Origin of the sequence: Chryseobacterium sp. FH1, assembly GCF_000735135.1 — a bacterium.
Classification (GTDB): Bacteria; Bacteroidota; Bacteroidia; order Flavobacteriales; family Weeksellaceae; genus Epilithonimonas.
Window position 1 is genome coordinate 1 of the sequence record NZ_JPLZ01000008.1, and the last position, 99725, is coordinate 99725.

Annotated in this window: 79 protein-coding genes; 51 read left to right on the forward strand and 28 right to left on the reverse strand. The window is 37.1% G+C overall.

Annotation, left to right across the window (positions count from 1 at the left end; genetic code table 11):
* The first annotated feature begins 466 nt into the window (after nucleotides 1-466).
* The 3 genes from IO90_RS17295 to IO90_RS17305 all read left to right on the forward strand — a co-directional run bounded on the left by IO90_RS17295 (nucleotide 467) and on the right by IO90_RS17305 (nucleotide 6660).
* Complete coding sequence (locus IO90_RS17295; RefSeq protein WP_034970385.1) at nucleotides 467-2851, forward strand: TonB-dependent receptor plug domain-containing protein; 2385 nt, start codon at nucleotides 467-469, stop codon at nucleotides 2849-2851.
* Between the two features lie 54 nt (nucleotides 2852-2905).
* Nucleotides 2906-5029 carry a Tex family protein gene (locus IO90_RS17300; protein ID WP_034970390.1) on the forward strand — a complete coding sequence of 708 codons (2124 nt, stop codon included), beginning with the start codon at nucleotides 2906-2908 and terminating at the stop codon, nucleotides 5027-5029.
* 185 nt (nucleotides 5030-5214) lie between these two features.
* A complete protein-coding gene (locus tag IO90_RS17305; protein ID WP_034970587.1) occupies nucleotides 5215-6660 on the forward strand; it encodes an FAD-dependent oxidoreductase in 1446 nt (481 codons plus the stop codon).
* Nucleotides 6661-6720: 60 nt separating this feature from the next.
* Here IO90_RS17305 and IO90_RS17310 read toward each other — a convergent pair whose 3' ends face one another.
* From IO90_RS17310 to IO90_RS18735, 4 genes are all read right to left on the reverse strand, one after another.
* Nucleotides 6721-7434 (reverse strand): 3-ketoacyl-ACP reductase, encoded by a 714-nt coding sequence (locus IO90_RS17310; protein ID WP_034970394.1) that lies wholly within the window; start codon nucleotides 7432-7434, stop codon nucleotides 6721-6723.
* Nucleotides 7435-7660: 226 nt separating this feature from the next.
* On the reverse strand, nucleotides 7661-8401 hold the full coding sequence (locus IO90_RS17315; protein WP_034970397.1) for a glycerophosphodiester phosphodiesterase family protein: 741 nt from the start codon (nucleotides 8399-8401) through the stop codon (nucleotides 7661-7663).
* Nucleotides 8402-8525: 124 nt separating this feature from the next.
* Nucleotides 8526-10088 carry a M20/M25/M40 family metallo-hydrolase gene (locus tag IO90_RS17320; RefSeq protein ID WP_034970400.1) on the reverse strand — a complete coding sequence of 521 codons (1563 nt, stop codon included), beginning with the start codon at nucleotides 10086-10088 and terminating at the stop codon, nucleotides 8526-8528.
* A 391-nt stretch (nucleotides 10089-10479) separates the two neighbouring features.
* On the reverse strand, nucleotides 10480-11409 hold the full coding sequence (locus IO90_RS18735; RefSeq protein ID WP_076768798.1) for a CHAP domain-containing protein: 930 nt from the start codon (nucleotides 11407-11409) through the stop codon (nucleotides 10480-10482).
* A gap of 125 nt (nucleotides 11410-11534) precedes the next feature.
* On the opposite strand from IO90_RS18735, the gene ligA reads away from it, so the two are divergent.
* On the forward strand, nucleotides 11535-13535 hold the full coding sequence (gene ligA / locus IO90_RS17330) for an NAD-dependent DNA ligase LigA (protein ID WP_034970404.1): 2001 nt from the start codon (nucleotides 11535-11537) through the stop codon (nucleotides 13533-13535).
* A gap of 219 nt (nucleotides 13536-13754) precedes the next feature.
* On the opposite strand, the gene IO90_RS17335 is transcribed toward ligA, so the two are convergent.
* Entirely contained in the window at nucleotides 13755-16238 is a 2484-nt protein-coding gene (locus IO90_RS17335) for a hypothetical protein (RefSeq protein ID WP_034970407.1), read from the reverse strand.
* A 167-nt stretch (nucleotides 16239-16405) separates the two neighbouring features.
* Nucleotides 16406-16966 (reverse strand): sugar O-acetyltransferase, encoded by a 561-nt coding sequence (locus IO90_RS17340; protein ID WP_034970410.1) that lies wholly within the window; start codon nucleotides 16964-16966, stop codon nucleotides 16406-16408.
* Nucleotides 16967-17040: 74 nt separating this feature from the next.
* Between IO90_RS17340 and IO90_RS17345 the strand changes: the two genes are divergently transcribed.
* Nucleotides 17041-17769: a hypothetical protein gene (locus IO90_RS17345; RefSeq protein ID WP_131450912.1), complete on the forward strand. Its 729-nt coding sequence runs from the start codon at nucleotides 17041-17043 to the stop codon at nucleotides 17767-17769.
* A gap of 12 nt (nucleotides 17770-17781) precedes the next feature.
* Nucleotides 17782-18543, forward strand: a complete 762-nt coding sequence (locus tag IO90_RS17350) for a response regulator transcription factor (protein WP_034970416.1) — start codon at nucleotides 17782-17784, stop codon at nucleotides 18541-18543.
* Nucleotides 18544-18727: 184 nt separating this feature from the next.
* Here the strand turns inward: IO90_RS17350 and IO90_RS17355 are convergent, their stop codons facing one another.
* The 8 genes from IO90_RS17355 to IO90_RS17390 form a co-directional block, all read right to left on the reverse strand.
* Complete coding sequence (locus tag IO90_RS17355; protein WP_228374715.1) at nucleotides 18728-19132, reverse strand: hypothetical protein; 405 nt, start codon at nucleotides 19130-19132, stop codon at nucleotides 18728-18730.
* Between the two features lie 114 nt (nucleotides 19133-19246).
* Nucleotides 19247-20827, reverse strand: a complete 1581-nt coding sequence (locus tag IO90_RS17360; protein ID WP_034970420.1) for a DHA2 family efflux MFS transporter permease subunit — start codon at nucleotides 20825-20827, stop codon at nucleotides 19247-19249.
* A 79-nt stretch (nucleotides 20828-20906) separates the two neighbouring features.
* Entirely contained in the window at nucleotides 20907-22022 is a 1116-nt protein-coding gene (locus IO90_RS17365) for an HlyD family secretion protein (RefSeq protein ID WP_034970423.1), read from the reverse strand.
* A 71-nt stretch (nucleotides 22023-22093) separates the two neighbouring features.
* Complete coding sequence (locus IO90_RS17370; protein ID WP_034970427.1) at nucleotides 22094-23404, reverse strand: TolC family protein; 1311 nt, start codon at nucleotides 23402-23404, stop codon at nucleotides 22094-22096.
* 25 nt (nucleotides 23405-23429) lie between these two features.
* A complete protein-coding gene (locus IO90_RS17375) occupies nucleotides 23430-24062 on the reverse strand; it encodes a TetR/AcrR family transcriptional regulator (protein WP_034970430.1) in 633 nt (210 codons plus the stop codon).
* Nucleotides 24063-24212: 150 nt separating this feature from the next.
* Nucleotides 24213-24704: a DUF1772 domain-containing protein gene (locus tag IO90_RS17380; RefSeq protein ID WP_034970432.1), complete on the reverse strand. Its 492-nt coding sequence runs from the start codon at nucleotides 24702-24704 to the stop codon at nucleotides 24213-24215.
* Between the two features lie 87 nt (nucleotides 24705-24791).
* The gene (locus IO90_RS17385) at nucleotides 24792-25454 is read right to left on the reverse strand and encodes a hypothetical protein (protein WP_034970433.1); all 663 of its coding nucleotides are present in this window, start codon (nucleotides 25452-25454) and stop codon (nucleotides 24792-24794) included.
* 35 nt (nucleotides 25455-25489) lie between these two features.
* The gene (locus tag IO90_RS17390) at nucleotides 25490-26596 is read right to left on the reverse strand and encodes an ATP-binding protein (protein WP_034970435.1); all 1107 of its coding nucleotides are present in this window, start codon (nucleotides 26594-26596) and stop codon (nucleotides 25490-25492) included.
* A gap of 485 nt (nucleotides 26597-27081) precedes the next feature.
* On the opposite strand from IO90_RS17390, the gene IO90_RS17395 reads away from it, so the two are divergent.
* The 3 genes from IO90_RS17395 to IO90_RS17405 all read left to right on the forward strand — a co-directional run bounded on the left by IO90_RS17395 (nucleotide 27082) and on the right by IO90_RS17405 (nucleotide 30100).
* The gene (locus tag IO90_RS17395; RefSeq protein WP_034970438.1) at nucleotides 27082-28359 is read left to right on the forward strand and encodes a membrane protein; all 1278 of its coding nucleotides are present in this window, start codon (nucleotides 27082-27084) and stop codon (nucleotides 28357-28359) included.
* Between the two features lie 88 nt (nucleotides 28360-28447).
* Nucleotides 28448-28981 carry an LPS export ABC transporter periplasmic protein LptC gene (lptC, locus tag IO90_RS17400; protein ID WP_051878922.1) on the forward strand — a complete coding sequence of 178 codons (534 nt, stop codon included), beginning with the start codon at nucleotides 28448-28450 and terminating at the stop codon, nucleotides 28979-28981.
* Nucleotides 28982-29041: 60 nt separating this feature from the next.
* Complete coding sequence (locus tag IO90_RS17405; RefSeq protein ID WP_034970444.1) at nucleotides 29042-30100, forward strand: anhydro-N-acetylmuramic acid kinase; 1059 nt, start codon at nucleotides 29042-29044, stop codon at nucleotides 30098-30100.
* A gap of 113 nt (nucleotides 30101-30213) precedes the next feature.
* Here IO90_RS17405 and IO90_RS17410 read toward each other — a convergent pair whose 3' ends face one another.
* From IO90_RS17410 to IO90_RS17425, 4 genes are all read right to left on the reverse strand, one after another.
* Nucleotides 30214-30828: a hypothetical protein gene (locus tag IO90_RS17410; protein WP_131450913.1), complete on the reverse strand. Its 615-nt coding sequence runs from the start codon at nucleotides 30826-30828 to the stop codon at nucleotides 30214-30216.
* 170 nt (nucleotides 30829-30998) lie between these two features.
* Complete coding sequence (locus IO90_RS17415; protein WP_034970450.1) at nucleotides 30999-31454, reverse strand: hypothetical protein; 456 nt, start codon at nucleotides 31452-31454, stop codon at nucleotides 30999-31001.
* Entirely contained in the window at nucleotides 31447-31722 is a 276-nt protein-coding gene (locus IO90_RS17420) for a hypothetical protein (RefSeq protein ID WP_034970454.1), read from the reverse strand. The genes IO90_RS17415 and IO90_RS17420 overlap by 8 nt, the downstream gene beginning before the upstream one ends.
* 178 nt (nucleotides 31723-31900) lie before the next feature.
* Nucleotides 31901-32287 (reverse strand): SRPBCC domain-containing protein, encoded by a 387-nt coding sequence (locus IO90_RS17425; RefSeq protein ID WP_034970456.1) that lies wholly within the window; start codon nucleotides 32285-32287, stop codon nucleotides 31901-31903.
* Between the two features lie 37 nt (nucleotides 32288-32324).
* On the opposite strand from IO90_RS17425, the gene IO90_RS17430 reads away from it, so the two are divergent.
* Nucleotides 32325-32939 (forward strand): NUDIX hydrolase, encoded by a 615-nt coding sequence (locus IO90_RS17430; RefSeq protein WP_034970460.1) that lies wholly within the window; start codon nucleotides 32325-32327, stop codon nucleotides 32937-32939.
* Nucleotides 32940-32957: 18 nt separating this feature from the next.
* Here the strand turns inward: IO90_RS17430 and IO90_RS17435 are convergent, their stop codons facing one another.
* Nucleotides 32958-34229 carry a UDP-N-acetylmuramoyl-tripeptide--D-alanyl-D-alanine ligase gene (locus IO90_RS17435; RefSeq protein ID WP_034970462.1) on the reverse strand — a complete coding sequence of 424 codons (1272 nt, stop codon included), beginning with the start codon at nucleotides 34227-34229 and terminating at the stop codon, nucleotides 32958-32960.
* Nucleotides 34230-34318: 89 nt separating this feature from the next.
* Nucleotides 34319-35926, reverse strand: a complete 1608-nt coding sequence (gene gldJ / locus IO90_RS17440; RefSeq protein WP_034970466.1) for a gliding motility lipoprotein GldJ — start codon at nucleotides 35924-35926, stop codon at nucleotides 34319-34321.
* A 159-nt stretch (nucleotides 35927-36085) separates the two neighbouring features.
* Here gldJ and porU point away from each other — a divergent pair, with 159 nt between their 5' ends.
* The 3 genes from porU (at nucleotide 36086) to IO90_RS17455 (ending at nucleotide 43630) form a co-directional block, all read left to right on the forward strand.
* A complete protein-coding gene (gene porU, locus IO90_RS17445; protein ID WP_034970469.1) occupies nucleotides 36086-40057 on the forward strand; it encodes a type IX secretion system sortase PorU in 3972 nt (1323 codons plus the stop codon).
* Between the two features lie 45 nt (nucleotides 40058-40102).
* Nucleotides 40103-41236, forward strand: a complete 1134-nt coding sequence (porV, locus tag IO90_RS17450) for a type IX secretion system outer membrane channel protein PorV (protein ID WP_034970473.1) — start codon at nucleotides 40103-40105, stop codon at nucleotides 41234-41236.
* Between the two features lie 135 nt (nucleotides 41237-41371).
* The gene (locus tag IO90_RS17455; RefSeq protein WP_034970477.1) at nucleotides 41372-43630 is read left to right on the forward strand and encodes an FUSC family protein; all 2259 of its coding nucleotides are present in this window, start codon (nucleotides 41372-41374) and stop codon (nucleotides 43628-43630) included.
* Here IO90_RS17455 and IO90_RS17460 read toward each other — a convergent pair.
* Complete coding sequence (locus IO90_RS17460) at nucleotides 43606-44217, reverse strand: 4'-phosphopantetheinyl transferase family protein (RefSeq protein ID WP_034970594.1); 612 nt, start codon at nucleotides 44215-44217, stop codon at nucleotides 43606-43608. The genes IO90_RS17455 and IO90_RS17460 overlap by 25 nt on opposite strands.
* A 142-nt stretch (nucleotides 44218-44359) precedes the next feature.
* On the opposite strand from IO90_RS17460, the gene IO90_RS17465 reads away from it, so the two are divergent.
* From IO90_RS17465 to fabF, 14 genes are all read left to right on the forward strand, one after another.
* Nucleotides 44360-44737 carry a hypothetical protein gene (locus IO90_RS17465; RefSeq protein ID WP_131450914.1) on the forward strand — a complete coding sequence of 126 codons (378 nt, stop codon included), beginning with the start codon at nucleotides 44360-44362 and terminating at the stop codon, nucleotides 44735-44737.
* A gap of 149 nt (nucleotides 44738-44886) precedes the next feature.
* Nucleotides 44887-45972 carry an efflux RND transporter periplasmic adaptor subunit gene (locus tag IO90_RS17470; RefSeq protein ID WP_185094392.1) on the forward strand — a complete coding sequence of 362 codons (1086 nt, stop codon included), beginning with the start codon at nucleotides 44887-44889 and terminating at the stop codon, nucleotides 45970-45972.
* A gap of 97 nt (nucleotides 45973-46069) precedes the next feature.
* Complete coding sequence (locus IO90_RS17475; protein WP_034970484.1) at nucleotides 46070-49261, forward strand: efflux RND transporter permease subunit; 3192 nt, start codon at nucleotides 46070-46072, stop codon at nucleotides 49259-49261.
* Nucleotides 49242-50687 carry a TolC family protein gene (locus IO90_RS17480; RefSeq protein ID WP_034970486.1) on the forward strand — a complete coding sequence of 482 codons (1446 nt, stop codon included), beginning with the start codon at nucleotides 49242-49244 and terminating at the stop codon, nucleotides 50685-50687. Before IO90_RS17475 ends, IO90_RS17480 begins: the two co-directional genes overlap by 20 nt.
* 356 nt (nucleotides 50688-51043) lie before the next feature.
* Nucleotides 51044-52321, forward strand: coding sequence for a helix-turn-helix domain-containing protein (locus IO90_RS17485; protein ID WP_131450915.1), 1278 nt, complete (start codon nucleotides 51044-51046; stop codon nucleotides 52319-52321).
* A 97-nt stretch (nucleotides 52322-52418) separates the two neighbouring features.
* Nucleotides 52419-53417: a hypothetical protein gene (locus tag IO90_RS17490; protein ID WP_165570288.1), complete on the forward strand. Its 999-nt coding sequence runs from the start codon at nucleotides 52419-52421 to the stop codon at nucleotides 53415-53417.
* A 156-nt stretch (nucleotides 53418-53573) separates the two neighbouring features.
* Entirely contained in the window at nucleotides 53574-55235 is a 1662-nt protein-coding gene (locus tag IO90_RS17495; RefSeq protein WP_051878914.1) for an ELWxxDGT repeat protein, read from the forward strand.
* Between the two features lie 293 nt (nucleotides 55236-55528).
* The gene (locus IO90_RS17500) at nucleotides 55529-57013 is read left to right on the forward strand and encodes a helix-turn-helix domain-containing protein (RefSeq protein WP_034970495.1); all 1485 of its coding nucleotides are present in this window, start codon (nucleotides 55529-55531) and stop codon (nucleotides 57011-57013) included.
* Between the two features lie 11 nt (nucleotides 57014-57024).
* Complete coding sequence (locus tag IO90_RS17505) at nucleotides 57025-58164, forward strand: tetratricopeptide repeat protein (protein WP_034970498.1); 1140 nt, start codon at nucleotides 57025-57027, stop codon at nucleotides 58162-58164.
* A 152-nt stretch (nucleotides 58165-58316) separates the two neighbouring features.
* Complete coding sequence (locus tag IO90_RS17510) at nucleotides 58317-59180, forward strand: T9SS type A sorting domain-containing protein (protein ID WP_081871848.1); 864 nt, start codon at nucleotides 58317-58319, stop codon at nucleotides 59178-59180.
* A 7-nt stretch (nucleotides 59181-59187) separates the two neighbouring features.
* Entirely contained in the window at nucleotides 59188-62346 is a 3159-nt protein-coding gene (locus IO90_RS17515) for a GEVED domain-containing protein (RefSeq protein ID WP_081871849.1), read from the forward strand.
* Between the two features lie 202 nt (nucleotides 62347-62548).
* Nucleotides 62549-63142: a TetR/AcrR family transcriptional regulator gene (locus IO90_RS17520; protein WP_034970509.1), complete on the forward strand. Its 594-nt coding sequence runs from the start codon at nucleotides 62549-62551 to the stop codon at nucleotides 63140-63142.
* 22 nt (nucleotides 63143-63164) lie between these two features.
* A complete protein-coding gene (locus IO90_RS17525) occupies nucleotides 63165-63599 on the forward strand; it encodes a PaaI family thioesterase (protein ID WP_034970513.1) in 435 nt (144 codons plus the stop codon).
* Nucleotides 63600-63670: 71 nt separating this feature from the next.
* Nucleotides 63671-64906: a beta-ketoacyl-ACP synthase II gene (gene fabF / locus IO90_RS17530; protein WP_034970517.1), complete on the forward strand. Its 1236-nt coding sequence runs from the start codon at nucleotides 63671-63673 to the stop codon at nucleotides 64904-64906.
* Nucleotides 64907-65078: 172 nt separating this feature from the next.
* Here the strand turns inward: fabF and IO90_RS17535 are convergent, their stop codons facing one another.
* Nucleotides 65079-65609, reverse strand: coding sequence for a HugZ family protein (locus tag IO90_RS17535; protein ID WP_117596608.1), 531 nt, complete (start codon nucleotides 65607-65609; stop codon nucleotides 65079-65081).
* A 139-nt stretch (nucleotides 65610-65748) separates the two neighbouring features.
* Between IO90_RS17535 and IO90_RS17540 the strand changes: the two genes are divergently transcribed.
* The 12 genes from IO90_RS17540 to IO90_RS17595 all read left to right on the forward strand — a co-directional run bounded on the left by IO90_RS17540 (nucleotide 65749) and on the right by IO90_RS17595 (nucleotide 79787).
* Complete coding sequence (locus IO90_RS17540; RefSeq protein WP_034970524.1) at nucleotides 65749-66612, forward strand: AraC family transcriptional regulator; 864 nt, start codon at nucleotides 65749-65751, stop codon at nucleotides 66610-66612.
* Between the two features lie 87 nt (nucleotides 66613-66699).
* A complete protein-coding gene (locus IO90_RS17545) occupies nucleotides 66700-67419 on the forward strand; it encodes an FAD-binding oxidoreductase (protein ID WP_034970526.1) in 720 nt (239 codons plus the stop codon).
* Nucleotides 67420-67516: 97 nt separating this feature from the next.
* Nucleotides 67517-68830 carry an adenosylhomocysteinase gene (gene ahcY, locus IO90_RS17550; RefSeq protein ID WP_034970529.1) on the forward strand — a complete coding sequence of 438 codons (1314 nt, stop codon included), beginning with the start codon at nucleotides 67517-67519 and terminating at the stop codon, nucleotides 68828-68830.
* 87 nt (nucleotides 68831-68917) lie between these two features.
* Nucleotides 68918-70738, forward strand: a complete 1821-nt coding sequence (locus tag IO90_RS18535; protein ID WP_051878917.1) for a BspA family leucine-rich repeat surface protein — start codon at nucleotides 68918-68920, stop codon at nucleotides 70736-70738.
* 56 nt (nucleotides 70739-70794) lie between these two features.
* A complete protein-coding gene (yiaA, locus tag IO90_RS17560) occupies nucleotides 70795-71187 on the forward strand; it encodes an inner membrane protein YiaA (protein WP_034970531.1) in 393 nt (130 codons plus the stop codon).
* A gap of 80 nt (nucleotides 71188-71267) precedes the next feature.
* Nucleotides 71268-71849, forward strand: coding sequence for a hypothetical protein (locus IO90_RS17565; RefSeq protein ID WP_034970533.1), 582 nt, complete (start codon nucleotides 71268-71270; stop codon nucleotides 71847-71849).
* 56 nt (nucleotides 71850-71905) lie between these two features.
* Nucleotides 71906-73348 carry an aminoacyl-histidine dipeptidase gene (locus IO90_RS17570; protein ID WP_034970535.1) on the forward strand — a complete coding sequence of 481 codons (1443 nt, stop codon included), beginning with the start codon at nucleotides 71906-71908 and terminating at the stop codon, nucleotides 73346-73348.
* Between the two features lie 143 nt (nucleotides 73349-73491).
* A complete protein-coding gene (locus IO90_RS17575; RefSeq protein ID WP_034970538.1) occupies nucleotides 73492-76248 on the forward strand; it encodes a M4 family metallopeptidase in 2757 nt (918 codons plus the stop codon).
* 110 nt (nucleotides 76249-76358) lie between these two features.
* The gene (locus IO90_RS17580) at nucleotides 76359-77396 is read left to right on the forward strand and encodes a hypothetical protein (protein WP_034970540.1); all 1038 of its coding nucleotides are present in this window, start codon (nucleotides 76359-76361) and stop codon (nucleotides 77394-77396) included.
* Between the two features lie 19 nt (nucleotides 77397-77415).
* Nucleotides 77416-78150 (forward strand): hypothetical protein, encoded by a 735-nt coding sequence (locus IO90_RS17585; RefSeq protein ID WP_034970542.1) that lies wholly within the window; start codon nucleotides 77416-77418, stop codon nucleotides 78148-78150.
* A 5-nt stretch (nucleotides 78151-78155) separates the two neighbouring features.
* Complete coding sequence (locus IO90_RS18540; protein ID WP_051878918.1) at nucleotides 78156-78950, forward strand: hypothetical protein; 795 nt, start codon at nucleotides 78156-78158, stop codon at nucleotides 78948-78950.
* A gap of 63 nt (nucleotides 78951-79013) precedes the next feature.
* Nucleotides 79014-79787 (forward strand): hypothetical protein, encoded by a 774-nt coding sequence (locus IO90_RS17595; protein WP_034970545.1) that lies wholly within the window; start codon nucleotides 79014-79016, stop codon nucleotides 79785-79787.
* Nucleotides 79788-80019: 232 nt separating this feature from the next.
* Here IO90_RS17595 and IO90_RS17600 read toward each other — a convergent pair whose 3' ends face one another.
* Nucleotides 80020-80520 (reverse strand): peptidylprolyl isomerase, encoded by a 501-nt coding sequence (locus IO90_RS17600; RefSeq protein WP_034970548.1) that lies wholly within the window; start codon nucleotides 80518-80520, stop codon nucleotides 80020-80022.
* A gap of 289 nt (nucleotides 80521-80809) precedes the next feature.
* On the opposite strand from IO90_RS17600, the gene radA reads away from it, so the two are divergent.
* The 5 genes from radA (at nucleotide 80810) to IO90_RS17625 (ending at nucleotide 84910) form a co-directional block, all read left to right on the forward strand.
* Complete coding sequence (gene radA, locus IO90_RS17605) at nucleotides 80810-82153, forward strand: DNA repair protein RadA (RefSeq protein ID WP_034970550.1); 1344 nt, start codon at nucleotides 80810-80812, stop codon at nucleotides 82151-82153.
* Between the two features lie 68 nt (nucleotides 82154-82221).
* Nucleotides 82222-82452, forward strand: a complete 231-nt coding sequence (locus IO90_RS17610) for a hypothetical protein (RefSeq protein ID WP_034970553.1) — start codon at nucleotides 82222-82224, stop codon at nucleotides 82450-82452.
* Nucleotides 82442-82786, forward strand: a complete 345-nt coding sequence (locus IO90_RS17615; RefSeq protein WP_034970555.1) for a type II toxin-antitoxin system PemK/MazF family toxin — start codon at nucleotides 82442-82444, stop codon at nucleotides 82784-82786. Before IO90_RS17610 ends, IO90_RS17615 begins: the two co-directional genes overlap by 11 nt.
* Complete coding sequence (locus IO90_RS17620) at nucleotides 82787-83368, forward strand: ACP phosphodiesterase (RefSeq protein ID WP_051878919.1); 582 nt, start codon at nucleotides 82787-82789, stop codon at nucleotides 83366-83368. It begins immediately after the preceding gene.
* An 87-nt stretch (nucleotides 83369-83455) separates the two neighbouring features.
* A complete protein-coding gene (locus tag IO90_RS17625; RefSeq protein ID WP_034970558.1) occupies nucleotides 83456-84910 on the forward strand; it encodes a tetratricopeptide repeat protein in 1455 nt (484 codons plus the stop codon).
* A gap of 414 nt (nucleotides 84911-85324) precedes the next feature.
* On the opposite strand, the gene IO90_RS17630 is transcribed toward IO90_RS17625, so the two are convergent.
* Nucleotides 85325-85831, reverse strand: coding sequence for a DUF6702 family protein (locus IO90_RS17630; protein ID WP_316931195.1), 507 nt, complete (start codon nucleotides 85829-85831; stop codon nucleotides 85325-85327).
* A 63-nt stretch (nucleotides 85832-85894) separates the two neighbouring features.
* Between IO90_RS17630 and IO90_RS17635 the strand changes: the two genes are divergently transcribed.
* Nucleotides 85895-86461, forward strand: a complete 567-nt coding sequence (locus IO90_RS17635; protein ID WP_034970560.1) for a HupE/UreJ family protein — start codon at nucleotides 85895-85897, stop codon at nucleotides 86459-86461.
* A gap of 783 nt (nucleotides 86462-87244) precedes the next feature.
* Here IO90_RS17635 and IO90_RS17645 read toward each other — a convergent pair.
* The 3 genes from IO90_RS17645 to IO90_RS17655 all read right to left on the reverse strand — a co-directional run bounded on the left by IO90_RS17645 (nucleotide 87245) and on the right by IO90_RS17655 (nucleotide 92926).
* Nucleotides 87245-87613: a hypothetical protein gene (locus IO90_RS17645; protein ID WP_034970563.1), complete on the reverse strand. Its 369-nt coding sequence runs from the start codon at nucleotides 87611-87613 to the stop codon at nucleotides 87245-87247.
* Between the two features lie 65 nt (nucleotides 87614-87678).
* Nucleotides 87679-88149 carry an Lrp/AsnC family transcriptional regulator gene (locus tag IO90_RS17650; protein WP_034970566.1) on the reverse strand — a complete coding sequence of 157 codons (471 nt, stop codon included), beginning with the start codon at nucleotides 88147-88149 and terminating at the stop codon, nucleotides 87679-87681.
* A gap of 127 nt (nucleotides 88150-88276) precedes the next feature.
* Nucleotides 88277-92926 (reverse strand): translocation/assembly module TamB, encoded by a 4650-nt coding sequence (locus IO90_RS17655; protein WP_076768799.1) that lies wholly within the window; start codon nucleotides 92924-92926, stop codon nucleotides 88277-88279.
* 5 nt (nucleotides 92927-92931) lie between these two features.
* Between IO90_RS17655 and tsaD the strand changes: the two genes are divergently transcribed.
* The 6 genes from tsaD (at nucleotide 92932) to IO90_RS17685 (ending at nucleotide 98711) form a co-directional block, all read left to right on the forward strand.
* On the forward strand, nucleotides 92932-93948 hold the full coding sequence (tsaD, locus tag IO90_RS17660; RefSeq protein WP_034970569.1) for a tRNA (adenosine(37)-N6)-threonylcarbamoyltransferase complex transferase subunit TsaD: 1017 nt from the start codon (nucleotides 92932-92934) through the stop codon (nucleotides 93946-93948).
* A gap of 463 nt (nucleotides 93949-94411) precedes the next feature.
* Entirely contained in the window at nucleotides 94412-94828 is a 417-nt protein-coding gene (locus tag IO90_RS17665) for a hypothetical protein (protein WP_034970572.1), read from the forward strand.
* Between the two features lie 75 nt (nucleotides 94829-94903).
* Nucleotides 94904-95806, forward strand: coding sequence for a DUF808 domain-containing protein (locus IO90_RS17670; protein WP_034970575.1), 903 nt, complete (start codon nucleotides 94904-94906; stop codon nucleotides 95804-95806).
* A gap of 126 nt (nucleotides 95807-95932) precedes the next feature.
* Nucleotides 95933-96640 (forward strand): RsmE family RNA methyltransferase, encoded by a 708-nt coding sequence (locus tag IO90_RS17675; RefSeq protein WP_034970577.1) that lies wholly within the window; start codon nucleotides 95933-95935, stop codon nucleotides 96638-96640.
* A gap of 85 nt (nucleotides 96641-96725) precedes the next feature.
* Nucleotides 96726-97307, forward strand: a complete 582-nt coding sequence (locus IO90_RS17680; RefSeq protein ID WP_034970579.1) for a DUF1572 domain-containing protein — start codon at nucleotides 96726-96728, stop codon at nucleotides 97305-97307.
* A gap of 294 nt (nucleotides 97308-97601) precedes the next feature.
* Complete coding sequence (locus tag IO90_RS17685; RefSeq protein WP_034970581.1) at nucleotides 97602-98711, forward strand: NAD(P)/FAD-dependent oxidoreductase; 1110 nt, start codon at nucleotides 97602-97604, stop codon at nucleotides 98709-98711.
* On the opposite strand, the gene IO90_RS17690 is transcribed toward IO90_RS17685, so the two are convergent.
* Complete coding sequence (locus IO90_RS17690) at nucleotides 98708-99370, reverse strand: TrmH family RNA methyltransferase (RefSeq protein WP_034970583.1); 663 nt, start codon at nucleotides 99368-99370, stop codon at nucleotides 98708-98710. The genes IO90_RS17685 and IO90_RS17690 overlap by 4 nt on opposite strands.
* Nucleotides 99371-99725: the final 355 nt, after the last annotated feature.

Here is a 99725-nt window from a genome sequence, read left to right on the forward strand (position 1 = left end):
CGTCTCACCGGGCTTCTGCGCTGCTCTCTTAAAGCGGTTGCAAAAGTAGGAACTTTTTCCGAAACCGCAAATATATTCGCAAATTTTAAACGGACATTCAAGTATCGCGCTGGTTTTCAAAGACATTAATTTCAAAGGGAAAGTGGACACGGGACAGATGAGTGGTCTCGATATGCGATCCCGCGATAGGGATAGCAGTGGAAATCCTTTTTACAAAGGTCTTGCGAAGGGAAAGGAAAGGAGGGCTTTGTAAAAAGATTGCAGCGGATAGCCCGGTCCGGAAAATAGCGCCGGAATCAGAAAGGGAAATTTTCCGGAATTGCCCCAATACTATATCTTAGAATCTGTAGCCGAAAGAAATCCCGGACTTGACTATATATATAATAAGTGTAGCTCATTTTTCCGTAAACCAATGTGATCTTGTTTTTTTAAGTTTGAATCTATATTTTTGAAAAAAACTAAACCGATGAAAAAATTGACATTATTACTTTTGGTCTGCACAGCTTGTTTTATGAGAGCTCAAACAAAAGCAGAAGTTGCAATCCAGCAATATGAAGAAAAATTTCCACAGGAGAAGATTAGCATTATATTGGACAAGGATCGTTATATCTCTGGTGATCAGATTTGGTTCAAAGCTTTTGTGTTTGACGGCAACACCCGCTCAGAGATTTCGACATCGCTTTTTGTTGAGTTGTATGATGCTAATAAAAAATTAGTGACTAAAAAACTTCTTCCTTTATATAAAGGAGAAGGCAAGGGGAATCTAAAATTAGCGGAGGATCTAAAAGAAAATATATATTACTTGCGTGCATACACTAGTTGGATCTCTAATTTCAGTGAGGATTTTATTTATGTAAAACAAATTGCAGTTTACAATCCATCTTCGGAAGAGAAATTGGTGAAAAATCCCGTTTCTAATTGGTCTGCCACAGTACATCCGGAAAGTGGTTCTTTTATAGATGGTGTAGAAACAAAAATGGCGGTAAGATTACACACTAATGGTGGAAGCCCAAAATCATGGAAAGGAACTGTTGTAGATTCTGAAAAACCAGAGGTTGCCATTGCAAGCTTTCAAGGTTTGGATGAAAATGTAGGTTTTCTCTCTATGACGCCACAGAAAGGAAAAAAATATCAAGTAATTGTTCAGGATAATCTGGGGAAACAAAGTATGATAGATCTACCAGTGGTACAAGAAAAGGGAATTTATCTAAAAGTAATCAGTAATGACAGTGCTATAAAATATCAACTCATTGGAAGTTCGGGGAATATCGATCTGAAAAATTATAAAATCATTGGAACTATCAATAATAGATTGGTTTATAAAGCGGTTCACAAAAAAACCGGTCGGGATTCCTACTCTATTCCAACGCAACAGCTCATCAATGGTATTTTGCAACTCACAGTTTTTAATGAGAATGAGAAAGTCATTGCTAGCAGACTTTGCTTTGTAAAGCCGAATAATCTGGAGGTGCAAAAACCGAACTTACAATCTATCAAAAAGTCTAATCAACCAAGAAGTCTTAATCAATTCGAATTTGCACCACAGACCAATTATTCCAGTTACACCGTTTTGGTACAGGATATAGCTGATGAAAACATACAAGTGTCCCATAATCTTCTCAGTGATCTTTGGCTGACAAATGATTTGACCTCCGTCATCAAATCTCCTGCGCAATATTTTTCTAAAAATAGAAGTACAGAGGCACTGGATGCACTTTTGATATCGGAACGATGGAAAAGGTTTGATTGGAAAAATATCATTACCGGAAATTATCCCTTCATAAAACACAAGCCAGAACCTTACCTCTCATACACAGGAAGCCTTACCATCAATCAAAGTCCTGCACCAAACACAGAGTTCAACCTTGCTTATCGAAATGAAAATTCTGATTTGAAGATCATACCTGTGAAGACAGATAACTCGGGCAACTTTGCGATGCAGAATATGATCTTTGATGATACTTACAAATTCTACTATCAACTCAATGGCGCTAAAAACACTAACAATGTAAAAGTTTTTGCCAAATCAAATCTAAGCGCTATTCCTTATCTTAATACGCTTCCTACAAGTGAATATAGACTCGAACCAAGATCTAAAGATGAAGAGGCAGATCCTGAAATAGCACAATACGTTGTTGCGAAAAAAATCCAGAAGAATTTTGATCAAAAAATCAATGAGATTGAGGAGGTAAAACTGAAAGCCAAGAAAAAAGACAAAACAAAAGTACTAAACAAAGAGCTGAGCAGTTCTATGTTCCAGAGTGCAGACGAGATTGTTTTTGATTTTGTGAATGACAATATGAGTGCAATGGGCTCGCCAGATATTCTGCAATGGTTGAATGGCCGTGTTGCCGGTTTAGAGATACGCCGAGAAATGGGTCAATCTGTGGCTTACATCCGAGGAAGCAGAGCTACCATCTTTTTGGATGAGATGCGTGCAGAACCAAGTATGCTGAATGGCATCAGCGTGAATGATATTGCCATGATCAAAGTTTTCAAGGGGATTTCTGCCGTAAGATCTGGAAGTAGCGTTGCCATCTACACCAAAAGAGGTGGAAGCTCTAATGAAAAAGATGGTACCAAGTCTGGAATGAATGAGATTGTCCTCAATGGTTTTGATAAAGAACTTGCCTACAACAACATCGATTATAAAAACACAAATCCTAGCGATATTCCAACAGATTTGCGCAAATTACTATATTGGAATCCCAACGTTGCAACCAAAGACAAACAAGACGCCATCATCCAATTCTATAATAATGATTCGCCTAAAAAGCAAAAAGTGACCATTATTTCCTTGGATGACGACAGCGTCCACATACCACTCTACTACAGCGAAATACTTCCTTAGAAAAATCGGAATCAAAGAAAATAGTCAGTATTTTAGCCATCTCAAAAATGCCGAATGAATACGACCGAGTTTATACAGAATCAACTAAACCTACCAGCCAAAAGCATAGATAGCACACTTCAACTTTTATCAGAAGACTGCACCATCCCTTTCATCGCGCGTTACAGAAAAGACAGAACAGGAAATCTGGACGAGGTGGCGATCGAAGGTATTTTCAAATTGAATAAACAGTTTGATGAGATTACCAAACGGAAAGAAAGCATCCTGAAATCCATTGAAGAACAGAGTGCGCTGAATCCTGAACTCAAACAAAAAATAGAACAGAGTTTTGACCTTCAAGAATTAGAAGATTTTTATCTGCCTTATAAAAAACGAAAGAAAACCAAAGCGGATTCAGCCAGAGAAAAAGGTTTGGAGCCATTGGCCAAGATCATCATGAGCCAGCGTAATGACGATGTGGAATTTCTTGCCTCCAAATACCTCAACAAAGATGTGGCAAATGAAGCAGAAGCTTTGCAAGGCGCGAGAGACATCATGGCCGAATGGATCAATGAAAATCTGTACATCCGAAAAAATTTGCGAAGACTTTTTCAAAGAAAAGCAATTATTATTTCGAAAGTTGTAAAAGCTAAGAAAGAAGACGAATCGGCTCAGAAATTCTCCCAATATTTTGAATGGCAGGAAGCGCTGAACCGAATCCCAAGCCACAGATTGTTGGCTATGCTCCGCGCAGAAAATGAAGGTTTTGTGAAAGTTTCTGTCGATGTTGACAAAGAAGAAGCGCTAGAAATGATGGGAAATGCCGTCATCAAAAGCAACAATTCCACGACCAAACAAATAGAACTCGCCATTGCAGATTCCTACAAACGCCTCTTGGAACCTGCCATTTCCAATGAAGCCTTGCAGGAAGCCAAAGAAAAAGCAGACATCAAAGCGATTGAGGTTTTCTCTGAGAATCTTCAGCAATTATTGCTAGCGTCGCCATTGGGAGAAAAAAGGATTTTGGCAATCGACCCAGGATTCAGAACAGGTTGCAAAGTGGTTTGTCTGGATGAGAAAGGCGACCTGCTAAACAACGAAACCATCTATCCACACGCGCCACAGAACGAAACCGGAATGGCGATGAAGAAAATCCGCTCGATGGTGAATGCCTATAATATTCAAGCCATTTCCATCGGAAACGGAACGGCTGGACGAGAAACGGAATTTTTCATTAAGAAAATTGCCTTTGATAAACCGATTCAGGTTTTTGTCGTGTCAGAAGCTGGAGCCTCCATCTATTCAGCGAGCAAGATTGCCAGAGACGAGTTTCCAAATTATGACGTCACAGTTCGAGGCGCAGTTTCTATCGGACGAAGATTAGCCGACCCGTTGGCTGAACTCGTAAAAATCGATGCCAAATCCATTGGTGTTGGGCAATACCAGCACGATGTGGACCAGAACAAACTGAAGGAGGAATTGGACAATACGGTCATTAGCTCCGTGAACTCGGTTGGTGTAAATCTTAACACTGCGAGCAAATCGCTATTAAGTTATGTTTCAGGAATCGGAGAGAAAATGGCTGAGAACATCGTTAACTACCGAACAGAAAATGGTGCCTTCATGGAAAGAAAAGAACTTAAAAAAGTACCAAGGTTGGGCGAAAAAGCCTATCAGCAAGCTGCAGCTTTCGTCAGAATCAAAAACGCTAAAAATCCTTTGGATAATTCGGCGGTGCATCCAGAAGCTTATAAGACCATTGAGAAAATGGCGAAAGACCTAGGCCTTAAAACTGAAGATTTTATTTCGAATAAAGAAAAGATTGCACTCATCAATCCAGAAAAATATATTACTAATGAAATAGGAATTCTAGGAATTAAGGATATTCTTAAAGAATTAGAAAAGCCAGGATTGGACCCAAGAAAAGCAGCAAAAGTTTTCGAGTTTGACCCAAATGTAAAATCAATTAAAAATCTCAACCCAGGAATGATACTTCCAGGCATTGTGAACAACATTACGGCTTTCGGATGTTTCGTAGATTTGGGAATCAAAAAAAGTGGATTGGTTCATATTTCACAATTAAAAGACGGTTTTGTCTCGGATGTGAATGAAGTGGTGAAGCTACATCAGCACGTTCAGGTGAAAGTGGTTGAAGTAGATGAGGCGAGGAAAAGAATCCAGTTGACGATGATTTTGTAAGCGTTAACAACAAAAGTCACAAAAGAGAAATCTACATTCATCATTGCAGAAGACCAAAAAAGAAAACTATATAACTTTGACCTTTTTTTCACTTTTGAATAACTTACAAAGAATTACAACTTTTGTGACTTTTGTGGTTATAAAAATTGATAAAGTTCAAATCCTATCAGAACGACCATAATAAAATGCAAACCAAAACACCTTTTTTCAACATCTGCAAAGACTGCCTAGGCCTCGGAAAGAAAAAGCGGAGAATCAAGAAAAGTGCGCGCTTTCATTACCAAAAAGCCTTGTTGGAATTTGAGAAAGCAGGCCGTGATGGAATTGAACCCACTCCACCGGAAGCCCATTGGTATGTTTGCCTAACTTGCTCTGGCTCAGGATTGATTGCTTCGGATAGTTTTCCGATTCCAGATACAGAGAATCTTCCGCACATCGCCATCATTGGTGCTGGGATTGGTGGTGTTGCATTGGCCGTAGCTTGTTTGCACCGCGGGATTCCTTTTACGATTTATGAACGTGACAATAGTTTTAATGAACGGTCCCAAGGTTACGGGCTTACCTTGCAGCAAGCCAGCAAAGCTATTGAAGGTTTTGGGATTTCAAAACTGGAAAAAGGCGTGGTCTCAACAAGACATCTGGTTCACACGCCCGACGGAAAAGTTGTTGCCGAATGGGGAATGCGAAAGTGGCTTCAAAATTCCGAGAAACAATCCCCAAAAAAGACCAATATCCATATCGCTAGACAATCGCTCCGTTCTACATTCATCGAACAATTGGGCGGAAATGACAAGATAAAATGGGGACATCAACTCATTGATTTTAATGAAACTCAAGACGGTAAAATTGACCTCAACTTTCAAGTCAATGGCGAATCAACAATTGAAAAAGTAGATTTCATAGTCGGTGCAGACGGCATCCGAAGTGCGGTTCGTAATATTTTAATTGGTGAAGAAATTTCCCCTTTGCGCTATTTGGATTGCATCGTGATTTTAGGCATTTGTCCATTGAATGCATTAGAAAATCCAGACCATCATTTATTAGACTCAGCAACGGTTTTTCAGACAGCCAATGGGAATGAGAGGATTTATATGATGCCATTTGATGCCGATTCCATAATGTGGCAACTCAGTTTTCCGATGTCTGAGAACGAAGCAAAAAACCTCAGCAGTAAAGGTTCAGAAGCACTTAAAGAAGAAGCCATTAAAAGGACCAATTGGCATTCTCCTATTCCCGAAATCATTAGTTCCACATTGGCAAGTCAGATTTCCGGATATCCTGTTTATGACCGTGCATTGCTCACGTCAGAATTAATGAAAAACTTCGGAAAAGCCACGTTGATTGGCGATGCCGCACATCCGATGAGTCCTTTCAAAGGGCAAGGTGCCAATCAGGCTCTGTTGGATGCGCTGTCTTTAGCTCGTGAAATCTCAAAAAAATGCAGACCATTATCGCAATGGCGAACCGATGGAATCAGGAAAAGTGTCCTATCCGATTTCGAATCAGAAATGATACAGCGAAGTTCCATTAAAGTTGAAGATTCTGCGGCCGCCGCACAGTTCCTCCATTCCGAAATTGCGCTTTATGAAGGGAATGAGCCACGGGGGAAAGTTTTGAAAAGGAAAGATTAATCCAATAAAAAAGCGGTTCTACATTGTTGTAAAACCGCTTTTTGCTTTTTTATTCTAAGCTTAAGGATTTGTTGAGAAAATAGAACCGTTGGCAATCAATGCACGTCTGTTCATTTTCAGGATATCTCTCACCCATTCTGCAAAATCTTCTGGCTGAAGGACTTTGTCTGGATTGCCGTCCGTCAAACCGCCGTTGATGCTCATATCCGATGCGATGGTACTTGGCGTCAAAGTGATGACACGGATGTTTTCCTTTCTCCATTCCGCCATCATCGATTGTGATAATGAAACCACTGCGGCTTTCGAAGCGGCGTAGGCTGACATATTTGGTCCGCCTTTCAAACCAGCTGTGGAAGCTACATTTACGATATCGCCCTGACCTTTTTCTTTCAAGAAAGGATGAACGGCTTTCGCCACGTAATAAACACCGAAAAGATTGGTTCTAATCACTTGTTCCCAAGTCTCAGAAGGCATTTCCTCGATGCTTCCAAAGTCGCCTATTCCGGCATTGTTGACCAAAATATCCACACCGCCTAGTTGCTCCGCAAGCGACTCGATTCCGGCTTTCACTTCCAATTCATTGTCCACACTGAAAACCGCGTAAGCTACTTTGACGCCAGTTGCTTTCAGTTCGTTTGCTGTTATTTTGAGATAATTTTCGTTTCTTCCTGTGATGCCGACGTTCACGCCTTCATTGGCTAGGATTTGCGCAACCGCTTTCCCAAGGCCTCTTCCACCACCAGTTATGATGGCGTTTTTTCCTTTTAAATTCATTGTAATCATTTTGAAGGTGCAAATTTACCAAACGATTGTTTAGAAAAGAAACATTGCAATTAGATTTAATGAAATCTTATCATTTGGTAAGTCTATAAGGCGGAGGATTTTATCGCAAAGGCGCAAACTTGATTGAATTACAAATGTCAAAAAAAAGTCGCAAAAAAAACTTTGCGACTTATAATATCTCAATCACAAAAATTAATTGCGACTTTGCGATGAAAACCTATTTCAATTGGTCTGGAACATTCGTGGTGACGAATTTCAAGCCTTGTTCTTTGAGTTTTTTATAAACTTCAATGTCATTTACAGTCCAGGAATTGGTGATTAATCCTAATGCATTCGCTTCTGAAATCCAAGTCGGATTCTTTTCGAAAACGCTGTAATGATAATCGATGCCGTCCAATCCTTCTGCCTTTATCTGTTGAGGAGAAAGGTTGCCTTCCAAATATTGTACTTTGAATTTAGGTTCTACTTTTTTGATTTCTTTACAGACATTTAAACTAAAAGAGATGAATTCGCTCTGAGATCCCAACTTTAATTCCTTGATGGTTTGAATGGTTTTCTTAACAATCTCGTTCTCAAGTTCTGGCATTTTTGCAGGTTTGATTTCAACAATCAATTTGAGAGACGAATCTTTTTTGCCTTGTTTCAAATAATCTTTCAACGTGGGAAACTTCTCGCCATTGGAAAGTTTGAGTTTTTCCAATGTTTTGAAATCCGTTTCAGAGACTTCCATTTTCCCGTGGTGCTCATCGTGGTTGATGACGAGAACCCCATCTTTGGTCATTCTCACATCGAATTCTGCGCCGTAGATTTTCAGCTTTTGTGCATTCTCCAAAGCCTTCAATGAGTTTTCCGTTGTTGGCGGATTGGTTTGCCAATAGCCTCTGTGCGCGATGATTTGGGTTTGGGCATTCATTATTATTGAACTTAAAATCGTTAATCCTAGAATTAGTTTCTTCATTAAACTTTTTTTAAAACTCTCGCTGATTTGGCAAATCAATCAGATTATATTAAATGAAATCTGAGTAATCTGCATAATCTGCAAGAGAAAATATTTTTGAATTTGTTTCTTTAACCAAATAAAATTATTCGTCGTTGCTCGTTCTCTTCGGCTCACGTGCAACTGGCCATTTCATTGGTTCGCCTTTTTCGTCGTTTGGCATCACTCTTTTTTCACGGCTTGTGAATTCTGGGTCTTCGGAAGCCATATAAGCTAAAGTGGCTGTCAGAATCACATTGTTCTTCAACTCATCAAAGACAATTTTGTCATAAGTATCTTTGGTCGTGTGCCAAGTGTAACCGAAATAGCCCCAATTTAAAGAACTTAATGAAAATCCAGGAACACCAGCCGAAACAAAAGAAGCGTGGTCGGAACCGCCTCCACCAGGCATTCCCGGGAAGTTGGTCTTGATATTGTCCTTCACTTTTTTAGGAACCGCATCCAGCCATTTTCCGATGTACGCGTAAGAATCTTTGAAACCTTGTCCGCTGATGTCCACCACTCTACCCGTTCCGTTGTCTTGATTGAAAACTGCCTGTACGCCTTTGATGATTTCAGGATTGTCTACCACGAAACCACGTGAGCCGTTCAGTCCTTGTTCTTCGCTTCCCCAAAGTCCGACGATGATGGTCCGTTTGTTATTTGGATAATATTTTTTGAGTATTCGCATTGTTTCGAGCATCGTCAAAGTTCCCGTTCCGTTGTCCGTCGCACCTTGCGCGCCGTCCCAAGAATCGAGGTGAGCAGAAAGAATGATATATTCGTTGGGTTTCTCTTTTCCTTTGATGATTCCGATGGTGTTGAAAGATTTCGCTTCTGGAAGCACTTTGGATTGCGCATCGATTTTGATTCTCGGTTTCGCACCTTTTTCCGCCATTCTGTAAAGCATTCCGTAATCTTCCAAATCAATATCGAACATTGGAATCTTTTTGGTCTTGGCTCCGAAAATACGGTTGGTGCTCATAATTCCCGTCCAGTTGGAAATGGCGATGCCCGATGCACCTGCTTTTTCCAGAGCTTCTGGCAACGTGTTGTTGTCGTAGCCAATCGTTTTGATATAGTCTTGAAAATCTTTGGTAGCCTGCTGTTTTTCGGCTTTCAGTTTGTCGTACAATTCCGGTGTTGCAAATTCCTTGATTTGCTCATCGGAACGACCAATTTTCTGATATTGCGCCATCAAAATAATTTTTCCTTTCACTGATGGTAACCATTTGTCAAACTCGGCTTTGGAAGTTACTTTGGGAAGAATCACGACTTCTGCTTCAACTGCTTTTTTGGTTGATGGACTCCAGGCTAATTGCGTTGCCGACAAAGTTTTTGTTCTTGGAAAAACCATATCCACGTGTGTGGTTCCACGTTGCCAACCTTTCCACGTTCCAAATTGCTGAAGGTTTGCTTCGATGCCCCAAGATTTCAGTTTATCGGCGGTGTAATTATTGGCAGAAAGCATTTCGGGGGTTCCGACCAATCTTGGTCCGATGCCGTCCAAAAGTTCGTAGGCCATATCCTCGAGTTGGGAATTGTTGTTGGCCTCGTTGACAAAACTTTCGACAATCGGATTGAGTTTTTCTGTTGATTTGGTTTGAGCGTTAGAAAATTGGACTGCAAAGAAAACTGCAGACATCGTGAACAAAGTGTTTCGCTTCATATCTTTTTATTTGATTCCGATAAAGATAGTAAAATCGGGAGAAAACTGGTCTTGGCGCTGGCTCAAAAATAACAAAAAAAGTGTTAAACCATAAAAGTCACAAAAGAAAAATCAAAAATGCAAAGACTTTCAAAGTTTAAAAAAGATAATGATTTTCACCAATAAAGAACATTTAACACAAAAGCCACCACAAATTAAAATTCTGAAGTTTCCCGTCTTTAAAATAAAATAAAAACGCATCGTCCGAAAGATGATTGAGATAAATTCTAAATCGTACTTCATTATTACTCACCGGTTCAACATCAAGCTGTGGAAATAGTTTTTTGAAATCTTTCAGCGTGGTCCTTTTATCTAAAATAATATGGTGTGACGGAATGCTGAAGTTATGATTTTACGCTTCTGCCCTGTCAAAAAGAACGATGTGATTGTTGGTTGAATATTCGATTCCTTTTTTGTAAATCGTTGTGATTTCACCATTGAAGTTTGAGAAATTACCCGCTTTCTCATTGTATTTCCCATAGGTCTTCTCCATCCAAGGTCTGTCGAGCCATTCAAATGGGTTTCCGCATTCCCAAAGGTCTGTCTTTGTTGAATCTGTTTTCAATTTAGATAATTTTTCAAAATCAACTTTATTAAGAATCAAATTGTTAGAATCAACTAAGGCATCTTTTATCTCAAGATATTTTGATGAAAATATATTGGGTTCTGCTTTTTCGGTTGATCCAGTTTCAGTTGTATCTTTTCGAAGCCAGCCAAGAACGCGGTCGTTTTTGATTTCCCATTTTCCGTTTTTAACTTCGAGCGGAAAAGTTTCTCTCGGCAGACTAAATGGTCCCGGATTTTGCTGAATAATTTCTATTTCATTGTCCGAAACTTTGGAGATAATCGCAACGTGGCCATAACGGTTGAACAGGCTTCCACTGAAAATTATCAAATCATTAACCTTAGGTTTTAAACGGCTTGAGTTCTGAAATTGCAACAATCCCCGTTTCTCATTCATCTCGCCATCTTTTAGTTTTCCGTCAAAAAAATCTTTGGCGTTGCCATAATTGTCGGGCATTTTGTGATGTAAGTATTCGTAATAATATCTTTTCACAAATTCTACACATTGGTATTTGAGGCCAAGATTGTAGCCATGTTTTGTCGTATTTCTTTCCTCCACGTGATTCACGCCACCATTGTAGTAAACCACAACACCATTCAAACTGTCTAGTTTCTGACCAACCTCATACTTCTGACTAAGATTAAATTTTTTGACCGACCAGTTAACCGACAGTATAATTACTAGAAAAACTGCAACTGCAACTATTTTTTTCTTCATTTTAAATGATATGCTTTTGGTAAAATTAATGAAATATTCTTTGGTTCATTATCAAATATAAGTTTTGTCAAAATCCATTTTTGAACTTTTATTCTAATGCCTACATTTGTAAAAATTAATTCCCGATGTCCGAAAACATTCAGCAAAAGATAGAACAGCTCCGCAAAGAACTCAACCAGCATAATGAAAACTATTATCTGATGGATGAGCCCAGCATTTCTGACCTTGAATTTGATTTATTATTAAAAGAACTCCAGGATTTGGAGGCAGAATATCCCGAATTTCACGATGACAATTCTCCGACTGTCCGCGTTGGTGGCGGTGTGACAAAAATTTTCCCGACCATTCAGCATCAGTTTAGAATGTACTCTCTGGATAATTCTTACGATTTTGATGACTTGGCAGACTGGGAAAAACGCATCATTAAAACTATTGATGAGCCTGTAGAATTTGTAGCTGAATTAAAGTACGACGGTGCTTCGATTTCAATTCTGTATGAAAACGGAAAACTGGTACAGGCTGTTACGCGTGGCGACGGATTTCAGGGTGATGAAATCACTTCCAACGTGAAAACCATTTCAGATATTCCGGTAAAACTAGCTGGAGATTTTCCTGAACGTTTTTTTATGCGTGGTGAAATTTATCTGACGAGAAAAAACTTTGATAAAATCAATAAACAGCGTGAAGAAGAAGGTCTTGACCTTTTTATGAACCCAAGAAATACGGCAAGCGGAAGTCTGAAAATGCAAGATAGCGCTGAGGTGAGAAAACGCAGACTGTCTTCGGTTTTGTATCAGTTTGTTTCGCAGGAAGCTCCGGCGGAAAGTCATTGGGAGTTGCTTCACAATGCTCAGGATTGGGGCTTTACGATTTCAGCTCAGGCAAAACTCTGCAAAAATTTAGATGAAATAAAAGAGTTCATCAACTTCTGGGATACGGAAAGACATAATCTGCCTTTTGAAATCGATGGAATCGTTCTGAAAGTCAATTCTTTAAAACAGCAGAGACAGCTGGGTTACACAGCGAAATCTCCGCGATGGGCGATGGCTTATAAATTTAAAGCTGAAAAAGTAGAAACCGAGCTTGAAAAAGTGACTTATCAGGTCGGCAGAACGGGAGCGATTACGCCTGTGGCAAATCTGAAACCAGTTTTATTAGCAGGAACGACCGTAAAACGTGCTTCTCTTCACAATGAAGATATTATTAAAAAACTCGGTCTGCACGAACACGATTTTGTGTATGTGGAAAAAGGTGGTGAAATTATTCCTAAAATCGTCGGCGTCAACGAGGAAAAAAGAACATCAGAAAGCAAAGAAATTGAGTACATCAAAAACTGTCCGGAATGCGGAACTGAACTGATAAAACTGGAAGACCAGGCGATTCATTTTTGCCCGAATGATTTGCATTGTCCGCCTCAGGTGGTGGGAAGAATGATTCATTATGTTTCCCGAAAGGCTTTAAATATTGATAATTTGGGAAGTGAAACCATCGAACAGTTGTATAAAGAAAGATTGATTGAAAATCCTGCAGACTTTTATGCTTTAACGAAAGAACAGATTCTGCCTTTGGAAAGAATGGCTGAAAAATCGGCTCAGAATATTATTGACGGCATTGAAAAATCAAAGGAAATTCCGTTTGAAAAAGTTCTGTTCGGAATTGGCATCAAACACGTTGGTGAAACGGTTGCGAAGAAACTGGTGAAAAATTTCAACACCATTGAAGATTTGAAAAAAGCGACTGCAGAAGAACTATGTCAGGTAGAAGATATCGGGATGAAAATCGCGGTGAGCATCGTTGATTTTTTCAGTAATCCTGAAAATATTTTGATGCTGGAAAGATTAAAATCTTACGGCGTTCAGCTGGAAAAAGGAGAAAACACCAACGAAGTTCTATCGAATGCCTTGGAAGGAAAAACGTTTTTGTTCACCGGAAAATTATCGCTGTTTACCCGAGAATCTGCGGAAGAAATGGTTGAAAAACACGGCGGAAAGAATATTTCTGCGGTTTCTAAAAACCTCAATTATCTCGTTGTTGGTGAAAAGGCAGGAAGCAAATTGAAGAAAGCTCAGGATATTGGGACGATTACCATTCTTGATGAGCAGGAGTTTTTGGATTTGATTGGATAAAATAGATTCAATATACAAGATTTGAGAATCAAGATATTGGGATAGAAAAATTGATTTGACAAAAGTTGAAAATAAAGACAAAACCCCTAGCCCCGATGGGAACGGCATCCTTTTTTGGCATTGCGATGGAATCGTGAGTTCAAAATGCTTCACGTCGCTCGCAATGACAAAAAAGATATAGTGGACAGCGGGATTAAGCTCCTAAAATTGATTAAATTCTTAGTTCAAAAGTCCGAATTTCAGTTTGATTCCGAAGTTTTCTTTGAACACGGAAGTTTGATAATGCCCCAATCTGTAAGCGAAACCGACTCCGAAATTCCTGCCCAAAAATTGATTCCAAGTAACGCCAACTTCCTGATAATAGTGATCTAGCACTCGAAAACGGAACTGATGATCGGTTCTGTTTTTCAGATTTCCGATGGCAGATTGGTACTCCAACTCGATGGTGGAATATCTGAAACCCAAAGTCTTGAACCTCCAAGGCAAAAACTGCGACACTTGGAAAGCGACAAATCTATCGGCAAAAAAAGTTCCCGCAGGCATCGTGGTAAATGCCAAATTGTTGGGCGTGTTGATGTTTGAGTACCACTTGTTTAGGTTGACATCGGTTTGACCTGCAATCTCAAAATTTTTCCAAATGGGTGCATTTCCAGAAGAAATCCCACCGAAAAGTTTGAAGTTGGTGTAGCCTATTTTCGTTCTGAAATGGTGGATTATCAAAGCGTCGAGTCTGTTGTAATCTAAGTTTCCGCCCAAGGCATCTACGCCTTTTTCAAAATTGACGTACGCCTGAGGAAATCCTTTTTCAAATGTGTATTTCCCGCTTGGCGTCATTATATTTTTGTCGTTTGGAGAATATTTCAATGAGAATGTGGAGCTTACATTATCAAATCTATTGCCCAGATCTTTGTATTGATAATCGAAAAGCGCCTGCTGTTTTTCCTTGTTTAGGGCAAGTCTCACGCTCAAAGAATTGGAAACATCGTACAAATAGGATGCGCCCCACTTTTGGTTTTTGTAAAAATTGTCGTTTTGCCAGTCCATATTCATATCTGCAATCTTCATTCTCATATCCCATATCGTATTGCTGAATCTTCCTGCTACAAAGACATCATCCACATAATCTATCCTGAAAATGGAAGTTTTTTCCTGCGACAGTTTCACGTCCAAACCTAACCCGTATTTCCATTTTTTGTCTTTGAATCCGTAACCGAAATAGCCATCGGGAGAAAATGTTTTGTTGAATTTCTCATTCAATTTTACGCCTGCTCCCAAACGGAAACCTTGGTATTTGTCGTAGCTCAGAAATTTGGTCAAGTCGAAATCAATCATTTTGTAGCGGAGATTCCCTCGCAACAATTGCGTTAGAAAACCGAGCTTCTTCTCGAAATCGTGTTTTTCTACAAAGCTGTCAATCTGTGTGTAAGTCGCGCTTTCTCTTGCGGTAAGGCTGTCGGTTCTGTATTTTTCGAGAAGACTTCCGTCTGAGTTTTTCATCTCTAGAGAATAGCCTTTGAAATCTGAAGCATTTTGAGATTCATTGACTTCAAAATCGAAAAATCGGTTTTTGACGTAGAGGTAATTTCCGAAAGTTTTGCTGTTGTATTTTTGTCTATCGGTCAGTTTTGCACCTTTTTTCAGGCTGTCGGTCTTCACGCTGTCTTTCTTGGATGTGTTGAAAGTCTGGTCGCCCATTTTGAGTTTGATGTCCTCATAATCCAAAAACCATTTGTTGCCGATAGGTTTCCATACGGAGACAATGTCGCCTTCGTTTCTTTTTTTGCTGGCACTTTCAAATTTCTTCAGGGCAAAACTTTCTGCATCGACATAGATTTTCCCGTTGAATTTTCTTGGATTTTGCTTTTTCTTATCTGTGATTTCTTTGAATTTGATGACGTAGGTTTTTCTGCCGTCCAACTGCAAAGTGTCCGACATATAGAAATTGAAAAGCTTTCTGTTTTCTTCTCTCAATTGTCGTGGTGTTCTGTTGAGATTTGAAATATTAATCGCCAACGCTTCATAAATTGGGTTTTTAAAACCAGACATTCTGTTGTCTATAATATTGGTTTTTTCACCGAATTTCTGCGAATATTTGTACTCTGTTGCTTTTTCCCAAAGGAACATTTGGCTTTCTTTCGAAGCGTTCAGAAAATCTTCGTTGATCAATGAATCTTTCTTTTCGCTTTCTTTTTGTTTGAATTCCTTCTTGTCAATTTTCGATAGCGAATCTTGTCTTGAGGCCAAGAAATTTTTGAATGTATCAATCGAATCCTTATCTACATCGATGGAAAATTTGGTGTAGGACTTAAAATTGTATGTGTCCAGAGATTTTGGCGAATTGTCTTTTGCTCTTTTATTAAGTTCATCCAGAATCTTCAAAGCTCGCGGGTCACTTTTGTCGCTGATGATGACTTTTTCTATGTTGTTATTCTTTTCCGACGACGCAATCAAAGCAACATCCATTGATTTTTTCACGTCAACCAAAGCATCATCAAAATTGCTGGCAAGGATTTCTACTTTTTTACATTTGGTTTTGAATGATAATTTGCCTTCAAAATCGGTTTTTCCTAGGAGATTGTCTTCGCAATAAACGGATGCATTTTCTATTTGTTTTTTGTCAGCTTTGCTGAAAACCTTTAATTGAGTTTGACCAAAAAATAAGATTGAAATAAAGAAAAATAGATGGGATAGAAGTTTAGTCATTTAGCTTTTATTAATGAAACAAAACTATTGATTAGAATGTTATAAAAATACTACGGAAAATATAAACTTTTGTTAAAGATTTAACAGTTTCATTAATTAAAACCCTCACTTTTTATACAGTCCAAAAACTAATTTTTTTAATTCTAAAAACTTTATCCCCTAAATTTTTAAAGTTCGCGGATGACTTTGCAGGGATTTCCGACCGCTAAAACATTGGCAGGAATATCTTTGGTCACAACACTTCCCGCTCCTATCACCGTATTGTCTCCAATCCTGACGCCAGGAAGAATGCTACAACCCGCGCCAATCCAGACATTATTTCCAACTGTAATTGGATAAGCATATTCCAAAGCTTTGTTGCGTTGCTCCACATCGAATGGATGACCGGCTGTGTAGAATCCGCAGTTGGGTGCAATCATCACGTTGTCTCCGAAAGTGACTTTTGCACAATCGAGAATCACGACGTTGACGTTGGTGTAGAAATTCTCGCCAATCTCGATATTGTAGCCGTAGTCGCAGTAAAAAGGTTGCTCAATGTGGAACATTTTCCCGGTTTTGCCGAAGAGTTTTTTGATTAAGGTTTTTCTTTCTTTAAGCTTGGAAGGCTGGAGATGATTGTATTCAAAACAGAGGTCTTTAGCGATATTTCGTTCTTTGATGAGATGTTTGTCGGAAGCGTCATAGATTTCTCCGCTCAGCATTTTTTCTTTTTCGTTCAGATTATTCATTGTATTTTTACTTTGATAATGGGCAAATTTATGATGTTTGGCTGTTTTTATCAATACTGATTTATAACCATTTTATGATGAAGAATATTAATCTAATAATTATAATACTTTTTTTAATTAGTTGTAAAGACAAATCTCTACACGAAATCAAAAAAGAAAATGACTATTATAAATTTAAAATGCAAATTTCTCCAAATGGTAAATATGAAATTTATAATTATTGCCGATTCGGAACTTTTGCATTTAGCAGTGACATCTGTGGAAGTATAATTGTTGAAAGAGGAAAAAAATTCTCTGAGAGCGGGGGTTACAGAATTAATGGCGATATTCATTCTTGGAAAAATGACACTTTAATTATAAATCGATTTGACAACTATTTGGACCAACCACAGGATACAATTGTTCGAGTAAAATTTGAAAAATTCAAGGATTTAAATCTCAAGATATTAAATTATGGTGCGGTAAATTCAAGTGGAATGAAGGAATACAGCTTTGACTCTTTCAATCTTAATGACAAAGAAATCTGCTTGGAAAATATTGAGAGAACTATGGGAGAAGATATAGAAAAAAATAAATGTTACGCATTAGGAAGTTTTGAAATTATTAATACTAAAGATAGCCTTAAGGAAATTATTGTTAAAACCGTCGCTAAATCAATGAACTTTACATACGCAAATCCAGATGGAACTTATACTGAGAATTTACCTGAAATAAATGTTTTAAGTTTACATTTTAAACCAAAAAAAATAATGAAACCTATAAATACAAAAAGTTTGAAAGGTGTTTTTAATGATATTAAGTAAACTTTTCTTAAAATGAAAACCATCCAATCCGACCTCAACGAAAAACTCCTCCAACAAGAATTCTCTTCTACCATCGAAGGCCAAAACCAACAACTTCAAAAATGTCAAGAAATTGCACAGAATTTTGTTGAATTGGAAAATGGAATTGCTGTTCTGAGCGACCTTCAAAATAATAAAAGTTATGTTTACTCAGGGAAATTGGCTGATGAGCTGGCGATTTTTCAGGATAAAGATTTTCAGGAAATTGAGAGCATTTGGGAGGAAGAACTTTTTGCCAAATTAAATGCTGAAGATGTCTTACAGAAGCATTTGCTGGAACTTCAGTTTTTTCAGTTCATCAAGACCATTCCGTTTGAGGAGCACAAAGATTATTGTGTGGTCAGCAGATTGAGAATTGCTGACAATCTAAACCAAAAAGCGATTTTCCACAAGATGTTTTACTTCACCAATGACAATGATAGAAATGTAGAACTGGCACTTTGTCTCTATCATTTTGATTTTTTGAATTCTTCGCTTCATCACGGGATGATTATCAATACAGCGAATGGTTCGGTGATTCATCAGACGGAAGCTGGAAACTCTGCGTTTTTATCGGTTCGGGAAAAGGAAATTTTGAAGATGATTCAGGATGGAAAGCGAAGCAAGGAAATTGCCGAACTTCTTTTCATAAGTATCAATACCGTGAATCGGCACCGACAGAATATTCTTGAAAAACTGCGCGTCGGGAATATGACGGAAGCTTGTGTGATGGCGACTAAATTGGGATGGATTTGAGTGGGAGGGTTTGGGAGTTGGAGTGTGGGAGAGTTGGAGAGTATTTTGAGGGATTTGGGAGTGTTGAAAGATGATAGAATCCCATAGCCCTGATTGTAGTGGAAATCCCACAGCAGGAGATGGACAAAGCGTAGGCGCGAGGAATTGCAACGGAAAGCAGGTTCCCGGCTCCTGAAAATTTGGTTTATTGTTTTTCTGATTGGACATCTTTGAGGTCGATGTCTTTTAGTTTGGCTTCGATTTTTTCGACTTTTAGGTTTTGTCTGAGGTAGCCGAAGAGGCTCATATTCCAGTTGGCGACCCAAACCAAGGCGAAAAATGCGAGAAGATAACCGCGCCAATCGTCGTAAAGTAGCTTGTACTGCGTGATGACAAGGAATATAAGGCTGATGTAATGGCTGAAACAATATTCGCAAGTAAAAAGGTAAAAGAATTTTCTCTTCACGATTGACTGCGCACTTCCGCAAACTTTTTGGCAATATTCTCTGGGTTCTCGGAAAATCTCTTCCTGGGTGACCGTCCAAACGATGCAAGAAATGGGGATTGCAATTAAAAAAAGATAAATAATTTGAGAATAAAGAGGCATCATAATCTTGATTTTGAAGTGATTCGGAATTAGCAGATTAGCAGAAAAATTGATGCCAAAAAAACTCAGAACCGTTTCCAATCCTGAGTTTTACACAATTAACTAAAAAAATAAATATTAATGAACGGCGCTAAGGTCTATCTTCTCGCCTTTGCCTTTTCGCTCTCTCACGAACAGAACAAACGGAATACAAACCAAAAACACGATTCCCAAATAAAGGAAAACATCCATATATGATAGCACTGTTGCTTGCTTCGTAACCGAGAAATCCAACACTTTGTAAGCCGATTGCAACGCTACATCAGGCGATAATCCTTTTGCCATAAAACTGGCTTTAAGACCGGCCACACGTTGCTGAACATCAAAGTCGTTGACATCCAAATGCGAGACAAGATTGCTCCTGTAAAGTTCACTTCGGTTGGCAATGAAAGTCGTGATCCCAGCAATACCGAAAGAGCCACCCAACTGACGCATCATTCCTGTAAACGCGGCGCCTTGACCGATTTCGGGACCTTTCAAAGTACTGAGTGAAAGTGAAGTAATTGGAATAAATAACAATCCCAATCCCATTCCGCGGACAATCAACATCCAGAAGAAGGCGTCTTTGCTGGTGTCTGGCGTCAAAATCTTGTAACCCCAGAAACTATAAATAAAGAAAATCAACAATCCTAACGACACCAAAATCTGCTGTTTGACTCCTTTTGTCAATAATTTTCCGATGATCGGCATCATAAAAGCGGTGGTCAAAGCGGCTGGAATCATCAATGCACCCGATTGCAAAGCAGTCCAACCCAAAACACTTTGCGTGTAAAGTGGAACAATGAACGTGGAACCGTACAATCCAAATCCTAAAACGAAGGACATAATGGTTCCGATTCTCAAATTTCCATTTTTCAAAACGCGGAGTTCTACGATTGGATATTTGAAGGTGAGTTCTCGCCAAATGAACAAGATAAATCCGACAACAGCCGTAATGGTCAAAAACAAAATAGCTTTGCTTTCGAACCAATCGTCCTCGTGGCCTCTTTCCAAAATGTATTGCAATGAGCCTACGAAAGCGGCCAAAAGTGCAATTCCTGCCCAATCGACATCCGAAGCTGAACGTTTCTCAGAAAATTTGGGACTTCTAACAAATTGAATAGTCAATAATACCGCAATAATTCCCAATGGAATATTGATGTAAAAAATATACGGCCAACTGTAATTATCAACAATATAACCTCCCAATGGCGGACCCAAAGTTGGTCCGATAATCACACCCAAACCATAGATCGCCTGAGCCATACTTCTTTTCTCAATCGGATAAGATTCCGTAATGATGGTTTGCGAAGTCACCAAAAGTGCACCGCCACCAATTCCCTGCATCAATCTGAAAAACACGAGTTCCCAAATATTGTCCGCATTACCACAGAGAAAAGAGAAAACCGTAAATATGATAATGGAAGCCGCAAAGTAATTTCGCCGCCCGAACTGCTGAGAAAGCCAGCTCGTCATTGGAACGATGATCACGTTTCCAATCGCGTACGCCGTAATCACCCAACCAACTTCGGACAAAGTTGCACCCAGATTACCTTTCATCTCGTTCAGTGCCACATTCACAATCGTAGAATCTACAATCTCGAGAAGCGCGCACATAATGGCGGTGATGGTAATAATGGTTCTGCGGAATCCATATTCTACTAATGAATCGTCTTGCATAATTTTTAGGTTGGAAAATGGAAGTCAGAGGAAGAAAGTTTTGAAACTTCTTGCTTGCGCCTTCCATCTTCCTTAATTTTTATTTTAATGAAACCACAGTTTTCACATTCATCCCGACACGAAGTTTTTTCATAATCTCGGAGTCGATTTTGTTGAATGTAATTTTAATAGGTAATCTCTGAACCACTTTTACGAAGTTTCCACTTGCGTTGTCTGGAGGCAACAAAGAAAATGTAGATCCTGTTGCCGGAGAGAAGGAAGCGATTGTCCCTTCAAATTTATGATCCGGGAAAGCATCGATCTCGATTTCCACTTTTTGTCCTTCCACCATTTTTTCAACCTGCGTTTCTTTGTAGTTTGCCACCACCCATTTTTGATTGCTCAAAACCACGCTGAACAATTGCGATCCAGCTTGAACAAATTGTCCTGGCTGAACAGGAATCTTGGAAACGTAACCGTTTTCTTTTGCGGTAATCACAGTGTAAGAAAGATTCAGTTTTGCATTTTCAACGTCCACTTGTCTTTGTTTCAATTGCGAATTCGCAACACCGATGTTTTGATAAGTCGCGTTGGACTGAGACGTTACAACGCCAGTTTGCACATTCGCCTGATTTTTTTGATCTACCAAAACCTGCAATTGTTTCTGAGCCGATTGGTACGCTGCAGAAGCCTGTTCGAATTGTTGTTGCGTGATGCTGTGGTCTTTCACCAATTCAGAATATCTTTTCATATCTTGCTCGGTTCTCCAAACGTTGACTTTCGCTGCTTCGATTTGTGCATTTGCCGTTTGAACTGCCGCTCTGGAATTATTGATTCCCGAAGCTGCCGCCTCAGAACCTGCATGCGCTGAAGTCACGTTGCTCTGAGCTGTTCCCAAAGCGGCTTCTGCTTGAGAAACTGCCATTTTCTGATCTCTATTATCAAGAACAATCAATGTATCGCCTTTCTTAACGAATTGATTGTCTTTCACTTTCACTTCTGAGATGTAGCCGGAAATTTTGGAAATCACGGGACTTACGTCTGCGGCGATTTGTGCATCATCGGTCTCCTCATGAGCCTGTCCGTATTGGTATTGTCTAAATCCGAAGAAAGCCGCCGCCAAAACTGCAACTGTCAAAACGATGTAGAAAACGGGACTTTTTTTCTTTTTCACAGGAACTTCTCCCTGCTCGAATTTTATATTGTCTTGTGCCATTATTTTGTTTAAAGTTTTATGTTCTAAGTTTATTTAAAGTCTATTTTGAACCAATTATCATTTATAGATTATCAATTATTATTGATTGTTCCTGTTGTTTGCAATAATTTCTTGTGAGCCAAGGCCGCATCTGCTTTTGAAGTGATGACATTGACGTTTGCTGTGATTTTAGCCGTGTCTGCATCCAGAAGATTGGTGATTGTTTCCAGACCCGCATTGTATTTGTTTAATGTAATTCGGTAATTTTCTTCCGCTTGTTCCAAAGCTCTTTGGTAAACATCGATTTTTTTGTGGGCATAAAGATCATTTTGATAATCGCGTCTCACTTCCAAGGTCACGTTGTCATTAAGCAAATCATTATTCGCCGCCAATTCCTGTTCTTTGGCTTTTGACTGAACGTAGCTTGAGTTTTTCTTCCAAATATTCGAAAGGTTGTATTGAATTCCAACGCCGACATTCACAGCATTGGTGATGGTCAAAAGTTTTGGAATGTCTGCGGCAACATAACCACCAGTGAAAGCCAATGAAGGGAGATGTTCTGCTTTTGCAGATTTGCTTCCAAGGGCCGCCGCTTTTCTTTGATAATCTAAAGCTTTGATGTCATTTCGATTTTCTCTCGCCAAATTCAAATAATAATCATCCGGTTTTCCAAGATCGTCTTCTCCGATATAATTAGAATCAACCTCTATTTCCGTGTTGTCAGGAAGTCCTAACAGCAAATCCATGTTGATGTTGGCAATGCTGTAATTGTTCTCAGCCTCCATCAATTGCAACTCGATATTCGAAGTTTGAAGTTGCGCCTTTAACCGATCGTTTCTGGCAATCACGCCATTATTCTCTAGTTTGATGAACGACTCATCTCTTTTTTGAGACGATATCAAATTTTCTTTGAGCAGTTTCACCACTTCATTCGCTTTGAACAAATTGTTGTAAGCTTGGGAAATGTTGTAGGCAATGGCATTTTTGTCGTTTTCAGCATTCAGTTTGGAAGCTTCTACGAGATACTCAGCGGATTTGATTCCGTATTTGATTCGCCCGCCCGCATAGATCGGCACAGAAAGATTTGCAGATCCGTAAAGGACATTGCTCACTTTTGGTCCGCCACCGGCCATTCCTGGGATTTTCAGATCAACATTTGGTTTCAGTGGCAAGTACAAGTAACTTCCAGAAACCGTCAGCTCCGGCAGTTGCTTGTTCTTCGCCGCCAAAAGATTGGCAGTAGATTCCTCGATTTGAGCTTGATCTATTTTAAGATACTTGCTGTTTTCGATTCCTAATTTAACCGCTTCTTGCAGACTGATGGTTCGTTTTTCCTGCGCGGAAAAGACACCAAAAGTTCCAACAAGAATAATAGCTGTTAAAAACTTATTCAATGTTCGCATTATTTTAATTGTAATTGAGTATAAATTATTGTTCTTGATAGCCAACCAAAGCTCTCATAATGGTTTTCACGTGATTGGCAACTTCCTGGAAATACTGATTCTCGTTTTGTTTCTCATCAAAGTCAGGATCATTCTTTTTAAGATATTCCTTGTACATTTTGATGCCGTGCATCGCGTTGAAGATGGTTCCGGAAATGGTGCATTGCAAAAGGTGATAAGAAGGTCTTTTGGTGAAAATCCCTTTTTCCAAACCAATTTCTACAATTCTTTGGTTGATCTCTATATAATTGATTTTCGAATCCTTAAGAAAAGTCTGAATATTTTTGTTTTGACTAATGACCTGCTGTGTATGAATCAACAAATAGAAATCTTTAAATTTCTGAACACGGTTGACAAAATTATCTACAAAAGCGTCCAACTTTTCGATTTCATTCAGGTCGTTATTTTCCACGATATGTTTGGCGAAGTTGAGTCCCTCTTCCATTCTCCATCGGAAAAGTTCTTCCATCAGATTTTCTTTGGATCCGAAATAATAGGAGATCATCGAGACGTTCACTTTCGCTTTCGAGGCAATATCTCGTACAGAAGTTCCATTATAACCATTGGCAGCAAATAGTTTTTCTGCGACCATCATAATATTTTCCTCCTTTGTTTGCATTTTTCTAAATTTTGACGATGCAAAGTTAAATCAAAATAAGGATTCAATCAAACATTTGTTTGATTAATTTTATATTAACAAAAAGAGAGATTAGAAATGAGAATTGGATGTGAGAATTTTATTATAAATAAAGGACTTTCTTTGAATTAATTATTTAAAATCAGAATTGCGTTTCAAGGCATAAATTTTATCTATCGACAAAAATGAGAAGACGACGCCAACGAAAAGTATGAAAGACCGAACCCAATTCATACTACTCCATTCAGAAGCAATCTTTATTAGCGTTTCTTTATCCAGTATCGGTTCTGAGAGGTACATCAAATCATTCCGAGGATGGAAATATGTGAAGGCAAAAATATCTCCCGAAATATAACACAGCAAAGCAATTCCAAGAAAAACTCTGACTGAATTTGCAGTTTTCCAAAATAAAATAAGTGACAACAGTGTAAGAAACTGAGTAGCAGGTGAAAATATCTTGAAAAAATCTCCAGGATTCACCGTCTTGAAATATTCTCTTGCAGCTACGATGGAATTTGGAATATCACTTTTCGCGGCATCAGAAATCACCATAGAATTGAAAACATTCGCGAACAAAATACCGCATGCGAATGCAACAGAAGTGAATGGAATTACTTTTTTCATAGTCTTGTTTTTTATATGAAATAAATTTAGCAATAAAATTCATAACAAGCTACAAAACAGATAATTATAATTCAGTTGAGAATACACTTACTTTGAGAAAAGCATATCCAGACTTCTAAAATTCATCCATTCAGCATGTTTTTTACTATTATTGCTAATAGCAATTGCTGTGAGTTTATTTTCTTTGGAACTTAGGTTTTTTCTATAAATCACATAATAAGTCAGGTTATGCTTATCATCGTTCCATTCTAAAGCCTCTTCTGTGATGTGTCTCGTTTCTTGCTCTCCATTTTCATCTAAAAATATTGGATGCTCTTTTGTGTTTTCAAGCTTTTTATAAAAAGTAGTTTTTCCGAAACTTTTATTGAATTCGCTTACCAATGATTCACATTTTTCATTATTCTCCAATTCCAATTCGTAGACAAATGCAGAATTGTTATTCTTCAAATAATAGATAATCAAAGTATTGATCTTTCCGATATTCAGATTATTGAATTTAAAGTCATTAGCAGGTGAAAATGAAAATTCTTCGTAGTCCAAATTCAGATTGTACATCGTATTATGATTGTCATCCTTGGTAAGATTTGAGTCGTTCAAGATATCATCAATACTTCTATTCAACCCAATCTTATCTATTTGTACCGTCTCCCGTTTTGTAGAATGCGTTTCAGTTTTGATTTCCTTTTTTTCCTGGCCATCGCAAGAATTTATTAAAGAAAGAATTGCGAATAGAAATAGTATTATTTTCATTTTATTTTAAAATAATATTGATTTTAAAATTTCGATTAACTCGAAGCTTTGTGAATATATCGCGTCAATTTGATTCCCATATCGGTCAAAACGATTTTGGAATTGGCATTTCGGGAAATGTGATAAGAAGCATCTGTGATTTCTTCGACTATAGAAACAATGTTCGCTCCGTGGATAAACTTCGAAAATGCTGACCAGTTGAAATTGCCTTCAGAAAGTTTTTTGTAGACCAGATCGTCATTGCCATAATTCTGAAGCATTGCCAAACGGAAGATCTCTATACAATAATTCAAGAATTTCATTTGTTTTTCTCGGTTCCATTCTGAGATCTGTCGCGCCCATTTTACGATTTCCCGCAAAACTTCCGGTTTCTTTTTCGCCTGAAATGCATTACGTACCCATTGTATAAACAAAGTTTCGAATTCTGAGGTTCCAACATTGTTGTCAGACAAAAACTTGGCAAGATTCCAATCACCTTGGGATTGATAGGCAATTTCTTTTGCCGTTTCTTTGTTTGAAAGACTTTGTAGAATATCTTCGGTACTGATTCGTGGGACATTCACGATTTGACATCTCGACAAAATGGTTGGCAAAATATCATTTGCACTTGGCGCACAAAGAATGATGTAGGTGTTTTTTGGCGGTTCTTCCAGAAACTTCAGGATTTTGTTGGCCGCAGAATCATTCATTTTGTCCGCTCGCCAAACGATGAGGATTTTGCTTCCGCCTTCAAAACTTTTCAAGAGAAAGCGTTGCGCAATATCTTCGGCCTCGTCTGCGGAGATGAAAAACTGTTTGTTCTCAGATTCTAAAAAACTCGTCCAGTCATCAAACGATGAATAAGGATTTTCCAAGATCATTTCTCTCCACTGGTCGAAATATCGTTTGCTGAGTGAAATATTTTTCTCGGTAAAAACCGGAAAACTGAAATGCAGATCCAGATGATTCAGATTCTCGATTTTATGGGCAGATGCGGGATTTTCTTTTTCAAAAATTGCCTGAGCCATCGCCAAAGCCATCGGTAGAACGCCGTAACCTTCTTCTCCTAAGAAAAGTTGAGCGTGCCCAACTCTGGAATCATTGATGCTTTCCTGCAGTACATTTTTGAGCGCCGACTGGCCGATAATCTGTTCCCACTTCATCTTTAGTTATCTATTTTTTTTAAGGCCAGATGCAATAACTTCATCAAAATTATTTCTGTTTAATGAATTTGCAAATAGCGATTTCATAGTGACAAAGATAGAAAAAAGCTGGAAGCAGAAAGTCTGATGATGGATGTTTTTGGATGGGTTTAAAAAATTAATTTTTAGTTTTATTAAAATCATCACCTGGCAGATTTGGAAATTTTACAAATTTGAGTCAGAGCGACAAAGCAGGAATAGAACGTGGAAAAGTTGCCCAAATTAATAAGTTTAAAGAGGCTAATATCTCTCTATAGTCTTCCAAGCTCTGACTTACCGCTCCTTAACAAACTTTAACCGAAATATATTTTTGCAATTCATTATTAATTAAGATATTTGCGGATTGAAATTTTAAAGGAAAAACGCAGAAAAAGTCAAGTCATATAAACAATGATAGATGTTGAGCAAATACAAATGACCTTTAAAAAAACAAGCAATATCTAAATATGAAAAGAATTTTTGTTTTATCATCATTGGTTGCAGGATATTTCCTTAATGCACAAAGTATTGGAAACTCACCGTACGGTGTTTATGGAATTGGGGATGTGAAATATGATAATACAGTAGAGACCAACGCAATGGGAGGAATCTCTACGGCGTATATTTGGGACTTCAACAACAGCTTTAATTTCCGGAACCCAGCAGCTAATACCAATCTTGAACTCACAACGATAAAGGTAGAGGGCACGAATGAGAATAATTATTATAAGTCTGACTTTAATAATATCAACAGTACAAAGCATTCGACTTATGTTTCCAACATCAGCATTGCTTTTCCTATATCCAAAACAGTAAAATTCGGGATGGGATTCCAGCCGTATAGTGCTAAAAGTTACAACATTGGAAGTGTTAGTCAATTAAACGACGAGAATGTAGAAGTGCGTAATTTTCGTGGCGAAGGTTCTGTAAATACAGTTCAAGCAGCTTTGTCTTACCAAATCACGCCTGCATTCGCCTTAGGTTTGAGATCTAATTTTTACTTCGGAAAATTAACTGATATCGAGGAGGTTACCTTTATCCCCGCGGCAGAACTTATAAGTGGATATTCTACAAGTTATCGAGTGAAGGCTTTCAACTTTACCTTGGGAACCACTTATCAGAAAAAAATGGCAAACGATCATAAATTGACTGTTGGTGCTACATATACAATTGGAAATAGTGGCAATATGAGAAGTATTTACACAAACAGTACTTACTACAAGTTGGTGGGTGAAGAAAAATACTATGAAAACATTATAGATCAGCAGACCACGATTGATAAAAAATTCCTTCCACAAGAAGCTTCTTTGGGACTTGGTTACGGAAAAGACACAAAATGGTTCTTTGGAACTCAGGTGGATTACAAAAAAGGAGAAAACTTCAATTATCTTGGAAGTACTTTGGCTTATCAGGATTCTTACAAATACTCTGTCGGAGGTTGGTGGTTGCCAAATTTCAATGATTTCCGTTCTTATTTCTCAAGAGTTATCTACAGATATGGTGCGTACTATGAGAAAGGAAACTTGCAAATCAACGGAACCAATATCAACAGAATGGCTTTGACTGCAGGCGTAACGCTACCATTTCAAAAAAGCCAAATCAACCGTATGAACAGTATGGACATTGGAATTGAGGTTGGTAAAAGAGGAACTTTGGACAACAACCTGATCCGCCAGAATTTCATCAACCTAAGAATTGGAATCAACTTCGCGGACAAATGGTTTAACAAGAGACTTTACAACTAACGACCGAACATTGATAATCTAACAAATGACAGATTATTGTTTCAAAATATTTAAATTAAAAACATCACAACAATTCTTTTTGTTGCTGATGTTTTTTCTTATGCAGTCTTGTGAAGAAGATATTACGAAGGTCAATCATAATAAGAAAACTAACTTCGCTTCTCAAATTATCCACAATGCGAATATCATCCAGCGCGATTCCGGAGTGGTGAAAGTACGATTCAAAGCGCCGTTGCTGGAGAGTTATGAGTTAATAGATTCACCTTACGTAGAAGCGAAAAAAGGAATCTATCTGGAATTCTTCGACAAGAAAAATCCGAAAGTTCCTGGCAAGGTTTGGGCAAACTATGCCAAAAACAATGTTAAAAGAGATTCTTACTTTGCTAAAGGCAGAGTAAAAATCATAACCACAGAAGGACAAACTTTTGTGACAGAAACCATCAATTGGGACAAGCGGAACGGAAAGATGTACACCAAAGACACCGTTTTCGTTTCGGACAAAGACGGAAATATTCTGGTTGGTGCGCACGGAATGGTGGCCAAAGATGACTTTACAGAATACACTTTCTTCAACAATTCCGGAAGTTTCAATTCTACCAATTTGCCGACGACAAGCAAATAGCGATTGGCCTCTGGCGACTTGCTTTTGGCTTTGTCCATCAATAAAAGATAATTTATTCTAATGGAAAATCTAAGTTTGCATGCCATCGGTTTAATGTCTGGAACCAGTCTGGATGGTTTGGATATTTGTTATTCTAAATTCACAAAAAACGATTCCAATTGGAGTTTCGATATTTTGAAGTGTGAGACTATCGCCTACTCTTCTGAATGGGAAAACGATCTGAAAAACGCCATCTACTTTTCCAGCGAAAGATTGTTGCAACTCAATTCCGATTACGGATTTTATCTTGGTGAGAAAGTGCAGGAATTTATCATTAAAAATAATATCATCGATCTAGATTTAATTTCGTCGCACGGACACACCGTTTTTCATCAGCCAGAAAAGAAATTCACATTGCAGATTGGAGATGGACGAGCGATTAAAATCAAGACCAATAAAACCGTAATTTACGATTTCCGAACTCAAGACGTTTTGCTTGGCGGAAACGGCGCACCATTGGTTCCAGTTGGCGATGAATTGTTGTTTGATGACTTTGATGCGTGTTTGAATCTTGGCGGATTTTCCAACATTTCTGTGAAGCGTGACGGAAAACGAATGGCTTTTGACATTTGTCCTGTCAATATTATTCTGAATAATCTGGCTTTGAAGCTTGGAAAAAAATATGATGAGAATGGCAATTTGGCAAGGTCAGGAATTATTGATTATGAACTTTTGAATGAACTGAATCAGTTAGATTTCTATAAGGAAAAAGCACCGAAATCTCTTGGAATCGAATGGATCAATGCGCAAGTTTTACCATTAATTAAAAATCAAAAATCGGAAGATCTTTTGACGACTTTCACAGAACATTCTGCGTTTCAGATTGCGAAAATATTGGAAGAATTTGACATCCAAAATGTGTTGATAACCGGCGGAGGAACTTACAACCGCTATCTCATCGAAAAAATAAAAGCAAAGACCAAAACCGAAATTCAAATTCCTGCAAGAGAAATCATTGAATATAAAGAAGCTTTGATTTTTGCTTTTATGGGCGTCTTGAGATCATTAAATCTCAACAATGTTTTGTCTTCAGCAACCGGAAGTTTGGCGGATCATTCGTCCGGATTGATTGCCAATTAAAGTTGTTCGATCTTATCTGTCAAAGAATTGAAGACTCAATAGAAAATATTTCTGTTGAACCTTGAACAAACGTTCAATCGAAGAACTTCAGCCCCGCTTTTGGCAATATCTTGTTATCTGCTGTGCTTGTAACTTACGAAATTATCAATGGTTTTAAATAAAATCCATTTTTCATTTTCATTTAATTTGTAAATATATGTTGCTCCAGCTCCACATAAAAAACCACAATTATATCCTATTTCGATAATTGCAATATTTTTTTCTTTGTTGAAAATTGGCATATTAACATAACATATGCATCCATATTTTTCTAAAGTTTTACTCCAAAACTGTTCTCTGGATATATCATTATTTATTGTTGTGTCCAATTTAAGAATTTGCCTATTTTTTAGTTCATTCTTCCAAATAAATTTGTTTGCACTTAAGTATTGGTTTCGCATAAATTCCAAATCATTTTCATTGAATTCATTTTTAAATTTTTCAATAAAAATACTATCTCCATTAATCGCAATAAAAGTTTTTCTATCAATTACATTTTTGCAAAATTCTGAAGTTTCATTTTGCGAAAGGATTTCATTAACAAAATCATAAACTATTTTTTCTGAAACTTCATTTTCAATTTTAGACTGGTTTTGATGATTTAGATTTTCTGATTTTTTATTGCACGAAATTAGTAATAATAGAAAAATTACTAAATTTAAAGTATGTAGTTTAAGATTGATACGCATTTTTTGGAAGCAGTGCAGACAACGTTTCGGGGCTTGCCGAAGTGGGGGAAACCAGGGCACTTCAGCCCAACCTTTTTGCACTAAAGATAAATTGAAAAACTGAACTTGAGCCTTTATTCTTCAGCCCCCATTTTGGCAAACCCTTGTTGGCTGTAGTGCTTTGCCAATCGTTAGTTGTCATTTTTAAACTTGTCTTTTAGTTCATTGATTTGTGTAAATGTCAATTCAGTAAGTTCGATGGTAAAGTCGTCTGTCCAACTGCTTGTTTTAGATTGACTTTGAAGTGTTAGCAAAAAATCTCTTCCATCTAACATTATTCTCTTTAAGTTTTTCTCAATAATCCACGAACCAAAATCTTTGTCAGAATAGTTATCTACCAATAATTTTTGTTCTGCAAGAAAATACTTGAATGTATCATATGTGAATTTATTGAGAGGATTGCCAAGTTGTTTTTCTATATCAAACGCATACGATATGCACGTTTCAATAGCTCTGCATAAATCGTGGTCTGTCGTTCCTGATTTCCTTCCGAATTTGTCTGTAAGCTCAACTGTATAAACATTATTTGAAACCTCGTCAAAACGCAAAGTCCACTTGTCTACTAACTCAGCATTATTCCTAATCATTTTTAGCAAATTTTCTTTCTCCTGTGATGTCGAATGTTTTTAAATGCTCGCCATTATGATTATAGATTGAACACTCAAACTGGGGTTTACTTTTTATGAAGTTTAATATAAAACTTTCTGCATTATCAAAATTTTCGAAAAACTGATAAACTTCTTCTTCATTATCACCTTTATGGAATAATGTCAAGTCTTTTTTAGAAACGTGTCCTGTCGCATATTCAGCAATTAATATAGAACATTTATTTTCTTCTAAAAGTGGAGCTTTCATTTATTCGTTGTTTATCGGTTGCTGTCTGTTTTAGCATTACTGCCAACTATCAAATATACGAAAGTTTTAAATCTGATTTTAAAAAACTCACTTCTTAAGAAAAAATTGCCAACAAAAAAAAACCTTTCATAGCTTAAAACTATGAAAGGGGCAATCTTCAATTTTATTGATTCAAACTCTACAGTTGCTCTATCTTATCTGTCAAAGAATTGATAAAATTCTGAAGTGGTTTTTCCACCATCATTTTGATAAAAGGATTAAATTTCCCTTCGAATAACAATTGAACTTCGGTTTGATTTTCGTTCAGAGGATTTATATTTCCAGTCAAAGCAAAATCGAGACTTGAGCTTGCAGATTTTAGAACGACTTCTTTATCAGACACGTTATCGATCTTCAAGGCGATTTCTGGCATTCCTTTCAATCCGAATTTGAAACCATCTTCTCTAGCTTCGAAACTCTGCAGTCCTTCTGGCATCAAATCCTTGTAGTCCTCGGGATTTTTCAGCATTCCTGCCAATTCTGATGAAGATTTATTTACTATAATTTTTCGTCCTTCTAAATTCATTTTTTATATTTTTGTATTAATATCAAAAGTCTTACAAATGTATAAAGTTTTTATCAATGAAAAAAAAATAGTTTTGAGCCAAGAGCCTCAAGACAGCCCTAAAACATTGAATTACGATGGGACGCATAGCTTTGAGTTTGCAGTAGATCTGCTTACAAATACGGCATCGCAAGGCTTGAATATTTATCATCATAACATTGACGAACTTTGGGCGGATTTCAAAGGTTTCTTCAGAAATATTGAGGCGGCTGGTGGTATTGTTTTGAATCCTGAGAGCAAAATCTTGTTCATTCACCGTTTGGGGAAATGGGATCTTCCAAAAGGAAAAATTGAAAAAGGCGAATCCAAAGAGCTGGCTGCAGTGAGAGAAGTGGAAGAAGAATGTGGGATTTTCGATTTGGAACTGAAAGATTTCATCAACTCAACTTATCATATCTACACGGAAAGAAATGGTGACAAAGTTTTGAAAACAACTTATTGGTTTGAGATGTTTTACAACGGAACAGGAACACCTAAACCACAAGTAGAAGAAGGAATCACTGAGGTGGGATGGAAAAATGAAAAAGAAATAGAAAGCGATATAGTGTCTTCAACCTTCCAAAACATCAAGCTAATTCTTAATGATTTTAAAAGTAAAAATCCTCAATCGTAATTGAGGATTTTATGTTTTTTATAGAAACTCGATGACCTTTTCCAAAGCAATTCCTCGGGAAGCTTTGAGTAGAATATTATCTTCTTTGATTGGCATCAGTTGCAATCTCTCAATCAATTCTGACGTATTTAGAAACGCATTCACCGATGGATAAACCGATTTGAAATGCGGACCGACGGTGATGATCTCGTCAAAATTACAAGACTGTGCAAAATCGATGATGGTCTGATGTTCCTGCAAACTTTCCTCGCCTAATTCCAACATATCACCAATAATGATTGTTTTGCTCCCTTCGAAGGTTTTGAAATTCTCAAGAGAAACCAACATACTGCTTGGATTGGCGTTGTAAGTATCGAGAACCAATGTTTTCTCTCCTTTTATCTGAATCTGTGAACGCATATTGGAAGGTACATAATTTTCAATCGCGTTTTTTACATCCTCAATTTTTAAATTAAAATGCAATCCCAAAGCAACTGCCGCAGAGATGTTATCATAGTTGTACTTGCCCGTGAGATTGGAAAACATTTCTGTTTCTTTATATTTGATTCCAACAAAATTATCCTTGAAGATTGGTTCAAATTGATAATCAGAATTGGAGTTTCCGAATGTAATTTTTGAAGAATAATCATCAGTTTTATCTTTCTGAATGGCGTCATTTTCATTAACCAAAATCATTTGATTGTTATTAATCAAATAATCATACAACTCCGATTTTCCTTTAATTACACCTTCGTAACCGCCAAAACCTTCGAGGTGTGCTTTTCCAAAATTGGTAATGTAACCGATGTTTGGTTTTGCAATTTCACACAGCATTTCGATTTCCTTCTGATGATTGGCGCCCATTTCGATAACAGCCATTTCGTGCTCTTTTCTGATGGAAAGCAAAGTGAGTGGAACACCAATATGATTATTAAGATTCCCAAAAGTGAATTGTGTCTTGAACTTGCTGGATAAAACGGTACTCATTAATTCCTTGGTCGTGGTTTTCCCATTGCTCCCAGTAAGTCCGATGATTGGAATATCAAGTTGATCTCGGTGGACTATTGATAAATGCTGTAAGAATATCAAAGTTGAAGGAACATAGAAAATATGATTCTCAGGATTTGAATAATTCTCATCTTCCACAATCACTGCCAAAGCGCCTTTTTCGATGGCTTCTTTAGCCTTATCTGCGGCGTTGTAATTGTCTCCTGAGAAAGCAAAGAAAATACTTCCTTCTTCTATTTTTCGACTATCTATCACAACGTTTTTGCTTTTGAGATAGATTGCATAAAATTCGCTGATATTCATAATTCAAAAATAATCAAATGGGTTGATTTTAAACAAAAAAAACAGCAGAAAATTCTGCTGTTTTATATAATTACCGTACTTGGGATCAATTATCTTTTTGTTCGAGCTGTTTTGCTGTTCTTAGCATCCTGCGCTACGCGGAAACCAATCCATCCAAAACCTTTAGTCTGGTTTTTGAATCTTCTTTGTCCCGGATCCAACCAATAAGCTGAGTCTAACCAAGAGCCTCCTTTTACAACTCTACTGTAATCATTGATTTGTGAAGTTGCTTTTTTCTTGTCTTTTTGTAGAACTACGTTTCCATCTTTATTAACAACGAAAGTTGGCTTGATAGAATTATACATATTGAATTCTGTACTATCGCTAGGCGCGTTTCCACCTGCATCAAGTGATGATTGATAATCACCATCTCTGTAGTTTCTGTTATCTTCAATTACTTTTTTCTCAAATTCACCAGGCAATCCTCTGTAAACCAAACGACCATCTGCTAGTGTATCATATTTGATACTTTCATTATCAATTTTTTTGTAAGTTCCATCTGAATTCCTAACAGATTGCGTTACGACGTTACCTCTAAAATAGTTGAAATCACTGAATTCCTCATCAATCATCGGTCTGTAGATATCTGCTACCCATTCTGCAACGTTACCATACATTCCGTAGATTCCTAGATCGTTGGAAGGATACTGTTTAACGTCAGCTGTTGTAGGTGAACCATCATTTTTCCAACCAGCAACACCGGAGTAGTCTCCTCTTCCCATCTTGAAGTTCTCAAGATACATGCCTCTATTTCTTCCTTTGGTACCTTTTATTTTGTTCAATTGGGTACTTTTGCCTAGATAGTTGTTGTAATCACGTTCTTTTTGAAGACCTAGCGCTGCAAATTCCCATTCAACCTCTGTCGGAAGTCTGAATTTTTCTACGATTCCAGAAGTAGCATTTCTATTAGCCGCTGCGATTTTCTCATTAGCAGTCTTGATTCCACTTCTTTTCTGAAGTTTTTCCTTATCAACATAAGCATCAAGTTCTGCATCACTGGATTTGAACTTGTCCATATTGAAAGTAGATCCAGCGGTAGCACCCTTGTCAGCAGAATAGATATCTTTAGAAATTACACCTTGTTTCATAAGCGCTCTTTCGTTTGCTCTCTCTGTCAACCAGTCACAATATTTTGTTGCCTGCAACCAAGATACACCTACTACTGGATAGTAATCGTACTCTGGAGATCTGAAGTAAGTTTCCGCGTAATCATTACGAGAAAGCTTGTTGTTCCAAACCAAAGTATCTGGTAAAGCACCTGTATAGATATGTTTGAAACCTGGATCCGAAGAAGGGAAAACAAACTTAAGCCAAGTGGTATATTCTCTATATTCTGAGTTGGTAATCTCTGTGTCACCAATAAAGAATGAGCTTACCTGCATTCTTCTAGGTGTGTTGTTCCAGTCATGCATCACGTTGTCCTCTACCAATCCCATGGTAAAAGTTCCGCCTTCTACATACACCATTCCTGGCCATCCTTTTTGTTTTTGTTGCTTTCCGGAAAAGAACCACCCGTCTTTCTCGTTGGGTTTCCAGCCAGTCTTGCTCACAAAACCTTTAGTTCCGCCACCTTTCTTCGAGTTTCCTCCACCACCACAACTTACAAGTAGCATTGTTGCACCTAAAGTAATTATCGAAAACAGCCTGATTTTTTTCATAATTTATATAGAAATTTCAAAGTACAAAGAAAAAGTAAATTCTTTAATTAATCAAATAATGTTTGTCTTTTTTTGATAAAACGCAATTAATTTAATTTTATTATATACCATTTTTTTAAAAAAATCGTTTATTTTGTATTCTCAATTAAAATTCCCTTGATGAAATTTAAATTTTATATTTTCGCTCTTTGCGTTTTCTCTGTATTTGGCTATTCTCAAAAGATCAATCTTGCCTGGGATGGTTATAAGGAAATGGACTATGGAACTCAAAAAGTGACCTATCCTTTTTTCACCAATCACAATTATCAAGTAGAAGGCAATACAATCTTGGCCAGCCTGAATATCAAGACCAATAATCAGATTACCTTAGATCAATTTGTTTGGGAAACTCTTCCTGCGAAAGACATTCAAGATCTGAAAATCAATTCCCTTCCCAGCAAACCGCAAACCAGTGTTTATTATTTCTTTAATGAAGCTGAAAAAGCAGAAAGTGCCAACATCACTGTCGAAACTTTAAAAGTGGAGAACAATAAAATCTATAAATTAGTTTCATTTAACATTAATCAAACCAGTGAAAAAAGTTCTACTCAATTTAAAGGTTCTAATAAATATGGTAGCTCTGAAAACCCATTAAAATCTGGCACATTCTACAAGATAAAAGTAGACAAATCTGGTATCTTCAAAATTACTAAACAATTTTTGCAACAAAATGGTATCAACGTAGCCAATATCAACCCAAAAAATTTCAGAATTTATGGTAACGGCGGATTGATGTTGCCAGAGCACAACCAGGATGGCCGATATGATGCTTTACAGGAAGACGCAATCCAAGTGATAGGTGAGGAAGACGGGGTTTGGAACGATAATGATTATGCACTTTTTTACGCACAAGGTCCCAATGGCTACAATCTTTATGATCTTGGAAACGGAAATGGTCATAAAAGAACCGACAACAGGGATAATGATGATGCTATGAACAATGTGGTCAACCTTTATGAGGATTTTTCATTTTACTTTATCAACTTTGATATTGGACCGGGAAAAAGAGTTCAAACCGTGGACCGGAATTTACCATCGGCTTTGATCAACCGATACGATGATTATCAAGTTATAAATGAAGAAAAATTTAACCTAGAAAAACTGGGAAGAATCTGGACTGGAGATGTTATTTCTGGCACAAGAGAAATCACCTTCACAACAAGAAGCCCAATGCGAGCAGATGACGCTGTAAAATTCAGAACGCGGGTCATTGCACACGATGCACAATCCGCAAAAGTGACAATGGACGTCAATGGCTCTAGAAACGAATCAACTTTAGCCTCTAATTCGGAAGGTTACGTTCGATTGACCCATCAAGGAACATTATTCAACCAAACCAGCAATACTTTAAAATTCAACTACATAAGCACCATCAGTGCTAATCCTAATGCGACTTTTTACTTTGATTATGCCGAAGCGCAATACAAAGAAGATTTGAGTTTCAACAATACGCAGATGAACTTCCGTGACTTTGAGATAGTAGAAGGAAGCAATGACTTGTACGGTTTTTCTATTGCCAACGCCACTGGTATTGATCAAGTTTGGGATGTCTCTGATGTGACTACGCCGAAAAGGATGACAAATAAAAATAGCCAAAACTCAGTTTTCAATTTTGGATATTTGGCCGATAGTGGATTTTTCAATAATGAGTTTACAGCTTTCAGAAATGACTCTGGTTTTTCTCCCCTTTTCGTAGGCAAAATCGACAATCAAGACCTTTCTGCACTTAGAAGTGTTGATTACCTAATTATTACACAACCCTCGTTTATCAGTCAGGCACAAAGACTAGCAAGCTATCATCAATCTAAAAATGGCTATAATGTACAGGTTGTAGATGTGAACAAGATCTATAACGAGTTCAGCAGTGGAAGTAAAGATATTACAGCGATAAGAGATTTCGTAACCAAATTGAACACACCAGCTGGTTCCTTAAAATATGTATTGTTGTTGGGAGATACCTCTTATGACTTCAAAAACAGAATACCGAACAATTCAGATATCATTCCTAGTTACCAAAGTGCGGCTAGTGCAGACTTGGAGAACTCATATGTGACTGATGATTACTTTGTAATGACTAAGCCTCAATCAGAAAAGTTCTTGTATCAAATACTTCCTGATCTTCCGATTGGAAGATTGCCAGCCGCAAACATACAGGAAGCTAAAACAATGATAGACAAAACATTGTCTTACTACAATGCTCTCCCAGGACAATCTTCGCCTTTCGGAGAATGGAGAATGAAACTGAATTTTGTAGCAGATGATGATTTTGAAGGAAGCGGACCGAAAAGAGCTGATGGCACAGACATACCTGGCCCTTTCCATTTCCTTGTAGATTACGCCATTAAGAGTAATTTTGAAACAAATACAGACAAACCAGAATATAACATTAGAAAATTATATTTAGACGCATTCCCAGCAGTTACAAGTGCAGGTGGGCAGAGATTCCCTCAGATCAACCAAGCGATTACAAATGATGTAGGAAACAGCTTGTACCTATTCTATTTTGGACATGGAGGTATCAATGGTTGGGCTCAAGAAAGAGTTTTAACGTCTACTGAAGTTCAAGGTTTTAATAATTTCACTTCTGTATATAGCAGATTTCCTGTTGTTTCCACCATTACTTGTGAGTTTACACTATGGGACGAGCCATCCACATTTTCTGTCGGGGAACAAGTGATAAAACATCCTACAGGAGGAGCTGCGACCATGATTACTTCAAGTCGCAAAATATCAGTAGATTACGGTAGAAAATTCACGACTCTTTTAACAGACCATATCTTCAAACTTTATGGTGATGAATTTATATCATTGGGAGATGCCCATCTTCTTGCAAGGAAACAATATTACTATTATCCTACAATCGGATATGGACAATCTTCACAGCCTTTGCGAGTTAACTTCCTAGGAGATCCCGCAATGAAGCTTAGCAGACCAAAACGATTACTGAAAATAGATGAAGTAGAAACGCCAGTTCCTGGAAAAATCAGAGCTTTGGATTTTGTAAAAATTAAAGGTCATGTAAATAAAGCAGATGGAACTTTAGACAACACTTTTAATGGACGCGTGGTTATTAATATTTTTGACAAGAAAATTAAAAAGACAACTTTAAATAATGACAATCATCCTGCACTAAATAATAAATTGACTTTTGACGAAGAACCAAGTGCCATTGTAAAAGCTTCTGGAACTGTTATTAATGGAAATTACACCGTTGAGTTTTACGTTCCTAAAGACATCAATTATGAAGTTGGAAACGGAAGAATCCTTGCTTACGCTGATAACTTCAGCAGAACAAGTCCAAATCCAGATGCATACGACGTTTTCACAAACCAAGTGCAATCTGTTGGTGATATCAACCCAGACGGAATCAACGATTCTGAACCACCAGCTGTAAATCTCTATATGAACAACACCAACTTCGCAAACGGTGGCATCACAGATCAAAATCCAGTATTATTAGCCTGCGTAAGAGATAATATGGGAATCAACTCCACAGGTGCCGGCATTGGACACGACATCACCTTTGTTTTGGACGGCGATGTGATCAATACCACAGCAATCAATGATTATTATTCTTCTGGAGACGGCAATGGTTGTACAAGCGATTTGCAGGATTACCAAAAAGGATCTGTGACTTTCCCTCTCCGAAGTCTTTCACCAGGTGAGCATCAATTGGTTTTTAAAGTTTGGGACATCAACAATAATTCTACCAGCTCTACGTTAAACTTTGTAGTAAAAGACGAATCCGAGAAAAAACTGACAGTCAACAGACTGCTGAACTGGCCAAATCCTTTTACCAACAAGACTTACGTTCAGTTTGAGCACAATTGTGATGATGCCTTGGATGTGAATGTTCAAATCTACACCATCACTGGAAAAATAGTGAGAACATTGACGACAAGCGTATCAGCAGAACCTTTCCTACAAGGCTTTAGAACACCAAGACAAGCCATAGAATGGGACGGAAAAGATGATTTTGGTGACACTGTTGCAAAAGGTACTTATATTTTTAAGATATTTGCACGCAGCCAAAATCAGGAGAAATGTTCCGGAAGCGCTACAGCTGTTGAAAAAATGGTATTATTAAAATAATAAAAACATCAATATATCGGTAAATTTTACCTTAAAAGAACAAAAATGAATTTAACAAAAAGATTATTTCTTGGATTAGGATTAGGTGTGAGTGCCTTTGCTTTTTCTCAAAGTGGTGTTCAGCCCGTACTTACTGGTGCGCCATTTCTAAGAATCTCTCCAGATGCAAGAGCAGGTGGTATGGGAGACCAGGGTGTTGTAACCTCTACAGATGTATTTTCTCAATTCTGGAATGCGGCAAAATATCCGTTTGCTAAGACTTCATCTGGAGTCGGCGTAAGTTACACACCATACATGAGTAAGTTGACGAGTGATGTATTCTTACTTTACGGATCATTCTACACTTTCATAGGCGATGAGGAGCGTTCTACTTTGAGTGCGAGTTTGTACTACTTCAATATGGGAGAAGTGAACTTGACAGAGCTAGATGCTGGTAACAACATCCGTGACAACGGTACTGTAAAACCAAATGAATTCTCAATTGATTTGGCGTATGGTCTAAAGCTGACAGACAACTACTCTATGGCAGTGACTGGAAAATTTATCCGTTCAGATTTCGGAAGTTTCAACTCAGACAGCAGTTTCAAACCTGCCAACACTTTTGCAGTAGATGTTTCAGGTTACTATATGTCTCCAAAACATGAGAGCATCAGTGGCTACGAAGGTCGTGTAAAAGGAGGTTGGGCCATTCAGAATTTGGGTCCAAAGTTAGATTACACAGGTGACGAGGAATCCAGATCTTACCTTCCTACAATGGCAAGATTAGGTCTTGGATATGATTTGCTGATCGATGATATGAACCGTTTCAGCTTAAGTGGTGAAGCTTCGAAAATATTGGTTCCTGGTCCAGACGAAGTAACTGGTGAAGTTCCAAACGTAGGTCCAATTGCCGGAATCGGAAAATCTTTCAACAACAAGAAAAGCATTATGTTCAGTGGTGCAGCAGAGTATTCTTACGATGAGACTTTTGCTTTGAGAGCTGGATATTTTGCAGAAGCGCCAGAACAAGGAGCAAGACAATATGCCACTGTGGGTGTTGGTTTCAAATATGCATCTTTCGGATTGGATCTTTCTTACCTGATCAACACTTCAAAAATCAACACAGCGTTGGACAACACGCTTAGATTTGGTTTGACTTGGAACATCGGTAGCGAGACTTACAACGCACAAGATTATTAATCCATAATCTCTTTAAATAAATTTTGCCAGAGCATTTCGCTTTGGCATTTTTTTTTGATTGAATTTAAAATTAACTTTACGTTTAATACCATCCTCATTATCTTTTTAAAACAATACTTTCTGTAAATTTGTAATATGAACTACAGTTCCGAACTCAAAAAATTCCTCACCAGCCAATACATCTATTCCGGAGCAAGAATCGCTCTGGCGATCGTGATTCCAAGTATCATCTTGGCACAGTTTGGTTTGCTGAAGGAGTTTTTTCTGTTTCCACTCGGAACCAGTTTTGTAGGATTGACAGATCAGCCGGGACCATTTACAAGAAGAAGAAACACACTGCTACTATCAGTTTTCAGTTTCTTCCTCATTGCACTTCTCGCCAGCTTGCTCAAGGGATTTCCGATTGCCGTTTACATTCAGATCATCGCGTTTGGATTTTTCTTTTCGATGATTGGGGTTTATGGAATTAGATTGGCGACTTTCGGTTCTATTGCGCTTGTCGTGCTCAGTATCTTTATTGATGGACATCTCACGGGCGAAGATATTTTCAAAAGTTCTTTTATATTTTTCCTTGGCTGTCTGTGGTTTTTTGTGATTTTCTTAATCGTCACGAGACTGCAACCTTACAAATTGGCCAGTCAAATTGTAGGCGAGAATTACCTCGAATTAGCAGATTACTTAAGGATCAAAGCAAAATATTACACCAAAAATCCCGACTTTAATGGACTTTTGAATCAATTGATCTCTCAACAGATCAAAATCAAAAACCACCAAGAAGACACAAGAGAAATTGTTTTCAAAACCAGACAGATCGTCAACGAATCTACGACGCAAAGTAGAATCTTGATGTTGATGTTTCTCAATTCCATTGACCTCTACGACAAACTTTTGACGTCCGAAAATGATTACAAAAAGATGAATCACGCTTTCGGCGACACGACTTTGCTCCACAACATTCACGACTATTTGCTGGCGATGGCAGATGAATTGACGAATCTCGGAATTTCGCTTCAAAGCGGCTTGACGTTCAGGCAAGTCACCAATTTTGATGAAGAACTGAAGAAGATCTACGATGAATTCTTCGAACACAGATCAAAGAAGTTTTCTTCCGAAACCTTGGAAGATTTTATAATGATGCGCCAGATCTTGATGCGAATCACAGAAATCACAGACGAAGTCAACACGATTCTGAAAGTTCATTCACAAGACAAAAAACTCGCAAAAAGTTTATCTTCCGGGTTGGATTATTCCAAATTTCTACCAAAAGAAGAAAAACTGAATCTCAAAGTTTTAGTTTCCAATTTATCGCTTGACTCTGGACATTTTCGTCACGCGATCAGAGTTACAATTGCATTGTTGATCGGTTACATTGTTTCTCAATTTCAGATTCTTGGCATTGGACATTCGTACTGGATTCTCATTACCATTATCGCCATTTTGAAACCCGCTTATGCGACAACCAAACACCGAAATCTCCTCCGACTTTTCGGAACCATTGCTGGCGGTGTGATTGCTTATATAATCTTGTATTTTGTAAAAGAACCTGGTGCAATTCTATTCATTCTTTTATTAAGTATGATCCTGTGTTTCAGTTTGTTGAAATCAAAATATTTTTGGGCAGTTTTTTTTATGACGATTTACATCTTCCTTTCTTTCAATTTCTTAAGACCTGGAAATGTCAATCTGATTTTCAAAGATCGAATTTTGGACACTTTGATTGGTGGCTCCGTGACTTTCTTGGTGGCATATTTCATTTTGCCAGTTTGGGAACACACACAGAATTTGGCTTTGATGAAAAAATCTTCCAAAAGTAATCTGGATTATTTCCGATTGGTAATGGATCAATTTCTGAAAACAGAAGTCGTGGATCAGGATTTCCGATTGAAAAGAAAAAATGCGATCATCGATTTGGCAAATCTTTCCGACAACTTCCAAAGGATGATTTCCGATCCGAAAAATCAACAGAGAAAATTGGAAACAGTTCATCAATTCGTAACCACAACGCATTTGATAACAGCCTACACAGCTTCATTATCTCAATATTCAAAATCCGGACACGACTTTCCCGAAATCGATCTTCAGAATTGGAAAATCAAGATTTCGGCAGAATTGTTACGAACCTCTTCCCTACTTTATCAAAAAGATCTGGACGAACAAATCAGATTTGAAAGCCACATCAAACCAGAAGATCAAGTTGCCAATTTGTTAGAAAAAAGAAAAGCCGAATTGGAAAGCCAAGTGATTTCTAATGACCGAAATCCTTTTGCAATCAGCCATTTGACGGAAATCAAAAACATTCACGAACTTTTAGAATTAATCTATGATGTCGCCAAAGACCAGCGAAAAATCATCGAGGAATATTTGATCTATCAATCTACAACGGCAAAACAGTAATGATCAAAAAAGAAGATCTGAGCTTTGAAGAAATCTTCATTTTCCAGATCATACACTCGGCTTTTGACCGTAAACTGCTCTTGTAGTTCGAAAGGTAAAACGTCGTAATGTTTTTTCAATGACCAATGTTTGCTGTGATGGATTTTATATAATGCTTCTTTCACGCACCAAATCGCGGTAAGGAAATCCATTTCTTTAGAATTATCAATATAAAGATCTTCGTGCAGAACGAACTTGTGACGGATATTTTTGATCTTTTCCTTTCTTTTCTCAAGGTCGATTCCCACTTTTTTGGTGGAAATTGCTAACGCTGCCAACGGATAAGAATGGCTGATCGAAATGTGAAAATCCTGTGGAAATAGATAAGGTTCGCCGTTTTCTCTGTAAAGAATCTTGTGATCCGGAAGTAAGACTTTCAGCATTTTGCGTACCATCAACACCTCAGCAATTTTGTTGGGATGATAGCCCAGAATCTTATCTTGATTTTCTGGTTCCAACAAAAAATCAACATCCAGTTCTTCATCCTTGTCAAATTCCCAGATCAGGATTTTTGCAACATCATCGGAAAGATCTTTGTAAAGTGGCATCAGCAATTTTTTGATGTGATAAAAGTAGTAAAAAGATATTGAAGTCAAAATCTCAAAAATTGGAGACCTCAACTTAAAAATTCCTTAAATTTTCAGATTTAAGATTTGGTTAACATTTAAGCAAGTAAATTTGCATCATCGAATGAAAAAAAGTATCATATATCTATTGATGGGAATTTTTCTGCTATTCTTGGCAGAAAAGAATCAATCTATTGATTTCCAGCAAGATGTAACGACTCAAAATATCTCTTTTAACTTTCTTTCATTTGCGAAAAAACACCACCTCAATCATTCCTTAGAAAAAGCTTCTTTCCAGCAGATCAGTGATTCGCTTGACTCTCCGGAAGAAATGGATCTCAGTTTTTCCAATTCCTTGGATGCGATTGCAGTGCTTGCTGTTTTTGGTTTGGGTTACTTATTCCACGCCTTTTTCAAACGTACAAAACAGAAATTCCACGAGCCAGAAACCATTATCTACTCTGTCAAAAGGTTTATTATGCTCCGTTCTATCCGTATTTAAAATTCACTTGTTCAAAAACATTCTTACCCTTATTCCAAAGCGGTAACATTCCTCGTTGTTTTTGAAATTTCACCGATTCAAATATTTCATTTGAGATTAATGATTCTTTGTGAGCATTAATCCAATCCTTAATTAAAAAAATAAAAATTATGATCAAAAGAGTCACGTTTTCTGTTGCTCTCAGCACTTTGCTGATTATCTTTAGCTGTAAAGACAAAAAAGAAGAGAAAGAAGAAACCGCCGTTTATCCAGTAACATCGGCAGTAAAAATAGATACAGTTGTCACGAAAGATTACGTCGCACAGATTCAATCTTTGAAAAACATAGAAATCCGAGCTCAGGAAAAAGGTTTCCTAGAAAAGATCTTCGTGGATGAAGGTCAGTTCGTACAAGCTGGACAAACGCTTTTCAGAATTATGCCACAAATCTATCAGGCAGAATTCATGAAAGCCCAAGCCGAAGTGGAACAGGCGAAAATAGAGTTGCAAAATTCAAGCACTTTGGCAAGCAATAACATCGTTTCGAAAAATGAAAGAGCTATGTCCAAAGCAAAATTGGACGCGGCAAACGCCGAAGCAAAACTGGCACAAATCCATCTCAACTTCACAACGATCAAAGCGCCGTTCTCTGGTTATATCAACAGAATTCCGCTAAAATTAGGAAGCCTGATTGCGGAAGGTGATTTATTGACAAGCTTGTCAGACAACACTGGAATCTATGCTTACTTCAATGTTTCTGAGCCGGAATACATTAATTATCAAACACATGCTGCAGAAAGAGAAAACAACCAGGTTTCCCTACTGATGGCGAACGGCGAACTGCTTCCGGTCAAAGGAACAATCGCCAATATCGAGGGTGAATTTGATAACGAGACAGGAAATATCGCTTTCCGAGCCAAATTCCCAAATCCAAATCAATTACTCAGAAATGGTGAAACGGGAAAAGTGCAAATGACAGTTCCTCTGAAAAATGCTTTGATTATTCCTCAAAAAGCAACTTATGAAATCCAAGATCAAGTCTATGTTTTCTTGGTTGACAAGAATGGAAAAGTAAGTTCGAAAAATATCAAAGTCGCCTACTCGCTTCCCGATACTTATGTCGTTTCTGAAGGCTTGACTGAAAATGACAAATTCCTACTGGAAGGCGTCCAAAAAGTGAAGGATGATCAAAATGTGAAGACGAAATTCCAAGATCCGAAGAAAGTCTTATCATCATTAAGATTACAAGCCAACTAAGATATAAATGATAAATGATGATCGATAAATGATTTCGATAGAGAAACCTCTATTATCTATTCGTCTATCATCTATTATCTAAAAGAATATTAGAATTATGTTTAAAAAATTCATTCGCAGACCAGTTCTGTCGATCGTGATCTCACTGATCATCGTATTTTTAGGGATTTTATCTTTGGTAAAATTGCCTGTTACTCAGTTTCCGTCAATCTCGCCACCAAAGGTAAATATCACTGCGGAATATCCCGGCGCCAATAACGAGTTGCTGATTAAATCGGTTGTAATTCCTTTGGAACGCGGATTAAATGGCGTTCCGGGAATGAAATATATGACGTCTGATGCAGGCAATGATGGGGAATGTTCTATCCAGATCGTATTCGATTTGGGAACAGACCCGAATGTCGCAGCGGTAAATGTTCAAAACCGTGTGTCGTCGGTCGTAAATAAATTGCCTCCTTTAGTTGTCCGTGAAGGTGTGAAAATCACCCGTGAAGAACCTAATATGCTAATGTATGTCAATCTTTACAGTGATGATCCCAAAGCTGACCAAAAGTTTCTTTTCAATTATGCTGACATCAATGTAATGTCGGAATTGAGAAGGGTGAGCGGTGTTGGCTTTGCAGATATCTTGGGAACCCGAGAATATGCAATGCGAATTTGGCTGAAACCTGATCGAATGACGGCTTACAGCATTTCTGCAGACGAAGTGATGGAGGCACTCAGCGCACAAAGTTTGGAAGCTTCTCCCGGAAAAACAGGCGAAAGTTCCGGTAAACGTTCTCAATCCATAGAATATATTCTGAAATATCCAGGACGATTCAACAACGAAAAAGATTACGGCAATATCATTCTGAAAGCCAAACCGAATGGCGAATTTGTAAGGCTGAAAGACGTGGCAGATGTGGAATTCGGAAGTTCTATGTACGACATCTACTCTACGCTGAATGGCAAACCTTCCGCCGCAATCACATTAAAACAATCATATGGCTCCAACGCGAGCGATGTCATCAAAAATGTAAAATCATTGATGGCCGATCTGGAAAAAACCACGTTCCCAAAAGGAATGCATTACGAGATCAGTTATGACGTTTCCAGATTCTTGGATGCATCGATAGAAAAAGTGATTCACACGTTGTTTGAAGCATTTATCTTGGTTGCGATTGTCGTGTTCCTTTTCTTGGGCGATTGGCGTTCAACCTTGATTCCAACGATTGCAGTTCCAGTTTCATTAATAGGAACATTTGCGATAATGTCGGCGTTTGGAATTACATTAAATTTAATTTCACTCTTCGCTTTGGTAATGGCCATAGGAATCGTCGTAGATGATGCAATCGTGGTGATAGAAGCCGTCCACGCAAAAATGGAAGAAAAGCATCTCTCGCCACTCAAGGCAACGGAAGAAGCGATGCACGAGATCAGCGGAGCAATCATTGCAATAACTTTGGTGATGGCTTCCGTTTTCATTCCGGTGGCATTTATGTCTGGTCCAGTCGGCGTTTTCTATCGTCAGTTTTCGATTACAATGGTTTCATCCATCATTCTATCGGGCGTTGTTGCGTTGACTTTGACGCCGGCTCTATGTGCATTAATCCTAAAAAACAACCACGGAAAAGAGAAAAAGAAAACACCGATCACAAGATTTTTGGATGGTTTTAATAATCTCTTTACAATCGGAGCAGGCAAATACCACAACTTGTTGACGAAAGTCGTTACTCGAAAAATGGTGACTTTGCCCTTGCTTGTCCTTTTCTGCATCGGTACTTTTTTGTTGAGTAATAGAATGCCTTCCGGTTTCATCCCGAGTGAAGATCAAGGAATGATTTATGCAATCATCCAAACACCTCCAGGATCGACGCTTGAAAGAACCAATCAAATTGCTTTACAACTTCAAAAAGCTTCTGAAGATATCGATGGCGTTTCGTCTGTTTCTTCTTTGGCTGGTTATGAAATTCTGACCGAAGGAACCGGATCCAACTCCGGAACTTGTTTGATTAATCTTAAGAATTGGGATGAAAGAAAAGAATCCTCCACCGAGATCATCGAACAACTGGAACAAAAGGCAAAAGAAATTCCTGGTGCCAATATCGAGTTCTTCCAACCACCATCAATTCCTGGTTATGGTGCTGCAGGAGGTTTTGAATTAAGACTTTTGGATAAAGCCGGAAGTGGCGACTATCACAAAATGGAAACTGTGAGTAATGACTTTGTACGAGAATTGAAAAAACGCCCTGAATTGGGATCGGCTTTCTCTTTCTACTCCGCAAGTTTTCCTCAATATATGTTGAAAATCGACAATGATCTGGCGGAGCAAAAAGGCGTCAGCATTGAAAAAGCAATGGACAATCTCTCCACTTTGATTGGTTCAAACTACGAAACCAGTTTTATCCGATTCGACAGGCCTTACAAAGTAATCGTTCAGGCTAGCCCGCAATACAGAGCTTTGCCAAGCGACTTGCTCAAGCTTTATGTCAAAAATGACAAAGACCAAATGGTGCCGTACTCGGATTTTATGCATCTTGAAAAAGTGTATGGTTTGTCCGAAATTACGAGACACAATATGTACAACTCCTCCGAAGTCAGCGGAACGCCGGCGCCAGGTTACAGTTCTGGAGATGCCATCAAAGCAATCCAAGAAGTGGCGGACAAAACTTTGCCAAGAGGTTTCGGAATCGATTGGGCGGGGATTTCCAAAGACGAAGTTTCCAGAGGGAATGAAGCCATTTACATTTTTCTCGTTTGTCTCGGATTTGTTTATCTGATTCTCTCCGCGCAATACGAAAGTTTTATTTTGCCTTTGCCTATTATTTTGTCTTTGCCTACGGGGATTTTCGGAGCGTTTTTATGTTTGAGTCTTTTCGGATTGGAGAATAATATCTACGCTCAGGTTGCAATGGTAATGCTCATCGGATTACTTGGAAAAAATGCTGTTTTGATAGTCGAATTTGCCGTCCAGAAAAAAGCAGAAGAAGGTTTATCAACCAAAGAAGCCGCATTGCAAGGTGCATCTTTGAGATTCCGACCGATTTTGATGACCTCATTCGCATTCATTGCTGGATTGATTCCATTGGCTTTGGCAACAGGACCTGGAGCCGTTGGAAATAGAACAATCGGAACGGCTGCTGCAGGCGGCATGTTGATCGGAACTATTTTCGGATTGATGATCATCCCAGGATTGTACTACATTTTTGCCAACATTGCCGCCAAGTCCAAACTGACTTACTACGAAGAAGAAAATCCTTTAACAGAACAAACTGAACCTTACCAACACGATGGAAAATTTGAAGATTAATAAAAACATCATAGCAACGGCATTCATTTCATTAATATTAATTGGATGTAAAGCACCAATGGCAACTAAAATTGCCGATAAGGTAAAAGAAACGATTCCTCAGAATTTTGATAACCAAACCGGTTCTGAAAACAATTCCGGAATCACGCCTTGGAAAGAGTTTTTCACAGATCCGAATCTCGTAAATCTGATTGATGAAGCTTTGAAAAATAATCAGGAATTGCTCATCACGCTTCAACAAATCGAGATTGCGAAAAGCGACGTGATGTACAAAAACGGAAAACTAAGTCCGACGGTTGCCGCAAAATTGGGCGCAGGCGTTAACAAAGCGGGAAGATATACTTCTGAAGGCGCTGGTGACGCAACGACCGAAATAGAACCGGGAAGAGAAATGCCAGATCCGCTTGGAAACTTCGAAGGTGGATTGGTGGCGAATTGGGAAATCGATATTTGGCACAAACTGAGAACTGAAAAGAAAGCAGCTGTTGCACATTATCTTTCGACTGTTGAAGGAAAGAATTTCGTATTGTCAAGTTTGATTGCAGAAGTGGCTGATAATTATTACGAATTATTGTCGCTTGATAATCAACTTGATATCATCCATCAATATATGGATTTGCAGAAAAAAGCGCTCGACATTGCGAAAATCCAGAAACAGGCGATGGCAACCACGGAATTAGCGGTTAAGAAATTCGAGGCAGAGTTGGCAAAATCCAGCGCCACGGAATATGATTTGAAACAACAAATCACCGAAAAGGAAAATCAAATCAATGCTTTACTGGGTCGTTATCCGCAGGCGATCGTAAGAACCAAGGAAAGTTTTATGTCTATCGTTCCGCAAACAATTTATACGGGAATTCCGTCTCAGTTGCTGGCCAATCGACCTGACATCAAGCAAGCAGAACTGGAATTGGAATCGGCAAAACTTGATGTGGAAGCGGCGAGAAAAGAATTCTATCCAAGTTTGGAAATCAATGCGACGCTTGGTTTGGAAGCTTTCAATCCTTCGTATTTGGTCAAGTTGCCGGAATCGATTGCCCTCAATCTGGTTGGAGAATTGGCTGGACCATTAATTAATAAAAGCGCCATCAAAGCGCAGTTCAAAACGGCTGATGCGAGACAAATCCAAGCTTTGTATGAATATGATAAAACGATTTTGGGCGCTTACATCGATGTTTCGAATCTAATGTCGAAAATCAAAAACCTCGATAAATATTATGAATTGAAAGCTCAGGAATCAAAAGCTTTGGACGATGGAATTGGAATCGCCAATCAACTCTTTCGCAATTCCCGAGCAGATTATTTGGAAGTTTTGATGAATCAGCGTGATGCGTTGGACGCCAAAATGGAACTCATCGAAGCTAAAGAAAGACAGCTGAGCACAGTTGTGAATATTTACAAAAGTCTTGGTGGCGGTTGGAAATAAAGTGCTGATGGTAATTAGCTAATTGCAATTAGCTTTTTTGATCCTGACTTTGAACTCAATTATTATTGAAATGCTCCTGGAATTTATTTCGGGAGCATTTTGTTTAATTGTTCACCAAGGTGGTTTTATAATAGACATATTGTATTAAAATTATATAACTTTACATCTGCAACCCCATCAGATTGAAAACATTTCTATTTTTTTTCATTTTATTCATAATAACTGTCAAGGCTCAAAATACAAAAGACACTGAGTCATTATTTACTGAATCCAAAAATCTACTTTACAAAAAACCGAAGGAATCTGCACTCATTTCCCAATTCCTCTTAAAAAACACGTCTAATGATAATGACAAAATGAGAGCACTTCTCCTTCTTATTAAAAGTGATCTGTTAATAGCCAATTATGACGCAGCAGCAGAAAAATTGCTTCAGGTTTCTGAACTTTCAAAAAAAACTGGCCATTCTGAAAATAATATCCAAATCAATTTTCTTACAAGAATACTTTGTGATAAGTTGGGAATCGAATCTGATCAACTTTATTTGATCCTTAATAAAAACGAGATGATCCAAAATGATTATGAAAAAGCTCTAAAATCATACACAAAATCAAATTGGAAACAAACTATAAAGTTCTTAAAACGATCTGAGAAGGACGAAAAGTTTGATGCACAGCAACTGACTAACTTTTATTATTCGCTCGCCTACTCTAATCTTGGAAAGAATGATTCTGCAGAATATTATACTGATAAAATTAGAAACTTTGAGCCGTATTATTTTTATGCAATAGCTAAAAATCAGTTCGCAAAGAGAAATTTTGATAAGTCAATTCAAGCACTTGATCATTTGAAACCAATAGAAAGTAATATTCAGAATGTTTGGTTGAAGGCAGAAATATATCAATTGTACGCGGAGAACGATAATTATTTAAAAGATTGGAATAGTTATCAAATGCATTATCAACTTCAAAACTCTTTGCAGGATTCCATCTCCAATGCTAGGGAAAATGCAAGAATTTCTTTTTTGGCCAAGATCGATCAGAAACAAGACGAGATCTTGGAATCGAAATATGATTATAGCAAAAGAATCATTTATCTGATTTTAATTTTCATTTTTACTGTACTCATTTTTTCATATTTTTTGAATCGAAAACTTAGACAAAAGGAAACCAATATCGAAAAAGCATTAATGGAATCCGAGGAAAGACAAAGATTCATTAATGAAAACAAGCTTCCCGAAAGTTCAGGAAAAATTGTAATTCCAGATAAAACGATTCAATTTCTTTTGGAAAAACTAGAATTGTTTGAACGGAATGAAGAATATATCAATCCTTCTACCTCGCTAAATCAGCTTGCAGAAAACTTGAATACCAATACAAAATATCTGTCAGAGATTATCAATACGCATAAAAATAAAAACTTCCATAGCTATATTAATGAACTTAGAATCAATTACGTCATCAACAAATTAAACAATAATCCAATTTATCTGAAATACAAAGTCAGTCATTTGGCAGAGGAAGCAGGCTTTTCTTCGCACAGTTTATTTTCCACTGTTTTCAAGCAAGTTACCGGATTGTCTCCGGCCTCGTTTATCAAATCAAATATAAAAAAGGAATCAGATGGGGATAATTAGGTTTTTTATTATATTGATTTTTACGGTTTCAGCACAAATTCTTTTTGCTCAAAACAATAGGGAAATAGACAGCCTGATAGGCATTGCCAATACTTTTATGTTCAAAAATCCACAGAAAACCATTCAGATTGGAGAAGAACTTTTAAAGAAAAAAGATATTTCGGATTCTTATAAGATCTCTTCAAACATTTTAATAGCCAATGGTTACGCTGCTATGAATGATTATAAAAAATCCATCGATTTTGCTTTGAAGGCTAATGAATTATCAGAAAAAACAAAGGACAACGCGAATCAGATCAGAACTTTGGGACTTATCGGAAATCAATATACAAGAAGTGAAATGCGGGAAGAAGCCTGGAAATATCTAGACAAAGCAGACAAACTGACCCAGACCATTTATCTTCCGGATTCTATGAAGTATTTGATTGGAAATATTAATCTTCTGAAAGGTTTTCTCTACAAACGAAGTCTGGACTGTGGTTATGCTATCAAACACTTTGATAAAGCGATTGTAGCTTTTAAAAAAGACAAGAAAGGTTTTGCGGTTGCAAATCTGGGACAGGCTTACAATCAAAAAGGTTATTGCTACTTGTCTATAAACAAGGATTCTGCAGAAGTCAGTTTCAAAAATGGACTTGCAGATGCACGAAAAAATGGCGCAAAATCTCTGGAATGCAATGCATTAGTCGGACTTTCTGAAATTGAAACCGACAAATCGAATTATAAGACAGCCAACGACACTTTATTTCACGCTTTGAAGCTTGCAAAAGAAGTGAAGCAGACCGAAATGGAAACCCGGATTTATAAACTTTTGTCTGACAACCTCTTGGCAATCGGAGATTTTGAAAATCATCTGCATTACAAAAAACTGTACGAATTGACTCAGTCGAAATTTGATTTGGAAAACATCAAATCGGTTAATGAACTCATCAAAAAACGTAATGAATACAAACAGAAAATTTTTGAGGCTAAACAAGATCAATTCAATACTTTCATATTTATACTTTCAGGTATTTTAATTATAATAATTGGTCTGTTTGGATATTTCTTTGTGAAAAAATCAAGAATAACAGATAAAACCACTCAAAATAAATAATCCTTAACGCAAATTTATTTTATTTTAAACAACTAATAATCAATTAATTAAAAATTTAAAACTTTCATATTCTTGAAATTTTCGGATATCTAAAAGTCTATTGCTATTCTTTATCGGATTAACACTCTACTTTTACTCAAAAGAAATTATTTAGATATGATAAACAAATTTATTCTAGCGGCGATGTTGGTTTCATTTATTGGAATCAATGCGCAGACAACTCCAGTTTTTGAAATGGTAAAAGACATCAATCCTTCCGGTGATTCTATGCCGACAGATCTGATTAATTATAATTCAAAAATATTTTTCACAGCCGATGATGGCGTCAATGGTAGGGAACTTTGGATCACAGATGGTACCGAAACCAAACTCCTGAAAGATATCAATCCCGGAGAAAATGGTTCTGATATTTCCAATTTCAAAATCTTAAATGGAAAACTGTTATTTACTGCAACGGATGATGCGAACGGAAACGAACTTTGGACTTCTGACGGAACCGTAGCAGGAACCAAAATAGTAAAAGATATGTTTCCTGGAAGCGGCGGATCTTATGCGTTTGAGTTTATCGAATTCCAAAATGCTTTATATTTCAGATCAGAAGATGGCGTGCACGGAACCGAACTTTGGAAAACAGACGGAACTGAAGTTGGAACTGTCATGATTGGGGATTTGAGAACAGGTGAATTTGGTTCCAATCCATCTAATTTTACAGTTCTCAATAACAAACTTTATTTCAGCGCCATGGATGGTTTTGATTATGATAATGGTCAGACTGGATTGGAACTTTGGGTTTCCGATGGGACTGCTGCAGGAACTCATATTGTGAAAGACATCAATCCTATTGAGAGTTCCGGACCTTCCAGCTTGACTACTTTCGGTAACAAAATCTATTTCAGTGCAGATGACGGAACCAATGGAACAGAAATATGGGCTACGGACGGAACCGAAGCTGGAACTTATATGGTAAAGGATATTTCTAATGCTGTAAGTACAGCTTCATCTCTGCCAGCGCATTTTATTGCATTCAATGGAAAATTGATTTTTAGTGCCTACACACCTGAAACCGGCAGAGAAATGTGGACTACAGACGGAACTGCAGATGGAACTCATATTTTGAAAGATGTGAAACCAGGAACAGCTGGTGCTGTGATTCCACAATTCAGACATTTTATTTATAAAGACAAATTACTGCTTACTTTAGATGACAACACCCACGGCGCAGAGATCTGGACGACAGACGGAACCACGGACGGAACTCAGTTGTATCTGGATGTTTTTCCCGGATCTGATGGTTCTATGAATCCAAATCAGGCGGCTATGACATTTGCTGAAGTGAATGGTACGTTATATTTTAGAGGACTTGACAATTATGACGAGTATTATCAGTTATGGAAATCAGACGGAACAGCAGCGGGCACGAAAAAACTAATGCCGGATCCTACAACACCATATAATTTTGCGTTGGCACAGATTCCAGGTTTCACTGCATTGGGCAACAAACTTTATTTCAGAGCGCAGTACAATGACAGCGGTTACGAATTGTGGAGCGTAACCACGGATGCAGCAATGGCTGTGACTGATTTTAATAAAACCAAATTCCGTGTTTATCCCAATCCGGCTTCTGATGTGGTTAACATTTCCGGAGATTCAAAGATATCTTCTGTTCAGGTTTATGATCTTTCTGGAAAAGTTTTGAGTAATCAAACTTCGGATTCTAAACAATTACAAATGAATGTTTCTGATTTACCGAAAGGAAATTATATTATTAAAGTTTTATCAGACGGTAAATCTTCCTCGCATAAAATCATTAAAAAATAAAGTTTTTTTCAATTATTTAGTTTAGCCCGGGAATTTCGATTTCCGGGTTTTGTTTTAACAACGTTTATTTTTCCGTTTGGGTGACGCAATGCTTCAGCTACAACCAGAAAGGTGAAATGCACAAAATAAAATTAGCCGGAACATTAGCAGAAAAAAACGAAAATTGCGCTATCTATTATTGATTGATCATTCTGATTTGTCTGGATTAATTCGTTTGTTACTAAAACTTAACCCTACTAAAAAAGTGGCATTTTGAAAATTTGACTAAATTTACATACTGCAACCCTATCAGATTGAAGCCCAATATTATATTATTTATCATTTTCAGTTTATTCATCAAAGCGCAGAATACGCAGGATGCAGAATCCTTGTCGCCCGAATTTGAAGGTTTGCTAAATAAAGAATCAAAAGTCCTTGCGCTTTCTGACAATTACCTAAAGCAAAATCTTTATAAAGAAGCAATTAAGTCTCTTTTTCAGGCAAAAAAAATGTCTGAAACTTCGCAATCCGAAAACTTCAAAGCTTACACTTATATATTGCTTGCCAATTTTTACAGAGGTTTGGAATTGAATAAAATAGCGTCAGAAAATATTGAAATGGCAATGACTCCTTTGTCTGCGATAACCGATTCCAAAGAGCAAAATTACATCGAAGCCCGATTTCAGTTGGAAAAAGGTTTGTTGAATTTCGCACTTTCAAAAGATGATGAAGGAAAAACAAATTTGTGGAAAAGCAGTGCTAAATTTCGACAGATTGACGATCCAAAAAAGGTTTCAAAATCTTTGCAATTCATTTATTCAAAATTGGGAGATTATTATTTGTCTCAAAATGAACTGGATTCCGCAAAACACTATTTCAATCAGAATTTAAAATTGTCCAATCAATTTCCAACTTTTAAAGATTTGGAGTTAAGGGCAAAAAATGGATTAAGCAGCTATTATTTGCAAAATAAACAGACCGACAGCGCTTTGTATTTTGTATCTGGACTTACTAAAGATTTGCCAAAAGTCAAAGATCTTCTGTTGAAAAAAGATGTTTACAAAAATTTGGCCCAGATTCATTATTCCGCCGATGATCTGGAAAATTATAAAATCTTAAATGAACAATATTTGAAATTAAATGATTCCATCTATGAGTCAAACCAAGATACAAGGGTACTTTTGGCAAACGAAGCAGACAGCGTACGTGTGGAAAATCCTGATTCTAATAAATCATCATTATGGATTCTGATCACTTTGGGTGTTGCGTTGGCCGGATTGGCTTTGGCTTATGCAAATCACATTAAGGTGAAGAAAGAATACGTTCAGTTTCAAAAGATTATGCAGAATCTGAATGAAACGAAAAATTTAAAATCAATTGAAATTCATGAAGTTAACTCAGACAATCTCTATATTATTTCGGAAAAGACAGAACAGATCATTCTGGATAAACTTAAAAAATTCGAAGAAGGCGAGAAATACATCAATCCGAAAGTTTCCTTACAATTTTTGGCAAAAAACCTGGATACCAATACAAAATATCTGTCTGAAATTATTAATAAAAAGAAAGGTCAGAATTTCAATAATTACATCAACGAATTGAGAATTCATTACATCATCCGAAAATTAAAATCGGAACCTAAATATCAGAATTACAAAGTCAGTTCGTTGGCAGAAGAGTGCGGATTCAATTCCAGAAATACTTTTACATTGGCCTTTAAAAATACTTTAGGCATTTCGCCGACAAATTTTATCGGATTCATCAAAAAAGAAAATTCAGCTCACAAATCATTAGTTTAGCTTGTCAGAAAATGTTTCATCCATTTAAATTTACTTTCATTATCATCATCTTTCTGCTTTTTGGAATCAGCCAAACCGCAAGAGGACAAGATGAATTGTTTGCAAAATTGGCAACAGCTAATAAAATCATCTATTCTGATCCCGAAAAATCAATATTGCTAGCAAAAGAAGTTTATAAAAACTCACCTGAAAATTCAAATCTTCAACTTTCATCGCTGATAATTCTGGGCACGGCTTACAGTGAAAAATTTGACATCCAAAAATCAATAGAATCGCTGTTGAAAGCTCAGAGAATTGCAGAACTTAAGAATGATTATGTCAATCAGGTCCGAGCGTTGTCGCTTTTGGGTTATCAATACCAGATTTTACAAATCAACGACAACACACACAGCTATCTGGATCAGGCGGAGAAAATTATCAATCAACATGCTTTGCCGGATTCCCTGCAGTATCTTCGTGGAAATAATTATTCCATCAAGGCAATGATCTATCAGGAAACGCTGGATTGCGATTATTCAATTGAGTACTTCAATAAGGCGATAAGCGTTTATAAAAAGCTGAAGAATAGTGATGTAGCCAAAACCAATCTTTGTATTGCCCATTTGCACAAATCGCTTTGTTTTATAGAAAATAAAAATGCAGATTCAGCGAAAATATCACTCCTGAAAAGTGATGCGATCATAAAACAAATACCGTCAACCGATGATATTGAAATCTCCCAGCAAATTGCCTGGGCAAAATATCATAAGCTCAATAAAAAATATAAAACCTCTATTGAGACTCTCGATAAAATTCTTAAAAAAGCAACAAAAATGTCCAAGTCGGGTTTGGATGTAGAAGCTTACCAATTGCTTTCCCAAAATTATTTAGCACTCAATGATATTCCGAAATACAATTATTACAGCAATTTGTACACTGAAACCAAAAAGAGATATTCTGAAGCAGAAAAAAATTCTATCACACACATCATCAACAAACCATCCGGGAATGCAGTTGTAGAAAGGTTCACTTTTTCTGAAAATAAAATCTATATAATTGTCATCTTTTTAATACTAATTATAATTTTAATTATATTTTTTTCATTCAAATCTTACCGATTAAAGAATAAAATGAGAGATTTGAAATCAAATCAGAATTCTGAGTCCAAATAACAGGTATTTTATACAAATAGCTCATTATCAAATTTTTGTAAAATAAAACCTTGCTCAAAATCTTGAAATTTTCAGGTATTCATCACAGTAAAGACTTCTTTTAGTTCTTATTTTGTTATAGTTTCGACTATCAAAATTTAAAAAAAGTAGATATGAAGAATTTTTTTACACCCTTAATTATTTTGGGAATTTGTGGACTTGGGAGAGCACAAATTACAGTGTCCCATTCTCAGATTCCATTCAATCCCCATTTCAGTTCATCTGCATCTTGCAATATTAATGGAAATGCCTACTCACTGGAAAACCGCGTGAGTCGTAGTTTTTTCTTAAATGATTATGATATCCAGAATGATTTCCAGGTTCACAAAGTAAGTTTTGCAATTCAAAATGTTTTGAATCTGCCACAGGACGGCTTTCCGGTCACACTAAATATTTACACATCCGAAGGCGCTTATCCCACAGGACAACTCACACTGAAAGCTACGAAAGTTGTTGTCGTAACACAATCAGATACGCATACCATAGATGTCGATTTGGAAACATTAATTCCTGCTGGTTCCGAAGTGGTGATGGAAATCCATTACAATGGAGAACCGCTAAGTTCGGCACTTTGGGTAGGCGCAAATGGCTTTACGGATGATGCGCCATCTTATATACAATCTGATGCATGCGGGATTTTCGAACCGACTGAAGTGGGTGACATCGGACAGATTGACAATTCGAGATTCATCATGAGTATTGAAGGCGAAGATACTGTTTTGGGAAATGTTGAAGTGATCAATTCTTCAAAAGTGGCCCTTTTTCCAAATCCTGTCAAAGATAGTTTTAGTTTAAAATTAGATCATTCTACCAAAGTAACTCAGATCGAATTGTTTGATTTATCAGGAAAGAGCATCAAATCTTTTGGCAGCAAAACAACCGATTTAAATATTTCACATCTTCTGAAAGGAATGTATGTATTGAAAATCCAGACGCTCGACGGAAGATCGTTCACCAAAAAATTAATCAAAAACTAAGAAAAAAATGAAACAATTATATACGTTCTTTACACTTTTAATTTTAATCAACTTTTCCTTTGCACAAAATACAATTGTGCTCTGGAACTATGAAAATGGAAATGCATCACCCAGCGAAGGCATAGGTGTTGAAGAAAAAATTGGAGGCACACAGGGAAATGGCAGCCTGGAGTTCTTCGATGGACTGCACACTATCCATACATTTCCGGAACAAGGCACGAACACGGAAACTGCAGGAGTGCAGTTTTCAACTTCGATTGCCGGATATTCTGACATCAAATTCAGCATTGACATTGACGGCACAAATGGTTCTTCTAAATTCTTTGAAATTCAGTCTTCTGTAGATGCAGGAGCAACCTGGCAGTTGGTAACAAAGGCCCAACATACAACGCTGCAAAACGAAATTGAAACTTTCGGACCTTATTCCGTTTCCGGAACAGAAGGCGCTTCAAACTTAAAGATCAGAATTGTTACGGTTTTTGAAGAAGGAAACAGTAACTATATTCCTGTGGATAGTGAATCAAGTTATTCCGTCTGGGACACTTACAGTTTTGATAATGTTTTAATTACCGGTACCGGTGCAGGAGCGGATGTTTATTGTAGCTACACTGCGACTACGGTTACGCCGATTACCTATGTGGATGTGGCCGGAATCAGCAACACAACTTCTGCGACTTCAACAGAAGCACACGAATTTTTTTTGGATAAAGTAGGAAATACCGTGCACGGACAGGAACACATCATCAAATTATCCGGCAGCACAGGCGGAGATTTTGAAAGCTTCTTCACTGTATTCATAGACTGGAACAAAAACGGAATTTTGACTGATGACGGTGAAAAATACGAAGTCGGAAGCCTGCAGAATTCTAATGGATCTGACGGTCAGCTTTGGGGTTCATTTGTTGTTCCGATGAATGTCACATTTGGGTCGACCCGAATGAGAATCATCAGCAACAGAGGAAGCTACGCTACAGATCCTTGTGGCAGCTACGATTTTGGACAGGCAGAAGATTATACATTCTCTGTGATTCCTGTACCGGATGATTACTGTACTTACACCGCAGAAACTGTTTTGCCGATTACTAACGTAAACTTTGCAGGAATTAATAACACCACTGAAACCCCTTCTGTTCTACCTCAGGAATATTTCTTAGATAAAGAAGCACAGCTAAAAAGAGGTCAAACTTATAATCTGACAGTATTAGGTGATACAGGAGGAAATCACACTGATTATTATACATTGTTCGTTGACTGGAACAAGAATGATGTTCTGGATAATGCAGGAGAAATTTACGAATTGGGAAGCATTTCAAATTCTACAGGAACAGACAATAAAGAACTTGTTTTCCCATTTGCTGTAGCAAACAATGCGCCTTTGGGAGACACACGTATGCGCATTATCAAGAACAGAGATAGCTATTCAACGAATCCTTGCGGCGAACACGAATTTGGTCAGGCCGAAGAATACACTTTAAACGTAAGCAATCCGACGCCTGGAAATGATGATTACTGCGGACCGCTTTCTTACGATTACGGTACAGAACCAATTACTTATGTGAATTTTGCAGGAATAGACAACCGGACTTCTGCATCGCCTTCTTCACCAGATCACGAATTTTTCTTAGAAATGAAAGCGAATGTTGACAAAGGAGAAGAATATGAAATTACGTTAGAAGGATATACTGGCGGAGGCTGGACAAACTCCCTTACTGTTTTTATCGATTTAAACCACAATGGAAATCTGAATGATCCGGGAGAACGTTTTGAAATAGGAACCATCGAAGATACCACAGGAGAAGACGGACAACAGCTGGTAGGCAACATTTTAATTCCTAGCCACGCATTGTCAGGTGAAACCAGAATGAGAATCATGAAAAGCAGCGGCGACGGTTTTTATGCCGAAGATCCTTGTAATTCTGATAACTGGGGTGGAAGTGAGGAAGAAGGACAGGCCGAAGATTACACCATCATCATCAATTCTGATTGTATAGCACCATCATTGACCATCGCAACAACCTCAACCCAAACATGTGAAGGAACAGCAGCAATCTTGCAGGCACAGACTAACGGCGGACAAGTATTTTGGTTCACATCAGAAACTGCAACTACACCAATTGGTTCAGGATTAAATTTTAAAACACCAAAACTCTCAGAAACTACTTCTTTCTGGGCAGAGGCTACGAGCGGACAATTTTTTGATGGTGGAAGACCAGCACCGCAGTCTTTAGGTGCGGCACAGATTAACCAGACAACAAACCCTTGGGGACTGGTTTTCAATACCAATGAAATCATCACATTGAATTCGGTGGATGTTTACGTTGCCGATACACAAGGCGGACCAATCACCGTGAAACTTGTCAATGAAAACTGGGATGAAGTTTACAGCAAAACCCTGTCATTACCTGCAGGAAATGCTGTTAATCCTGTACGTTTTGAAATCCCGCTTGGTTTTATAATCCCCGCTGGCGATAACTACAGATTGGTAATGGAATCCAGCCCTTCCTTAGTAAGAGAATTAGCTACTCAACACACAGGCTTCCCTTACGCACTAGGAAATGTAGGACAAATTACTGGTGGAACGATTAACAATGGTGGTGCCAATTCCAACTATTATTTCTTCTATAACTGGAAGTTCAATACTGGTGACAGCGAGTGTAAATCGGAAAGAGTTAAGGTTGATGTGACGATCATTCCTGCTCCAGATGCACCAATGGGCGAAGCAACACAGTATTTCACCTTAGGAGAGACTTTAGCAAACTTAGAAGTTACCGGAACCAGCATGACTTGGTACGCCAACCAAAACGGAACCGTAATTCCTGCAACTACACCATTGGTAAATGGCACGACTTATTATGTAAGTCAAAACAACGGTCAATGTGAAAGTGAACTTTTGGCAATTACAGCTTACCTGCAATTAGGTGTTTCTGAAATCAACAAAACAGAATTCAATTATTATCCGAATCCAGTAATGGATGTTTTGAACATTGCAGGAAAATCAAACATTTCCAAAGTTGAAATCTTTGAATTGTCTGGCAAAAAAGTTCTTTCCCAAGATGCTAAAATCAGAAATGTCAAGTTGAACTTATCAACATTAATAAGTGGTACTTATATCTTGAAAGTAACTTCGTCCAAAACCACTGAAACATTTAAAATTATAAAAAGATAATTTTCTTCATTTATTTAAGATTAGCCTTGGAACTATTTGTTCCAAGGCTTTTTGTTGTAAATAAAATTGTGAAAAATTTATTTGATTAAGGTAAGCATGATGACTAAAATGATCGGATCTTCTATTAAACTTAATTTCAATTAAAAAATATACCGATTGGTATTTTATTTGTTTATCTTTGCCAAGTCTATTAAATTAAGAAATGTCAAAAGCAGAAAAAACAAGACAATTCATCATCGAAAGTACAGCCGAACTTTTCAACAAGAAAGGTTATGCAGGAACTTCTCTGTCCGATATTTCTGAAGCGACTGGACTTACGAAAGGTAGCATCTATGGTAACTTCGAGAATAAAGATGAAGTCGCAAAAGAGGTTTACCTGTACAATGCCAGACTTTTGCAGGCAGGAGTTGCCAATGATTTGAATCCCGAAATGACAAGTCGGGAAAAACTAATGGCTTTATTAAATCATTACCGAAATTCTTGGGACGCACACTTTTCTCGTGGTGGTTGTCCTATTATGAACACGGCCATAGAAAGCGACGACACAATGCCATTTCTAAAAACCGAAGTCAAAAAAAGCTTTAAAGCTTGGTCTGATAAAATCGCCAGAATTATTGATGAAGGAAAATCAAAAAATGAAATTCTGGAAACCATTAATCCGTCAGACTATTCCTATTTGTTCATTATGTTGATTGAAGGTGGCATTCTGATTTCAAAAACAACCGATGATCGAAATCATCTATTCAATGCTTTGGACAGAATCACGAAAATCATTGACACCGAATTAATTAAGTAACAATAAAATCTAAAATCCATCTATGAATCCATTAGAACATTTGAAAACTTTGATTGGAAAAGAATTCACAGATTCGCCGTCGCCGTTTATGCGCTGGCTGAATCCAATTGTGGTTTCTGCAGAAAAAGGACATTTGGAATTTCAATATACGATCCGTCCGGAATGGCTGAATCCAATCGGTAATCTTCACGGTGGCGTCACGGCTGCAATCATTGATGACGTTTTGGGAGCGACAATTTTTTCTTTGAATGAACCAAATTTCTACACAACTATCAATAATGTCATCGATTATTTTGCCATCGGAAAAGAAGGTGAAAATATCATAGCGGAAACGCACATTACCAAGTTGGGAAAACAATTTATCAACGCTACTTGCGAAGTTTGGAACGCCGATAAATCGAGATTGATTGCAAAAGGAACTTCAAATTTATTCCGAACTGAGATTAAAAAAGTGTAGGTTTAAGAATTAATACATTTCAAAAGTTAGTCTTCTGAAATTTCAAAATAAAAATTAAAAATATTCATAAAATGAAAAGAGTTGTAATTACCGGAATGGGAGCCGTAACACCTTTGGGAAATGACGTTGAAACGTTTTGGAAAAACAGTCTTGCCGGAGAAAGTGGCGCTGCAACCATTACGCACTTCAATCCGGAAAAATTCAAAGTTCAGTTTGCTGCGGAGGTAAAAAATTTCACGCCAGAAAAATATCTGGACAGAAACGAAATCAAACGAAGCGATCTTTTCACACAATTTGCAATCTATGCTTCAGCAGAAGCAATGGAAGATTCCGGTTTGGATTTGACAAATATTGACCCTTTTGACATTGGTGTGATTTGGGGAACGGGGCAAGGTGGCATGCAGACTTTTGAAGATGATGTCGTAGCATTTGCTACAGGCGATGGAACGCCAAGATTCAGTCCGTTCTTTGTTCCCAAACTGATTGCCAATATGGCTTCTGGAATGATCTCGATGAAATATGGATTGCGTGGCATCAATTATACAACGGTTTCCGCTTGTGCCACTGCGAACACAGCGTTTATGGATGCTTTCAATTACATCCGTTGGGGAAAGGCGAAAATCATCGTTAGCGGTGGTTCGGAAGCGCCGATTACGCAGGCTTCTGTTGGCGGATTCTCATCGATGAAAGCAATGTCCACAAGAAATGACGATCCAAAAGTAGCAAGCCGACCTTACGATACAGAACGTGACGGTTTCATAATGGGAGAAGGCGCTGGAGCATTGATTCTTGAAGAATACGAACACGCCAAAGCAAGGGGTGCAAAAATCTATGCAGAACTAATTGGTGCAGCAATGACTGCCGATGCTTATCATATGACCGCTCCACATCCGGAAGGGATTGGCGCGGCAAAATCTATGGAATTGGCGCTTGAAGATGCAAACATCACTTCCGACCAGGTCGATTATTTGAATCCGCACGCCACCTCTACCCCACTTGGAGATTTGGCAGAACTGAACGCCGTTACTAAGGTTTTCAAAGGAAGTCCGAATCTGGATATCAGCGCTACCAAATCTATGACAGGACATTTGCTGGGAGCAGCCGGCGCAGTCGAAGCGATATTGTGTATCAAAGCGATTCAGAACAGCATTATTCCACCGACCATCAATATTTCAAATCTGGATGAGAATATCCCGGAAGGCATTCATATCGTGACTGAACCTAAAGAAAAAGAAATCAATATTGCGATGAGCAACGCTTTTGGTTTTGGTGGGCATAACTCGACGGTTATATTCAGGAAAATTTAAAAAAACCACATAGACACATAGATAAAAGAGTCTTAAAGATTCAATAATCAAGATTAAATAGAAAAGCTATTTTTCCTTTTTTAAGTTTAAAAACTATGTGTCATGTGGTTAAAATTATTTAAAATAAAAAAGGCTTAGTGAAAACTAAGCCTTTTATATAGTAGAAATCTTATTATTTCTGTGTGTGATTGATATCGTTTCTGTGTTCCATTATTTCAAGATTGGCATCCACAAAATAAGCACTTCCGAAACCATTCACATAAGCACCTTTCACAGGATGAAGCGCAACTAGGATGAAATCTGTCATTTCGTTCAGAACATCTACAATCTTTCCGTGTCTTTCTTTCAGTTTTCCAACAATATTGTTCCAGTCAGCAGAATCCCTTTCAATTTGAGAAGTAGAAACCTCAACAGTCAGTCTTTCTCTTGCGTAAACCTGTTTTGTAGCAGACTCATCCTCGATAAACATTGCAGAAACTTTTCTACCTTCCGCAAGATTCTTCGTGTGCTTTGCCATAAAAGAAACCAAAATGTAGAATTTGTTTTCAATTTCTACAAACGGTGCGTAGCTCGCATTCGGCGTTCCTTCTGCATCTACAGTTGCCAAAGTTACGCTAAGGGTTTTAGCGATTAATTCTTTTACTTTCGGCGCAACTGGCTTTGCATCTCTTTTTGCTTCTTGTGTATGTGTACTTTCACTCATAATTTAAATTTATTATTAATTTGATACGCAAAAATAGCTATTTAGAATCGAACCAAATAATTTTCTGTTATGTATAATTTCATATCTTTAAAATTATCAGTAAAAGAATTATTGAATAATTTTACTCTTTCCTTTTAAAATGAACAGAAACATCCCGACATATCATCTCAATGACATCACGAAAGAAGGATTGGTATTTGAACTTGTAAGGGAAACTTCTGAGAAAGCACACAAAGATATCGAGGAAAAAGGTGTCCACAGAGACAGTCATTATCTTTTTCTTTTCCTGCAAAGCGGTAAAGCAGAAGGTATGGTAGATTTCAGAAATTTCGAAGCAGAAGCTCCATCAGTTTTCTGCATAATGCCCGGGCAAGTTCATTACTCAAAAAGTTTTGACTTCTGTGGCTGGTTTTTAGCCGTCAATTCCGACTTGGTTCCGAATGAAGTTCGTGCCGTTTTTGAGGAGTCGCTTTTTCCAATTCTTCCTTTAAAAATAGAATCTGAATTTGCAAAAACCCTTGATAATTGTGCTCAACTTCTTTATTTGTATCATAAAAATAAAAAAACCGATTTAAACATAGCTCAGTCTCTTCTGGATGCTTACATCGGAATGCTGACTTCGGTCTTTGCTGAGAATTCTAATCAGGAAGAGATAAAGGAAAGTCGTGCCCTGAAACTGACAAGACAATTTAAAACGCTTGTAAAGCACAATTTCAAGACCTTGAAAAGTCCATCATCTTACGCTGAATTAATGAGTATTTCTCCGACCTATCTGACAGAAGTTGTCAAAGATATTACTGGAAAGCCAGCAGGATATTGGATTCAGCAGGAAATTATCATTGAGGCAAAACGCCTGCTTTTTTACACGGATTTGACAGTGAAAGAAATTGCCAATAAACTCGGTTATGATGACTACGCCTACTTTTCGCGGATGTTTTCGAAACTGACAAAACAGTCTGCCTTGGATTTCAGAAAGAAAAATAAAATGGAGTTTCCTGAATAAATTTACCTCAAAAAGTCCAATCACTTCCTCGAAATAGCTATCGTTTTCCTTTGTCTATCTGATTTTCTTTGTAGAAAATTATTGATTATGCCAAGTATGCCAAAATGGTTGAATGATACGATGGAAAACATCTTCGCTTCCAAATATATCCGTGAAACAACCGTCATAGAAACAGAAAACATTGCTGACCATTTAAAAAGAATCAAATTCTCCGGTAATCTCCTCGGTTTGGAATATAAACCAGGATATTCCATCGAATTCCGGGTGAATGATACTGATTACCGCAAGTATACGCCCTATAATTATGATAAAGCTGAAGGTACTTTTGAGATTCTGTGTCATCTTCACGGCAATGCTTCCGGTTGTGATTTTATAGAGAATTTAAAAGTCGGAGAAACGATAAAATATATCATTCCGAGGGGAAAAGATATGTTCAAATGTGATTTTAAACATCATATCGTCATTGGTGACGAGACTTCTTTAGGAGTCGCTTTGTCAATAAAATATGAAACAGAAGGTTACGGCTATTATTCTTTCGACAGTATTTTTGAACTGGATGACCATCAGGTCCTGAAAGAACTCAACTTATATGGAAATCATACTTTGAAAAATGAACCTGAGAAAATCCTTGAATCTATAGATATTCTTTTCAAAGAAGGTATCATTGAGCTTGATAATGCAGCATTTTACATTACCGGAAATGGGAAAACATTGCGGAAAATCCGCAAATCATTGAAAGAAAATAACATATCTGGTCATCAGATTTTTTCCCAAGCTTACTGGATAGAAGGTAAAAAAGGATTGTGAAATAAAAACCTGTGCCCCGAATTTTTTATGTAAAACTAAAATCGTAATTTTGCATTTGGTTTTCAAAACTGATTTTTAAATTTATTTAATTATAAATATGAGCACAACAACACAATACGTTCCTTATAAAGTTAAGGATATTTCCTTAGCAGAATGGGGAAGAAAAGAAATTACTTTGGCGGAAGCTGAGATGCCAGGTTTGATGTCTATCCGTGAAGAATTCGGACCATCTCAACCACTTAAAGGTGCAAGAATCGCAGGATGTCTTCACATGACGATCCAGACTGCAGTTTTGATCGAAACTTTGGTTGCTCTTGGTGCTGAAGTGACTTGGTCTTCTTGTAATATCTTCTCTACTCAGGACCACGCTGCTGCGGCAATCGCTGCTGCTGGAATACCGGTTTACGCTTGGAAAGGTCTTAACGAAGAAGATTTTGACTGGTGTATCGAGCAGACTCTTTTCTTTGGTGAAGACAGAAAACCATTGAATATGATCCTTGATGACGGTGGAGATTTGACAAACATGGTTTTTGACAGATACCCGGAATTCACAAAAGACATCAAAGGACTTTCTGAGGAAACCACAACTGGTGTTCACAGATTGTACGAAAGAATGAAAAACGGAACTTTGGTAATGCCTGCGATCAACGTAAATGATTCTGTTACCAAATCTAAATTCGATAACAAATATGGTTGTAAAGAATCTGCAGTAGATGCTGTAAGAAGGGCGACAGACCTTATGTTGGCTGGAAAAAGAGTTGTGGTTTGCGGCTACGGAGACGTTGGAAAAGGAACTGCGGCTTCTTTCAGAGGTGCTGGCTCTATCGTAACTGTAACTGAAATTGACCCAATTTGTGCGCTACAAGCGGCAATGGACGGATACGAAGTGAAAAGATTGGATACGGTTGTTGACAATGCAGATATCATTATCACGACGACTGGAAATTACAACATCGTGAGAGGAAACCATTTCCTTAAAATGAAAGATAAAGCAGTAGTTTGTAACATCGGTCACTTCGACAACGAGATCGATATGGCGTGGTTGAACGAAAACTACGGTCACACAAAATCTGAAGTGAAGCCTCAAGTTGACATCTACACCATCGAAGGTAAAGAAGTCATCATCCTTGCAGAAGGAAGATTGGTAAACCTAGGTTGCGCAACTGGCCACCCAAGTTTTGTAATGTCTAACTCATTCAGTAACCAGACCTTAGCTCAAATCGAACTTTGGACCAACTCTGAAGCGTACGGAAACGAAGTTTATATGTTGCCAAAACATTTGGACGAGAAAGTAGCAGAATTGCACCTTAAGAAATTAAGCGTAGAATTGGAAACCCTTACACCAGAACAAGCAGACTACATCGGCGTTGACGTGAAAGGACCTTTCAAACCAGAATATTACAGATACTAAGATTTTTAATATTAAAGTATATAGAAACTCTCCAAATTTTTTGGGGAGTTTTTTTTATCTTTACAACATTCTAATAACTAAATTCTTATGAAAATTAAATTTACCTTTTTAATGATTCTTTTTTGTGCCTTTTCTTTTGCGCAAAATGAGTTTATTACATTGTGGCAACCCGGTAAACCATACGAGGGTGCTACTACCACTCAAATTTACTTTTCCGGAGTCGGGAATAATTACACAATTTACTGGGAAGAGGTGGGAAACCCTTCTCATAACGGAACTTTAGCAAATGTTACAACATTAGAAAACACTACCAAGCTAATTAATTTCGGAACAGGAATATCTACTGATTCTCAATACCTTATAAAAGTTAGTAATGGTATTGGAAATTTTCATCGATTCAATGGTTATAGTATAGATCGCGATAAATTACTGGAGGTTAAGCAATGGGGAAATATAAAATGGTCAAACATGTTTTTTGCATTCAATGGATGTTCTAATTTAGATATTACGGCTACTGACGTTCCTGATTTATCTGGTGTTACAAATTTAAGTGCCATGTTTCAAGAATGTAATAATTTAAAAGGAAACTCTTCTTTTAATCTATGGAATACTTCTAACATTACCGATATGGGTGGAATGTTTATTAGAGCTAAAAATTTCAATCAAGATATAGGTAATTGGAACATATCTAATGTTACCGATTTGACAATTATGTTTGCAGAAGCCAATAATTTTAATCAAAACATTAGTGATTGGGATACCTCTAAAGTTACTGGAATGGCATCAATGTTTTCAAAAGCTAATAAGTTTAATCAAAATATTAGTAATTGGAATACTTCAAATGTCACAAATATGAGTGGAATGTTTAGTAGAGCAACCGATTTTAATCAAAATATTAGTAATTGGGATACTTCTAAAGTTGTGAATATGGAATCTATGTTTTTCGAAGCCAGCAATTTTAATCAAGATATTGGAAATTGGAATACTTCAAAAGTAATTAACATGAGTGATATGTTTTGGAATGCAACAAATTTTAATCAAGATATTAGAAATTGGGATACTTCAAAAGTTTCAGATATGAGTAATATGTTTTTAGGCGCTAAAAACTTTAATCAGAACATTGGAAATTGGAACACTTCAAATGTTACAAAGATGGATGATATGTTTAATGATTGTAAAACTTTTAATCAGGATATAGGAAATTGGAATACTTCAAATGTTACTGATATGAGTCAAATGTTTGCTAATACTGAAAGCTTTAATCAAAACTTAGGAAAGTGGGATACTTCAAAAGTGACTTTAATGTATGCAATGTTTTATAATTCTAGAGCATTTAATCAAAATATAGAAAACTGGAATACATCAAAGGTTACAGAGATTGATTATATGTTTTATGATGCAACTTTATTCAATCAAAATTTAGGAAAATGGAATCTTAAAAACGTTAACTACATAGAAAAAATGTTTAAAAATTCAAATTTATCTTGTCAAAACTATGACAAAATATTAATTGGCTGGGCAAATAATCCTGAAACTCCAAACGGTTTACAATTTATAGACAATGCCAACACGATCTATTCATCGCATGAGGCTGTCAATGCAAGAAATCATCTCATAAACACAAAAGGCTGGACCATCTCTGGAGACACATATGATCCCAATTGCGCCCTTTCAACAAACGAACTTCAAAACATAAAAATCCAAGTTTATCCTAATCCGGCTAAAGATTTCATCTTTATAAATAACATTCAAAACAGTAAAGATGTGGAAATCTACGACATGCAAGGGAAAATGGTAAAAAGACAGAAATATAATAACAACCAAATCTCTCTGAAAAATTTATCCAAAGGAATTTATATTCTGAAAATCCCATCAGAGAAATACACACAAAAGATAATTATTGAGTAAGCTATTCAAAAAAAGAATATATTTGATACTATTAAATAATAAAAAAACAAAAACTAATGGCAAAACAAAAAGTATCAAACGCCTTCGTCGCGGCATCTTGGGTCGCACTGGGCGCAGGAATGATAGGCTTCATCGTGGGACTTGCACGCGCCGAAATGGAATTGAACGAGAAAGGCTACTACTTCACCATCCTGCTCTACGGCTTGTTCGCAGTCGTTTCTTTGCAGAAAGCCGTTCGTGACAAGATGGAAAATATCAAAGTGACCGACATCTATTACGGACTTTGTTGGTTCGCCACTTTATCATCGATCGTTCTTCTCGTGATCGGACTTTGGAACGCCACGATTCTCCCAAGTGAAAAAGGATTTTATGCCTTTGCATTTTTGCTCGCCCTTTTCGGAGCCATTGCCGTTCAGAAAAATACGCGTGACAATATGCTGGAAGATTAAAAATTTAATTCAATAATATAGGTGAAACCTCTCAATCATTTGGGAGGTTTTTATATTTTTGAAAAAACTAGCTTAACTAAATGAAAAAACTGATTCTACTCTTATTTACCTCTATTGTATTAAGTTCTTGCACAGTCAATGGCTGGGGAGATGATTCTGAAAAAATGCCAGACCATTATCGTTATCGGGTAAAAACATTAGATAGCTTTCAAAATTTAAATCAAAATTTTATATATAAAATTACGGGAGAGCAACTATCCGAGGAACTTAAAAATCATCCAAAAGCAATTGTATATATCTTTACAAACGGCTCTTATTTGAGATTGAAGCCATTACAAGACTTTATTGATTTTGCCAAGGAAAAAGATTACAAATTGTTTTTTGTGATGGACGGTTATATGAATCTACGTCAAACCCTAGAAGAGCTAAGTAGTAACCCATCTCCAATATTTATTATTAATAGAAACGCTGATGAAGATAATTTCAAGCCAAGTTACGTAAGTCGTTTTGAAAATAGACTTAACGTCAATATCTTTGTAAAAGACAAAAAGATAACCTGCTTTAATTGCCTTCTCTATTTTGAAAATGGTGCGTTCATCAAAAGAATTGAAGAATACTCTGGCACAAAACCAAGAAACAAAATTACATTCAATGGCAAATAAGCTTTTAGTTATAACTCTGTAATTAGTACCTTGCAACCTCAAAAAATTTCAAAAAAATGGAATATTCTCAACTGGAACCAAAAGTGATCTGGAAAAACTTCGCAGCGCTTAATTCCGTTCCAAGACCTTCAAAAAAAGAAGAAAAAGTTATAAAATTCATAAAGGAATTCGGTGAAAAACTGGGATTGCCAACAACCGTTGACGAAGCTGGAAATGTCATCATCACAAAACCAGCAACAGCAGGAATGGAAAACCGTCAGCCAATCGTGATGCAATCGCACCTGGATATGGTTTGTCAAAAAAACAACGACGTCGATTTTGACTTCGAAACACAGGGTATCCAAATGTTTGTGGATGGTGATTGGGTGAAGGCAAAAGGGACAACACTCGGAGCTGACAATGGTCTGGGTGTTGCAACAATCATGTCGATTCTGGAAAGTGATGATATTGCGCATCCCGACTTGGAAGCTCTTTTCACCATCGATGAAGAAACCGGAATGACTGGCGCATTGGCTTTGAAACCTGGCCAGTTGAAAGGTGAAATCCTATTAAACCTAGATACCGAAGAAGACGACGAGATCGACATCGGTTGCGCTGGTGGCGTAGATGTGACAGCTTCTGCAAAATTCGATTTGAATGATTCCAAAGGCGAAACTTTCAAGATCGAGATCAAAGGTTTGCAAGGCGGACACTCTGGAATGGACATTATCAAAGGGCTTGGTAATTCCAACAAATTATTGGGCAGATTTTTATTTTCAGCTTTAGAAAATCAAATTCAGCTAAGCTCAATTGACGGTGGAAGTTTGAGAAATGCCATTCCTAGAGAGGCTACAGCAACTTTTACAGTAGAAACTTCTTCGGACTTTTTGAAGAATGCAGAACAATTGAAAGCTGAGATATTAGAGGAATTCGCATCATTGGAAAAAGACCTGATCATCAATATCGAAAAAGCAGATCCATCGGAAAAACTACTTTCAGTTGATGATTCCAAGAAGATTATTTACGCAATCAATGCAGCTCACAATGGCGTTTTCCGAATGAGTCCAGACGTGGAAGGCCTGGTAGAAGCCTCCAACAATGTTGCACGAGTTGAACTTAAAAATGGAGAGATCAAAATCCTTAACCTTACAAGATCATCCGTAGAATCTACGAAATGGGAAGTTGCCAACCAACTGAAATCCGCCTTCGAAAGCAATGGTTTAAAAACTGAGTTTGGTGGTTCCTATCCAGGCTGGAAACCGAAGCCAGATGCAGAAATCATCAAAGTGATGACGGATCTTTATGAAAACAACTTCGGCGAAAAACCAATGGTGGTTGCTTGCCACGCCGGTTTGGAATGTGGCATCATTGGAGCCAACTATCCAAAAATGGAAATGGTAAGTTTTGGACCCACGATCAAAGGCGCTCACTCGCCTGATGAACGAGCAAGCATATCATCAACCCAAAAATTTTGGAAATACACTCAGGAAATCCTGAAAAACATTCCTCTGAAAAAATAATACTCAAAAAAAGAAATCCAGTAAATAATTACTGGATTTGTCATTTAATAGAGCTTTTGTTAATATTTTACACAAAAACAAAGTATAAAAATCCATTATCATTAAAAATTTACTACTTTTACACCCTAATTAATATTTAAGATATGAAGAGAGAACTTTTACGGATTGGTATTTTGTGTGGATTGGCTGGATTTGGCTTCTCTGCAAATGCCCAAGAATATGTTGAAAAGAAAATTACAGAGAAAAACGGAAACATCAGTTTGGTGACGTTCAAAAGTAATGCAAACTTAAAATCTGCTTCGAAGGCAGATCTATTCAAAGATATTCTGAAACTTCCTGCAGGAACGGAATTAAAACTTACCAAATCAGAAAAAGATGCAACGGGTAAATTTGTGGATGAAAAATACCAGTTGTTCCATAACAACGTAAAAGTTGAATCTGGAGTCTATAATCTGCATTATAAAAATGAAAATCTCACCAGTATGAATGGTGAAATTTTCAACACCTCTTCCGTAAGCACATCTGCAAAAATATCTTCACAATCTGCCTTGGACAAAGCAGTTCAAAGTGTAGGAGCTACAAAATACATGTGGGACGATGCTGACAGCAATGTGGATAATTATAAAAAACCAACAGGAGAATTGGTGCTTTTACCAATTCTACAAGCTGATGAAAGTTATAAGTTGGTTTTAGCTTACAAATTTGATGTCTTCGCATCGCAACCGATGAGCAGAGCTTACATTTACGTAGATGCAAGCAATGGAAGCATTTTGCTATCAGATGCGATCATAAAGCATGCAACTCAAAACATTGTTCAAAAAGAACTTGACATTGATAAAATAAATCTCGAGTCAAGAGATTCCAATCTTAAAAATACAATTTCCAAACTTGTACCTGCTAATGCGGCTACCCGCTACAGTGGCAATCAAACTATCGAAACATCTCTAAACACGGCAGGTACGGATTATATTCTTTTTGATACAACAAGAGGAAATGGCGTCCGAACTTACAATGCAAAGAAAAGCACAGCTTTGAACGCTGCGGTAGATTTCACAGATACTGATAACGACTGGACTGCTACGGAATTTGATAACTCAACATTTGACAACGTGGCTTTGGATGCACATTGGGGTGTTGAAAAAACTTACGATTATTTCAAATTAAACCACAACAGAAATAGCTATGATGGCAACGGATCTCTGCTAAGAAGTTACGTTCATTATGGTAATAATGTGAACAATGCCTACTGGTCAGGATCTTACATGCTTTATGGAGATGGTGACAGAACAGCTACTTTCAATCCTTTGACAGCATTTGATGTGACAGCTCATGAATTGGGCCATGGCGTTTGTGCAACTACAGCGGGACTTCTCTACCAAAGAGAATCTGGCGCAATGAATGAAGGTTTTTCTGATATTTGGGGCGCAGTTGTAGAACATACTTATGCACCAAACAAACAGGCTTTCACGATTGGCGAAGACATTACTTTATTTTCTCCTTTCTATTTAAGATCAATGAGCAATCCTAAATCTGCAGGACAACCAGATACTTACCGTGGAGAAAACTGGATCCCGGCAACAGCGGCAGAAGGTTGTGTTACTCCATCTCAAGACGCGAATGACTATTGTGGCGTTCACACAAACAGTGGTGTTTTGAACCATTGGTATTATGTTTTGGTTCAAGGGAAAACAGGAACTAATGACATTGGAAAATCATATTCGGTAACAGGAATCGGATTTGAAAAAGCAACCAAAATTGTTTACAGATTAGAAACAAACTATCTGAGCGGGAATTCAAATTATATGAATGCCAGAAACTTTGGGATCCAAGCAGCAATCGATCTTTATGGAGAAAACTCTCCGGAAGCGATTGCAACTCAGGATGCTTTTTATGCAGTTGGCTTGGGTGCAAAATACAATCCGAACGGTCCAGATACTACAGCACCTACTACACCAGTAGATTTGAAAGCAACAGCTACAACCAATGTTTCGACATATCTTTCTTGGACCGCATCTACCGACAACTTCGCACTAGACGGCTACAATGTTTACAAAGACAATGTATTGTTAGGATCTACGTACACCAATTCCTATTATGTAAAAGGTCTTACAGCTTCTACAGCTTACAAATTCAAGGTGGAAGCCAAAGACGAGGCTGGGAACAAATCAGGTTTCAGCAATGAAGTTCTAGTAACAACTTTGGATACCGGAAATACATACTGCACTTCTCAAGCTAGCAATACAGGTTTTATGAGAATTCAAAATGTAAAACTAAATACAATCGACAACCAAAGCACAGGAGCAAGTGGCTATGAAGATTTCTCATATCTATCGACAGATGTAACAAAGGGATTAACATATACAATCACTGTAACACCGTTCTGGTCTGGAACTGTTTATCCATTGAGATACAGATTACATGCAGATTACAACAACAATGGCGTGTTTACAGATGCGGGAGAAGTAGCATGGACTCAATCTATTGGAACAGACGCACCAACAGTTTCTGGTACATTTACTATTCCAACTACAGCAGCGACAGGAATCGTGAGAATAAGAGTCCAAGCCGCTTACAATCAAACACCAAGTTCTTGTGCAACAATCACTTATGGACAAGTGGAAGATTACTCTCTTAACATTACGGAAAACTTAGGTGTTTCTGACATTAAAGACAATCAATCCGTGATTTATCCAAATCCTGTGAAAGATGTGATTAATATCCAGTCTAACGATTCTGGAGAATTCTCTTATCAGGTCTATAATATTGCCGGACAAAGCGTTCTGACAGGAAAATCTGCTGATAAAAAGATCAACGCTCAGAAATTGACTACTGGAAATTATGTTCTGGAATTGACCAACAAAAACGGAGAGAAGACCACCCAAAAGTTTATCAAGAAATAATTCTTAAAAATAATTCTTATCAAAGCTCCCAATCGGGAGCTTTTTTTGTTTGTGATATTGAGATTTCTTTACGTAATTTTAGCTAACATTAAATAAAAACCAGAACAACTATGAACTTAATCCAAAAATTGAACTTCAGTTTTTTGCTATGCATTTTTCCATTGTTGGTTTTTGGAAATATGGCGAAACCTTGGGTCGATGGCTCGCAACATTCTGTTTTGTTTGGCTCATCGAATGCTGTGGTCAAAAGGGAAATAATTGATATCCGTTTGATCAAAGAACCTGTAGATCAATATTATTACGCTGAATACAAGATCAAATACTACATCTATTCCGACGAAAAGCAAACGCTTCCTTTGGTCTTTTTGGCGCTAGGTATTAGCAACGAAAAAGAAATTAAGATCAACAATCGTCCAGCTTCAATTCAAAAATTGAATTTTGAGAAAAACGATTATTCTTTCATCGAAAAGAAAAAAGACGGTATGTTTTTAAAATATTCCGAAGACTCGGAAATCATCGTCAATCCAGAAGAATTAATCTATTTCTCAGCAAATCTAGCGAAAGGAGAAAATGTCATAGAAGTCAAGTACGATGCGTTTCTCCAATACAACACTTTTGGTTTTATCAGGAATTACGAATTGGAATATTCACTTTATCCATCAAAGTTTTGGAAATCTTTTGGACCCATCGAAGTTAATTTGAAGATTGATGATGATGCAGAAATCACAGAATCAAATCTTGGGGATTTTGACATCAAAGACAATCTCGCAAAATGGATCATCAAATCTGGAAATCACGAGAATATTAAAATTACAATATCAGAGAAAACGTCAGTCTTCTCAAAGGTTCTGATGTTTATCGATCCTTTGGGAATTGCATTTTTAGGACTTATCGGCCTGTTTTTAATCAATTTAAAATTATTAAGAAGAAATGCGAAAACCTATGTTTTTGTCTTAGGAATTATTTTGGTTCCAATCCTTTTTTATGTGATCTATTTTTTGTCTTATGATTTGATCAACCTCAGTCTAGGAAAAAAACACACGAAACACGGCTACATCTTTTTCATCGTTTTTACCTATCCTTTTCTGCTTTTATTTTACTGGTTGGTAATGTGGCAAATTCGAAAAAGAATTAAGATTCAAAATTAATTAAATCAGATTTACTATTATGAAAAAAATATTGGCTCCATTTATACCTCTGGTAATGGTTGTTTTCGTGTTGCAAGCTTGTGAAAAAAAAGTCGAAAATTCATCTAAAGAAAATTCAGTTCAAAAAAATATTGATGTAGAAAAAAAACTTACAGAATTTAAAAGTTTGTTGAGACCAAATGAAAATATTGAACTCGGGAAAATCTACACAGACACTGTGAATTTTGTAGATTTCATGGATTATACTGATGATTATCTTTTTGTCGTAAAGAAAAGTAAGGATACAATCCATTTGATTTTTAATAAAGACAATCCGAAGTTTGTAAGGGGAAACAAGCTGGAAATCAAATGGAAAATGGACAGTTTGAGACCTGCAGGCGACCCAGATTTCTTAGATTATCAGGAATTTTTGATTTCTTCAAAAAAGCTTAGTAATGAAATTTCGAAAAGAGATTTTTCTAAAGTCAAGAATCAATCTTTCGTGATCAGTTGTGGAACTGGCTGTGCGATGACTCATAATATCAAAAAAGTTGAAGAAATCAACCCAAAATCTATCAAAGTGACTTTTGAAATAGATACGTACATCGACCAAGAGCAGACTGAGACGTTTGATGAAATTTATACTTTCTATTATGACAATGCGAAGATTCTTAAAAAAATCACCAGAGAAGGCGAAGCAGAAAATGCGCTAGACAACTTTATGGGAAGCGCAAAACAATCGTTCGAGGAATTTGCAGTAAAACTGGCTAATTAACAAAAATGAAAAACGCCCACAATACATTTCTACCACTGATTTCGTTTATTGTCATTTTGCAAGCTTGTGAAAATAAAACGGAGCGAAAAATCCTTCAGGAAACTAAAATTGAAATGCCAAAAGACAGTTCAAATCTAAAAACAACGCCGATTGAAAAACTTGAAAAAGATATTACATACGATTTCACGGTTGAGAAAATTGATTCGTTAGAATATCGTTCTATAAAAAGGAAAACGACGCCAATCAAGAAAAAGCTGGTAAAAATAACGGATATCAATCAAGCTAAAAAATTATTGAAAGGCATTGTTGAATTTGATGAGAATCCAGATTTTGGAGTGAATCCTGCTGTCAAAAAAATACATTTCAGAAATGGAAAGACTTATGGAAATGACAAAGAATTTGACTACTACTTTTTCATTGCCTACTATCCTGAAGAAGATATTTTGCTTTGCGAAGGCGGACATTCGACCGACATTAGTTTTAATTTGAAAAACGGAAAAGAAACTGAGGAAACTGGAAATCCAGACCTCATCAATTCTTCACCAAATGAAATTTTCAGAATCAATGGAAGTTATGATGGGCAGGAATGTTTGGGCTATTTCATTCAGAAGAAAATCAATGGCGAATTTGTGAAGATCATTGATTTGGAGAAGGACTTCAAGAAGGAAACATCCATTATGCTGTGCAATATCCGTGATGGTTTTTGGATTGATGACCACACATTTTATCTGGAAAAATATGACTTCGATTATGAATCTGGAAAGTACAAATTTTTCAAAATAAAGATTATCGAGAAGTAAATATTTCAAAAATAAATGAAAATTGATTTGACTTAATGATGAACCTTACTTAAAAACTCAAATATGAAAAACACAAATACTTGCTTTTTATTTCTAATGATTTTGTTTGGTTTCGCCTTTCAATCCTGCAAAAAGGAAACGGAAATCATTAATGAAAAGAAAACCGACACAGCAATCATCAAGTCAGATTTTACTGAAATAGATTCTGGAGAACAATACGAAGAATCTGACGAAGACCCAACTTATAACTTTCCAAAAACAGGAAACAAAGCATCAGATTTTTTGATAGAACCAGATGTTTTTGAAATCCAATATGAGACTGAAGGCGATCTAAACAATGATGGCCTGCGCGATATCGTTTTTGTCAGAAAAGATAAAAAAAGCAAAATGGCTTCCCGCTCTTTGCTCGTGCTTTTGCAAAATAAAGACAAAAGCTATCGCCTTGACAAAGTTTCGAACACTGTAATGCCCGATGAATACACGGAAAGTGGTTACAAAATATATGATACGGAAACGATTAGCATCGAAAAAGGCGAACTTAACATCGATTTGTATGGAACCGGCCCGACTGGAAATCTTTTCAGTACGTTCAAATATTCTGGAAACCAATTGCTTTTGACACATATCGAAACTTACAATATGGGAGCGGGAAGTCATCAATCTCTGAATTATGATCTGGTAAAAGGTGTACTGAAGCAGGAAATCATCAATACGATGGAAGAAGAAATGCCGTCCGAGGAGAAAATATTTCATCTGAAAAAAGAAAAGCACGAGTTTGAGAACAGCTCTCCGGATCAGATTATCCAAGATGCTTACAAAGTCATTGACAGCAGATAAACTTAGAACCTGTTTAAATTTCATCAAAATTATTTCCCCGACCCTAAAGGGAGTAATTTTGATGAAATTTTCAAGGCGTTTTTCCACCCTTTAGGGTTGGGGAAAAGAAAAATGCTTTGAAAATTTTATTTTTTAATCATTTTTAAACAGGCTCTCAGGTTTTGATTTTATTTAAATAAAAAAAACTACCCAAGCAATTGAGTAGTTTTATATTTTTCACAAAGGACTGATATTAATGTCCAGAATGACCGTCTTCGCCATGAGCGTGACCGTGAGCCAATTCTTCTTCTGTGGCAGGACGTGCGTTCAGAATTTCAACATCGAAGAACAAACTTTTCCCCGCCATTGGATGGTTCAAATCTACTGTTACAGCTTCTGGAGTTACTTCCAAAACCATTGCTTGGAAATTGTTTCCGTTGTTGTCGGAAAGTGGTAAAACGGCGCCAACTGGAGGCAATTCCTGACCTTCAAACATATCAACTGGTAATTGCGTCACGGCTTGAGGATCTCTCTCGCCATAGCCTTCGCCTGGTGCAATCTCGAAAGACGCTTTGTCGCCAATTGTCAAGTCTTTGATTTCTTCTTCGAATTTTGGAATCATCATTCCAACGCCATAAAGAAATGTCAAAGCATTTTCTGCAGAAGTCTCTTCTACAAATACTTTTTCTCCATTTTCATCATTAGTATGTAGCACATATTTTAGAGTTACTACGTGATTTTTGTCTAATGCCATTTTAAATTATTTAATATTATAAATTTTTGGGTGATATCATTCGTGATGTATCACACTGCAAAATTAAGCTTTTGAAAATTAAGTGTTGAAAATTGGAAATAAAACTTCTTTTTAATCTTTTTCTTTTCCGAAATTTTTCTTGAACTTCGCAGAATGGCAAAACTTAAACCTCAAATTATTCTTTTTATCGCTTTAGTTTTTTCAATAACAATCAGTTTTCAGAAAAACAAGAAACTTAATATTATTGAAACAAAAGTCGATGAATTAGAATTTTTACCTATTAATTAGAATGGCAAAACTCAAAACTCTATATTTCTGTCAGAATTGTGGCGCACAATATTCGCAATGGCACGGGCAATGCAAAACCTGTGGCGAATGGAATACACTTGTGGAAGAGATCGTTGAAAAATCCACGAAATCTGTAGCGACAAAATCCAAATCTTCCATCATCAACATTATCGAGGTGGAAGCCATAGAAGAACCAAGGATCGTGACACCTTCCGAAGAACTCAACCGCGTTTTGGGTGGCGGAATCGTCTTAGGTTCTGTCACATTGATCGGCGGTGAACCAGGCATCGGAAAATCGACTTTGCTTCTTCAACTCGCTTTGAAAATGAAGAAAAAGATCCTGTACGTTTCGGGCGAGGAAAGTGCATCACAGATCAAAATGAGAGCCGACCGATTGGCGGAAGTCAAGAACCCGAACTGTTTCCTTTTCACAGAAACTTCTTTGGAAAAGATCATCCACGAGGCCACGAAACTGATGCCCGATTTTGTCATTATTGATTCTATTCAGACTTTGCAATCGCAATTGATAGAAAGTTCGCCAGGAACCGTTTCACAAATTAGAGAATGTTCCAATGAGATCATCAAGTTTGCCAAAGAAAATAATATTCCGGTATTTCTTGTGGGACACATTACGAAAGACGGACAAATCGCAGGACCAAAGGTTTTGGAACATATGGTGGATGTGGTTCTTAATTTTGATGGCGACAGAAATCATCTCTTCAGATTGCTGAGAGCAAATAAAAACCGTTTCGGTTCCACTTCAGAGATCGGAATTTACGAGATGATCTCCACCGGTTTGAAAGAGATTAAAAACCCATCTGAGATTCTCATTACGAAGAAATTTGAAGAACTTTCCGGAAATTCTGTTGCAGTAACTTTGGAAGGCAATCGACCGATGTTGCTGGAAATTCAGGCTTTGGTTTCCACTGCGGTCTATGGAACGCCACAAAGAAGTTCGACTGGTTTTGATTCCAAAAGATTGAATATGTTGCTCGCAGTTCTGGAAAAACGCGCCGGTTTCCAGCTTGGTTCCAAAGATGTTTTCCTTAATATCACTGGCGGAATAAAAACTGACGATCCAGCTTTGGATCTGGCTGTTATCGCTTCAATCTTATCGAGTAATGAAGACATTGCTATTTCGGAACATTATTGTTTTGCAGGCGAAATTGGTTTGAGTGGTGAAATTCGTCCCGTTGCTCAGGTAGAACAACGCATCACCGAGGCAGAGAAGTTGGGTTATGAGAAAATTTTCATTTCTAACCTTAATAAATTACCAAAGAAGAAATTCGGAATCAAAGTTGAGGAAATAAGTAAGATAGAGGACTTTGTGGAAAGACTTTTTTAGATTGATTTTAAAAAGTATATACTTTTGGTATATTATTTTGTATATTTACTTTAATAAAATCAAAGAAAATGAAAACTATTTCTTTAAAAATAGAAGACGATATTTTTTCTGAAACAGAAATGATTCTTTCCAAACATAAGAAACCGAGAAATCGCTATATCAATGAAGCTTTGGATTTTTACAACAAAATTCAACAACGAGAAATCCTAAAAGCAAAACTCAGAAAAAGTTCTTTGTTGGTGAGGGAAGACAATATGGAGATTTTGAAAGAATTTGAAAATTTGGAAGATGGTTTATAATCAATTTGAAATTTGGATTGCAGACCTCAATCCGCAAATTGGTTCTGAAACTGGAAAAACTAGACCTGTTTTGATTGTTCAAACCAATTTGCTAAACGAAGTTGAACACAGCTCTACAATTGTTTGCCCCATAACTACAAAGGTTAGAAATGCAGAATTCATCCGCATTTTCTTAGATTCTAAAAAGAATAATATGTTTGAAGATTGCGAAATCATGATTGACCAATTGAGAGCAGTTGACAACAAAAGATTCATAAAAAAAATTGGAAATATCTCTTCAGAAAAAATTGAAGAAGTGAAAGCCAGCCTGAAAATAGTTTTAGATTTAGATTAAATGAACTACCTCGCCCACTCCATCCTCTCATTTACCAACGGACAACTCGTTGGCAATATGATTGCGGATTTCATAAAAAACAAGGAGCGGGAAAATTTTCCTTTGGAGATTCAGGAAGGCATCAAACTTCATCGGGCGATTGATACTTTTACCGATTCTCATCCGGCTGTTTCGGAGGCTAAAAAAATTTTCAGTCCTTGGGTTAGACTTTATTCTGGTGCATTTGTAGATGTAGCTTTCGATTATTTTGTAGCACATCTTTATTCGGAAGCTGAATTAAAAGTACATTCAGGGAAAGTTTATAAAATCCTTTGGGAAAATGAAGAGTGGCTTCCAGAAAATTACAGAAGAATGCTTGTGAGAATGGAACAAGATGATTGGCTTTCCAATTACAGACAAGACCAAGGCATCAAATTCAGTATGCAAAATGTCCTCCACAAAGCGACTTATCTGGAAAAGGACATTCCAGTCTTTGATGCATTTCTTAGAAATAAAGAGGAACTCCAAAAATGTTTTGATAAGTTCTACCCAGATCTGTTATCGGAATGTGAAAGAGAGTTCAACCCTAGAGAATTCTATTAAGTTACGAATACAAAATATTACAACAAAATAGATATTAATAACCCTTTATCATTAGATTTTTAATACTTTTGTGGTCACAACAAAATCGTGGATCCAAAAAGAAAACTTACTCTAGTTATATTCATATTTTCGTGCACACTTTTCATTAATGCGCAAGAATTTTCTGTTAAAAGAATAGACAGCCTGATTTCCAGCAGTTTCCAACTAGCCGATCGCAACAAAGCTATTGAGATAAGTCAGAAAACCTATAAAGATTCTGATAACAACGGCTATTATCTGGGAAAAGCACAATCTTTAAAAGCCAGGATTAATTCTTACCTTGGTCTGGGCGAGCAGCAAAAAGCTTTAGAAACCGCAGACCTCCTACTTGCAATTGCGACCAAAGAAAATGATTACTATCACTCTGTACAAGCATTGATTGCAAAAGCCTTGGCATTTTCATATTTAGGTTTTTTTGACAAAGCTTACGAAACCAATAAAAATGCAGAAAAACTTTGTGAAAATGTAAAAGACCACGACGAGTTTAACAGTTCCATGGGACAGATCTATTCCGGCAGATCTGAAATCATGAATTTGCAATATTTAGACTCAAGCAAAATCATTCATAATGATCTGAAAAGTATTGAATATTACAAAAAGATTAAAAATGAGAAAAAGAGAAATGGTTGGTTGGCCATCCAATATTCTAGTTTAGGCTACACCTATATTGATCTTGAAAAATACAATGACGCCTTAGCATCCAATCGAATGGCGTATTCACTTGCAAAAAAAGTTAACGATTCTATCAATCAAGCTTTTGGATTGTACGGCATTGGAAATACCTATTTGGAAATGAACAAATTGGACAGTTCTGTCCATTATTACAAGCAAGCCCTCCCAATCTTCGAAAAAGCGCAAGATATGTATAGGTTACAATATATCTACGAAGACCTAGCTACCATTTATGAGAAATTTGGTGAAGATAAGTTGTATACATTTTATTCTAAAAAAGCGAAGGAGTTAAGCGATATTACCAGAAAGAAGGAAAAAATAGAAACTGATAAAGTTGCCAAAAACATTTTAGAACTTGAGAAAACAGGTTGGAACAAAAATCTTTACTACATAATAGCCGGATTTCTGATATTTTTTGCAGTAAAAATGTATTTCACAATCAGATTTTTCAAGCGTTATAAAAGAGAAAAGAAAGAGAGAGAGGCCATAAACGATATTCAGACAGACTGTCTAGTCACTGAATTTGAGCAAAAAATAAATGCTTCTTTCACAGAATTATTGGAGCTTGCAAAATCTAATGACTCCTCTTTCCTAAGCAGATTCACAGAAATATATCCCGATTTCCATAAAAAACTGACGGACAAGTATCCTGATATGACCAGTGGACAATTGGCATTCTGCGCATTACTTAAACTCAACTTTTCTACCAAGGAAATCGCCAGTTGTAGTCACATTTCTGTGAGAAGTGTGGAGATGAAAAAGAGCAGGCTTAGAAAACAGTTGAACATTTCGTCTGATGTTGATCTCAACAATTGGATGATGAATTTCTAATAAATGTTATCAATCTCGAATTTATCATTTTAATTATCAACAACTTGCAATCATGTAGTAGATATGTTGTAGGTGTTTTTTTGGTAATATTATGTTAAATAGCAATCTTTGTTGCAGATTTAAAAATCGACTAAAAACCAAAAAAAAATTTATTGCCTTAAAGCACCGCGCTTAGATTCTGAAAACACAGACGGAACATCAGTCCAATGACGATGATGTTCATTAATTCGAGATTATCAGCAACTTTTTTTTCAATTTACTTGGAAATATTTCCATATCAAATGCTGATAAAATAAAGCTCCCGATTTGAAAAAGATCTGGGGTTTTTTATTTTCCGGGATTAGTCTTGCCGATCGATGAGAATTTTGTTTACAGTATTATCTTTTCTTTTTTATTCTAACATTTTTCATTTGATTAAAATTGCTGATGAAGATAACGATTCGGATACGTCAACTTTTCGCTTTTCCTCTCGCCGTTTACGATAATGTGTATGATATTCATTTGGTCATCAAAAAGATTATAGAGAAAACTAACTGCGGTTTCTACTTTCTTGGGAGCAGAAATCGGTTCAGATTCCAAGTAGACATTCACGCTTTCGTGGTCTTCTTCATAGCCAACAAAATTGATTTTAACAAATTGATTATCAGATTTTAACTTGATATACTCTGCGGAATAATTTTTTAATTGCTTATTGATTTCTGACTTTGATTTCGAATCAAGAAAATGGACAGACTTCCCATATTTTTTATTGAGGGCATTTTCCAGATCATCCATAAAAAACTTGCCCACGATCTCGAATGTTTTGGATTTTGTATTATAATTAAATTCCATCGAACCTACGTGATAGGGATGTGGATAGAAAGAAACAATACAAAGGAGAAAAGAGCAAAGAATAAAGACTATCAGGGATTTTTTCATCATCGAAACGTAATTGAAAATCAAAATTAATCATTATTTTCGTACGGTTTTCAGAAATTAAAAACGATGAAGGATTTTCTATTTTATTTGCAACTGGGTTGGGATCATATTATGTCTTTGGACGCCTTGGATCATCAGCTTTTTATTTTGGCTTTGATTGCATCTTACAGTTTCAAAGATTTTAAGAAATTACTGATTCTAGTTACCGCTTTTACAATTGGACATTGCATCACTTTGGCGCTGTCGAGTTTTGATATCATCCGCGTGAAAAGCAGTTGGGTTGAATTCCTGATTCCTTGCACGATTGTCATTACGGCTTTGGATAATATTCTGTTGCGTGGCAAAAGACCTTATCAATATTATTTTGCATTATTTTTCGGATTGATCCACGGGATGGGATTTGCGAATACGGCGAGAATGATGCTGGCAAAAGAACAAAGCATTACAGTTCCGCTTTTAGGCTTCAATATCGGGCTTGAATTGGGACAGATTGCAATGGTTTTGATCATCTTGACCATCTTCACCATTTTATCAAAACTCACTAAGATGAATCAACGCGAATGGCTCCTCATCACTTCGTCCGCTTCAGGTGCGCTTGCATTGCAAATGGCTTTGGAAAGGTTGCCGTTTTGAGGAATAAATGACTGCTCTATTTTTATTAATGACTTAGATTATTAAACTAACATCTTGATTCATAATAAAATCGAATTTTAAAAATTAAATAATTATTGTAACTTTGTTGCTAATTAATGAAGACATCTGTTTTACATATCGAAAAGCCTAATAAAAATGTAGTTAACGTTTTTATGTCTTTACGTGCTGAAAAAGAAGCAAAGAAAAGCAAGGTCAAAAACAACGTTTCTAATAAAACTTTTAAAAAAATCTAAAGGTTAGATTTGGAATGCGACATTCCTTTTGAAACCTCAGAAGGCAATAAATACATTTTATCTTTTACATTATTCAATCAATCCAATGTTCCTATAAAGACGTCAATTATAGATATTAGTCTTGTCTCGATAAATCAGATTTCTTTAACAAATTCAATAAAAACTTTCAATTATATCATTAAAGTTATTTCAGATTATATAATTGATAAAAATGTGATTTTATATTACTACTGTGACATTTCTGAAATTTTCTACCGAGGTTCCAGAAAAATTGAAAGCTATCAGGAATATAGATTTAATCTTTTCAATTCCTTATTTCAGAAAGTGAGTAATCCGGATTTATTCTTAAAAAAATATTATCATAGAAGATAAACTTAATGGCAATCACTACATTTCTTTAATTTACAAAGAAAATTCCAAAGAAGAAATCGAACAATTAGCTATTGAGATCGCTAAACTACAGAAATAAGCTCAACGAGATAAAGTTTTTTAGATTGAGATTTATTAAAGTTTGTTTAAAAGTGCACATTTACTTCAAAACATTCCACCTCGGAATGACAGCCAACAAACCTAAGCCAATAAACAAAAACAAGACTGTAACATCGGAATACAAGAATGTGCTGAGGAAATAATTGTGCAGGAAGAAATGGACCGCTACAAACAGCGGAAAAAGGATGACACCAATTTTTCTGAAAAAGATAATCAAAAGCCAACTGAGCACAACCAAAACATCAACACCAAACGTGTAATAGAAAAAACCTTGTGGAATATTGATCTGCTTATGAAGCGAATATTCTGCAACGTCAGTATTAATACTAAGCAAAAAAACGAGCAACACCAATCCGAAAATGAGGTAATAATCCTTGTTGTTTTTGAAACTTCTGTCTATTGATTCCATCCTATAAAAATATAAAAAAAGAGCTTACAAAAGTAAGCCCTTTCTATAGAAATTCTACTAACTAACTATATACTAACCGCGTTTATCAAACGGTTCTTATCACTGATGTACTCCTCCATAGAGATCATACTTTCTGTTCTCATTACGTCCTGAATATCATCTATTTGATAAATGATCTTCTTCGCATCTTCTGTATTTTTCGCTTTCATTTTGCAGAAAATGTTATATTTTCCAGAAGTCACACTTGCCTCTACCACGTTTGGAATCAAAGCCAATTGCTTTAATACTTCCTGAGTGTGGTTTGATTTTGTAAGCAAGATTCCGATGAACGCTGTGAAGTTGTAATCCAACTTGCTGTAATCTATGTTAAGAGAAGATCCCAAAATAATACCTGCGTCTTCCATTTTTTTAACTCTTACGTGGATAGTTCCTGCAGAAACATCCATTTGCTTTGCAATTTCCGTAAAAGGCATTCTAGTGTTTTCTACTAAGAAATCAAGAATTTTTTTATCGATATCGTCTAATTGATAGTTCATTTTGATTTTATTATTTATTTAAAATATATCTAACTTTTTTGCAAATTTAGAAAAAATTAAATTAACTAAAAACAAAACTTAAAACATTAACAGCTTTTAACAAAACCATCATAATCGATGATAATTATCATTTTATTGCCTCATTTTTTAAGGAATCTTCTTTATTTTGCTCTACCACTGCTGAGTCTCTTTTTATCCTTTCGCGTCTTTTGAAGATATATTTGAGGGAATTGAAACTTTTACTGTACACAACACCAACGCCGTAACTCTGATTGAGCGCATTTGCCGTTCCCAATCCAAGGTTGGAAGGTTTGGAATAGGCTCGGAACAATCTACTTCCATTGTTGTTTCTGCTCCAGTCATACTCGATGGTTCCTTCGGCTGACAGCAAGTTGTTGCTTGTATTATCCAACCTCGTAATCGGAACTCCAAGTCCCGTTTTCAATTTGAATCTTGGAGACAATGCAAAACTAACGCTCGTGTTTGCTCTGTCGCCGGTATTGGAATTCGGATCGCCACTGATGTAATCCAGATTCACCTGGAATGCGCTACTAATTGTATTAAGAACAGATCCCAACTGCTTGAACAACATATTGTAACCTGTATTGATCGCTGTATTTTGAAGATTAAAATCCAGTCCGCCACTATTCACAACATTGAAGTTGTTGAGCACCAAAACAGACCCAAACTGAATCGTTCGTTCATCCTGATTATTCATTTTGGTTGCCAACGTTTCTCTCACTTCAGAGGAACTGTCTGGAGCGGAAACTCCAAATTCAATCTCAGGTTTTGTCAGCGTATTGGTAATTTTCGTCGTCAACACAACGTTGATTGGTTGCGCGAGAGACATTGCCAAATAATCGCCGGCGTTGGTAACGGTTCTTGTATAATTTGCAGTGATGTCAAGATCCGGAGACATCGGACTTCCACTCCATTGGATACTACTGTTTCGTGCAATTTGGAACGTTCTGTCCAAGATAGCCTTGGAAACAAAAGTTCCGTTGTCCACCGTGTAAGTTCCGTTCATAATGATATTGCCACTTCTCTCCATTCGGAATTTCAAATGATCGGCGTCACCTTTCACAGTAATGCTTCCCACATCGTCACCGACCAAAACATTCACCAAAGTGCCTTTATCAACGGAAATATCAAAATCCATCAACATATTGGCGCCAGATTTTTTCTTTTTCTCAACAGAGATTCCGCCCTCGTCATCACGTTTTAAAAACCTTAGAATTTTGAATTCGTCCACATTCGCCTTTGAAGCACTGTTGAACGTAAATGTACTATTATTAAGGACTTTCAAACCGTCATTTGGTGTTGAAATCTCCAAGCCTGAAACTGGTCCACTGACATAGACGTCGCCTTGACCATAAACACGTCCCCAAAACAAATCATTGTCATCCTGAGTATTATTAATGACCAAAAGATTATCAGCACGCATAATTAAGTTGATCCCAAGAGAAGACAAAGTCTCAAACTGGATAGATCCGGAAATACTTCCTTTGGAATTTGAACGTCCGTCTTTGATTCCGATGTTATTGAGCAAAGCCAAACCTCGGGAAAGATTGATGACGGTATCATCGAAAGAATAATCCACACCTGTGAACATCAATTTCAAACCGAAACCTTTCAACGCGAGATCACCACTGTAATCTATGTCGTTCAGCGGACCAGAAATCTTCAAATCGCCAGTGGCCTTTCCCCGGAAGTTCCCAAATATTTCTTTTACAAATTGTTGCGCGAAACCAAGATCAAACTCGTTCATCTTCGCGTTTACATCCAAAACTGGCGAATCGGGATTATTGTCAATCGTTCCTGTAACATCCAAACTATTATGACCCAAAAGATCAGACGACAACGCTTTGATGCTCACATCAAAAACATTGGGTTTTTCGCTTTTAGTAATGTTCGTCACCAGATTTCCCATCGCTTTGCCATTCATAAAAATATCGTTCACGCTGAGATCCACCAAAGGTTCCAAATTGGTTCCATTTTTCCTGATTTGAATGGTTCCATTCGCAACACCTTTGATCTCTAAGGCATTTTTATCTTTTGCAAAAGCCAAGAGTTTCGAAATATCGAGATTTTTGACTTCGGCATCTGCAGTAAAATCTTTTCCGGAAACGAAATCCGCATTTTTGATGAGAAGCTCACTTTCATCAGAAAAAATTCGAAGATTCTCTATGACAAAATCCTTCTCCTTTTTACGAAAAGTAATGGAATGATTGAGTTCCGGACTCGTATCAATGCTCCAGGCCACATCATTGAACTTCACCGTTGTAGGTTCAAATCTCATAATGTAATCGCCGGCAGGATTTGTGGTTTGATTAATGTTGACAGCATATTCCTTCAACTGTTTCGCCGTTTCGTCCTCCAAACTTCCAAGCTTGAAAACCGTTCCGATGCGAAGCACTTGAGAATTTTCACTATTCGCCGTGAGTTTTACGTCTTGCAAAACATTGTTGCCGTACTGCGCTCTTTTCACCGTTGCCAGCAATTGCTGATTCAAATCTGCTGTGTTCACTCGCAAACTTAGACTATCGACCATTGCGCTGTCACTCGCTTTATTCAAATCGGGTTGATAAGTCGCGTCGGTTTCGGCAAGGAATTTTTCGGCTTCGCTAAGTTCTTTCTTGCTGGTCAAGACATATTTGATGTAAGACGCATCGGCATTCAGAACTAAATCGTTTGTATTTCCTATGTAGTTTCCGGAGACTTTTGCACCATTTTTCAATTCCAAATCCTTCATAAAGAAAGACACCAGACCTTGCTTCACATCAAAATCGAAATCGAAACTTTGTCCGTTGTAAGTTTTCTTCGGTGGGTTGCCTACCAATATTTTATTGATGCTATTCGTCACCATATTCCCAATATCCTCCAGATTGAATTTCCCCGAAACTCTTCCCGTCACCGCTCCAGGCGCATCTACGGAAACAATTCGGTTTCCATCTTCGAAAAAAGCTTTCACTTTGGAATCGGGAATTTCAAGTTTTTGATCGGTAGAATTGAGCGTCAAACCTTTGATGTCTGCATCCAGATTTAGATCATTGAGATTGGTCATCGAGATTTTTCCGTTCACCAGACCGCTTATCGAATTGGTGTCAGCCAAATTAACGCCGAAATATTTTAAATTAACATATTTGATATCCGCCACAAAATCTGCAAACAATCTTTTAGTCGAAAAATCCACAATACCTTTGAAAGTCCCTTTCGCATTGGGATCATTGGCATTCAGGTTTCCGGTGAATCGTCTTTTATTCAGAACACCGTCAATGGCAATATTATTCAGATTTTTGCCCATCAGTTCGATGTGGGCGACATCAGATTTTGTCTTGATGTACATCGTATTCACATCAAAACCTTCCCCCTGAACATCGAATTTCCCAGAGATCAATCCAACTTGTTTGTTCTTGGTCAATGCCGTGACGTTCAAATCTTTTACATCTACGTAACCTCTATATTTCGGACGTTTTGTGCTGTAATCCACAAGATTGAAATCCTTCATTTTCGCTTGTCCAATGCCTGTGATCACTTGTCCGCTGGCGAAAATCTGTTTCGGATTGACCCGCACGGAACCATTGTATTTCATCCTTCCAAAATCGTCAGCAATATTTCCCAATTTTGTTGAAATGAAATTCGGGAGTGAGGCTTTCAAAGCTTTGTACGTGAAGTCGGCTGAGACATTTTTACTTTCGATGAAGAATTTCTTATCGATGACACCGTTGATTCTAAGATTTTTGGTATTCAGATTTACATCCTGAGAACGGATCAGGAAATTGCTCAAAGTGAAATCATTCAGCGGGCCAGTCATCGTTCCGGATACATTGATCGGCGTGTAATTGTCCCAATCTGTCACAAAATAACTCAAATCATAACCACTGATCTGACTTCCCGGAATCATCTTCAAATCCCAACTCACCTTGTGTCCAAAGTCTGCAAATTTGGTTTTAGGATCGAGATTCAGAACCGCTTCACCTTGCAAAAGTGAATGGTCTGTATTGATGGTCATATTCCCAAACTTCAAATGTTTTTTCGTCAGTTCAAAATTGGTGGAAAATGTATCGACAATGTGTTGTTTGCCGTATCGTTTTGTAATCAAACTAAAATTCCGAATATCCGCAAAAACGTCTGCTCCCTCTACTTTTAGAGAAGTCACGTTAAGATTAACTTTTCTTGCATCCAGCCATCTTCCCGCTTCTCCCGGACTATTTTCATTAACGATACTCGCCACGCCGTTGATGAGATCGATCTTCATATTCATCTTGAACTTCGGCTTCTTCGGATCTACCGGCGTATCCGACTGGAAATTATCCACATATCTGATAAAATTACTGATACTGTCGCCTTTGTAGGTAATCACTCGAATCACGGGATCCACGATTGTTGCTTGATTGAATTTAATATCTCTCGTGTTGAAAGCTAGCGCAAACCAATCCGAATCTACACGCAATTCTCTGGCTTTTACAAATTCATAATTTTTATAATCTTTGATATGAAGACCTTTGATCTTAACATCGCCGAAAAAATTAACTTCTACATCTTCCACAGACATTCTCATTTTGAAGTCGTTGTTAAGAAGTTTGATGGCCTCGTTCGCGATGTAACGTTTGGTAACCGGCAGATTGATGGCCACGAAAAGCAAAACAATCAAGCCCAATATCCCGAAAAAGATATAGTTGAGAATCCTCCAGAAAAGTGAAGTCTTTTTCTTTTTGACAGGTTGGTCAATATGAGGATCTTCGTTTGTTGTGTTTTTATTTTCTAAATTTGCCATCTATTATGAGTGGATCAATTATTTTAGGTATCGAGTCTTCTTGTGACGACACTTCCGCAGCCATCATCAGCGGCAACAAAATCCTTTCCAATGTTGCTGCCAATCAGGAAATACATAATGAATATGGTGGTGTTGTCCCAGAGTTGGCATCCAGAGCACATCAGCAAAACATCATTCCTGTCGTGGAAAAAGCTTTTTCCAAAGCAAATATACAACAAAATGATATTTGTGCGATTGGTTTCACGCGTGGCCCCGGACTTTTGGGATCGTTGCTTGTGGGAACCTCTTTCGCAAAATCTTTGGCGATGAGTCTGGACGTTCCGCTGATAGAAGTCAACCACCTTCAGGCGCACATTCTGGCTCATTTTATCGACGATGCAAATCCAACTTCGCCTACTTTTCCATTTCTTTGTTTGACGGTTTCTGGCGGTCACACAATGATTGTCTTGGTGAAGGATCATTTCGAAATGGAGATCATCGGGAAAACCATAGACGACGCCGCGGGCGAAGCTTTTGACAAAATCGGAAAGATCTTTGACCTCGATTATCCGGCTGGGCCAATCATCGACAAGTTGGCGAAAGAGGGAAATCCCGACGCTTTCCAGTTCAACAAACCGAGAATGGAGAACTATGATTATTCATTTAGTGGGATTAAAACCTCGGTGCTTTATTTTATTCAGAAAGAAGTGAGGAAAAATCCGGATTTCATCAAGGAAAATCTGAATGATCTTTGTGCTTCTGTTCAAAAATCGATCATTGAAATCTTGATGAACAAATTGGAAAAAGCTTCAGTTGACCTTAATATCAAAGATGTTGCGATTGCCGGCGGTGTTTCTGCCAACTCAGCTTTGAGAAAAGCGATGGAAAATAATCAGGAAAAACTCGGCTGGAACATCTTCATCCCAAAATTCGAATACACGACAGACAACGCGGCGATGATTGCGATGGTTGCCAAATTGAAATATGAACGTGGCGAGTTTACGGATATTCGGACTACTGCGACTGCGAAGTATGATTTGTAGAAAAGCTGGAGGCTAGAAGTTGGAAGTCTGAAGTTTTAAATCAACAATATTTTAATCAAATGAAAAGATTTATTTTTATAATGATGTTTTTTCAATTTTATAAATATTTTTCGCAAGAATCTAATTTGGATAAATGTGATATGAAATTGATACAGTTGGACTTTCAAAAACTGTAATATTTAAAATTAATCATAATCAATAAACGGAGTACAGAAATTAAAGCTTTCTAATGAATTCAGTGAAGTAAGAATCTAGCTGACCCACAAAGTAGAAAAATCTTAGAGCCTGTTTAAAAATGATTAAAAAATAGAATTTTCAAAGCATTTTTCTTTTCCCCAACCCTAAAGGGTGGAAAAACACCTTGAAAATTTCATCAAAATTACTCCCTTTAGGGTCGGGGAAAAGAATTTTGATGAAATTTAAACAGGCTCTTTAATAAAAAAAATTCAGCTAAATAAAACCTATGAAAATACTACTAGAAGAAAAACAACTAGGAAAACAATCTAAAAAAAGTTCAAAGTTTTATTGGATTTTAGAAACGATAACTGGTAAAACTGAAACTACAGAAGAGTCGGAAGATTTTGATTTGATAAGTTCTGAGAAAGGTTATCTTCAAGATGTCAAAGAAGAAATTCTGGAAAAGATCAATGCTGAGAATGTCTTTAGTGTTGCTTATGAGCCAAAAGAAGGGGACTATCTTTCCATCAAAAACAACCTGAGAAAACAGGAATATCTCAATCTGATTTTCCTCAACAACAATTGGGTCGAGGAAATTTACCAATGTTCGCTCAGGGAATGTGACACCGATATTTACACGACAATCAAAACTGGCGTTGCTTTCTTTAGCGAAAACGAAATCGCGTTTCAAAACATCAAGTAAAAAATATTTCGCACATCAATTTAAAGCATTGAAATCTAAACTTTAAAACTTATTTTTGCAAAAAATAAAAAAGTTATGGCTTCAGGATTCTTTGCAATCTTAGATGATATTGGCGCATTGATGGACGACATCGCGGTGACCAGTAAACTCGCTACAAAAAAAACAGCTGGAATCCTAGGCGACGATTTGGCAGTGAATGCCGAAAAAGCAACCGGTTTCCTTTCGTCCCGCGAAATTCCTGTTCTGTGGGCGATTACCAAAGGTTCATTTATCAACAAACTCATCATTCTCCCAATAGTTTTCCTGCTGAAATGGTTGTACGAACCGGCTATCAACTATATTTTGATTCTTGGTGGAATTTATTTGGCTTACGAAGGAATGGAGAAAATCGTAGAATTCCTTTTCCACCGCGATAAAAAAGGCCACGAAGTTGTTCAGGAAAGCACTTTGCCAGAAGAAGACGAAAACTCGGAAAAGTCGAAAATCAGTTCGGCGATCAAGACAGATTTTATCCTTTCTTTGGAGATTGTCATTATTGCTTTAGGAACAGCGTTAGAAAAACAACACCCTTTGATCACCCAGATCATCAGTGTTTCTTTTGTGGCCATCATCGCAACAGTCGGTGTTTATGGACTCGTAGCATTGATTGTCAGAATGGATGATGCTGGATATTTTCTACAAAAAAAATCCCACAACAAAGGTTTCTTTAATGGACTTGGACAAGTTCTGATCAAAGCTTTGCCAATTGTCATCAAGGTTCTTGGCGTTGTTGGAACAGTTGCATTGCTTTTGGTTTCTGGCGGGATTTTCCACCATTACATCGATGCCGTTCATCATTGGGTTTCAGAGAATATTCCAGCAAACGTTCCGGAGCAAGTGCCACAATTTGGATTGGGAATTGTGTTTGGATTGGTTGCGGTTTTATTGGCGACAGTTGGTAAGAAAATATTTTCTGCAGTGAAACCTGCAAAGAAATAATACTTGAACCACATAGACACATAGAAAATATTTTCAAGATTGATAAGCAGGATAAATAGCTATTTGATCTTCATTAATTAAAAAATCTTTTGTGCCTATTTGGTTAGAATTTAAAATTAATATAAAATGAAACTTTTCTTTGGACAAATTTTCCCCGAAATAATAATTGATTCTGATGAGCAACAGCACATTACAAAAGTTCTCAGAATGCGTGAAGGTGAAGAAATTTTCCTGACCGATGGAAAAGGAAATCTTGCCAAAGGCACATTAGTTTTCGAAGGAAAAAAAGTTTCTCTCAACGTTTCTGAGATCAAAGAAAATCTACCTGATTTCTCTCCAAAACTTCATATCGCAATCGCACCAACTAAGAACATCGACAGAATCGAATTCTTCTTGGAAAAAGCAGTCGAAATGGGAATTTCAGAAGTTAGTTTTATACTAACCGAGCAAACCGAACGCAAAAATATCAGCATCGAAAAATTGCGAAAACAAGCTATTGGCGCTTCGAAACAAAGTTTGCGTTCTCACTTTCCAAAAATCAATGATCTTCAAAAGTTTTCTGAGTTTATAAAAAATTTAAATCCGGAAAATACTTTTGTCGCACATTGTAATGAGAATTTGGAAAGAATTAGTTTGAACGCGCTTCAAGAATCTCAGCTTGACAAAATTGAAGCTTACACATTTCTAATCGGTCCGGAAGGCGATTTTTCTGATAAGGAAATTCAGCTATTGGCGGAGAAAGGCGTCAAAGCTGTTTCGCTTGGCAATCAGAGATTGAGAACGGAAACGGCGGGGATTTTTGTAGCTTCCTGGAATTATGATAAGATGTTCTAGTTTTCTACGTTAACCTTTAAAAATATATTTCCTTTCAAAATTTGAAAGGATTTTTTTATATTTAATAAGTTAAAACATTTCCAAAATGAAAGACTTATTCATCAAACGTTTTCAATATTACAAAGAATTGGGAGACAAATCTCTTGCTCAACTTTCCGGCGAACAAATCTTTTGGCAATACAATGAGGAAAGCAATTCTATTGCGATTATCATAAAACATATCGCTGGAAATATGCTGTCACGCTGGACCAATTTCCTAACCGAAGACGGTGAAAAACCTTGGCGAAACCGAGATTCGGAATTTGAAAATACCTTCAAAACCAAAGAAGAAGTTTTGGAATATTGGGAAAAAGGTTGGCTTTGTCTGTTCGAAGCTTTAAATCAAATCACAGATGAAAATCTTAATGCCACAATCTACATCCGTGGCGAAGCGCATTCCGTTGTTGATGCGGTTTTTCGTCAGTTGGCGCATTATCCTTATCACATTGGTCAAATTGTTTACATTGCCAAAATGATGAAAAATGAGGATTGGCAAACGCTTTCCATCGCAAGAAATAAGTCAGCCGATTTCAATCTGGAAATGCATTCGAAATTTGATGAACAGGAAAATGCTTCGCCAGTTTGTTTTGCGAAAAGCGATGAAATGAGAGATGATTTTAAGATTTAAATAGGGTAATTTTCCAACCTAAAACTATCGTGTTTGACATTTTTCAGAACTTTTGGCTATGCAAAATTTAAACGCAAAGATTTATCAAATCTTCTGTAATTAAAGCCTGCAAAGAATAACAATAAATTGATTTGATGAAGGCAGAATTATTAAATAAATGAAAAAATCACAGAAATCGTTCAATCAAAAGCTTCATCAATGCAGATTTATCTGTCTTTGCAAGCTTAAATTTTTACAATTTTAAATTAAATCTTTGCGTTTATTTTTTTCCTCACTTACTAAAACTAAAAAACTATGAATCCAAGCATTTGGGAACTCGAAACGTTTTATAGAAAGCGTAATATTGTCATTATCGGTTCAGGATTTACAGGACTTTGGACTGCGATTTCTATCAAAGAAAAATTTCCTGAAAAATCAATTTTAATTATTGAAAGAAATCCGATTCCGACTGGCGCTTCTACAAGAAATGCGGGCTTTGCGTGCTTCGGAAGTTTGACAGAAATTATTTCTGATTCCGAGAAAATGGGTTGGGAGAAAACCTTGGAGTTGGTGAAAATGCGATTCGAAGGTTTGCAGAAGATTCAAAACTATTTTGCTAAAGATGAGATTGATTTTGAATTGTGTGGCGGTTATGAAATTTTGAATGATGAGTCTGCTTTGGAAAAGTTAGATGAAGTGAGTCAACATCTCTTTCCGATTACAAAAACTGAAAACACTTTCAGAATCGTCAATGAAAAAATTGAAGAATTTGGACTGGGAAAATCTGAATATTTGGTTGAGAATCTTTTTGAAGGAAGTTTGCATTCAGGGAAATTATTAATGAAACTTGTAGAAAAATGCCACGAACTGAAGGTGGAATTTCTCTGCGGAACAGAAGTGGAATCTGTTTCAGAATCCGAAAATGAAGTTGAAATCAAAATCAATGAAAAGCAAATTTTAAAATCCGAAAAAGTTATTTTTTGCACAAATGCTTTTAGTTCAAAATTCCTCAAATCAGAAGAAATAATTCCTGCAAGAGGACAAATCATCTTAACAGAACCGATTGAAAATCTGAAACTAAAAGGCACTTTCCATTACGATGAAGGCTTTTATTATTTCAGAAATCTCGGAAACAGAGTTCTTTTGGGAGGCGCAAGAAATCAAGATTTCGAAACCGAAAAAACCACGAATTTTGAAACAACGGAATTTCTGCAAAATCATTTGGAACAATTTTTAAAAGATGTGATTTTACCAAATCTAGATTTCAAAATCGCAATGCGCTGGTCGGGAATTATGGCAATGGGAAGCGAGAAAACGCCGATTGTAAAACAACTTTCTGAAAGACAATTTTGCGCCGTCAGACTTTCCGGAATGGGTGTTGCGCTGGCACCGAAAATTGGGGAAATGGTTTGTAGGATGATTTAAAGATTATTCTCCCTCAGATATTTCTCCAAAATCATATCGCCACTCGGAATCGAATTCTTTGCCCAGCGGATTTTCATTTGAAGTAGTTTTTCTTCGGACAATTTGTAATCGATGTTGGATTTGAGGAGTTTTTGTTTGAGTTCGTACATACAAATGGCGGCGGCGACAGAAACATTGAAGCTTCTCGTGAATCCGAACATTGGGATGGCTAAGGTTTCATCAGCAAAATCCAGAAGTTCGTCCGTTGTTCCCTCCCACTCTGTTCCGAATACCAAAGCCAACGGTTCATCAACTTTGTAATCCGGGAGCATTTTTGCGTTGTTCTCGGCAGAAACGGCGACGATTTTGTAACCTCGTTTCTTGATTTGTTGTAAAGACTCTATCGTTCTCGGCATTTTCTCCACCTCTACCCATGTGTCTGCACCTTTGGTGACTTTCAAATTGGGTTCGAAGAAGTTTTCTTTTTCCATTGCTACGACTTTGTGAAATCCACAAGCTTCCACGCTTCTGACAATTGCAGCAGCGTTTCGGAATTGGTAAATATCTTCCATCACCGGCAAAACGAAATCTGAACTTTCCTGAGCGAAATGTTCGATCTTAGCGAAGCGTTCTGGCGTTAAAAAAGTTTGGAGATATTCGTAGGTAGAATTTGGGTTCAAGGTTTTGTGTTTAAAGTTGGTGGGTGCAAATTTCGGGTTTTTTATTTTTATAAAATGTAGATTTTGAACGCAAAGTCTGCAAAGTTTTTTTGGACAATATTGAAAATATTTTAAGGTTCGCAAAGACGCTGACGCTCAGCGAAGAAATAATTATTTCTCGCAGATTGGGCGGATTTTGCAGATTCAGAGCCTGTTTAAAAATGATTAAAAAATAAAATTTCCAAAGCATTTTTCTTTTCCCCAACCCTAAAGGGTGGAAAAACGTCTTGGAAATTTCATCAAAATTACTCCCTTTAGGGTCGGGGAAATAATTTTGATGAAATTTAAACAGGCTCTCAAAAAAGCACAATTTTGT

Coding starts and splice junctions, on each gene's coding strand:
- IO90_RS17295 (WP_034970385.1), top strand. CDS start 467: ATGAAAAAATTGACATTATTACTTTTGGTCTGCACAGCTTGTTTTATG.
- IO90_RS17300 (WP_034970390.1), top strand. CDS start 2,906: ATGAATACGACCGAGTTTATACAGAATCAACTAAACCTACCAGCCAAA.
- IO90_RS17305 (WP_034970587.1), top strand. CDS start 5,215: ATGCAAACCAAAACACCTTTTTTCAACATCTGCAAAGACTGCCTAGGC.
- IO90_RS17310 (WP_034970394.1), bottom strand. CDS start 7,434: ATGAATTTAAAAGGAAAAAACGCCATCATAACTGGTGGTGGAAGAGGC.
- IO90_RS17315 (WP_034970397.1), bottom strand. CDS start 8,401: ATGAAGAAACTAATTCTAGGATTAACGATTTTAAGTTCAATAATAATG.
- IO90_RS17320 (WP_034970400.1), bottom strand. CDS start 10,088: ATGAAGCGAAACACTTTGTTCACGATGTCTGCAGTTTTCTTTGCAGTC.
- IO90_RS18735 (WP_076768798.1), bottom strand. CDS start 11,409: ATGAAGAAAAAAATAGTTGCAGTTGCAGTTTTTCTAGTAATTATACTG.
- ligA (WP_034970404.1), top strand. CDS start 11,535: ATGTCCGAAAACATTCAGCAAAAGATAGAACAGCTCCGCAAAGAACTC.
- IO90_RS17335 (WP_034970407.1), bottom strand. CDS start 16,238: ATGACTAAACTTCTATCCCATCTATTTTTCTTTATTTCAATCTTATTT.
- IO90_RS17340 (WP_034970410.1), bottom strand. CDS start 16,966: ATGAATAATCTGAACGAAAAAGAAAAAATGCTGAGCGGAGAAATCTAT.
- IO90_RS17345 (WP_131450912.1), top strand. CDS start 17,041: ATGATGAAGAATATTAATCTAATAATTATAATACTTTTTTTAATTAGT.
- IO90_RS17350 (WP_034970416.1), top strand. CDS start 17,782: ATGAAAACCATCCAATCCGACCTCAACGAAAAACTCCTCCAACAAGAA.
- IO90_RS17355 (WP_228374715.1), bottom strand. CDS start 19,132: ATGATGCCTCTTTATTCTCAAATTATTTATCTTTTTTTAATTGCAATC.
- IO90_RS17360 (WP_034970420.1), bottom strand. CDS start 20,827: ATGCAAGACGATTCATTAGTAGAATATGGATTCCGCAGAACCATTATT.
- IO90_RS17365 (WP_034970423.1), bottom strand. CDS start 22,022: ATGGCACAAGACAATATAAAATTCGAGCAGGGAGAAGTTCCTGTGAAA.
- IO90_RS17370 (WP_034970427.1), bottom strand. CDS start 23,404: ATGCGAACATTGAATAAGTTTTTAACAGCTATTATTCTTGTTGGAACT.
- IO90_RS17375 (WP_034970430.1), bottom strand. CDS start 24,062: ATGCAAACAAAGGAGGAAAATATTATGATGGTCGCAGAAAAACTATTT.
- IO90_RS17380 (WP_034970432.1), bottom strand. CDS start 24,704: ATGAAAAAAGTAATTCCATTCACTTCTGTTGCATTCGCATGCGGTATT.
- IO90_RS17385 (WP_034970433.1), bottom strand. CDS start 25,454: ATGAAAATAATACTATTTCTATTCGCAATTCTTTCTTTAATAAATTCT.
- IO90_RS17390 (WP_034970435.1), bottom strand. CDS start 26,596: ATGAAGTGGGAACAGATTATCGGCCAGTCGGCGCTCAAAAATGTACTG.
- IO90_RS17395 (WP_034970438.1), top strand. CDS start 27,082: ATGAAAAGAATTTTTGTTTTATCATCATTGGTTGCAGGATATTTCCTT.
- lptC (WP_051878922.1), top strand. CDS start 28,448: ATGTTTTTTCTTATGCAGTCTTGTGAAGAAGATATTACGAAGGTCAAT.
- IO90_RS17405 (WP_034970444.1), top strand. CDS start 29,042: ATGGAAAATCTAAGTTTGCATGCCATCGGTTTAATGTCTGGAACCAGT.
- IO90_RS17410 (WP_131450913.1), bottom strand. CDS start 30,828: ATGCGTATCAATCTTAAACTACATACTTTAAATTTAGTAATTTTTCTA.
- IO90_RS17415 (WP_034970450.1), bottom strand. CDS start 31,454: ATGATTAGGAATAATGCTGAGTTAGTAGACAAGTGGACTTTGCGTTTT.
- IO90_RS17420 (WP_034970454.1), bottom strand. CDS start 31,722: ATGAAAGCTCCACTTTTAGAAGAAAATAAATGTTCTATATTAATTGCT.
- IO90_RS17425 (WP_034970456.1), bottom strand. CDS start 32,287: ATGAATTTAGAAGGACGAAAAATTATAGTAAATAAATCTTCATCAGAA.
- IO90_RS17430 (WP_034970460.1), top strand. CDS start 32,325: ATGTATAAAGTTTTTATCAATGAAAAAAAAATAGTTTTGAGCCAAGAG.
- IO90_RS17435 (WP_034970462.1), bottom strand. CDS start 34,229: ATGAATATCAGCGAATTTTATGCAATCTATCTCAAAAGCAAAAACGTT.
- gldJ (WP_034970466.1), bottom strand. CDS start 35,926: ATGAAAAAAATCAGGCTGTTTTCGATAATTACTTTAGGTGCAACAATG.
- porU (WP_034970469.1), top strand. CDS start 36,086: ATGAAATTTAAATTTTATATTTTCGCTCTTTGCGTTTTCTCTGTATTT.
- porV (WP_034970473.1), top strand. CDS start 40,103: ATGAATTTAACAAAAAGATTATTTCTTGGATTAGGATTAGGTGTGAGT.
- IO90_RS17455 (WP_034970477.1), top strand. CDS start 41,372: ATGAACTACAGTTCCGAACTCAAAAAATTCCTCACCAGCCAATACATC.
- IO90_RS17460 (WP_034970594.1), bottom strand. CDS start 44,217: ATGCCACTTTACAAAGATCTTTCCGATGATGTTGCAAAAATCCTGATC.
- IO90_RS17465 (WP_131450914.1), top strand. CDS start 44,360: ATGAAAAAAAGTATCATATATCTATTGATGGGAATTTTTCTGCTATTC.
- IO90_RS17470 (WP_185094392.1), top strand. CDS start 44,887: ATGATCAAAAGAGTCACGTTTTCTGTTGCTCTCAGCACTTTGCTGATT.
- IO90_RS17475 (WP_034970484.1), top strand. CDS start 46,070: ATGTTTAAAAAATTCATTCGCAGACCAGTTCTGTCGATCGTGATCTCA.
- IO90_RS17480 (WP_034970486.1), top strand. CDS start 49,242: ATGGAAAATTTGAAGATTAATAAAAACATCATAGCAACGGCATTCATT.
- IO90_RS17485 (WP_131450915.1), top strand. CDS start 51,044: ATGAGAGCACTTCTCCTTCTTATTAAAAGTGATCTGTTAATAGCCAAT.
- IO90_RS17490 (WP_165570288.1), top strand. CDS start 52,419: ATGTTCAAAAATCCACAGAAAACCATTCAGATTGGAGAAGAACTTTTA.
- IO90_RS17495 (WP_051878914.1), top strand. CDS start 53,574: ATGATAAACAAATTTATTCTAGCGGCGATGTTGGTTTCATTTATTGGA.
- IO90_RS17505 (WP_034970498.1), top strand. CDS start 57,025: ATGTTTCATCCATTTAAATTTACTTTCATTATCATCATCTTTCTGCTT.
- IO90_RS17510 (WP_081871848.1), top strand. CDS start 58,317: ATGAAGAATTTTTTTACACCCTTAATTATTTTGGGAATTTGTGGACTT.
- IO90_RS17515 (WP_081871849.1), top strand. CDS start 59,188: ATGAAACAATTATATACGTTCTTTACACTTTTAATTTTAATCAACTTT.
- IO90_RS17520 (WP_034970509.1), top strand. CDS start 62,549: ATGTCAAAAGCAGAAAAAACAAGACAATTCATCATCGAAAGTACAGCC.
- IO90_RS17525 (WP_034970513.1), top strand. CDS start 63,165: ATGAATCCATTAGAACATTTGAAAACTTTGATTGGAAAAGAATTCACA.
- fabF (WP_034970517.1), top strand. CDS start 63,671: ATGAAAAGAGTTGTAATTACCGGAATGGGAGCCGTAACACCTTTGGGA.
- IO90_RS17535 (WP_117596608.1), bottom strand. CDS start 65,609: ATGAGTGAAAGTACACATACACAAGAAGCAAAAAGAGATGCAAAGCCA.
- IO90_RS17540 (WP_034970524.1), top strand. CDS start 65,749: ATGAACAGAAACATCCCGACATATCATCTCAATGACATCACGAAAGAA.
- IO90_RS17545 (WP_034970526.1), top strand. CDS start 66,700: ATGCCAAGTATGCCAAAATGGTTGAATGATACGATGGAAAACATCTTC.
- ahcY (WP_034970529.1), top strand. CDS start 67,517: ATGAGCACAACAACACAATACGTTCCTTATAAAGTTAAGGATATTTCC.
- IO90_RS18535 (WP_051878917.1), top strand. CDS start 68,918: ATGAAAATTAAATTTACCTTTTTAATGATTCTTTTTTGTGCCTTTTCT.
- yiaA (WP_034970531.1), top strand. CDS start 70,795: ATGGCAAAACAAAAAGTATCAAACGCCTTCGTCGCGGCATCTTGGGTC.
- IO90_RS17565 (WP_034970533.1), top strand. CDS start 71,268: ATGAAAAAACTGATTCTACTCTTATTTACCTCTATTGTATTAAGTTCT.
- IO90_RS17570 (WP_034970535.1), top strand. CDS start 71,906: ATGGAATATTCTCAACTGGAACCAAAAGTGATCTGGAAAAACTTCGCA.
- IO90_RS17575 (WP_034970538.1), top strand. CDS start 73,492: ATGAAGAGAGAACTTTTACGGATTGGTATTTTGTGTGGATTGGCTGGA.
- IO90_RS17580 (WP_034970540.1), top strand. CDS start 76,359: ATGAACTTAATCCAAAAATTGAACTTCAGTTTTTTGCTATGCATTTTT.
- IO90_RS17585 (WP_034970542.1), top strand. CDS start 77,416: ATGAAAAAAATATTGGCTCCATTTATACCTCTGGTAATGGTTGTTTTC.
- IO90_RS18540 (WP_051878918.1), top strand. CDS start 78,156: ATGAAAAACGCCCACAATACATTTCTACCACTGATTTCGTTTATTGTC.
- IO90_RS17595 (WP_034970545.1), top strand. CDS start 79,014: ATGAAAAACACAAATACTTGCTTTTTATTTCTAATGATTTTGTTTGGT.
- IO90_RS17600 (WP_034970548.1), bottom strand. CDS start 80,520: ATGGCATTAGACAAAAATCACGTAGTAACTCTAAAATATGTGCTACAT.
- radA (WP_034970550.1), top strand. CDS start 80,810: ATGGCAAAACTCAAAACTCTATATTTCTGTCAGAATTGTGGCGCACAA.
- IO90_RS17610 (WP_034970553.1), top strand. CDS start 82,222: ATGAAAACTATTTCTTTAAAAATAGAAGACGATATTTTTTCTGAAACA.
- IO90_RS17615 (WP_034970555.1), top strand. CDS start 82,442: ATGGTTTATAATCAATTTGAAATTTGGATTGCAGACCTCAATCCGCAA.
- IO90_RS17620 (WP_051878919.1), top strand. CDS start 82,787: ATGAACTACCTCGCCCACTCCATCCTCTCATTTACCAACGGACAACTC.
- IO90_RS17630 (WP_316931195.1), bottom strand. CDS start 85,831: ATGATGAAAAAATCCCTGATAGTCTTTATTCTTTGCTCTTTTCTCCTT.
- IO90_RS17635 (WP_034970560.1), top strand. CDS start 85,895: ATGAAGGATTTTCTATTTTATTTGCAACTGGGTTGGGATCATATTATG.
- IO90_RS17645 (WP_034970563.1), bottom strand. CDS start 87,613: ATGGAATCAATAGACAGAAGTTTCAAAAACAACAAGGATTATTACCTC.
- IO90_RS17650 (WP_034970566.1), bottom strand. CDS start 88,149: ATGAACTATCAATTAGACGATATCGATAAAAAAATTCTTGATTTCTTA.
- IO90_RS17655 (WP_076768799.1), bottom strand. CDS start 92,926: ATGGCAAATTTAGAAAATAAAAACACAACAAACGAAGATCCTCATATT.
- tsaD (WP_034970569.1), top strand. CDS start 92,932: ATGAGTGGATCAATTATTTTAGGTATCGAGTCTTCTTGTGACGACACT.
- IO90_RS17665 (WP_034970572.1), top strand. CDS start 94,412: ATGAAAATACTACTAGAAGAAAAACAACTAGGAAAACAATCTAAAAAA.
- IO90_RS17670 (WP_034970575.1), top strand. CDS start 94,904: ATGGCTTCAGGATTCTTTGCAATCTTAGATGATATTGGCGCATTGATG.
- IO90_RS17675 (WP_034970577.1), top strand. CDS start 95,933: ATGAAACTTTTCTTTGGACAAATTTTCCCCGAAATAATAATTGATTCT.
- IO90_RS17680 (WP_034970579.1), top strand. CDS start 96,726: ATGAAAGACTTATTCATCAAACGTTTTCAATATTACAAAGAATTGGGA.
- IO90_RS17685 (WP_034970581.1), top strand. CDS start 97,602: ATGAATCCAAGCATTTGGGAACTCGAAACGTTTTATAGAAAGCGTAAT.